The organism is Nesterenkonia sp. DZ6, assembly GCF_022565835.1.
Lineage (GTDB): Bacteria > Actinomycetota > Actinomycetes > Actinomycetales > Micrococcaceae > Nesterenkonia.
This window is the reverse complement of the sequence record NZ_JAJOYW010000001.1, coordinates 341,904-457,246: the sequence shown is the minus strand read 5'-3', so window position 1 is coordinate 457,246 and position 115,343 is coordinate 341,904. Positions and strand designations below refer to the sequence as shown.

Below are 115,343 nucleotides of genomic sequence, written 5' to 3'. Positions count from 1 at the left end.
CTCATCGCCTACATCTCCCAGGCCTTCACCCTGCTCCCCGGCGACGTCATCCTCACCGGCACCCCGGCCGGCGTCGGGCTGCTCGGCGCCGGAGACCGCTTCGAGGCGGACATCGAAGGCATCGGCACCCTCGTCAACCACTTCAGGAACTGATTCCACACATGACTGTCACTTCTGCTGCACCGTCCACCGAGATCCCCGCCGTCGACCCGAGCACGCAGGTCCGGGTCCGCTTCTGCCCCTCGCCCACCGGCACCCCGCACGTCGGGCTGATCCGCACCGCCCTGTTCAACTGGGCCTACGCCCGGCACACCGGTGGCAAGATGATCTTCCGGATCGAGGACACCGATACCGCACGGGACTCCGAGGAGTCCTACCAGCAGCTGCTCGAGGCGCTGCGCTGGCTCGGCATCGACTGGGACGAGGGCGCCGAGACCGGCGGCCCGCACGCCCCCTACCGGCAGTCCCAGCGCGGTGACTTCTACGCCGAGGTGCTCAGCCAGTTGCTGCAGGCGGGATTCATCTACGAGGCCTTCTCCACCCCGGAGGAGGTCGAGGCACGCCACCAGGCCGCCGGGCGGGACCCGAAGCTGGGCTACGACGGCTTCGACCGGACGCTGAGCCAGGAGCAGATCGACGCCTTCCGTGCCGAGGGCCGCGAACCGGTGCTGCGCTTCCGGATGCCCGAGGAGGACATCACCTTCACCGACGTCGTGCGCGGCGAGATCACCTTCGGCGCCGGGTCCACGCCTGACTTCGTGGTGGCCCGCGCCAACGGCCAGCCGCTCTACACCCTGGTCAACCCGGTGGACGACGCCGCCATGGAGATCACCCACGTGCTGCGCGGCGAAGATCTGCTCTCCTCCACCCCGCGCCAGGTGGCGCTCTACCGGGCGCTGCACGCGATCGGCGTGGCCAAGCACATGCCGGTCTTCGGTCACCTGCCCTACGTGATGGGGGAGGGCAGCAAGAAGCTCTCCAAGCGGGACCCGGAGTCGAACCTCTTCCACCACCGCGACCGCGGCTTCATCCCTGAGGGTCTGCTGAACTACCTGGCGCTGCTGGGCTGGTCGCTCTCGGCCGATGAGGACATCTTCACCGTGGAGCAGCTCATCGAGCACTTCGACATCACCGACGTGCTGGCCAACCCCGCACGCTTCGACGTGAAGAAGGCCGAGGCCATCAACGGCACCCACATCCGTCGCCTCCAGGCCGCAGACTTCCGCGACCGCCTGGTGCCCTACCTGCAGGCCAGGGGCCTGCTGGGGGAGCAGCTGGCGCCGGGACAGGCCGGCCTGCTCGACGGCGCGGCGCCCCTGGTTCAGGAGCGCATCGCGCTGCTGGACGAGGGTGCGGACATGATGGCGTTCCTCTTCACCGACGACGCCGACCTCGCCATCGAGGACAAGGCCTTCAGCGGGCTCGGAGATCAGGTCTTCGAGACCCTGGACGCCTCCATCGCGGCGCTCAGCGACATCGAGGACGCCCGGTGGAGCACCGAGGTGATCGAGGCTGCGCTGCGCGAGGCGCTGCTGGAGGGGCTCGAGCTCAAACCGCGCAAGGCCTTCGGCTCGGTGCGCTCGGCGATCTCCGGACGTCGGGTCTCCCCGCCGTTGTTCGAATCCATGGAGCTGCTGGGACGCGAGTCCTCGCTGAGCCGGCTGCGCCGGTTCCGGGAGCTCGTCGCCGCACGCGGCTGATCTGTTCCACTCACCGGTGGCGCCGGGCTCATTTTGTGCTTGGGCGCCACCAGTGTGTATAGTTGATTCCCGTTGCTCGGCGCGGAAATATGGCCGCTGCGACGGCGTTGACAAGCAAATATTGGGCTATGGTGTAATTGGCAACACAGCGGTTTCTGGTACCGTCGTTCTAGGTTCGAGTCCTAGTAGCCCAGCGGAGACGCTTACATGGTCTCTATCACAGCAGGATCGGCCCTCGGCGACGGGGGCCACAGCTATGGAATACGGCCCCATCGTATAGCGGCCTAGTACGCTGCCCTCTCACGGCGGTAACGCGGGTTCGAATCCCGCTGGGGTCACGGCCGTATGTCCCCCACGCTCCTCGGAGCGCGGGGGACATACATTCCACAATGCAGGACCCTCCCGCCGCGCGGGAGGCACAAATTGATAGGGCCCCATCGTATAGCGGCCTAGTACGCTGCCCTCTCACGGCGGTAACGCGGGTTCGAATCCCGCTGGGGTCACCACGGCTCCGCAGCGCAGACCCCGTGTCTGAGCAGCGGAGGCTGAGGAATTTCTCATCGCAATGCCCGTCCCTTGAGGGGGCGGGCATTATGCGTCTCTCCGGTTGTCGTCCGGCGAGCTGATGGTGGCCGAATTCCCTGCCCGGTCTCGGCCGCCGGCGGCTACGCCAGCGCGGTCCCGGTCAGGGCGAGCGCGACCCACATGCCGTTGAACACCATGTGAACCAGCACGGCGCCCCAGATCCGACCGGTGAAGAGCACGAGCATGCCGCAGGTCAGACCGACGAGCGCGAGGTAGACCGGTTCGTCCCAGCGGTTCATCCCGTTGACGGCATGAAGCGCCACGAAGGCAGCGGTGGAGGCGAGGATGGCGAGCAGGCCGGCCTCCACGCCGCGTCGGGCCATGCGGTACACGGACACCAGCACCACGCCGCGGAAGAGGAACTCCTCCACCAGCGGCAAGATCAGCACGGGCGCGAACAGGCCGAGGAGCAGCCACGTCGCGTTGATGCTGAGGTCGCCGTTGAGGGTCGGGTAGGACGGCAGCCCGCCAGGACTGCCGGCGGCCACCTCGAGCCATCCCTGCACGATGCGCAGCAGGACGCCGAGGCCGAGACCCCACAGGATGTCGGTCCACCGGAAGCGAAAGAGGCCGCGGGGACGGGAGCGGGCAATGGCGATGACCACGGGCACAGCCATGCCGATCCACAGCAACAGGGACGACAGCACCGGCCCGAGCGGAGCTTCCAGCTGGGTCCGGGCAGCCACCGAGAGCACCAGGGCCGCGCCGACGGCGACCGCGGTGTAGGCGAGAACCGTGCCGTTCCAGGCGCGTGCCGTCCGGCTGCCCTCGAGCCAGGTCCGTGTCCCGCGGGCCCGCCGCTCAGCGGAGGAAGCGTGCTTCACCGCGACGGGCGTGACGTGCTCTGGGGTGGGCGGTTCGATGCGGCTGGTGGTGCGATCCGTCTCGACGGCGCAGTTTGGGGACTTCACCCGGCTAAACCTACCTGAGAGACGCGGGCGTGGCCGTGGGTCCGCTCGCGTGCCACGGCTGATCATTCGGCCGACAGGGCGAGCCTGTGGATTGCCATAGGATGGCCCCCATGGTCAGGAAGCGACAGCATCGGCGCAGAGGCGCAACAAGACGGGTCTCTGCCGGACGGATCGTGCTCGCGCTGGTCACCACGCTCGCGCTCGGGTTCGTGGTCGTGCTCGCCTGGGCCGGAGTCGGTGCCGTCCGCGCGCTGCCGCACATCGAGCGCGCCCAGCAGGTGGCTGCAGGACTTGACATGCAGTCCGTGCTCGCCGGCGACACGTCGCAGGTCGACGAGCTGCAGAACGAGCTGGCCGCCGCACGCAGCAACACGTCCGGGCCTGCGTGGAGGCTCGCCGAGGGCGTGCCGTGGGTGGGCCCGCAGTTCACCGCCACACGCACGCTCACCGAGACGCTCGACGATCTCGCCAGCGATGGGCTTGCCACCGCGGCCGAGGCCGGTGACGGGGTGGACGCGCTGCTGCCGCGCGAGGGCCAGGTTGATGTCGCCGGACTGAGCGCGCTCAACGCGCAGGTCGAGTCGGCGCTGGTCTCCGTGACCGACGCTCGCGCCCGCCTCGCGACGATCGAACCAGCCGGCGTCGTCGGTCCGCTGCGGGACGGCACTGCGCAGATCGATGAGCTGCTCGCTGAGATCGAGCCGACGCTCGAAGGCACCTCCCGTGCGACCTCGCTGCTGCCCGGGTTCCTCGGCGCCGAGGGGCAGCGCGAGCACCTGCTGCTCCTGCAGAACAGCGCCGAATGGCGTTCCCAGGGCGGCATCATCGGATCGGTCATCAAGCTCACCGCGACCGATGGGGAGATCGAGTTCAGCGATCAGGTGCCCGCTGTCGACTTTGCCATCAGCGAGGGTGCCATCACGCCGCTCGAGTTCGACACCGAGCTGATCTTCGGCGACCGGCCCGCTCGCTACATGGCGAACCCCACCATGATTCCCGAATTCGCCGAGGCCGCGCACGTGGCTCGCGAATTCTGGAAGGCCGATCAAGGGGGCGACCCGACGGGGGTGATCGCGATCGACCCGGTCACGCTCTCCTACCTGTTGGAAGCAACGGGCCCGTTGGACCTGCCCACCGGCGACGTGATCTCCAGCGAGAACGCGGTGCAGCTGCTGCTCAACGAGGCCTACCTGCGATACGAGGACCCCGCCGAGCAGGACGTATTCTTCGGCGTCGTTGCCGACGCCGTGTTCGAGGCCCTGCTCAGCGACGACGTGGACCCGGTCACCGCGGTGCAGGCCATCACCCGGGCCGTCGACGAGCGCCGCCTGCTGGTGTGGAGCGCCGACGAAGGAGAACGTGCGCTGTTCGAGGACACCACGGTGGCAGGTGCGATGCCGGCGAGTGACGAGGAGAACACCGCGTTCGGTGTGTATCTCAACGACGGCGTCGGGGCGAAGCTCGACTACTACATGGCGGCAGGCTCGAGCGCCGCCTGGTGCAGCGACGCCACGGCATCCCTGCGCGTGACCCTGCGCAACGACGCCCCCGAAGACATCAGCGACTACCCCGCCTACCTGCTCGGCACGTCAGGCGAGGAGACCCGGAGCGGCGTCCCACGCGGGATCAACCGCACGCTTGCCTACGTCTACCTGCCCGAGGGGGCCGAACTGACCGGCGATGCCGGTGAGGCGCAGCTCGCGGGTCAGCACGACGGCCGCAACGTCTACCAGTGGACCACCGACCTCGCGCCGGGCGAGTCCGCCACGCTCGATGTGCAGGCGCAGACGACTACCGGGGACCAGCTGGACATCGTTTCGACTCCCGTGCTGAACGCCGTCGACGTCGACCCGGAATGCTGAACTCACCGTTGCTCGCCGGCAGCCAGCGCCTGAGGCGTACGGCAGATCACGAGCGTCTTATCTTTTCCTTTGGATCGAGCAGGTATCGGGTGTGTATCCCTGAGAAATTTGCATTTCGCCGGTGACGAACCGTAGATTGAATGATGTCACGCAGCCCCAGCAAGATCGGGAGCTGGAGATCCCTGGCGACTCTTCACGGAGATTGCTTTAAACCAATATTCCTGCAGCTTTGAGGTAGACCCCATGAAGAAGACCTTCGCAAAGACCCTTTCAGTCGCCGGCATCGTCGGGTTTGTGGCTCTCGCCCCGGCCCCCGCCATGGCCTACGCACCGACCCCGACGCCTGACAGCATCACGGTTTCGATCAACACGCCCATCACCGTGGTCTTCAGCCCGATCTTCATCGCGGGTGAGGACGTCAACATCGTGCTGACCGGCATCAACGGCAACACCCAGAGCCTCGCCTCTGTCGGTGCAGTCTCCAGCACTGATGTCACCAAGACCGCCGGCCCGAACGGCGACGTCTCCGCTGAGCTCACCTTCAACAGCGACGCCTCGGGCTCCTACGAGCTCACCGCCACCGGCGCCGAGAGCGGCCTGACCGACACGGTCACCATCACCATTGCAGGCACCGACGATTCCGGCACTGATACTGCCGGCACCGGTGCCGATGCAGCCAACACCGGCGTCAACGGCGCCGGCACAGACGGCGCCGACGCAGCAGGCACCGACGCCTTCGGCGCAGACGCAGCCGGCGCCGGCGACGAGCTCGCCGCCACCGGCCCGGGCTCGATCGGCATCCTGGTCGGCGGCGCAGCACTGCTGCTCGTCGGCGGTGCCATCCTCGTCGCTCGCTCACTTCGCAACCAGAAGTCACACGCCTGACAACTAAGCTTCACTCTCTGCGCTCTGCGCCCGCTTCCTGACGGAACGGGCGCAGAGCGCTTTTGTATGCGTGGTCCCGGACCACGCATTGAGGGGCGGATTCTCCGTGCATCTTATGGGCTTTTCGGCCCAGAGTGCGCGGAGAATCCGCCCCTCGACGTGGGAGGAGTGGGTCAGTCGTCTTCGGCCTCGCCGGTGAACTTCAGCACCGAGGAGGAGTCGTCGAGCTCGGCGTCGCCGATGACCACCAGGCCGCCGTTCTGCTCCAGGATCACCGCCGAGACCTCCTTCAGGGAGCCGCGGGAGGAGGAGCGCACCGCGGTGTGGATGTCGTCCTCGACCAGCTGGTGCTTGCGCAGCGCCTTGCGCTGGAACTTGCCCTGGTAGTAGATCAGCACCGGGGGCGCGTCCAGGATCCGGCGCATCTTCGGGGAGCGGCCGCGCATCCAGGCCATGAGCCACTGCAGCAGCACCAGCAGCAGCACCGTGAGTATCGCCTGGCTCAGCGGCACATCGACCGCGGTGAGGGTACGACCGAACGCCGAGCCGATGGTGACCGCCACGATGAAGTCCAGCGGCGTCATCGACGCCATCGTCCGCGGGCCGGAGAGTCGGAGAATGATGAGTAGGGCTATGTAGCCTGCGGTGAGTGTGATGACGGTGTGGATGATGGGATCCCACCCGTCCCAGAATTGGGTCATGTCCATCGGCTGACCCTTTCACCTCGCTGTGTCGGTGTCCACCGGAAGTGTCCACCGGCACAGCGAACACGATGGGGTTGTCCCGTATGCTCCCCGCCTCGACTCGAGAGTGATGAATGTCTCACTGAGAATCGGTGCTCGTCGCGACCTCTTCGGGAACTCGGTATACCTAATTTCGACTCGGCACTAAGTAGTAGGAAGCAGGTCGCCTTGGCATTGACGGTAATTGAACCTATCTTTTGTCTGAGGGTTTTCGACACAGAGGACGCTGTGTATTGTAGAGCCGGACTCTTCGACCGTGGATTGACTGGTCGAAGGCCCGGATGAGGAATGAGAGACGTCTGTCGAGCTGGATAAACTGGCGGGGCGAATTGCATGAGGGGCGGGCGTCCTGCGCCGCGCGATGATGAAGACATGAAGGTGGGGCATGAGTGAACATCACGACGACGCCGACCCCCGGCTGACTCCAGCGGGGCGTCTCCAGGCGAGCTCGATTGCCGAGCCCGAATCTGATCCGGCGTCCAAGCAGGGCCCCGCGAGGCGTTCCGGTCCAACATCCCAGCGGGGGGCCGAGCTGCTGGGCGCCGCCCTCGCAGATGAGCTCAGCGAGGCCGAGCAGCAGGAGCTGGACGCGATGTGCGCGCAGGACCCGCAGCTTGCTGAGGAGCTGAGCGCGCTGCGCGAGTTCCGCACCGCGCTGCGCCGCGGCCTGGGTTCCCGGCATGAGGAGGCCCCGCCGGTCCCTCCCGGCTCTCTGGAGCCGCTGCGGTTCAGCGACCGAGGCATTGAGGTTGACGGGGTGCTGATCGCCCGTGACCGGGGCACCGAGGCGGTCGTGGAGATCGATGGGCTCACCGGCGAGGGCTCCTTCACCGTGGCACTGGTGGCCGCGGATGGGCAGGAGATCGAGTCAGCGTCATTCCTCGGTACCGAAGTGCCCCTCGAGTGTCGGATGGGCTGGGCGGTGCTGCGTGAGGACGTGGAGCGCCTGGAGATCCGCGACGATGCGGGTGTTGCGGTCCTGGCGGCTGAGCTCCCGGATGTCCCGTGACCCTGATGCAGAATGATTCCCATGCAGAATGAGTCCGAGCGCCAGCGATCCTGATGTTGGGTGGCCCTGATGCTGAATGACCCCGACGCGCTGAGCGTGGGGGAGTCCGGTGAGGACGCGGTCCTCGCCGTCATCCTTCAGGAGCTCGGCGATCTACACAGCCGCGAGACCGACCTGGCCGCGCTTGCCCTGGCCTCCGGTGACGACGCGGCGGTGCTGGAGCTCCCCGACGACGGCGCACCCGCCCGCATCGCGCTCACCACTGACACCCTGAGTCAGGACCAGGACTTCCGCGCGAGCTGGTGGACAGCGCCGGATCAGGGCGCCCCGATGGGCCGAGCCGTCGGGCTCAAGGCCGCCGCACAGAACCTCTCCGACCTCAACGCCATGGCGGCGACGCCCATCGCCCTTCTGGTCAGCCTGACGCTGCCCGAAGCCACACCGCTGGACTGGGTGCGCGGGTTCTACCGCGGACTCACCGAGGCGATGCGCCGCGAAGGCGCGCGACACTGCCACATCGCCGGCGGCGACCTCGGCACGGGCCCCGGCATCTCGGTGACCCTGACCGCCGTGGGGCGGCTGCCTGCCGGCCGGGCGCCGCTGCGCCGCACCGGCGCCCGACCGGGAGACCAGCTCGCCGTCTCGGGCCCCCTGGGCGCGGCCGCGGCAGGATTGGCGCTGCTCGAAGCCGGCCACCCCTTTGCCGAGCCGCGGCTCTCCCGGCTGCGCGACGCCCAGATCGCTCCCGCACCGCGCCTGACCACCGGCGCCCAGGCCCTGGCCGCCGGGGCCACCGCCGGCATGGACCTCTCCGACGGACTGCTGCGCGACGCCGGACGGATCGCCCGAGCCTCCGCCGTGCGGGTGCTCCTGGACGAGACGGCCCTGGCTGAGCAGGCTGCTGCTCTGCTCCCGGCCGCAGAGGCTCTGGGACTCTCGGCGACGCAGGCGCACGCGCAGGTGCTGCGCTGGGCCGCCGCCGGGGGAGAGGACTACGAGCTGCTCGCCAGCTTCCCCGCAGACGTGACGCTTCCGGCAGGCTTCCTGAGGGTCGGCGAGATCCTGGACGTCGCAGAGACCTCCGAGGCGGGCGAAGAAGCCGGATCAGACGCCGATGGCGCCCGCGAGGTGGTCCTCACGGGCGCCATCGGTGATCGTGGCTGGGATTCGTTCAGGCGGCGTTGAAGATCCGACCCAGCTGGGCGAAGCGCCAGCCGGCGCCTTCCCATTCTTCGGCGCTGAGCACATTGCGGGCGTCGATGAACTGCTTCTGCGCCACCAGGGGCTCGAGGTCGCTGGGGGTGAGCGCCTTGAACTCGTTCCACTCGGTGGTCAGGACCACCAGGTCCGCGCCGGTGACAGCCTCGATGAGCGAGTCCACGTAGCCCAGGCGCGGGAAGCGCTTGGCCGCATTGCGGTTGCTCTCCGGGTCATAGACGGCGACGTCGGCGCCGGAGCTGAACAGCCGGACGGCCACATCCAGACCGGGGGAGTCGCGGACGTCGTCGGAGAGCGGCTTGAACGCCACACCCAGCACCGCGATGCGCTTGCCGGTGAGGTCAGCGTCGAGGATCTGCTCGGCGAGCGTGACCACCTTGTCGCGGCGGCGCAGGTTGATCTGGTCCATCTCATCCAGGAAGCGCATGGTGTGGTCCAGGCCGAGCTCGCCCACGCGGGTCTGCAGGGCGCGGATGTCCTTGGGCAGGCAGCCGCCGCCGAAGCCGACGCCGGCGTTGAGGAACTTGCGCCCGATGCGGGTGTCGTGGCCGATCGCGTCGGCCAGGGTGGTGATGTTGCCGCCCACGGTCTCGGTCACCTCGGCGAAGGCGTTGATGAAGGAGATCTTGGTGGCCAGGAACGCGTTCGCGGCGACCTTGACCAGCTCGGCGGTCTCGAAGTCGGTGGTGATCCAGGGGGTCTCCCGGCTCAGCGCCTCGGAGTAGACCTCGCGCAGCACGGCCTCGTCGGCCTCATCGGCGGTGCCCACGACCAGCCGGTCGGGACGCAGCGTGTCTTCGACGGCGAAGCCTTCACGCAGGAACTCGGGGTTCCAGGCGAGGGTCACGCGCACACCCTCGGCGGACTCTTCCTCGACCAGGGCGGCCAGCCGCCGGGCGGTGCCCACCGGGACGGTGGACTTGCCGACGATCAGCGCGTCCTTCTTGATCGCCCGTGCCAGCGAGCTGGTGGCGGCGTTGACGAAGGTCATGTCCGCGCCGGTGCCGCCGGCCTGCTGTGGGGTGCCCACGGCGATGAAGTGCACGTCGCCCCAGGCGCCGACCTCTTCGAGATCGGTGGTGAAGCGCAGTCGACCCGAATCCACGTGCTTGCGGATGAGCTCCGGCAGGCCGGGTTCATGGAAGGGAAGTTCGCCGCGGGAGAGCGAATCGATCTTCTCCGGGTCGATGTCCACGCCGAGGACGTTATAGCCCAGCTCTGCCATGCATGCCGCATGGGTGGCGCCGAGGTAGCCAGTTCCGATGACGCTTATATTCTCAATCACGCCCTCATCATAGAGGCGGGACCGAGATTCCTGGGAAATGCCTCCAGGCGGGCGTGCCTCGGTCGGTGTGCCTGGGCTACTGCTCGCCCAGCCCGTGTTCGGCGGCGTCGGGGTTCTTGCGCACCAGCTCGGTGAGCTGATGCGCCGCCTGCACGACGACGCCGGCGTACTGCCGTCCGGGCTGGCGGGTCAGCCGCTCGATCGGTCCCGAGATCGACACCGCAGCGAGCACCCGTCCCGAGGGTCCGCGCACCGGGGCTGAGACCGAGGCGACCCCGGCCTCGCGCTCCCCGAGGGACTCGCCCCAGCCGCGTCGTCGCACCCCGGCGAGCACCGTGGGGGTGAAGCGGGCGCCCTGCAGGCCCTCGACCAGGCGCTCGTGGTCCTCCCAGGCCAGCAGCACCTGGGCGGCGGAGCCGGCCTTCATCGAGAGCTGGGTGCCCACCGGGATCGAGTCGCGCAGCCCGATCGGCCGCTCCGCGGAGGCCACACAGACCCGGGCGTCGCCCTGCCGGCGATAGAGCTGGGAGCTCTCGCCGGTGGCGTCGCGCAGCCGCAGCAGGATCGGGCCCGCCGCGGTGACCAGCCGGTCATCGCCGGCGGCCGAGGCCAGCTCGGCGAGCCGGGACCCGATCACATAGCGTCCACGCACGTCGCGGCTGAGGAAGCGGTGATGGACCAGCGCGCTGGCCAGCCGGTGCACGGTGGGCCGGGCAAGTCCGGTGCATTCCACCAGCTGGGCCAGCGAGGCCGGACCGGCTTCCAGGGCGTCCATGATCATCACCGACTTGTCCACCACCCCGATCCCGGAGGGGGAGTGCAGCGGGCGCGGCGGATCCGCAGGCAGCGTGGGCGGAGTCGTGCCGGCAGCGTCTGCCGGGGGCAGCTTCTGCGCCACCATCCGGCGCGGACCGGTGCCGCCGGCCGCGGAGGCGGCGGAACGGGAGGTCTGGGGCGAGTACTGCTCACCGGGCCGGGGGGAATAGGGCAAAGCTGGCATGTGCTCATGATACTGGTAATCGCCCACGCGATCTCAGATAATGAGACCTGTGCGTGGGGGTATAGAAGCCGCCGTCCAATGGTGGTTCTGTAGAGAGTGAGCCAATCAGGAGGATCCCATGGCGAACAAGCCACTCACGTTGCCTGAAAAGGTCTGGCGCGACCACGTCGTCGTCCCCGGCAAGGAGTCAGACGGTCAGCGGTCCCCGGACCTTCTCTACATCGACCTGCACCTGGTCCACGAGGTGACCAGCCCGCAGGCCTTCGAGGGTCTGCGCCTGGCCGGCCGTCCGGTCCGTCGCCCGGATCTGACCATCGCCACCGAGGACCACAACACCCCCACGCTGGAGATCGACAAGCCGATCGCGGACCCGATCTCGCGGAAACAGGTGGACACGCTGCGCGCGAACGCCGAGGAGTTCGGCGTCCGGATCCACTCCCTGGGCGACGCCGACCAGGGGATCGTCCACGTGGTGGGACCGCAGCTCGGACTCACCCAGCCCGGCATGACCGTGGTCTGCGGTGACTCCCACACGTCCACCCACGGGGCCTTCGGCGCCCTGGCGATGGGCATCGGCACCTCCGAGGTCGAACATGTCCTGGCCACCCAGACCCTGCCGCTGAAGCCGTTCAAGACCATGGCCATCACCGTCAACGGCTCGCTGCGCCCCGGCGTCAGCTCCAAGGACATCATCCTGGCGGTCATCGCCGAGATCGGCACCGGCGGCGGGCAGGGCTACGTGCTCGAATACCGCGGCAGCGCCATCGAGGAGCTCTCCATGGACGCGCGGATGACCATCTGCAACATGTCCATCGAGGCCGGCGCCCGGGCCGGGATGATCGCCCCGGATCAGACCACCTTCGAGTTCATCAAGGATCGCCCGCACGCCCCGCAGGGCGAGGACTGGGACTCGGCCGTCGAATACTGGGAGTCGCTGCGCACCGATGACGGCGCCGTCTTCGACGCCGAGGTGATCCTCGACGCCGACACCCTGGACCCCTTCGTCACCTGGGGCACCAACCCGGGCCAGGGCGTGAGCCTCAACGGCGCGGTCCCGGCCCCCACCGACTTCACCGACGACGTCGCCCGCGAGTCCGCCGAACGCGCGCTGACCTACATGGACCTGGAACCGGGCACCCGGATGAAGGACATCCGGGTGGACACCGTCTTCCTGGGCTCCTGCACCAACTCCCGGATGGAGGATCTTCGTGCCGCCGCGGAGGTCCTGGCCGGCCGCGAGAAGGACCCCGAGATTCGGATGATCGTGGTCCCGGGCTCCGCGAAGGTCCGGCTGCAGGCCGAAGCCGAGGGCCTGGACAAGGTGTTCAAGGAGTTCGGCGCCGAATGGCGCTTCGCCGGCTGCTCGATGTGTCTGGGCATGAACCCGGACCAGCTGGCCCCCGGAGAGCGCTGCGCCTCCACCTCGAACCGCAACTTCGAGGGTCGGCAGGGCAAGGGCGGCCGGACCCACCTGGTCTCCCCGGTGGTGGCCGCCGCCACCGCGATCCGCGGCACCCTCTCCGCGCCCGCCGACCTCCTCGTCCCCGCCTGAACCTCGCTCACCGACCCCTCTGAGCCTCGCTCACCGACACCTCTGAGCCTCGCTCACCGACACCTCTGAGCCTCGCTCTGAACTGCTGAGAAAGTGACCATGGAACCCATCACCACGCACACCGGCATCGGCGTCCCGCTGAAGCAGTCGAATGTGGACACCGACCAGATCATCCCCGCGGTCTACCTGAAGCGGATCACCAAGACCGGCTTCGAAGATGCGCTCTTCTCCTCCTGGCGGAAGAGCCCGGACTTCGTGCTCAACCAGCCCGTCTACAAGCACGGTTCGGTGCTGGTGGCCGGATCCGACTTCGGCACCGGCTCCTCCCGCGAGCACGCCGTCTGGGCGCTGAAGGACTACGGCTTCCGCGCCGTGATCTCCTCGCGCTTCGCCGACATCTTCTACGGCAACTCGGCCAAGCAGGGCCTGCTCGCCGCGAAGGTGGCCCAGCCCGATGTGGAGCTCATCTGGAAGGAGCTGGAGAACAACCCCGGCACCGAGATCACCGTGGACCTGGTGAACCGCACCGTGCGCTGCGGCTCGGTGGACACCACCTTCGAGATCGACAACTACACCCGCTGGCGGCTGCTCGAGGGACTCGACGATATCTCGCTCACATTGCGCGAAGAGTCGCACGTGTTGGCCTTCGAGGAGACACGGCCCGGATTCAAGCCGAAAACCCTGCCAGTAAAGGTCTGACCTCGCCTGATTCCACCCTGCGGGGGCTCGGGCTTGACCGAATTGTTGCCTCCGCCACCGGCGGAACTGGGAAGGGACCCCAGCGGATGTGGTTACAGTGGCAAAGCTACATTCCACGTTTGTCGAAGAAGGGACATCCAGTCCAATGGCCAAGCTGCTCACCGTCCAAGGTGGAAAGCCACTCGAGGGTTCCGTCCACGTCCGTGGCGCGAAGAACCTCGTGCCGAAGGCCATGGTGGCCGCGCTGCTGGGCAGCGAGCCCTCGCAGCTGCGCAACGTCCCGGCGATCAAAGACGTCGAGATCGTCACCAATCTGCTCCAGATCCACGGCGTCAAGGTCGACGCCGACCCGGTCACCAATGACCTCACGCTGGACCCGCGCGACTCCTACAGCGCCGCGCACTCCGAGATCGACGCCTATGCCGGGGACTCCCGCATCCCGATCCTCTTCTGCGGTCCGCTCATGCACCAGCACGGCGAGGCGTTCATCCCCGACCTCGGCGGCTGCCGGATCGGTGACCGCCCGATCGACTACCACCTCGAAGTGCTGCGCAACTTCGGCGCCGTCGTCGACAAATCTCCCACCGGCATCCACATCTCCGCGCCGCGCGGGCTCAAGGGCGCGAAGCTGACCCTGCCCTACCCCTCCGTGGGAGCCACCGAGCAGGTGCTGCTCACCGCGGTGCTCGCCGAGGGCATCACCGAGCTCGAGAACGCCGCGGTGGAGCCGGAGATCCACGACCTGATCGCGATCCTGCAGCAGATGGGCGCGATCATCACGGTCTACACCGACCGCACCATCCGTATCGAAGGCGTGGACCGGCTCTCCGGCTACCGCCACCGCGCGATCACCGACCGCAACGAGACCGCCTCCTGGGCCTCGGCCGCACTGGTCACCCAGGGCGACATCTACGTCAAGGGCGCCGCCCAGCGTGACCTGATGGCCTTCCTGAACACCTACCGCAAGATCGGCGGCGAGTTCGCCGTGGACGACGACGGCATCCGCTTCTGGCACGCAGGCCACGCCCTGAAGCCGCTGGTGCTCGAGACCGACGTGCACCCGGGATTCATGACCGACTGGCAGCAGCCGCTGGTGGTCGCGCTGACCCAGGCCCACGGCGTCTCGATCGTGCACGAGACCGTCTATGAGAACCGGTTCGGCTTCACCGAGGCGCTGCAGCGGATGGGCGCCTCCATCCAGCTGCACCGGGAGTGCCTGGGCTCAAGCCCCTGCCGCTTCGGGCAGCGCAACTTCCTGCACTCCGCCGTGATCTCCGGTCCGGTGGAGCTCACCGGTGCCGAGATCGACGTCCCGGACCTGCGCGGCGGCTTCTCCCACCTGATCGCGGCGCTGGCCGCGAAGGGCACCTCCACCGTCACCGGCATCGAAGTCATCAACCGCGGCTACGAGCACTTCATGGACAAGCTCAACGACCTGGGTGCGGATGTCGTGATGTCCGAACGCTGAGTCGGGCCGGTAGGGTCTATCTCTGTGACCGATCAGAGCAGCGACCCAGCACCCGTCGAGGGCCGAGGCCGCTCGAGCCGCCGCAAATCCGGCTCGAGCCGCCGGAAGTCCAAGCGCGCCGAGCCGGCTGAGACCACGCTGACCCGCGGGGGCTCAGCCCATGGCACCATGGACTACACCGTGGGTCGCGGCACCCGGCTCGGGTTCTCCGCCGCCGCCGTCGTGTGCGTCCCAGTGCTGAACCTGGCCATGGGACGCCGCTGGCACGGCCTGGAGACGCTGCCGCACGGCGGGTTCATCGTGGTGGCGAACCATGTCAGCGAGGTCGATCCGCTCGCCGTCGCCCACGCCGTCTACCGCAGCGGCCACACCTTCCACTTCATGACCAAGGACTCGCTGTTCCGCATCCCGGTGCTGGGCAAGGTGTTCAGCGGCCTGAAGCAGATCCCGGTCTCCCGGGACAGCCGCACCGACGCCCGCCGCTCGCTGGAGGCGGCGAAGGACGTGCTCGCCGCCGACGGTGCGATCATGATCTACCCCGAAGGCACCCTCACCCGGGACCCCGAGGGCTGGCCGATGCGCGCGAAGACCGGCGCCGCGCGGCTCGCGCTGAGCACCGGGGCCCCGCTGATCCCGATCACCCACTGGGGCGTTCAGGAGCTCTTCGGCACCTACGCCAAGATGCCCAAGTTCTTCCCACGCAAGCGCTACCAGCTCACCGTGGGAGAGCCGATCGACCTCTCCGACCTGCGCGGCGGCCCGATGACCCGGGCCGTGCTCACCGAGGCCACCGAACGCATCGAGGCCGCGCTCACCGAAGGGGTGGCCGCGCTGCGCGGGGAGGAGCCCCCGGAGATGATCTGGGACCGCAGCCTGCGCCAGCGGGTCCCGCGCAGGCAGCCGCGCCGCGCCCCACGGGAAGCTCAGCACCCCGCAGCCGACCAGTCCGACGACGCGCAGGAGGGTCAGCCATGACCAAGATCGCCGTCCTGGGAGCCGGCAGCTGGGGCACCACCTTCGCCAAGGTGATGGCCGACGCCGCCGTGCTCGGAGGCCACGCACCCACGATCGCGCTCTGGGCCCGCCGCCCCGAGGTGGCCGCCGAGATCACCGAGTCCCATACCAACACCACCTATCTCGGCGAGACCCGCCTCCCGGAGATGATCACCGCCACCAGCGACCTGGCCGAGGCCGTCCGCGACGCGGAGATCGTCGTGCTCGCCGTGCCGGCCCAGTCGCTGCGCTCGCAGCTGCAGGTGGTCCGCGAGAACCTGCACGAGTCCGCCGTCCTGGTCTCGCTGATAAAGGGTCTCGAGCGGGGCACCGACCTGCGCATGTCCGAGGTCATCGGCGCCGAGCTGGCCGTCGCCCCCGAGCGCATCGCGGTGGTCTCCGGACCCAACCTGGCCATGGAGATCGCCCAGGAGCAGCCCACCGCCTCGGTGGTCGCCAGCACCAGTGAGGAGACCGCCGAACGCGTGGCGGCGCTGTGCAACAACGCGTACTTCCGGCCCTACACCAACACCGATGTCATCGGGGTCGAGATCGCCGGAATCGTGAAGAACGTCATCGCCCTGGCGGTGGGCATCTGCGACGGGCAGAAGCTCGGCGACAACTCCAAAGCCTCGGTGATCACCCGCGGGCTGGCCGAGACCACCCGCCTGGCCACCGAGCTGGGCGGACGCCTGGAGACCTTCTCCGGCCTCGCCGGCCTCGGTGACCTCGTCGCGACCTGCGCCTCCCCGCTCTCGCGCAACCGCAGCGCCGGTCGGCTCCTCGGCGAGGGGCTCACCGCCGACGAGGCCACCGCCCAGCTCTCGCAGACCGCCGAGGGCATGAAGTCCGGCTCCGCCGTGGTGGAGCTGGCCCGCCAGCACGAGGTCGAGATGCCGATCTGCGAAGCCGTGGTGGCCGTCCTGGACGGCAAGCTGCCGGTGGACCGCCTGTCCTCGCTGCTGCTGGCACGAGACCTCAAAGCCGAAGGAAGATGACCCATGGCAGAGATTGACCCTGCATGCAAGCCCCGCGTCCTCGTCCTCTACGGCGGGCAGTCCTCCGAACATGCGGTGAGCTGCGTGACCGCGGCCGGCGTGCTCAACGCCATCGACACCGACGCCTTCGACGTCGTCGCCGTCGGCATCACCGCCACCGGCCAGTGGACCCGCCCGGTCACCGACCCGCGCAGCCACGGCTTCGGCGGCGAGGAGCTGCCCCGGGTGCTGCCCACCGAGTCCACGGTGCAGCTGCACTCGGGCGCCGCAGGCTCCTCCGAGCGCCGCGCCGAGCTCCTCGAGGTCCACGCCGACGGCAGCTCCACCGCGATGGGCCACGTCGACGTGGTCTTCCCGCTGCTGCACGGGCCCTTCGGCGAGGACGGCACCATCCAGGGACTGCTCGAGCTCGCCGGACTGACCTACGTCGGCGCCGGGGTGCTCAGCTCTGCGCTGGCCATGGACAAGCACTACATGAAGATCGCCTTCGCCGCCGCCGGGCTGCACGTCGGGCCCTGGGTGACCATCACCGACCGACAGTGGACCCAGGATCCCGCCGCGGCGCTGGAGCGGATCCGCGAGCTGACGCTGCCGGTGTTCGTGAAGCCCTCCCGAGCAGGCTCCTCCATGGGCATCACCCGGGTCGATGACCACGCCCAGCTCGAAGACGCCATCGCCGAGGCGCGCAGACACGACCCCAAGGTGATCGTGGAGCAGGGGATCGACGGTCGGGAGATCGAGTGCGGAGTGCTCGGATCCCAGAACGGCGCACCCGCCCGCGCCTCGCTGCTGGGCGAGATCGTGGTCCACGACGGCTCCCAGGCGCACCAGTTCTATGACTTCACCGCCAAATACACCGACGCCGCGGCCGCGGACCTTTCCTGCCCGGCCGAGCTGCCGGCGGAGGTCAGCGAGGAGATCCGCCGCCAGGCCGTCATCGCGTTCGAATCCCTCGGCGCCGAGGGCATCTCGCGGGCAGACTTCTTCTACACCACCGCCGGGGACGTGGTCATCAACGAGGTCAACACCATGCCCGGCTTCACCCCGATCAGCATGTACCCGCAGATGTGGAAGGCCACCGGGATCGGCTACACCGCGCTGATCACCGAGCTGATCAGCCTGGCGCTGCAGCGCCCCTCCGGCCTGCGCTGAACCTGCCCGGGCGGGCGGGCTGCACCAGTCCTGCCGCTGCGACCGGCTGAGGCCGGCGCCCGGCCCAGGGGCCGGGCTCCTCAGTCCTGCGGCTCCGTCGCCGCGCCCTCCTGGACCTCCTGCGCGTCCTCGGTCTCCTCGATCTCCTGATCCAGGGTGGTGCAGGCCCTGGTCTGCTCCACCTGCTGCACCGCGGGGGCCAGGCCGAGCATCGCGGTGGAGGAGCCGACCTCGTCGAGGTTCAGCAGCACCTCCACGGCTGGATCCCGACCGTAGGTGACCAGCCGCCAGGTCTGCTCGTCCTCTTCCAGCGCGAGCCAGTCCACGCCGTCGGCCCCCACGCAGTGCTCAGCGCTCGGACCCGGAGGCACGACCCCGCAGCGCATGACCACCTGGCTGGGATCGCCCCATACCGCGGTGCCCTGGGATGTGGTGGGGCGCAGCTCATGGTCCCCGAGGACCTCAGGCACCATGAGCATCACGTCGGCGCAGTCAGGATTCGCAGCGTCCGGGGCGGCTTCGACCGTCGCCGTGGAGGCGCAGCCGCTGATCAGACCCAGTCCCAACAGTGTGGTCAGGACGGCACGAACGCGAACACGGGGGTAGCCGGGAGATATAGACACATGACATATTCTGTATCAAGTTCTCAACAGCTGCCCATTCCAGGAGCACGAGATGACAAATCAGGTCGACTACGCCAGGCCCAGGCCGAAGAGGCGCGGGCGTCGTGCCGTACTGATCATCGTGAGTGTGGTGGCCGTCGTCGTGGTCGGTGCCCTGGTGGCGTCGATGTGGTATCTGAACTCCTTGGGCAGCGCCTATGAGGACAATGCCCAGACCTTCGAGGAGAGCTTCCCGGAGGAGGAGGTCCGCCCGGTCCGGGCCGAGGAGGACGAGTCGATCAACATCCTGCTGCTTGGCTCCGATGACAACGGCGGATCGGGTGCGACCGAGGAACTTGCGCGGGTGCCCCAGGGCGGGCGTTCCGACACCATGATGCTGGTCCATGTCCCCAGTGACCGGCAGAGCGTGCAGATCATGTCGATCCCGCGCGACCTCTGGGTGGAGGTGCCGGGACACGGCTCGCACAAGATCAATGCCGCACTGAGCCTGGGGGGCATACCGCTGACCGTCAGCACCATCGAGTCCCTCTTCGATGCGCGCATCGATCACGTGGCGGCGGTGGACATGCTCGGCTTCACCGGCCTGGTCGAGGCGCTCGGCGGGGTCACCGTGTACTCCGGCTACGACCAGGCGTTCACCACCGCAGAGGGCTTCACCTTCCATCCCGGGGAGCAGGAGATGAACTCCGAAGAGGCGCTGTCCTTCGTCCGGCACCGGATGAGCTTCCCCGACGGGGACCTCCAGCGGGTGCGCAACCAGCAGGCCTTCATCCGCGCAGTCCTCGACGAGACGCTGGATCCCGGCAACCTGAGCAGCCCCGGCCGGGTCCAGGAGATGGTGGAGACCTTCTCCCCGCACCTGATCGTCGATGACACCCTCGACGCCGGCACCGCGGCCGCGCTGCGCTGGAACGTGCGCGGCGCCGCCGGCAACGTCGACATGTTCACCGTCCCCACCGGCGGCAGCGGCTACTCCCAGGACGGCCAATGGATCTTCTACCAGGACGAACAGGCCATGGCGGACATCGCGGATGCCATCGCGGACAGTACGCTGGACGAATATGCCGCGTACAGATGAGCCGCTGACGCCACGTCGGATGAGGCCACACACAGACCACTCTCGAGGGGAGCACTAGGTGAGGGGCAAGGTCAAGGGCGCCGCCGCAGTGCACCGCTGGTTCATCCTGGCCGAAGCCGCCCTGGAACAGAACGTCGAGAACCTCAACCGGCTCAACGTGTTCCCGATCCCTGACTCCGACACCGGCGAGAACATGCTCGCCACGATCAAGGCCTGCCGCGCGAGCGTGGAGACCTCCTCCACCCAGGATCTGGGCGAGCTCTTCGCCGCAGCCGGATCCCGTGCGATGTCGGAGGCCTACGGGAACTCCGGCACCCTGCTCGCGGTGCTGATCTCCGGGCTGGCCGAACCGCTGCACGGGCAGGAGCGGCTCACCATCTCCGGGTTCGCCCGGGCGCTGGAGCGTGCAAAGGTCCGGTCCTGGTCCGCGCTGACCGACCCGGTCGCCGGGACCATGCTCTCGGTGCTCGACGCGGTCCATTCCGAGGTGCGCCATCGTGCCGCCGCGGCCCAGGAGCCCGAGAGCCGGGCCGCGCTGGAGGCGGCCATGCCCTACGTGGTCTCCCGCGCCTTCGTCGCCGTGCAGGCCACCCGGGAACAGCTGCCGGTGCTGCAGCGCGCGAACGTGGTGGACTCCGGGGGAGCCGGACTGCTGGTGGTGCTCATCGCGCTGCATTCGACCATCACCGGGATCGCCATGGACTTCGCCCCGCTGCACACTCTGCCCGGCTGGCAGCAGCGCCCCGCCGATGAGGACCTCGAGGGCCAGAACTCCGCGCCGGCGTCCACTGCGGAGGCATCCGCCGACGGGGCAGACGGCGCCGAGGTCATGTGCACTGTGCGGCTGGACCCGCTCGGAGCCGCCTCGCTGCGCCATGCCCTCGATGACCTCGGCGACTCGGTGATCGTGACCCCGATCGACGTGAACGCCGACGACGACGGCACCTACCGCTGGCGGATCCACGTGCACACGTGTGAGGAGCCGCGCACCTCCGAGACCGTGCACGCCGCGGGACCGGTGGAGTCCTACGCCGCCACCGCGCTGCACATCACTCATCAAGACCAGCCGCCCCGAAGCCAGGAGTGACCCGCGCGTGGATGTGCTTCCCTCCACCGAGCTGAGCCGGCTCATCGGCGCGGAGTCGGCGAAGACGCTCAAGCAGGGGCTGGGCATCACGACCGCCGCGCAGCTGCTGCAGCACTATCCGCGCCGCTGGATCGAGTTCGGTCAGCTCTCCTCCTTCCGCGATCTCCCCGAGGCCGGGGAGCACGTCAGCCTGATCGCCGAGGTCACCGGGGTCTCGGTGCGCAAGATGCAGAACCGGCGCGGCTCCCTCGCCGAGGTCTGGGTCGCCGATGACGAGGGCAACTCGCTGAAGATGGCGTTCTTCAACGGCTGGAGCGTGGGCCGTCAGCTGACCCAGGGCGTCCGCGCGATCTTCCACGGCAAGGTCGGCAGCTACCGCGACCGCCCCACCCTGAACAACCCCGACTTCACCGTGCTGGTCGACGCCGATCCGGAGACCATCACCGACCATGTCGACCCGGCCAAGGACCCGCTGGGCGCGGCCGCCCTGCCCCGGGCGCTGAGCCGGGGCAAGACCCCGGTGCCGCTGTATCCGGCGACCTCCGGGATCAGCAGCTTCCGGATCCTGGACTGCATCGAGATCCTGCTGGACCTCACCGACTTCTCCGCCTGGCCCGAGCCGCTGCCCTCCAGCGTCCGCACAGAAGAGGAGCTGCCCGACCTGGGCGAGGCCTACAGGCTGATCCATCGGCCCGAGACCATGGAAGACCCAGACCGCGGACTGCGAAGGATGCGCTATCACGAGGCGTTCCTGCTCCAGGGGCTGCTGCATCTGCGCCGCGCCCAGGAGCAGCACCGCCGGGCCGAGCCGCGACCCGCACAGGAGGACGGACTGCTGGCCCGGTTCGACGCCGCGCTGCCCTTCACCCTCACCGAGGGTCAGGTCCGCTGCGGCGGGCTCATCGCCGCCGAGCTCGACAGCGAACACCCGATGAATCGGCTGCTCCAGGGCGAGGTGGGCTCGGGCAAGACCCTCGTCGCGCTGCGCGCGATCCTGCAGGTGCTTCAGAGCGGCGGACAGGCCGCCCTGATCGCGCCCACCGAGGTGCTCGCCGCCCAGCATGAGCGCTCGCTGCGCCGGATGCTCGGTGACCTCGCCGGGGAGGTCGGGCTCACCCTGCTCACCGGATCGCTGAACACCGCCGATCGGCGCCGCGCCCTGCTGGACATCGCCTCCGGCACCGCCGGTCTGGTGGTGGGCACCCACGCGGTGCTCGGCGACCAGGTGCACTTCGTCGATCTGAGCCTGGCCGTGGTCGATGAGCAGCACCGCTTCGGGGTGGAGCAGCGGGATGCGCTGCGCACCCGCTACGAGCTCACCCCGCACATGCTTGTCATGTCCGCCACCCCGATCCCACGGTCGGTGGCGATGACGGTCTTCGGCGATCTGGAGCTGACCACCCTGGAGGGCCTGCCGATGGGCCGACAGCCGATCGTCACCCACGTGGTGCGCACCGTGCAGGGCCCGCGCCTCATCGGCCGGGTCTGGGAGCGGATCGCCGAGGAGGTCGCCGCCGGTCACCAGGTCTACGTGGTGTGCCCCAAGATCAGCGAGGCCGATGCGCGCGAGGACCCCGAGACCGGGGTGCAGACCGACCAGGACGCCTCGGTGGAGCTGATCTCCCAGCGCCTGGCCGATCACCCGCTGCTGGGCAGGACCCGGCGCGCCGAGGTCCACGGCCGGATGGACGCCGCCTCCAAGGAGGAGGTGATGACCGCCTTCGAGCGCGGGGAGGTCGACGTGCTGGTCTGCACCACCGTGATCGAGGTGGGCGTGGACGTGCACAACGCCACGGTGATGGCGGTGCTCGACGCCGACGCCTTCGGGGTCTCCACCCTGCACCAGCTGCGCGGACGGATCGGCCGCGGCGGCGCCCACGGGTTGGCGCTGCTGGTGACCCGGCTGCCCGACGGGCACCCGTCCTTGGAGCGGCTGGAACAGGTCGCCGAACACTCCGACGGGATGACCCTGGCGAGGCTGGATCTGGAGCGCCGGCGTGAAGGCGACGTGCTCGGCGCCGCGCAGGCCGGCCGGGCGTCGACGCTGAAGCTGCTGCGCACGATCAGAGATGAGAAGATCATCGTCCGCGCCTCCGAGCTGCTGAGCCAGCTCAGCGCCAAGGATCCCAGCTGGGAGGACTACCCTGGACTCCGCACCGCGGTAGGGGAGTACCGCGACCTCCACGAGGGTGCGGACGAATTCATTCAGCGCGGCTGACCTCCCGCGGATCAGGACATCAGGACATCAGGGCCCCAGGACAGGAGTGTGAGATGGCACGGATCATCGCCGGCACGCATAAGGGACGCCGCCTCGTCGCCGTCCCGAACGACGCCACCCGACCCACCAGCGACCGGGTCAAGGAGTCGCTGTTCTCCCGGCTCGAAGGCTATGACGCGCTCATCGACGCCGTCGTCGTCGACCTCTACGCCGGTTCCGGGGCGCTGGGCTTCGAGTCGCTCAGCCGTGGCGCCCGCAGCCTGGAGGCCGTGGACAAGGCCGAGTCCGCGGTGCGCACGCTGCGCCGCAACGCCGAGTTCTTCGGCCCGGACGCGGAGAAGTCGCTGCGCAAGCAGGTCTCGGTGCACAAGGCCGATGCGCTGAAATACCTCGGGTCCCGCACCGGCCCGCCCATCGAGCTGCTCTTCCTGGATCCGCCCTACAGCCTCGGCGATGCCGAGCTGCTCAAGGTGCTGCGCGCCGCACGGGAGCACCTGCACGAGGCGGCCACCGTGGTGATCGAGCGCGACGCCGGCAGCGGGGCGCCCTCACTGCCGGACGGCCTGGAGATCTTCAGCGAGAAGTCCTACGGAAGCACCCAGATCTTCATGGTCGAGCCCACACCAGCAGCTCTTCCGCACTGAGCACGTCCCCGGGATGCGGGCCCGCGGCCCAGAGCGCGTTGAGCTCGGTCTGCTCCAGCTCAGGCCCACGGCGCGCGGCGAAGGTCAGGTTCCCCTCCGCACGGGCCTGGAGCACATCGCTGGGCGCGCTCAGCAGCGCGGAGCTCGCCGCCTCAGCAGGAGTTGTCACGCCGCCTCCGGCTGCGGTCGCGGCCGCCGCGTCGAGCAGTGAGGCCACCTGCGCCCGGACGAAGTCCATCGGCGGCTCATCCCCGAGGTTCACCAGCAGCAGCCCGCCCGGGACCACACCCGCAGAGACCGCCCGGTGAAACTCCGGGCTGCGCAGGTGCTCCGGCGCGGCCGCACTGTTGAACAGGTCCACCACGACGACGTCGAAGCTCGCCTCCTCCAGGGCCCCGCCGGGGCCGAGGACCGCGGCGGCGTCGGCCACCAGATTGCGCGGGCTTCTGCGCATCGGCAGATGCTCCAACACGAACTCCACCAGCTCGGGCTCGATGTCCACCACGGTCTGTTCCACCGCGGGCCAGTGGTGCTCGATCCACCGCGGCAGGGTCAGCGCCCCGGCGCCCAGGTGCAGCACCCGGGGGGAGCCGGAGGTCGACCGCTCGGAGGATGGGGTCTCAGGGCTCGCCGAGCTGCCAGCGGCAGCAGGACCCAGGCGCTCGCGGGCGCAGGTCTGCAGCACCGCGCCCATCCGGAACAGGTAGTCGTGGAGCAGATAATCGGGATCGCCGACCTCCACATGGGACTGCTCGGCCCCGCCGATGCTCAGCACCACCCCGTCCTCGGTGAGGTCGTCCTTCGTGAGCTCGGCCAGCTGCCCGGAGAAGGAGAGCCGCTGGCTGCGGGGGAGCCCCAGGGTGTCCCGGTGCGGCATCACAGGCTTCCAGGTCCGGCGACAGACACGGTCGCGCGGGCAGCCGGGCCGGCGTCGGCCACCGAGCTCGCGCCGAAGGCAGCCTCCACCGGCGGGCAGGCAGCCAGCGCGGCCGGCAGGTGCTCACGCATCCGGCGCAGCCCCTCTTCGATGGTCGCGTGATCCTTGCAGAAGGCGAAGCGGACCAGGTGCTCCAGCTCATCGGTCGGTGCTGCCAGGTGCTGGATGGTCAGCGCCGAGACCGGGATCGCCGCGACACCGACCTCCTCGGCGAGGATCCGGCAGAAGTCGGCGGCCGAGAGGGAGGTGATGCCGGAGACGTTGCCGAGCACGAAGTAGCCCGCCTCGGCGCGGTTCGGCGCCAGGCCCAGCTCGCGCAGGCCGTCACGCAGCAGGTCCCGGCCGGCCTCCAGCTCGGCCGTGTTCTTCGCGAAGAATCCTCGGTCGTCCTCGAGTCCGTGGGCGATCGCCCACTGAAAGGCCGGACCGGAGGAGAAGCTCAGGAACTGCTTGACCCCGCGGATCTGGCTGACCAGTTCAGTCCCACCGGTGATCCAGCCGACCTTCCACCCGGTGACCGAGAAGGACTTCCCGGCGGAGCCCACCGCGACGGCCACCTCCTCGGCGCCGGGGATGGTGAGGATGCTGCGGTGCGGAAGCCGCGCATCGGAGAGCACCAGGTGTTCGTAGACCTCGTCGCACATGATCTTGAGATCATGCTTGACCGCCAGCTCCACGATCCGGGTCAGCTCCTCGGTGCTGAAGACCGTGCCGGTGGGGTTGTGCGGGGTGTTGAGCAGGATCATCGAGGTGCGCTCGGTGATGGCGGCCTCGAAGGCGTCCAGATCGGGGCGGAACTCCGGGCCGCGCAGCGGAATGCCCACCAGGCGGGCCCCGGCTAGGGCGACGCAGGCCCCGTAGGAGTCATAGTGCGGCTCGAAGGTGAGCACCTCGCTGCCGGGACGGGCGAACGCCAGGATCGTCGCCGAGATCCCTTCGGTGGCTCCGGTGGTGACCATGACCTGCGTGGCAGGATCCAACGTGACGCCCTGGCGCCGCGCCTGGGCGTCACCGATCGCCTCGCGCAGCTCGATCAATCCCATCCCCGGCGCGTACTGATTGCGCGGACCGGTCTCGGGCTCGGTGATCGCTCGCGCGGCCAGCTCCAGCAGCCAGTCCGGGCCCTCGGTGTCGGGGAATCCCTGACCCAGATTGATCGCGCCGTGGGCGATCGCCGCCGCCGTCGTGCGCTCGTAGATGGTGGGCATGACCTGGGGTGAGCTCTGCGCAGAGTCGATGCCCAAGGTGTTGGCTCCGGCCGCGGTCCGGGCCCAGGGCTGGTCGAGGGTGAGCGGATCGGGGCTGGGGGTGGGATGAGAGGACATGTACTCCATCGTAGACAGCCAGCCGATCGGGAATGTGTCCTGCGCGCCTTGAGGCAGGAGGTTGCTCACCTGAAGTAGTGTCAGATCATGCAGCTAGCAGTGTGCCCCGGATCATTCGACCCCCTGCACAACGGCCATGTGGAGATCATCGCCCGTGCCTCGAACCTCTTCGACGAGGTGATCGTCGCCGTGTCGCCCAATATCCACAAGAACCCGATGTTCTCCGTCGAAGAGCGCATAGCGATGGCCCAGGAGACCTTCTCCTATGTGCGCGGGGTGAGCGTCAAGCCGCTGGGCACCGGGCTGCTGACCGATTTCTGCAAAGAGGTAGGCGCCAACGCTCTGGTCAAGGGCCTGCGCGACCCCAGGGATCTCGGCTACGAGTCCCCGATGGCGACGATGAACCGCCATCTCTCCGGGCTGGAGACCGTGTTCCTCGCCGCGGACGGCCGCTACACGCATCTGTCCTCCACGCTGGTCAAGGAGATCCACACGCTCGGCGGAGACGTCGCTGAGTTCATTCCGCGTGCCGTGCAGCGCCGACTCCAGGATCGCCGCCGCTGAGAGAGTCGGATGAATAAACTTCATAGAACCCTCTGGTCAAGCATTCAGGAAACGATAAGGTGTTTACATGAGTTCAACGACGTCTACTCGAAAAGCCGTGATCCCCGCTGCGGGACTGGGAACCCGATTCATTCCGGCCACCAAGGCCATGCCTAAAGAGATGCTTCCTGTGGTGGATCAGCCGGCGATCCAGTACGTCGTCGCCGAAGCCGCGAAGGCCGGCCTCGATGACATCCTGATGATCACCGGCCGCAACAAGCGTTCCCTGGAGAACCACTTCGACCGGGTCCCCGACCTGGAGGCCACCCTGGAAGCCAAGGGTGACACCAAGAAGCTGGAGGCTGTCCGTCAGGCCACCGAACTCGGCGACCTGCACTACATCCGCCAGGGCGAGGCCAAGGGCCTGGGCCACGCGGTGCTCTGCGCCAAGCGCCACGTCGGCGACGAGCCCTTCGCCGTGCTGCTCGGCGACGACCTGATCGATGAGCGCGACGAGCTGCTCTCGACCATGCTGGAGACCCAGGAGAAGCTCGGCGGATCCGTCATCGCCGTGATGGAGGTCCCTGAGGACAAGATCAGCGCCTACGGCGTCATCGACGCCAACGGCCATGACAAGCTCCACGGCGAGAACGGCCAGCCCGCCGACGTCGTGCCCGTCCACGCTCTGGTGGAGAAGCCTCCCGTGGACGAGGCGCCTTCGAACCTCGCCATCATCGGCCGCTACGTGCTGCACCCGGCGATCTTCGCCGAGCTGGAGCAGACCAAGCCCGGTCGTGGCAACGAGATCCAGCTGACCGACGCGCTGCAGGCCATGGCGTCCAAGCCCGCCGAAGAAGGCGGCGGAGTCCACGCCGTGATCTTCCGCGGACGCCGCTATGACACCGGGGACAAGCTCAGCTACATCAAGGCCGTGGTGACCCTGGCAGTGGACCGCGAAGACCTCGGACCGGACCTGCGCGAGTGGCTGAAAGAGTTCGTCGGCCAGATCTGATCGGGGGTTCGCCCCGCAGCCGCCCTGACTGGTAGAGTGGCACGTCGGTCTAGATCATTGAGGAGTGGTTCAGCAATGACTGCTCTACGCGTAGATGTGCAGGAGCTCCGGGGCAAGCCCGGAACTCAGCACGAGATTCACAGAACTGTCCCGGCCCCGGAGGGCTTCGCAACTGTCCTCATCGGGATCCCGCAGGGCAGCGAGCTGCAGGTGGATCTGCGTCTGGAATCGGTGCATGAAGGTGTGCTGATGACAGGCACCGCCGTCGGCGAGGTCACCGGACAGTGCGGACGGTGTCTCGATGAGTTGAAGTTCCCGCTCACCGTTGACATCATGCAGTTGTTCAGCTGGCCCCAGAAGGCGCGGACCGATCCGGCAGAGCAAGAGGATGAGGACACCCGCCCGATGGGCAATGACCTCACCATCAACCTGGAACCGGTGCTGCGCGACCTGATGGTCTCGGCGCTGCCGTTCCAGCCGGTCTGCCGCGAGGACTGCCCGGGACTGTGCTCCGTCTGCGGATTCCGCATGGAGGACGACCTCGAGCATTACCACGAGCAGCTCGACCCCCGCTGGGCCGCGTTGAAAGACGTTGCCGCGGGACTGCCGGAGTCGGACCCCGAGTCCAGCTCCAGCACCTAGAACTTGAACACCTAGAACTTCATTGACCAAGACCCTGTCCATCATCTAGAGAGAAAAGAGACACCGTGGCTGTTCCAAAGCGGAAGATGTCCCGATCCAACACCCGTCACCGCCGCTCGCAGTGGAAGGCTTCTGTGCCGAAGCTGGTGAAGACCGTGGAGAACGGTCGCGTCGTCTACAGCCAGCCTCACCAGGCCAAGCTGGTCACCGACTCCGCCGGCTCACCACTGTTCTATGAGTACAAGGGTCGCAAGGTCGCTGACGCCTGAGTCGTCGAAACATGACGACATCACACGTGAGTGATCACGAAGAGCTTGTGAAGAGTCTCGGGGTGCATATTGCCCCCGGGACTCTTCGTCTTGCCCTGACACATCGCTCCTACGCCTACGAGAACTCCAACCTGCCCACGAATGAGCGGCTGGAGTTCCTCGGGGACTCGATCCTCGGCCTGGCGGTGACCGACTACCTGTTCCGGACCTTCCCGGACCTGGCCGAGGGCGACCTCGCCAAGCTCCGTGCGGCGCTGGTGAGCACCCGTGCCCTGGCGCGGGTCGCCCGCAGCCTCGGCGTCGGCCCCCACATCAGCCTCGGCGCCGGCGAACGGCTCACCGGCGGGCAGGACAAGGACTCGATCCTCGCCGACACCATGGAGGCGCTCATCGGTGCCGCCTACCTCTCCACCGACACCGAGACGGCCCGCCGTCTGGTGCTGCGGCTCGTGGTCCCGCTGCTCAGCGACAAGGACGCGATGACCGCCGGCAAGGATTGGAAGACGACCATCCAGGAGATCGCGGCCGCCAAAGACATGGGTGAGATCAGGTACCTGATCACCGACTTCGGTCCGGACCACCACAAGTCCTTCAATGCCACCCTGGTCATCGGCGGAACCCCGTACGGCGCCGGCTCCGGGCCCTCCAAGAAGGAGGCCGAGCGCGAAGCCGCCCGGGTCACCGTGGAGACCCTCACCGCCGGCCGCGGTGAACAGGGCGACATCCTCACCCTGGTCCTCGACCGCTTCGGGGACGACGCACCCGCCTGATGCCTGAGCTGCCCGAGGTCGAAGTGGTCCGCCGCGGCATCGGCCGCTGGGCCACCGGACGCACCGTGGAGAAGGTCACCATCCACGATCCGCGCAGCCTGCGCCGGCACGCTCTGGGCACCACGCTCGCCGAACCGGCCCGACTGGACTCCTTCGCCGCCGCACTGACCCAGCAGACGCTGCTGGCGCCCCAGCGGCGCGGAAAATTCCTCTGGATCCCGCTGCAGGGACCCGCGGCACCTGCCGAACCCGCCTCCGGGAGTGAACCGGTCCAGCAGTCGCTGCTGATCCACCTGGGCATGAGCGGACAGGTGCTCATCGATGATCCCACCGCGCCCGCGCAGAAGCATCTGAAGATCACGCTTGAGCTCGGTGGGGAATGCACTGATCTGTCAGGTTCCAGCGACGATGGTTCCGGCGACGAAGGTTCCAGCGGGGGAGACCCGAGCTCAGAAGCCCGCGGCGAAGACGCGCGCCCGAAGCAGCTGCGCTTCATCGACCAGCGGATCTTCGGCGGCATGCAGATCTCCGAGCTGGTCGCCTCCACCCACCCCAGCGGCAGCGTGCCGGCCGCAGCGGTGCACATCGCCCCAGACCCGCTGGAGCCCGGATTCGACGAGGAGACCTTCTTCCGCACCCTGCGCCGACGCAGGACCGGGCTGAAACGGGCACTGCTGGATCAGGGCATGGTCTCCGGGATCGGCAACATCTACGCCGATGAGGCGCTCTGGCTCGCCCGGTTGCACTACCTGCGCCCCACCGAGACCATCACCCGTGCCGAGGCCGCCCGGCTCCTCGACGGGGTCAAGACCGTGATGCTCGCCGCGCTCGAGGCCGGCGGCACCAGCTTCGACGCGCTCTACGTCAACGTCAACGGCGCCTCCGGCTACTTCGACCGCTCGCTGCAGAGCTACGGGCGCACCGGGCAGCCCTGCCGCCGCTGCGCAGACACGCCGCGCGCCGCCACCATCCGCCGGGATCCCTTCATGGGTCGCTCCTCCTTCTGGTGCCCGACCTGCCAGCCCCGCCCCCGCCGGGCCCGCGCCTGACCGGAGTCCCTGAACAGTCCGCCTGAACAGCGCCGATGCGTAACTGCCCAGATCGGTGGGCTAGCATGAATCGGATCGACGAACGTGTAGAGGAGGGTCTGTGGCCGAAAAGAATTCGCCCGAGCCACAGCCTCACCGACCCCGCAGAGCCGCCAAGCGCCCCGCGGACCCGGTGGCAGCCTCGACGTCGAACCGCGCCACAGACTCTTCCGAGGACACCCCCAAAGACCACTCACGACGACGCCGCCTGATCCGCAACGGTCTCATCGCCGTGGCGGTGCTGCTCATCGTCGCGGTGGGCGCCGGGCTGATCTACGTCAACCAGCTGCGCACCACCTTTGACGAACAGCGAAACGTCCTGGACCTGGGGCTTGGAAGCGATGACACCGCCGGGCGCACCGAGGACGGCACGGTGAACATGCTGCTGCTCGGCTCCGACAGCCGCGGCGAAGACGATCTGGAGTACCGGGGCGAGATCGGCGACGAGGCCGCCGAACGCTCAGACACCATGATGTTCGTCCACATCCCCGCGGACCGGTCCGGGGTCTACGTGATGTCCATCGTGCGTGACCTCTGGGTCGATGTCCCCGGTGAGGGCCAGGGCCGGGTGAACTCCGCGTTGGGCGTGGGCGGCTACCCGCTGGTGATCGACACGGTCGAGGAGCTGCTGAACACCCACATCGACCACGTGGCCATCATCGACTTCGAAGGGTTCTCCGACCTCACCCGCGCGCTGGGCGGGGTCTACGTGGAGAACCCGCGGCCCTTCTCCGCCGGGCAGCACAACCCGGCGTTCTACCCCGAAGGCACCATCCGGCTGGAAGGGGACAACGCGCTCCGATTCGTCCGCGAGCGCAAGGCCTTCCCAGACGGAGACTTCACCCGGGTACAGAACCAGCAGCTGGTGATCAACGGCATCGTCGATCAGCTGCTCTCCGCCGACACCCTCACCAACCCGCAGCGGGTGATGGACGTGGTCAACGGAATCGTCCCCTACCTGAGCGTGGATGACGGACTCGACGCCAACACCATCGCCGGCTATGCCCTGGAGATGCGCGACATCCGTTCCGGGGACATCGAGATGTTCACCATCCCCACCGGGGAGATGGCCACCACCGCCAGCGGCGCCCAGGTGATCCTCAAGGACGAAGAGATGCTGGAGCTGCTGCAGCGGTCGCTGAAGAACGACAACATGGAGGGCTTCATCGACTACATCGAGCTGCGCGAATCCCAGGATGAGCAGCAGTGACCCCTAGGGTCCAGCTGCTGACGCATAGCTATTGGCCGGAGCGCACGGCCCCCCAGCGCCGCTGGGAGCGCCTCGTGGGCTCGCTGCGCCAGGACGGCTGGGCGGTCGACGTCGTCACGCCTGCCGTGAACTCCCACCACACCCCGGAAGAGGTCCGCGCGCTGGGGCGCTTCCGGCTGCGCCCCAGCCCGGGGCCCACCGGAGAGCGGCTGCACCGCACCCCGTACATCCTGCTGCAGAACTCCCGCGCAGGACGCTTCGCCTCCGATCTGGCCTCTGCGGTGCTGATGGTGCCTCGCGCGCTCGGCGCTCCCAAGCCCGATCTGGTCATCGCGACCGTGCCCGCGCTGCCCACCATCTGCGCGGGATGGCTGGTCAGCCGCTGCCGCCGGGTCCCGCTGGTGGTCGACATGCGCGACGCCTGGCCTGAACTCGCCCGTGAGGCCGGGGTCAAGGCAGGCGTGCTGGGCAAGGTCATGGAATCCGCGGTGGTCAGCGTCCAGCGCCGCGCGGAACTCGTCGTCACCGTCACCGAGGGCTTCGGTCAGCGGCTGCGCGAGCGCGGTGTCGCCCGAGTGGAGACGATCAGCAACGGCGTGGCCCTGGAGCAGGTGCCGCAGCTGGAACACCGCTCCCGCGAGGCCGGGGAGCTGCGCATCGCCTATCTGGGCAACCATGGGGAGAGCCAGGCGCTGGAGCGGCTCATCACGGCCGTGGCCATGATCCCGCGCACCGAGGGGCTCGACGTCACGCTCCGGCTGGTCGGCTCCGGCACCCAGAAGGAGCAGCTGCGCCAGATCGCCGCCGACGCCGGGGCCCTGGAGAGCGGGGCGGTGGAGTTCTGCGACCCGGTGCACGGCGAGGAGATCTGGGAGCACTACCGCTGGGCCGACACCGCGCTGGTGAGCCTGCGCACCGACTGGGCCTCCTTCGCCTGGACCGTGCCCTCGAAGACCTTCGAGCTGCTGGGCCTGGGCAAACACATCACCGCCGCGGTCACCGGGGAGGCCGCCTGGGTGCTCGGCCACGCGCCCAACGTCAGCTTCCTCGACGGAGACTCCGCAGAGATCGCGGCCACGCTCACCGAGCTCGCCGCCGACCCGGACTCCACCCCGGTGGATTCGCGCGGACGCGACTGGGTCGCCGAATACGCCGACTTGCCGGGCCTGGGAAGCCGCTACGCCGCCCTGCTGCGCCAGCTGCTGCAGGAGCACTCCCGGTGATCACCGCCGCCAACGCCTATATCTGTGTCTGCACCTACCGTCGACCCGGCCCGCTGGCGGAGCTGCTGGCCTCGCTGCGCGCCCAGGATCTCGGAGCTTCCGGGCGCCCGGGCGACTCTGGGCAGGCAACTGGCGCAGCGCAGCTGCCGCAGCTGATCGTGGTGGACAACAGCCCCGAGGGCGACGCCGCGGCCCAGGTCCGCAGCCGGTATCCGTCCGCGCACTACATCCATGAGCCACGCCCGGGGATCGCCGCCGCGCGCAACGCCGCAGTGCGGGCCGTGCCCGCGGATGCGGAAGCAGTGCTCTTCCTCGACGACGACGAACGCGCGGCGCCGGACTGGCTGCGCACGATGATCGACTGCGCGAACGAGTCCGGGGCCGACACCGTCTCGGGTCCGGTGATCACCCATTTCGGGGAGGACCCGCCGGCCTGGCTGCAGTCCAGCGGCTTCATCCGGCGCATCGATTTTCCCACCGGACCCTGGGGCCTCCGGGCGGCGACCAACAACGTGTTGGTCCGCGCGCACTGGTTCACCCGGCTGGGCTTTCGCTTCGACGAGGCGTTCAGCTTCATCGGCGGCGAGGACTCCGACCTCTTCGGCCGGATGCAGGCCGCCGGGGCGCAGTCTTGGTGGTGCGCCGAGGCGCAGGTGGAAGAGGACCTGCCCGCCGAACGGCTCAGCCCCGACTGGATGCGTCAGCGCGGGATCCGTGCCGGTCACGTGCGCGCCACCAAACTCATCCGCCGCGCTCAGCTCGAGCACCCCACTCCGGCGCTTCGGCTGCGGATCGCCGCCGAAGGAGTCGTTCGGCTCGGCTATGGGGCCACTCGCACCGCGGCCCGTCGGCTCAAGCGTGCACCGGTGCGGTATGTGGACAGCGTCTACCACCGTGAAGGGTGGGGCATGCTCCAGGCCGCCGCCGGCCGTCGCTACGAGGAATACGGCCGCTGACTCAGCCGGCGTCGTTGGCCTTGCTGCGGTCCTGCACTGCCAGCGCGTAGGCCGCTTCCGCGGCGGTGACGCCCCACTGGTCGGCTTCGCGTCGGCGGATGCGGTCGATCTCGGCGGAGACCTCGCGCAGCGCGGTGACCTGGTCATCGGACTTGGGCTTGAGCGTGCGCCGGTAGACGGCCCCGGCGCCACGTCCCAGGCGGGTTCGCTTGAACTGACCCAGTCGCTGGCCCGCAGCATTGCGGGCCCGGCGCTTGACCCGGCCCGCGAGCGGGCGCAGCTTCTTGGCCGACGGCAGCCGACGCTGACCGAAGAAGCGCAGCGCCTCCGGGGTCTGCCAGGGGTGATTCTTCGGGTCCTCCACGTAGAACGCGGCGATCTCGGCGAGCACCGCTGCCGCCTCCGCCCTGTCTGCGGCGGGGACCCGGGAGAACTTCCACAGGTACCAGGTGACGAAGAAGTGCTCGAAGCGGGTGTCCAGGTAGTCCTGGAGCAGCCCGACCTCGCGCAGCCAGGAGGCCCGGGCAGCTTCCAGGATCAGGTACTTGCGGAAGTACCCGGGGCTGACCACGTTCACGATGGAGGTGTCCACAGCCCCGTAGTAGGTGTAGACCGGGCGGTCCACCGGCACATAGGCGCGGGCATGGAAGAGGATCTGCTGGAAGAAGAAGGTGTCCTGCCCGGTGGCACCCACCGGCTGGGTCAGTCCCAGCCCCTGCAGCCACGCGGTGCGTGCCACGAGTCCCTCGATCGAGGCCGGGCGGAACCGGATCTCACGCAGCGACTCGCGGGTCGGCCAGCACAGGCCATCACGCTGCTCGATGCCGGTGTACCAGTCGTGGACCCGCAGGATCTGGTGCCGGTTGGTCCAGGTGACCTGCGTGCCCAGGGCGAAGTCGGCGTCGGGCATCTGCGACAGACGCTGCTGAAGCAGGTGATAGCCGGCCTCCAGCTCCTCGTCATCAGGATCCAGATAGGTGACGTATTCGGTCGCCGCGAGCTCCAGGCCGGTGTTGCGTGGACGTGAGGCCGAGCCGGAGCCCCCGGTGCCGTGCCGGAAGGCGGAGACGTTCGGGTAGGCCCGGGCCAGTTCTTCGACGGTGGCCACGGTGACCGGGTCGGAGGAGCCGTCGTCGACCAGCAGCACCTGGGTGCGCGGAAAATGCGGGGAGCGGCGCAGCGAGGCGAAGGCCTTGTGCCGCAGATGGTCCCCGTTGTTGTAGATCGGCACGATCACCGAGAGCTCCAGCTGCTCGGCCTCCGCGGTGCGACGAACCTCCGCCTTGACGGCGGCCAGGTCATCCCCGGGATGGGGGAGCGCTGCAGGGAGCAGCCCTGAAGCCGCGATGGACGACGCCGCGGCGTGCCCCAGATGATCGATGGCGTAGACCCGGGCGTCCTGCCCGGAGGCTGCCAGCACGGCGGGGGTGACCAGCGCCGCCGCCTCGGGCCGCCACCAGGCCGTCAGGTCCAGATCGGCGAAGCCGCGCTGGTGCTGGTGAGCGTGCGCGTCGGTCTCTGCGGCGGTGCCGGTGAGCTTGGTGCTGATCGTCGCCGACTGGTAGCGGAAGGCCGCCACATGATCGGCGGCGTAGTGCGGCCCATACCGGCGCTGGTCGCTCAGCGGCAGCAGCACGTCGATGGGTTTCGCCAGCGGGTCCGCGGCGCGGGCGCCGAGCTGCTCCCAGCTGAGCAGCTCCACCGGGCTGAATCCAGGGGCTGACGAGCTGAGTCCGGCCAGGCTCTGCGCCGCCATGTCCTGGGCGAGCTCGGCGGTGACGTTCTCGGCCACGGCCACCACCAGCTCCTGCTGACGCTCCATCGCCTTGCCGGCGGTCCGGGCCACCCGGGTGAGCAGGTCGGAGACGTGATGGCGCAGGTAGACCTCCCGGACGCCGTCGCCCTGGGCCCGGCGCAGCTCCTCGAGGTCGAGCCCGCGCAGGCTCTCCTCCACGTCGGCCGCGGAGTTCGCGATGCGGACCTGCGGGTGGTAAGAATTCAGGCCCTGGTTGTAGCTGGAGAGCACCAGAGTGCCGGCGGCCTGCAGCTCCAGCGCCCGGTTGGCGAACATGGTCTGCGAGTCGATGACCGAGTTCAGGTTCACCGCGACGTCCACCACGCGCTGGAGGTCCATGAGCTCGTGGTGGTCCATGGCCGGCACCCGGTAGGGCCAGTACTTGACCGGGATCAGCTGGTTGGGGCTGAGCAGCGGGTGTGCGGAGTCCAGCTGGGCGGAGATCTCCTCCCACCAGCGGTCCACGATCGCCAGCGGCCTGCCCGCGTCGAGCACCCCGTCGAAGATCCATTCGGCATAGCGGGCCCGCTTCGGGTACTTGCCTGCCATCCAGGAGCCGGCGAAGAAGATCAGCTCGCGGGCCTGCGCGGGTGCGCTGCGGGACCCGATGGGGGAGTGCAGCAGCGGGTTGACCCCGAAGGGCAGCACCTCGATGCTGTGGGCGGCGGGGCAGTCGCGCCGGTAGTCCTCGAGGACCTCGGCGGCGGTGGTGAAGATGTGGTCGCAGGCCCGGGCCACGTCGAGGAACTGTCGGTAGTCCGGAGGGTCCTCCTTGCCGTAGTAGACCGGCGGAGCCCCTGCCTCACGGTAGGCCGGGATGATGGTGCTGATCAGGAGCCGACGGCGCTCCGGAGCCTCCGCAGCCGTGTTGTCCCAGGCGAGACCGTCGTGGCCGCGCCAGGTGGCGGCCACCAGCAGCAGGTCCACGTCATCGAGGTGGTCCTGCCAGTTGTCTGGGGTGATCGGGATCAGCGTGGCCGCCCCGGAGTAGGTGTCGAAGAGGAACCGGTCGCAGATGATCCCGATCCGCAGGTCCAGCGGGGGCCGGGAGGTGCCAGGCTCGGTGGCCGGAAGCTGCGCGGCCGCGGCGCGGGCGGCGGCCAGCGTGTCCTGGGTGGACTGGGCCGCCAATGGTGCTGCCAGAGGTGCCGCAAGTGGGGCGGTCAGCGCGGCGTCATCGGGTGCGGCGGTTGCCTGTGCGGCCCGGCTGCGCAGATCCGCCGCGCGCTCGCGGTGGGCCCGCTCCAACGGCGCCCATAGCTGCTCATGATGCGCTGAGCTGGAGAGTTCCTGCGCGGCCTGTTCGTGGGCTTCGGCTGCCGATGCCGCCGCCGTCGTGATCTCAGAGACTGCTGTGCCAGAGGCCGGGGTGCTGGCGGGAGTGCTCGCGGGCTGGGCGGAGGAGTTGTCTGGGAGATTCACTCCTCGACACTATCCCGAGGCGTGTTGGGTTTGGAGGAGGCAGTCCGGCTTGCTAGAGTGAAGACTCGTTGCGGCGGTGAATCAGCCTGAAAAGGGCCAGATTCCGGGCGTACACGGGGATGTAGCTTAGTGGTAAAGCTTTGGTCTTCCAAACCAACGATGCGGGTTCGATTCCCGTCATCCCCTCCAGTCACTTCCAAGCCTCTCCCGGTGATCGGGTCCCCTCGGTCACAGCAGGAGAGGCTTTTTGTGCATCTGCCGCAAAGTCGGCTCGAAAGTGAGAGGAACCCATGGCGCCTCCCCGGGTGTATTTCGTGGTCCAGCCCACCGTGGCGCACTACCGCGAGCCTCTGCTGCGCCGGCTGCTGGAGTCCACGCGGTACGACTTCGACCTGGTGGGACGGTTCAAGAACTCCGAAGCCTCCTCCGCCGACTCGATCCATTCCGCCGCTGACGAGGTCCTGGCGAAGGTCAGGCCGCTCAAGTTTTCCGCGTTGGGCAAGTTCTGGTGGGAACACGGCCAGGTCCGGGAGATCTGGCGGGGTCACCACGACGCCTACGTGATCGCCGGTCGCATCCCCACCGTCTCCGCCTGGGCCGCCTCAGCGGTCGCCGCGCTGCGCGGACGCACCCTGATCATGTGGGGCCACGGCTGGAAGCGACCCGAGGACGGGCTCAAGCGCCGGGTCCGGCTCGCCTTCTACCGACTGACCGACGGGCTGCTCGTCTACGGGGACCGAGCGAAGGAGCTCGGCAGCTCCTACGGGGTCCCGGCCGAGAAGATCCAGGTCATCTACAACAGCATCTACCCGCAGGCTCTGACCGGCATGGCCAGGGAGGCCGCTGACGCTCACGTGGGTCAAGCCACTGACGACGACGCCGGCTCAGCCGCCACGATCATCTACAGCTCCCGGCTCACCAGCCGGCACCGGCTGGACCTGCTCGCCGAAGCACTCGGCGGCATGCCGGCGGCTGAGCGGCCGAAGGTGCTCATCGTGGGCGAGGGTGCCGAGCGGCCCCGGCTCGAGCAGGTGTTCACCGAACACGGCGTGGATGCAGCGTTTCTCGGCGCCGTCTACGACTATGACCAGCTGCGCGGGCTCTACGCCCAGGCCGACCTCGCGGTCTCCGTCGGCGGGGCCGGGCTGAACGTCACCCAGGCGATGAGCTTCGGCGTGCCGGTGCTGGCCGAGGACGGCAACCCCGATTCAAGCCCCGAGATCGAGGCCGTGGTGGAGGGAATCACCGGCCGGTACTACCAGGCCGGCGACGCCGGCTCGCTGCGCAAGGTCCTCGCCGAGCTCCTGGCCGACCCAGCGCAGCTGACCCAGCTGGGGGAGGCGAGCCTCGCCGTCGTGCGGGATCGCTATACGGCGGAGAAGCACGCGGAGTGGATCGAGAATGCCCTGGACGTGCTGCTCGCCCGCGCGAAGAGGGCGTGAGTCTGCGGCGAGACCTCCCTGGGCAGGCCGCGCCGCTCGCGGGGGAGCCCACGCGGGGAACCCTGTAGGCCTGAGCGGGGGAGGCCCCCGTGCTCAGGAGGCGAGGTGGTCCTTGAGCTTCTTCACCAGGACCTCGGGCTGTTCCTCCGGGATGAAGTGTCCGCAGTCGGTGATCGGTTCGCCGTGCGCGTGCGGGGCGAAGGGTCTCCAGGCTTGGACCACGTCGCGCCCGGCGACCAATCCATGATCTCCCCAGAGCACCTGGATCGGCAGATCCACTGTGTCACCGGCGTCGAGGTTTTCGGCGTCGTGGACCAGGTCGATGTCGGTGGCGCGATAGTCGTCGAATCCGGCGCGCAACGCTCCTGGTCGGGAGAACGCCTCCACGTAGTCAGGGATCACCGCGTCGAGTGTGTGGCGCTGCAGGGTCCATCGTTCGAAGAAGAACCTGAGGTATTCCTCGATGTGGGGCCCGACCAGCAGCTCTGGCAGATCGTCCTTCATGTGGAACAGCCAGTGCCAGTAGCCCTGAGCCATCTCCATGGTGCCGTTTCGGAACATGTGAAGCGTCGGAGCGATGTCCAGCAGCGTCAGGTGTGTGATCAGCTCCCGGTGGTCCAGGGCCAGACGGTGGGCGACCCGAGCGCCCCGATCGTGTCCTACAACCCGTACAGAGTCGTATCCGAGGTGCGCGATGAGCTCTCGGATGTCTTCAGCCATCGTCTTCTTGTCATATCCGCCGCGCGGCTTGTCGGTGTGCCCGTAGCCGCGAAGATCAGGAGCGACGACGCGGTAGTCCTCGGCCAGTGCGGGGATGACCGCGTCCCAGCACTGGGAGGTCTGGGGCCACCCATGAAGCAGGACCAGCGGGGGCTTCTCACCACCAGTGTCGGTGTAGCTCATGCTGATGTGCTCAAGTCGAGTGATCTGCTTCATAGGAGGCATCTAACCAGATAAGGGAGTGGGTAGATATGGGGTGTGCGCGTGGATGGCTGGTTTCTCCTCGGAGGTTGACCTGTCCTGACCCGCTGAACTGTGCCCCGGAGCGATCAATGCTCGAGGTGAGCCTCTCGATGTCCCAACCAGGGGTGGCCCCACTTCAAACTCGGAAGTTCGAAGTGGGGCCACCGCTGGAGGCGCATCGCTGTGACGCGATGCATGAGCCCTCAGGCTCGATTCGACCGGTCAGAGTCCGGTCGACTCGAGATCAGGACTCGACGGTGCGCTGGCGCATGAAGAAGGCACCGGCACCGATGGCGCCGAGGGCGAGTGCGCCGCCGCCGGCGGCCATGGCGATATCTGCACCCTGTGAGCCGCCGGAGACGCCGGTGTCGGCGCCGCCTTCAGGCATTTCGTCCATCTGTGAGGCGGTCAGGGTGCCGCAGGCAGCGGGAAGAGTCGCAGCGTTGGGCAGGGACTCATCGAGCTCGCTCTGCTTGTTCGCGGCTTCCTCGGTCAGCACGGCTGGGTCCACGCCGTGGACCACGACGACGCCGGTGCCATCGACGATGGAGGCCAGCACGTCATCGGGGATCTCCAGGCTGCGCTCGTAGGTGTAGCTGCTGCCCCCGGGGAACCGCTCGACCGCGAGGCCGGAGTCCGGTGAGGTGTCGCCTTCGGTGGTCAGTGAGGTGCCGATGCCGCCGTAGAAGGGTGCGCCTTCTTCGACGTTGATGGCGCCGTCGCCGTCGACGTCAGCCTCGGGGCCGGGGCAGGTGCCCTGGGCGCCGAAGTGGATGTGCTGGGCGTGGGGGAAGGGTCCGTCCATGAAGGTCTCGGCTGCGCCGTCGACGGTCATGTAGACCGTGGCCTGGTTGCCCTGGCCCTCGATGAGGACGTCACCGACGGTGCCGCTGTTGTTCAGCGGGTCGAGGTTGGCCTGGAAGGACCAGGACTCGCTGGAGGTCGAGGTGGCGGCGCCATCGGTTGCTCCGCCGTTCTCGGAGTGGGCCATGGCTGGGCCTGCGCCCAGGAGCATTGCGCCGAGCGCGAGGGTGGGGACGGCGAACAGTTTGGATTTAAACATTTGAGGGACTCCTCGTCACAGTGGGTGTGGCCGCGACCAGGGGACTCCTGGCCGCGACTTCATCAGAGTAACCCACGTCACTATCATTTCGAGAAATATTTCGTCATTCTAACTACCGATGGATCAATTGCGACGGGCCCGCCGCGGTGATCTATTTTCCGATATAGCAATCAAAAGCTCATACGCTCGGGGCATTCGAGTGCTGCTGTCCCTGAATGGCCCTCTCGACCTCAGCCGACGAGGGTGGCGTAGACCACGTAGTTGTCCTCGTACTCTCCGGTGGCCTGGTCGTATCCGTCGCAGGTGATCAGTCGGAGTTCGGGGTCTTCGGTGTTGCCGTAGACCTCGAGGGTGGGGAAGGTGTTCTTGCCGTATTGCTCGGCTTTGGTGACCACGAAGGTCGCGGTGCCGCCGTCTTCTTGTCCCACGGTGATCTCGTCGCCTTCGACGAGTTCTGGCAGGTCAGCGAAGACCCCTGGCTCGCCGAGAGAGTCATCGACATGGCCCAGCAATACTGAAGGGCCTTGGTCGCCTGGGGCGGGGGATCCGGTGTACCAGCTGGCTGGGGAACCTGGGTCGCCCGGTGGGACCTCCAGGGTGCCGTTGTCCCTCAGGCCCAGGTGCAGCAGCTCGGAGCTGGCATCGATGGCCGGGATCTCGAACGCGGCGGGTGGTGCGGTCTCGGTGGCGGCCTCGTTGCTCTGGTCTTCGGCGTCTTCAGGTCCGTCGGCTTCGTCGGGGGCCGGTGTCGGTGTCGGGGAGGCTTCGCTCTCACCCTCCTCATCGCTGGTGGCGTCGGTCTCTGCTGGCTCATCCGCTTCCGGAGTGCCCGCCTCGGATTCGACCACCGCGGTGGCGGTGTCTTCCGCGGCACCCGGATCGTCGTCCTGCCCGGGTGAACATGCCGAGATCGCCAGCATCAGTGCGGTGGCGATGGCCAGTGCCGCACCACGGTGCCGGCCGCCGGAGGCCGCACAGGTGGTCTCGTGGTGGTGCCGAGGGAGAGGAGACATGGAGGTTCTCTTTCGGGTTGGACCTGCTGGGCTGCGCTCTGGTCCGGGTGGCGGGGACAAGAAGGAGGCCGAGGCGGCGGATTCTTGTGGGCTGGTCAGTCACGCGATCTCGTGGCTTGCCCACGTCGACCTCTCCAGAAGTGACCGACGCCCGTGAGGAGCTTCTCGGGATTCTGTGACGGGCAGGGGTGGCCCCACTTCAAACTCGGAAGTTCGAAGTGGGGCCACCGCTGGAGGCGCATCGCTGTGACGCGATGCATGAGCCCTCAGGCTCGATTCGACCGGTCAGAGTCCGGTCGACTCGAGATCAGGACTCGACGGTGCGCTGGCGCATGAAGAAGGCGCCGGCACCGATGGCGCCGAGGGCGAGTGCGCCGCCGCCGGCGGCCATGGCCACACTGGCGCCCTGTGAGCCGCCGGAGACGCCGGTGTCGGCGCCGCCTTCAGGCATTTCGTCCATCTGTGAGGCGGTCAGGGTGCCACAGGCAGCGGGAAGGGTCGCTGCCAGGGGCAGGGACTCATCCAGGGTGCTCTGCTTCGCCGCAGCTTCCTCTGGCATCAGCTCGGGGTTGACACCGTGGACCACGACGACGCCGGTGCCGTCGACGATGGAGGCCAGCACGTCATCGGCGATCTCAAGGTCACGCTCGTAGGTGTAGCTGGAACCACCGGGGAAGCGCTCCACAGCAAGACCGGAGTCCGGGGAGGTGTCACCCTCGATGGTCAGCGAGGTGCCGATGCCGCCGTAAGAGGGAGCGCCTTCGGGGGTGTTGACCACACCGTCGCCGTCTTCGTCGGCCTCGGGGCCGGGGCAGGTGCCCTGGGCGCCGAAGTGGATGTGCTGGGCGTGGGGGAAGGGTCCGTCCATGAAGGTCTCGGCTGCGCCGTCGACGGTCATGTAGACCGTGGCCTGGTTGCCCTGGCCCTCGATGAGCACGTCACCGACGGTGCCGCTGTTGTTCAGCGGGTCCAGGTTGGCCTGGAAGGACCAGGACTCGCTGGAGGTCGAGGTGGCGGCGCCATCGCTGGCTCCGCCGTGCTCGGAGTGGGCCATGGCTGGGCCTGCGCCCAGAAGGATTGCGCCGAGCGCGAGGGTGGGGACGGCGAACAGTTTGGATTTAAACATTTGAGGGACTCCTCGTCACAGTGATTTGGTCGCACGGCCTCTGATCGTGGTGTCGACCAGGCCATGTACGCGGAGTTCGGAGCGACATCCGGATCGGATGGTGAAAATCCAAAAAAGTTTCTCAGCTCACCGATCCGCCTCAACTAGCTAAACCTTTATCGATATCGAAAGACTGATTATTCTCCGCGCGGGAAGTGCTGGGGTCCGCTGTGTCGGACCGGCCATTCGGTCTCTAACTGGCGAGGGTGGCGTAGACCACGTAGTTGTCCTCGTACTCTCCGGTGGCCTGGTCGTATCCGTCGCAGGTGATCAGTCGGAGTTCGGGGTCTTCGGTGTTGCCGTAGACCTCGAGGGTGGGTAAGGTGTTCTTGCCGTATTGCTCGGCTTTGGTGACCACGAAGGTCGCGGTGCCGCCGTCTTCTTGTCCCACGGTGATCTCGTCGCCTTCGACGAGTTCTGGCAGGTCAGCGAAGACCCCTGGCTCGCCGAGAGAGTCATCGACATGGCCCAGCAATACTGAAGGGCCTTGGTCGCCTGGGGCGGGGGATCCGGTGTACCAGCTGGCTGGGGAACCTGGGTCGCCCGGTGGGACCTCCAGGGTGCCGTTGTCCCGCAGGCCTAAGTGCAGCAGCTCGGAGCTGGCATCGATGGCCGGGATCTCGAACGCGGCGGGTGGTGCGGTCTCGGTGGCGGCCTCGTTGCTCTGGTCTTCGGCGTCTTCAGGTCCGTCGGCTTCGTCGGGTGTCGGTGTGGGTGAGGCTTCAACCTCACCCTCGTCGTCACTGACTGCGTCGGTCTCTGTTGGTTCATCCGTCTCCGGTGTGCCCGCCTCGGATTCGACCACCGCGGTGACGGTGTCTTCCCCGGCGGCGGGGTCGCTCTCCTGCCCGGGTGAACATGCAGAGATCGCAAGCATCAGTGCGGTGGCGATGGCCAGTGCGGCGCCGCGGGGCCAGCGGTCTGCTGCCGACAGGGCGGTGTGGTTGTCGTGCCGACGGAGAGGAGACATCAAGGTTCTCTTTCGGGTTGGACCTGCTGGGCTGCGCTCCGGTGCGGGTGGCCGATCTCGTCTAGAGGCAGATATGCCCATAATCTACAGTCCCGCCGATCGGAGGTGCGGCGACAGGGGCGCAGTAGTGCTCTGGCCGCTGCCGACGACACGTCAGGAGTCTCTGCGGACCACGACCACCGTGACATCATCGGGGGCCTTTGCCTGCTCGGCACGGCGCAGCGCCTCCTCGACAGCACCTTCGAGACCCTGCTCGCGCAGGACCTGCTCCACCTGCCCGTAGGGGTCCTCGAGGTCCAGAAGGTCCAGGAGTCCATCGCTGCAGGAGAGCAGGGCATCTCCGGGGTGCAGCTGCACGGTGTTCAGTTCGTGGGGCTCGCCCATGCCCATCGCCAGCGGCAGCCCGGTGGATTCCAGGTGCTCCCAGCTGCCGTCGGCGCGATGGATGAAGCTCAGGCTGTGTCCGCCGTCGACGTAGCTGATCTGGCCGGTGCGGGTGTCGATGTCGGCGCAGAACATGGTGACGAACATGTGCAGATCACCGATGTCCTGCTCCAGGAGAGAATCGATCTCAGCGACCGTGGCCTGCAGGGAACGCTCCGGAGCGGTGCGCATCGAGGCGCGGACGGCGGAGGCGATGATCCCTGCGCCGAGGCCCTTGCCCATGACGTCGGCCAGGGTGACCCGCAGCTGATCCCCACGGAGAACCACATCATGGAAGTCCCCAGAGACGCACCCCGCCGGGGCGGAGCCGGCGGTGACGGTGAATCCCGCGGGCTGGGGGAGATTGCGGGGAGTCTGTGCGCGCTGGACCACTACGGCGTGGTCGAGCTCCTGCTGCTGCGCCAGTTCGGTCTGGACCCAGCGGGCGAGATCTTCGAGGAGGTCGCGTTCCTGCTCATCGAGCTCACGAGGCTTGGTGTCGATGAGGCACAGCGCTCCCACCTGTTCGCCGCCCGGGGCCTGCAACGGGTGACCGGCATAGAAGCGCAGGTGTGGGGCGCCTTCGACATAGGGACTCGCCGCGAACGCCTCATCCTGCTTCAGGTCTTCAATGACCAGGGTGCCGGTCTGCTGGATGGTTGATTCGCAGAATGCGTACTTGCGGGGGGTTTCTCGGCTGCCGAGCCCGACCGAGGACTTGCTCCACTGGCGATCATTGTCGAGGAGATTCACGCTCACCATGGGTACGTCGAAGAGCTCTTGAGCCATCCGCGTGATCCGGTCCACACGCTCGTCGCGCGGCGTGTCGAGAATCTTCATGGCGTCGAGCGCGCTCTGTCGCTTCTTTTCGTCGATCATTCCAGAACCCCTCAAGCTTTTCGTTCAGAAAGTACCTGATAGTGACTTTAGTCCATGTCAGGGGTGTTTTCTGAAATCGCCGGTGTCACGAATTGAATTGAGGGTTTTCCGCGCTGATCGAGTCGAATCTGCTGCGTATGACTACAACCCGCTATGGGCGCATGATTTCCCGTTCAGCTCCGATTAGGCAGGATCATGTTCGTCATCCGGGCGGTCGAGAGGCGGCGGCCGGCGTCGTCGGTCATCACGATCTCGTGGCTGGTCAGCTGCCGGCCCAGGTTGATCGGGGTACAGGTGGCCGTGACCATGCCCTCGGTGACCGAGCGATGGTGGGTGGCGCCGAGCTCGGTGCCCACCACGGCATTGTCCACACCCAGGTTGACCCGCGCGTGCAGGATCGCGGCGATCGAGCCGAGCGTCTCGGCGAGCACCATATGCGCGCCACCGTGGAAGAGGCCCATGTTCTGCTCGTTGCCCGCCACCGGGAGGGTGGCCACCATCTTGTCCGGGTGCATCTCCACGTAGCGCAGCCCCATCTTCACGCCCAGCGGAGTGACCCCATGCGGGCCGGTCCACTGCTGATACTCCTCAGGGATCCCGGCGGCCTCCATCCGGGCGGCGCGCTCCTGCTCGTCGGGGAACGGGGTGGGCGCACCGGGGACGGCGCTGCTGGAAAGGTGGTCGAGGGCGTCAGGCTGAGAAGTCATGGGCTCCAGTTTAGATGCCGGCGGGGAGCGACGGACATCCGCCCACGAACCGGAGCGGCGTGGGGCCCGTGAGAGGTCTGGGGTGAGCGCGGAGGTCGCGATAGGCTGGGGCTCGTGTCAACTAGTCCCAATAAACTCCTGGTCATCGACGGTCACTCCATGGCGTTCAGAGCCTTCTACGCCCTGCCCACCGAGAGCTTCCTGACGGATTCCGGCCAGTACACCAATGCGGTGCACGGCTTCATGAACATGCTGCTCAAGCTGATCCGTGAGGAGCTGCCCACCCACGTGATCCTCGCCTTCGACCTGGACACGCCCACCTTCCGGCACACCTCCTACGCCGAATACAAGGGCGGCCGCGCGAAGACCCCCGAGGAGTTCCGCGGCCAGATCGACCTGATCAAGCAGGTCGCCGAGGGGATGAACATCGCCACGGTGACCTTGGAGGGTTACGAGGCCGATGACATCGTCGCCACCTACGCCACGAAGGCCGACACCGCCGGCTGGGAGACCCTCATCGTCTCCGGCGACCGCGACACCCTGCAGCTCGTCACTGAGCGCACCACCCTGATGTACCCCACCTCGGGGCTCTCCAAGGTCGCGATGCTCGACCCCGCCGGGGTGGAGGAGAAGTACCTGGTCCCGCCGCTGAAGTACCCGGACCTCGCCGCACTGGTGGGGGAGTCCGCGGACAACCTGCCCGGCGTGCCGAAGGTCGGGCCCAAGACGGCGGCGAAGTGGATCACCGAATACGGCTCCACCCGCGGGATCATCGAGAACGCCCACCTGATCGGCGGCAAGGCCGGGGAGAACCTGCGGGAGGCACTCGCCGAGGTGGAGCGCAACCTGGAGCTGAACCTGCTGCTCCGCGACCTCGAGCTGCCCGTGGCGCTGGAGGACTCAGAGCTGAAGGTCCCTGACCGCGAGGTGCTGGAGCCGCTCTTCGACGCGCTGCAGTTCAACCAGATCCGCGAACGGCTCTTCGAGACCTTCGCCGCCCGTTTCCCGGAGACCGTGGTCGCGCCCACCCCCACCGACGCGCTCCCCGCGGTCACGGTGACCGAACAGGCCGAGGAGATCTCCGCGTTCCTCAAGGCCCACGCCGGAGCCCCGATGGCGATCGCGGTCTGCCTGGACCGCGCCGGTGAATCGCTGACCACCAAGCCCAAGCGCGACGAAGCCGCCCGTGTGGCTGAGGCACTCGCCGTCGTGCTGGTGCCCTCGGCTTCCGGGGACGTGGCTGGAGCTGCTGATGCTGCCGAGACTGCAGAGACCGACGACGACGCCGGGGAGCCTGCCGCCGAGCCGACCGGCATCCCCGCGCTGGCGCTCTCGCTGACCTCGCTCGACGCGGCCGCCGACGCAGTCTTCGCCGAGTGGCTGCAGGACTCGGAAGCGCCGAAGCTGGTCCACGACATCAAGGACGCCGGCAAGCGGCTGGCCTGGCGCGGACTGCGCCTGCGCGGCGCCGTGGAGGACACCCTGATCTCCGGCTACCTGATCCAGCCGGACCGGCGGAACTTCGCCTTCACCGAGCTGGTCACCCAGTACCTGGGAGCCTCCACCGACCCGGCCTCCTACCTCGGCGGCCACAGCGAGGACGACGCCGAGGCGTCCGGACCGCAGGGCCCGGACCTGTTCTCCTCTCAGGACCTGCTGCCCGGGGTGACGGCGGAGGACCTGGACACCGCCGCGCTGCACGGGATGCTGCTGCACCAGCTCTCCCAGGCGCTGGGGGAGCAGCTGGTCGAGCGCAACGGCGAGAAGCTGCTTCGTGAGATGGAGATCCCGCTGGCCGAGATCCTGCTGCAGATGGAGCTCACCGGCATCGCGGTGAGCCCGGAGAAGCTGGACTCGCTGGATGCCGAGTTCGCCGCCGCCATCGAGGCCTCCGCGCAGGAGGCCTACGCAGTGGTCGGGCACGAGGTGAAGCTCGGCTCGCCCAAGCAGCTGCAGACCGTGCTGTTCGAGGAGCTCGAGCTGCCCACCGCCGGGGTGAAGAAGAACAAGACCGGCTACTCCACGGATGTGGAGACGCTGCAGGCGCTGCTGATCAAGACCCAGAACGACTTCCTGGTGCACCTGATGAACCACCGGGACTCCACCAAGCTGCGCCAGACCGTCACCGGGCTGATGGAGGCCGTCACCGGGGATGGGCGGATCCACACCACCTACGCGCAGACCGTGGCCGCCACCGGACGGCTCTCTTCGCTGCACCCGAACCTGCAGAACATCCCGGTCCGGACCGCCGCCGGTCGGAAGATCCGCGACGCCTTCGTGGTCGGCTCCGGCTACGAGACCCTGCTGACTGCGGACTACTCGCAGATCGAGATGCGCATCATGGCGCACCTCTCTGGGGACCAGGCACTGATCGAGGCGTTCCGCGCCGGGGAGGACCTGCACAACTTCGTCGGCGCCAAAGTCTTCGGGGTCGAGGCCTCGGAGATCACCCCGGAGCAGCGCTCCAAGGTCAAGGCGATGAGCTACGGGCTGGCCTACGGGCTTTCGAGCTTCGGGCTGTCCAAGCAGCTGGGCATCGGGGTCGATGAGGCCCGGAACCTGATGAACGAATACTTCGAACGCTTCGGCGGGGTCCGCGACTACCTGCGCGAAGTGGTCACCCAGGCGAAGCAGGACGGGTTCACCTCCACCCTCTTCGGGCGGCGCCGTTACCTTCCGGACCTGAGCAGCGAGAACCGGCAGCTGCGCCAGATGGCCGAACGGGCCGCGCTGAATGCCCCGATCCAGGGTTCCGCGGCGGACATCATCAAGCAGGCGATGATCGGCGTGGACTCCGCGCTGCGCTCCGAGGGCCTCGAGTCCCGGCTGCTGCTGCAGGTCCACGATGAGCTCATCTTCGAGGTGGCCTCGGGGGAGCGCGAGGCCCTGGAGAAGCTGGTCACCACCCACATGGGTGCGGCCACCGAGCTCGACGTCCCACTGGACGTGCACGTGGGCGTGGGCTCCTCCTGGCACGAGGCCGCACACTAGGTGTACTGAGTCACGACGTTGGCGACGCCGGATCGGCAGGAGTCGTTGCGCCACCGGTGTGGATCCGCTCAGGGGCCGGCGACCTGCTCAGCGGCTGAACAGGGCCCCGAGCCCCTGGACGCGAGCCGGGTGGCCGGCCAGGCGGAGCCCCTGCCAGGCGGTGACCTGGTTGGCCGTGAGCACGGGCACGCCCAGGGCCTCCTCGAGCCGGGGCAGCACGGCGATCGTGTGCAGTGCAGTGTCCGGGATCAGCAGGCACTGCGCGCCGGTCAGGTCGGCGGCGCGGGCGGCCTCGAGCACCCACTCGGCGTCCAACAATCCCGCGTCCTCGCCGCTGGGAACGTCGTAGGTGGACAGCGCGCTCACCGCGATTCCCTCCTGCCCCAGGAATCGCATGAAGTGCGAGGCGACTTCCTCGGGATAGGTCGCGGCCACCGCGACCCTGCTCAGCCCCAGGTGGTGCACCGCCTCGGCGAAGGCCAGGGAGGTGGAGGAGGACGGGACGCCAGCGGCTTCCTCGATCCATCCGGCCTGCTCCCGGCAGCCATCCCGGCCATAGACGAAACTGCCCGAGGTGCACGCCCACATCACGGAGTCGGGGGAGAGCTCGCGGGCCTTCTCGGCGGACGGCACCAGGTTGTTCCGAGATCCGAGAGCCAGCAGCGCGTCGACATCGTGGTCGGTGCGGCCCTCCCAGGTGTGGATCACCCGGAACGAGGTGTCCGGGATGAGTTGTTCGAGAGCGGGGAACTCGTCCTCCGCGCTGTATCCGGGGTAGAGGATCGCGAGGGTATGCATGGTGGTGGAGGCCCTCTCGTGGTGCGTGACTGGTCTCCCCGAAAAACCTACAGGTAGATTGTAGACAACCATAGGTCGCCGTTCCGTGGCGCCTGCAGTCCATCGAACGGAGACTGCTGATGACCCGATACCTCACCATCACCTTGGAGAAGCGCGGCGTCACCGCCAGGGCGCGCCTGCTCGACGTTGAGGCCCCGCGCACCGCCGAGGCCGTATGGCAGGCCCTGCCCCAGTCCGGACAGGTGTTCCACGGCAAGTTCGCGCGCAACGAGATCTACGCCCTCGTCCCCGCCTTCGCCGCCGAAGAGCCTGGCCCCGAGAACCAGACGATCACGCCGATCCCGGGGGACCTGTGTTATTTCACCTTCGAGGGCGTGCTCAACAATCCCGCCTACGGATACGACGCCTCCGCGGGGACCGCTGAGAACCGGTTGTTGATCGATCTCGCCGTCTTCTATGGACGCAACAATCTGCTGGTCAACGGTGACGTCGGGTGGGTTCCGGCGAATGTCTTCGCCACGATCGAGGAAGGACTCGACGAGCTCGCCGCCGCGTGCCAGGACGTCTGGATGGGCGGTGCCCGAGGGGAGACGCTGAGCTTCGCGCGGGCCGACGCCGACCCGAAACACGGCATGCGCTGATCAGGATGGTCACTGTTCAGAGTTAACACTCCAGGTCGGGGTCGGTACCTGACGTAGCATCTTGACCATGGGCCCCTCCGCCGTCAGCGACTGGCCACCCCAGAGCCGGGCCACCGGCGAAAACAGGCATGTAGTTCGTTCAGGCACCACTGTTCTACTCGGCAGAAGGGGCTCCACCGTCAAATCTCGTTCTGGAACTGAATCCGTCTTCCAACGAATGGTCCACATCTCACGGCCGGTGCTGTGGATCAATACCATTGGTCCCGCCGTCCTGGGAATGTGGCTGGCCGGTCACTTGTGGCATTGGGATGCATTGGCGTTGATCTTGTGGCTGACGCTGCCATTCAACCTGCTCATCTACGGCGTCAATGACATCTTCGATCAAGAAACCGACGCGCTCAATCCGCGTAAGGGGTCTTTTGAAGGCGCCCGGATTCGCTCTGGTGAGGTCTTCCCGATATGGGTCGCAGTTCTTGTGACCAATCTTCCGTTCCTGACTTACTTCGTGTGGGCGCTTCCCGGTGATGCACTGCTGTGGATAGGGCTCTACCTGTTGGTGTTCGTCTTCTATTCGGCGCCACCATTACGGTTCAAGGCCCGCCCGTATCTGGATTCGCTCAGCAACGCCGCCTATGCCCTGCCGATGGTCTTTGTTCCGCTCGCACTAGGATCCGGTCCGGTCTGGGCCGCTGCTGTGGCGCTCATGGCATGGAGCGCGGCCAAGCACACTTTCGACGCAGTCCAAGACATCGAGGAAGACGAGGCGGCCGGAATCACCACCACGGCAGTGCGCCTCGGTGTTCGCGGGGTGGTGCTCTGGAGTGGACTCTGGTGGACGGCAGCTACGATCGGCTTTGCAATGGTCAATGTTCCGGTCGCGCTTGTCAACGCGCTGATCAGCGGTTGGCTGCTCTACATGCTGTTCCGCTCCCCCCTCAGCACCACCGCCCATGGTTTGTACCGCCACTCCATCGCCTTCCCCTATGTCGCCGGAGCTGTGGCCGGCATTCAACTGGCCGCGGCGCTGCTGCTGGGGTGGTACCCATGAGTCGTGTCGTGGTGGTCGGTGGCGGAGTGGCGGGCCTGACGGCCGCAGTGCTCTCAGCCTGGGCAGGACACGCTGTCACGCTTCTGGAAGCTAGCTCGGCACTGGGCGGCAAGAGCCGCCGTATCGAAGTTGGTGGTCAAACCATCGACACCGGCCCTTCGCTGTTCACATTCCCGGCCGTCTGGCAGGAACTGCTGCGCCGACTGGATGACTCCAGTCAGGATCCATCCTTGGCGGCCGAAGAGACAGCAAGGCTGAATCTGGAGCGGCTTCCGGAAGTAGGCAGGTACTACTTCCGCGGGCAGGTCTGTTCACTGCCGGTTCCGCCGGGACACCCGTGGCACCCGGCGTGGGAGCGTTTCGCTGCGCTGCACGGACCCATCGGGCCGGATGTGACCCGGCTTCTGACCACGGCCGTGCTGGCACGCGATGCGCGCCCCTCGCTGGCTCTTCTGGGGCGACTCTACGGGCACCGGCTCACTACCCGCAGCTATCTCGACAGCCTCACCTGGCTGCCCGACGGGCTGCGCGAAGTGATCGCCATCCACACACTCAACGCGGGGGTGGGCCCATCCCGCACCCCGGCGTTGTATGCCAGCATGCCTGCGGTGATGGCCCAAGACGGGGTGTGGGTGCCGCAGGGCGGCGTCCACGAACTGGTGCGGGCCCTCGAGCGGCTGGCGCGAGCTGCAGGGGTCGATGTTCGCACCGATGAGCCCGTCCTTGACCTGGAGCGGGGACGCGTCAGGACTGCCCAGAACGTATATCGGGCGGACGCCGTTGTCAGCGGCATGGACGCCGACCGCCTCGAGGGACTGCTGCGTGGGCGCACACCTCGACCACCGCGGAAGCTCTCCTGCTCAGCGGTCGCCGTGTACGCTTCGCTCAAGCGTCCCCTTCCGGCGGATATGTCGCGGCACAGCGTGGTTCTGCCCGAGGATCCCACCGCGCTCTACGCGAGTCTGGAGGCCCAACGCGAGCCGACCCAGACCATGGCGTTTCTCAATCACTACCCAGCCACGGACTCAGGCCCCAATACCGCCGACACACTCGCAGTGCTGCTGACAGCGCCCTCAAATGGACAGCGCTATGGCCTCAACAGTGCCTTTGTCGACCGAGAACTTCGCCGCGTGTGGACCACGGCTGGGCTGCCCGGAAGTTTCGACACGTGTATCGAGGAGAGCACCATCCTGGATCCGAACTATTTCAGTCTCACAGGCGCGTCCGGAGGTGCCCTGTATGGACCGATCCGTCCTTTGTTGATGAGCGGGCCCCTGCACCGTCCAGCTCACCATAGCCTGAGGCGGCCATGGCTGTGGCGGGTAGGTGCCTCGGTCCATCCGGGCGGAGGATTGCCGGCAGTGATGGGCGGGGCCATGATCGCGATTGATGGGATGCTTCGCGCCCTGCCGCCCGGGCCTGGCGGGCGCAGCTGAAACCGACACACAGCTGAGGACGCCACCAAGCCCGGGACAGACGAACGTCTCCATCAGACCCAGTTCAGGTGAGTTGTCATTGCGCATAGGAGAAACATGACACCGGAAGCTCAGGGCCCGCCTCCCCGCGGGGCGCTTGGCGTCGTCATGCCGTTCGACATGGAGCTCGATGCAGAGCTGTGGCGCTGGCTTCCCGCCGGCGTCGACTTGTCGGTGACCCGGACGCCGTTCTTGGATGACGTTGTCACCGTGGAGTTCGCTCGGGAGGTGGCGCAGACGACAGTCGTCACCGAGGGCGTCCGCAGCGTCACAGCCGGTCGCGCGGATGTGGTCGTCTACGCCTGCGCGTCCGGGAGCTTCGTGCGTGGTCGGGCGGGGCAGGAAGATCTCGTTCGCGCTATGACGGATGCCGGCTCACGTGACGCAGTGACGACCTCCGGCGCCCTCGTGGAAGCTCTCGGCGCCCTCGGGATCACGCGTGTCTCGACGGCGACGCCCTATGTGCCGGCTTTGTCGCTCCTGATGGAGACATTCCTCGCTGAGTACGGCGTCACCGTGACCGGTCGCGCTGAGCTCGGGCTCGACAGGCGCATCTGGGAGGTCCCCTACGCGCAGACTGCGGAGCTGATCCGTCGGGCTGATACGCCCGACGCCGAGGCCGTCGTGGTCAGCTGCACAAATCTTCCTACGTACGACCTCATCGCACAGCTGGAGGTTGAACTGGGAAAGCCCATCATCACCGCCAACCAGGCCACCATGTGGGCCGGACTGCGGCGCCTGGGAAAGCTCGCGAACGGCGAGGGGCAGTCGCTGCTGCACATCACGGCCCAAGGCGAGCAGCGCGGTCTCGGACTCACGGCGCGACCCCGCATTCGAAACTCCCGCCCGGCCGTGCCCGACTCGACGGAACCGTCGATCCTCCCCAAGACCTGACAGGCCGCTTGGCAGAGGCCTGGTGTGGTGGTGTCCGGTCATGGGTGGGACTGGGCCGATTCGGTGGATATCTCCTGATGAATCCCTATTCGATACAGCGACCCCCTGTTATTTCGGCTCAAATGAACATAGGTTGGCATCACCTGAACTCAGAGGAGCTGCCGTGAACCTGGACACGATTGAGCGAACTCAGAATGACCTGCTGATGAGAGTTCGTTCCCGTTTGAACAGCCGGAGCGCTGCGAAGGTGCTCAAGTCGATCGAAGCCGCGAAGGGCCCGCTTCCAGGGCATCTCAGGGCACAGGCCGATGAGTACGCCGCCGATGTGCTGGGTTCCAAAAGGTATGCCCCGTGGCTCTACATCTACAGCGCGATGGCCGGTGAGTTCCGAGAGGGGTGGATCCCCGACAACTACTACATGCAGGTGGTCCTTCCTGCGATCGAAGGTCGGTATGGCGACCTTTCTGAAATGCGGTCGATGACAGCGCGCGTCTTTGGGCAGGAAAAAGAGATTCCCGACCGCGGATACGTGGTCAAGGGCCGGCTGCTCAACGCGTCACTCGAACCGGTCTCGTCGTTGGAGGAGTTCACGGACCTCGTCTTTGCCGGGGTTGAAAAAGTGGCTTTCAAGGCTGACGCGAGTGATCGCGGCCGAGGCGTGCAGATTCTTGATCGAGACAGGTTCACGCAGATTGCTGCGGGCCTTCCCGACGGTGTGATTCAGCCCTTCATCGACCAGCATGAGGCCTTTGCTCAGGTCGCGTCCCGCTCGGTCGGGACGCTGCGGATGACAAGTGTCCTCGAGCCTGACGGGCAGGTCACTGTCAGGGATGCCTACATGCGATTCGGACGAGACACGGATGACCACGTATTTTCAGAGTCGAATATTCGCCTTCTTCTCGATACCGCTACAGGCGTGTTCAGCTCGATCGGATACTCGGTGGACTGGCTCGAGATCGACCGGCATCCCGATTCCGGCTTCGTGTTCGCAGGAAACGAGGTGCCGAACTATGCAGCCTGCCTCGAGGCAGTAAAACGGCTGCATCGGCGAATCCCGATGGTCCCGGCGATCGGTTGGGATCTGACTGTTGCTCGCGACGGTTCCGTCCAAGTGCTTGAGTGGAACAGCGGCCATAACGACATCAAGTTCTCTGAGGCGACGTCGGGGCCGTGCTTCGGGGGACTGGGTTGGGAGCATCTAGGCCGGAACGGCGGAGCGACCCAGATCACCGGGTGATCACGGGTGGCGGCCAGCTGCGGCAGGGAGACCCTGGACCCGCACCGGGTTCCACCGGGTTCTGTGCACAACCGAGTTCCCCACCGCCTGGCCCCGGCACCAGCGGACCGATAATGTGGTTAACCGTGCCAGACCAACACGTACCTCAGCAGCCCGAGATCGCTCCGCTCGCACCAGGACTCCGCAGCGAGTCCTTCCGCGCGGCCCTGAACTCGGACGGCAAGACCGCCGACGCGCAGACCGCCGCGTTCGCTCAGACCGCCGAGCAGGGCTTCTACGAGCCCTGGTTCACCGACGAGCAGATCAACCGCATCGGGCGGATCCTGGTCGAGGACGAGCAGCTCCTGACCGGCGTTTACGTGGACCAGGACACCGCCGCGGATGAGCCCTGGGGCAACGCACTCAAAGAGGTCGGCTTCGACCCGTCCCACCCGGTCGGCACGTTCGTCGACTATGACAAGACGCTCAACGCCGGGGGACCGGCCGGCCCGCTGCCCGCACGACTGATCACCATGGTCACCGTCAATCCGAGCTTCCGCCGCCGCGGCATCCTCAAGCACCTGATGACCTCCGCGCTCTCCCGCGCGGTCGAGGACGGCATGGCCGTGGCCGCGCTGACCGTCTCCGAGGGCGGCATCTACGGCCGGTTCGGCTTCGGCTGCGCCACCCGCGAGGCCAGCATCCAGGTGAACCTCGGCGAGGGCAGCGGGCAGAGCTTCGCGCTGCGCAGCGCGCCCGCCGGCCGCGTCATCTCCGCAGACCCGGTCAAGCTCGACGAGGTCATCGACACCAGCTTCGAGGCGTTCCACGACCGCACCCGCGGCTCCATCGGCCGCCAGCAGACCTACCAGCTGGTCAGCTCCGCGCGCTGGAACCTCGAGGACAACAGCGCCTGGAACCGCAAGCTCCGCGCCGCCGTCCACGTCCGCGAGGACGGCAGCATCGGCGGCTACGTGACCTTCAAGCACGAGGGCTGGGACACCGACCCCAGCACCATCCGGATCTATGACCTGATCGCCGCCGACGACCAGAGCCACCTCGCGCTCTGGGACTTCATCGCCGGACTCGACATCGTCCGCCGCGCCACCATGAGCACCGCCGCACTGAGCGATCCGCTGCAGTCCGCGCTGGTGAACCCGCGCAGCTACCAGGTCCAGAAGCTCAGCGACGTGCTCTGGGTCCGGATCCTCGACGTGGTCAAAGCCCTCGAAGCCCGCGCCTGGACCGCCGACGGCGCGTTCCGCCTCGAGCTCGAGGACGGACAAGGCATCACCAACGGCAGCTTCACGGTGAGCGTCGACGACGGCGCCGCCACGCTCACTCGGGCAGGTGACGGTGAAGCGCCGGTGACCTCAGACCTCCCGACGCTCCAGCTCAGCGTCGAGACCCTCGGCTCGCTCTACCTGGGCGACGTCTCGGTCCGCACCCTCCACGCAGCCGGAAGGCTCGGAGGCACCACCGCCGAAGACGTGGACCGGATCTCCCGGATCATGGACCTGGCCACCCTTCCCTTCTGTGCGACACATTTCTGAGCAAGTCATCGCGCTCGGGACAGCGGTTGATTCGGATTGGATTGCCGGTATAAACTGACACGGCGCGTTCTGCGCACAGAGTCGACCTGACATCTGATGCAGATCATGCTCGAAAGTCCGCTCTTCGGCGTCGCCGCCGGAATCGGGACCTGACGAGCTCTCCTGTTCATCTGTTGATCGCTTTGTGCGCCGGAGTGCCATCTTGCACGGCACGCCCGTGCACTGACCACGCCAGCCACAATCCATATCGGAGCCCCTACTACATGACCCCCACCACCACTGCCCCACAGGTCGCCATCAATGACATTGGCACCGCAGAAGAGTTCCTCGCCGCTGTAGACGCGACTATGAAGTACTTCAATGACGGCGACCTCGTTGAGGGCACCATCGTCAAGGTCGACCGCGACGAGGTCCTCCTCGACATCGGGTACAAGACCGAAGGCGTCATCCCGTCCCGCGAGCTGTCCATCAAGCATGATGTGAACCCGGACGAGGTCGTCGCCGTCGGCGATCTGGTGGAGGCTCTGGTCCTCACCAAAGAGGACAAAGAAGGCCGCCTGATCCTCTCCAAGAAGCGCGCACAGTACGAGCGCGCCTGGGGCGACATCGAGCGCATCAAGGAAGAGGACGGCGTCGTCTCCGGCACCGTCATCGAGGTCGTCAAGGGCGGCCTCATCCTCGACATCGGCCTGCGCGGCTTCCTGCCCGCATCGCTGGTCGAGATGCGCCGTGTCCGCGATCTCGCGCCGTACATCGGCCAGGAGATCGAGGCCAAGATCATCGAGCTGGACAAGAACCGCAACAACGTGGTCCTGTCCCGCCGTGCATGGCTCGAGCAGACCCAGTCCGAGGTCCGCTCCTCCTTCCTCAACAAGCTCGAGCGCGGCCAGGTCCGCACCGGCACCGTCTCCTCGATCGTCAACTTCGGTGCGTTCGTGGATCTCGGCGGCGTCGACGGTCTGGTTCACGTCTCGGAGCTCTCCTGGAAGCACATCGATCACCCGAACGAGGTTGTCGAGGTCGGCCAGGAAGTCACCGTGGAGGTCCTCGAGGTGGACATGGATCGCGAACGCGTCTCCCTGTCGCTCAAGGCCACCCAGGAAGATCCGTGGCAGACCTTCGCCCGCACTCACGCGCTGGGCCAGGTCGTCCCCGGCAAGGTCACCAAGCTGGTTCCCTTCGGTGCGTTCGTCCGCGTCGAAGACGGCATCGAGGGCCTCGTGCACATCTCCGAGCTGGCAGTGCGCCACGTTGATCTGGCCGAGCAGGTCGTCTCCGTGGGTGACGAGCTCTTCGTCAAGGTCATCGACATCGATCTCGAGCGCCGCCGCATCAGCCTCTCGCTGAAGCAGGCCAACGAGGGTGTCGATCCCGAAGGTGCCGAGTTCGATCCGGCCGTCTACGGCATGGATGCCGAGTACGACGACGCCGGCAACTACAAGTACCCCGAGGGCTTCGATCCGGAGACCAACGAGTGGATGGACGGCTACGACGAGCAGCGTTCCATCTGGGAGGCCCAGTACGCCAAGGCCCAGGAGCGTTGGGAAGCGCACAAGAAGCAGGTCGTTGCAGCAGTCGAGGCCGACGCCGAAGCTGCCGCACAGGCCACTGTCGGTTCTTCCAGCTCCAGCTCCTCGAGCTCGAGCTCTTCCAGCTCCAGCAAGTCGGAGCCCGCTCCGTCGAACTACTCCTCCTCGCAGAACAGCTCCTCCGAGGATGCCGGCACGCTGGCATCCGACGAGGCACTGGCTGCGCTGCGCGAGAAGCTCACCGGAAACAGCTGAACCACACGGGCGGATCACTGATCCCGCCTGAGTGACATATAGAGAAGGCCGGTTCCACCCTCGGGTGGGACCGGCCTTCTCTATGTCTGCTTCACTGCTTCCAGAACACCAGCGAGAACACCAGCGACGACGACGGCGCCGCGTCCAGCAGCGCCGCCTTCTAAGTCAGCGCTTCGTCGACACCGTCACGGTGAACCGCGCATCGCGGGCCAGCTGCTCGGTGGGCCCGACCTCCTTGGTGAGCACCGTGCGGTGCTTCAGGTGGGAGTTCCAGACGCTGTAGATCCGTCCGCCCGGTGCCAGCACCCGCGCCGCGGCCCGGATCAGCCGGTTCGCGGCACCGGGGTCCACCGCGTTGCCCTGGTGGAACGGCGGGTTGAGCAGGATCACCTCGGCGGAGGCGTCCTCGAACCGGGAGAGCGCGTCGTCGCGGACCGTCTCGATCCGGTCCGCGACCCCGTTGGCCTCGGCCGTGAGCTGGGTGGACTGCACCGCGGAGGCCGAATGATCGGTGGCGATCACCTTCAGCTGCGGATGCCGCAGCGTCAGGAAGGCGCTCACCGTGCCGTTGCCGGAGCCGAAGTCGATGACGTACTCGGCACCGGGGAACCCCGGATGGGCCTCCACGGCCTCGAGCATCAGCCGGGTGCCCGGGTCGAGCTTGGTGCCCCCATAGGTGGCGCCCAGGCTGCACAGGGTCAGCTCCGTGGAGCCCTTCCCGGGGATGCTGACCTGGTGGGTGTTCTTCCGCGGGGCAGAGGTTGGCACGCCGTCGCGCGGTCCGCGAGCGGTGAGCACCCGGGACTTCGAGCGGCCACGGCCGGCGGAGACGTCGGTGAAGTGCTTCTGAAGCACCTGGTTCATCGAGTGGTTCATGTGCTTGTCCCGGCCCACGGCCAGCACGACGACGTCGGCCGCCGCGTGCTCGCGGATCAGCCAGGCCCAGTCGTTGAGCGTCTCCAGAGACCGGGGCAGGTGCATCAGCACCGTGTGCACCCCGGTGAACGCGTCGGGCGCCTCCTCGGTCAGGCTGGGCAGCTCTTGGGGGACCGGCGCCGGCAGATCGGCGCGGCGGGCGTTGCCCTGCAGCGCACGCTCCGCGCCGAGCTCGTCGGCCAGCACCCGCACGGCCGACACGGCGTCTTCGACCTTCGCGCACACCGCGTCGGGCTTGCCGGCATCGGCTATCAGGGAGTGCAGGATCGGCAGGGTGAGCGCTCCGGAGCGGTCATCGAGGATCAGCACGCCCTCGCGCGGGTGGCCGTCGGCCCACCAGGCCGCGGCGGTGTCGAGCAGCAACAGGTCCACCGCCTCGGGCGGGGGACTGATGGGGGTGAAATCGAAGTTCTGGGTGAGTTCAGAGGGCTGGACATCGGGGGTCTGACCCGCGGGAAAAGGCATAGAGCCAGCTTAGAGGATCACCCCGTCACGGCTCCCGAACAGCTCAGCACCAGCTTCCCCCAAGAATCGTTACTGGAATGAGACGCCGGGACTGCATGCGGCTCGTTCCGGGAATTATTCGAGTGTGCTGGACTCAGATCAGGCCCCACCGGCGCAGGATTCGACTCACGAAAGTGCGTCGGCGGCCCAAATTCCATACCGTAGGGACGATCATCCCGCCTGTCAGGTGTCAGACCGCCAGTCTCGCGCCCCGCAAGGGAACCGAGGGTTCTGCCTCTGCCGGGCGCGGGCAGCGACTACACCCACGAAAGGCCAATGATGCTGCTCCGACTCCATAACATCTTCAGGCTGCGCACCAGCCCGATCCTCTTCTTCGGATCAGCCGCGATCGTGATCACGTTCGTCGTGCTGACCCTCCTGATGCCCACCGGCATGGGCGAGTTCTTCGGCACCGGCTCAGGCTGGATCTACGACAACCTCGGATGGTTCTACATCTCCGGTGTCACGATCTTCCTGATCTTCCTCATCTTCGTCGCCTCCGGACGCTTCGGCCGGATCAGACTCGGCGCCGACGGCGAGGAGCCCGAACACTCCAACATCGCCTGGTTCGGCATGCTCTTCGCCGCAGGCATCGGCACCATCCTGATGTTCTGGGCCGTGGCCGAGCCTGCCAACCACTTCGCCAACCCGCCCCGTGAGGGCCAGATGGGCGTAGAGCCACGCTCCATGGAGGCCGCGAATGAGGCGATGGGCTTCACGCTCTATCACTTCGGTCTGCACACCTGGACGATCTTCGCTCTGCCCGGCCTGGCCTTCGCCTACTTCATCTACAAGAGGAACCTGCCCCCGCGGGTGTCATCGATCTTCCAGCCGATGCTCGGCGACAAGATCCACGGCCCCATCGGCAAGTTCATCGACATTCTCGCCATCGTGGGCACCATCTTCGGCGTCGCGGTCTCCATCGGCCTGGGCACGCTGCAGATCCACGCCGGACTCGCCCGCCTGCTCGGCGTGAGCGATGCGGCCTGGAACTTCATCATAATCATCGCGGTGGTCACCATCATTGCCACGATCTCCGCGATGCTCGGCGTGAACAAGGGCATCAAGCGGCTCTCGAACTTCAACATCTGGACCGCCATCGGGCTGCTGCTCTTCGTGCTGATCACCGGCCCCACGGTCTTCATGCTGCGCGGCATGATCGAATGGACCGGCGTCTACGCCCGGATGCTTCCCGAGCTGGCGTTCTGGAACGACACCCTCGCCAACACCGGCTGGCAGGACGGCTGGACCATCTTCTACTGGGCATGGACCGTGGCCTGGGCGCCGTTCGTGGGCATCTTCATCGCCCGCATCTCGCGCGGCCGCTCGGTGCGCCAGTTCGTCGCCGGCGTGCTGGGACTGCCGACGCTGTTCACCATCATCTGGTTCGGCATCTGGGGCGCCGGCACCTTCGACATCGAGCTCAACGGCGACGGCGGCCTGGTCGACACCGTGCTCGACGACGGCGTAGAGGGTGCGCTCTTCGCGTTCCTCGCCGAGTTCCCGCTGGCCACGCTGACCTCATCGATCGCGATCATGCTGGTGGGCATCTTCTTCATCACCTCGATGGACTCCTGCTCACTGGTCCTCGATGACATGTGCAACGGCTACGAGGGACGCTCACCGCTGCACCAGCGCGCCTTCTGGACCATCTCCATCGGCACCATCGCCGCGATCCTGCTCACCGCCACCGGCGAGGGCGGGCTCCAGGCGCTGCAGAACGTCGCCCTGGTGCTCGGGCTGCCGTTCTTCGTCCTGGGCTACTTCATGATGTTCAACCTCTCCCGGGCGATGCGCGAGGACGCCGGCGAGGTCGGCTTCCTGGTCACCCGCCGCTGGCTCAAGACGCTGCCTCCGGAGGAGTACGAACGCCGCATGGAAGAGCCCGACCGCTCGCTCACCGAAGCTGTGGTGGCCCCGGATTACCACGAGGGCACCCAGCCGGAGAACGCGCCGGACGTGGATCACGTGGAGCAGCCACCGATCGTGGAGCAGTACCGGGTCCGCACCGGGGATGTCCCGATCGTGGATCCCGCCCAGGTGAACGGCTCCTACCCGAAGAACTGATCTGCGCCTGCTGAAGCAGTTCGCTGATCAAAACCGAGATGCCCGGCTCTCCGATGGGAGAGCCGGGCATTTCTGTCCGCGGGTGAGTCGAGTACCGGGTGCGCTAACGTAGCGCCCATGAGCCAGAAGCGCAGGCCCCGGAACACCTCACGGACCTGGAAGGACGGGGCGATCATCGCCGCTGTGGGTATTGCAGCTGCCGTCATCGTGGGCGCAGTGGTGATGGTCATTGCTCAGCCGGAACGTGACGTGGCCGAACCACAGAGCATCGTCGTCGTCGGTGATTCGAACACCGAGATGGACTCGCCCGACTTCGCCGCGGGGGAGATCGGTGACGACTCCTGGGTGTCGACCGTGCTTGCTGCCGGTCATCGCTTCGCGGGTGGTTGGGCAGTGGCGGGGTCTACCTCGGTCCAGCAGGCAGAGGGTCTGGATGACGTCGAGGGTGCAGACGTCCTGCTCGTGATGACAGGAACGAACGACCTCGCCCGGGGGGTCCCTTTCGAGCAGACCGCCCCGAGCCTGGATGCGATCGTCGCCAAGGCACCAGCCGACCATGTCGTGGTGCTCGCGATCCCGCCGCGTGACCGGGAGACCACGCCGACCAGCCGCGAATTCAACCGAACGCTCAAGGACCTCGCCGAGGACCGGGGCTGGGAGTACTTCGACGCCCTTGAGTTCCTCCGCAGCCCCGACGGCGGCTTCGTCGAGGGAATGACGAATGACGGACTCCACCTCACCCCCGAAGCTCAGGACCAGTTCGGCGAGACGGTGGTCGATTACCTGAGTCGAGAGACTTCCTCCTGAGCGGAGGGCTCGGGTGCCGCGTTCGATGCCGCCGCCAGTTCCACTTCTTTCACATCCTCCAGCGGCCCGAGTTCCGGCGGTGGCGCGGGCTGCGCCGGGGGAGTGCCGCGCACCGAGGCGTAGATGACCCCGCCGACCACCAGCACCCCGCCGCCGAGCTCCAGCCAGGTGGGGACCTCGCCCAGGGCGACCCAGGCCGCCAGGATCCCGACCACCGGCACCAACATCGAGAACGGGGCGACGGTGCCTGCCGGGTGCCGACGCATCAGCCAGACCCAGATCCCCGCGCCCGCGACCGTGCCGAACAGGATCGTGTAGCTCAGCCCGAGCCAGGCCGGGATCGCCGCGACGCTGATCGAGGTGGCGAGCGCGGCGCCGATCTCCTCAGGCCCCTCCACCAGGAAAGCCACCGTGAGCAGCGGGATCGGTGGGACCACGGCCATCCACAGCACCAGCGCCATCGGCCGGTCGGTCTGGGCCTTCCGCGAGGCCAGGTTGCCCAGCGCCCAGCCGAAGGCGCCGAAGAGCACCAGCAGGAACGGGGTCCACCCGTCCAGGACGCCCCGAGAGACCCCCACCAGCCCCAGTCCCAGCACGGCGACGCCGACGCCGGTCGCCCGCCGCGCGGTGATGTGCTCCTTGAGCACCAGGGCGCCGAGCAGCACGGTGAAGGGCGCCGAGGCCTGCAGCACCAGCGAGGCGAGCCCGGTGGGGAACCCGGCGGCCATGCCGAGGTAGAGCCCGAAGAACTGCAGCGTGCCGAAGCCCAGCCCGTAGCCGAGCAGGTAGCGGATCTTCACCCCGGGCCAGGGCACGAACAGCAGCGCCGGCAGCGCCAGGATCAGGAAGCGCAGCCCGGCCAGGAACAGCGGCGGGAACTGATCCAGGGAGATCCGGATGGCTAGGAAGTTCAGACCCCAGAAGACGGCGACGAGCAGGGCGAGCAGGGTGTGACGCAGGGGCATGGGTTCATCCTCCGGCACAAGACTGATCAGGTCTACTGAATGCTTCTGCACTGAGCGTGTAGGTTGCCTACATGGATTCTCGCAGCTCGGAACGCAGCCAGCAGCACGCGCGCCATTTGGAACCCCGCCACCTCGAGCTGCTGCGCGAGATCGCCGCCCGCGGCACCCTGGCCGCGGTGGCCAAGGCCACCCACCGCACCCCCTCAGCACTCTCCCAGCAGCTGCGCACCGCCGAGCGGGATCTCGCGGTGAAGCTGGTGGAGCCGGATTCGCGTGGGGTGCGGCTGACCCCGGCCGGGCAGCTGCTCGCCGAGGGCGCCGATGAGGTCATCTCCAGCCTGGCCCGTGTGCAGGCCCGGCTCGACGCCTCCACGGGAGAGCCCCGGGGATCGGTGAGCCTCGGCACCCTGCCCAGCGCCGGGCAGGTGCTGCTGCCGCAGCTGCTGCGCCGGCTGCGCGACACCGCCATCACGCTGACCCTGGATGACTTCGACATCGCCGAGGCAGATTTCGCGGCCCGCGCACTGGACGCGGACATCGTGATCAGTCACAGCATCAGCGGACGCGTGCCGCGCGGGGCCGAAGGGCTGATCAACACGGTGCTCACCCGGGAACCCATCGACGTGGTGCTGCCCGTCGAGCACGCACTCGCGACCAAGACCGAGCTGACCCCGCACGACGTGGTCGATCATGACTGGGTCGGGGTTCCCGAGGGTTACCCCTTCGACGCGATCCCGGTGGCCATCGAACAGCTGATCGGGCGTCCGGTGCACCGGACGCTGCGGCTGCGCGACAATCACCTGCTGGAATCCCTGGTCGGCGCCGGGGCGGGGATCGGCCTGTTGCCGAGGTTCAGCACCCGGCCCGCACCAGGGGTAGTGCTGCGGCCACTGGTCGGCGTCAGCGCCTCCCGAAGCATCGTCGCGCTGAGCAGGCCTGACCGCTACGAGCGTCTCGCGGTCAGGACGGTGACCGAGCATCTGGTCAGCATCGGGGCTGAACTCATGGGCGGATACTCGGTTCAGCATGGTTGACGCACGATCAGCGCCGGTGAGTCTCATTTACACTCAAGAGATGCATCGAATCCTCTCAGTGGGCCTGACCGGCGGGATCGCCTCGGGCAAGTCAGCGGTCTCGAACCGGCTGGCTGAACATGGCGCCATCGTGATCGACGCCGACCTCCTGGCCCGGGAGGTGCTCGAACCCGGCACCGACGGGCTGCACGAGGTGGTCGAAGCCTTCGGGACCGGTGTGCTCACCGACTCTGGCGCCCTGGACCGGGAGGCGCTGGGCCAGATCGTCTTCGCCGATGAGGACGCCCGCGCCCGGCTCAACGCCATCGTCCACCCCCGGGTCCGCGAGGCCCGCAATGCGCTGCGCGCCCAGGCTCCCGAGGGTGCCGTGGTGGTCGAAGACATCCCGCTGCTGGTGGAGACCGGACAGGCGGACCGGTTCGACGTGGTCGTGGTGGTCGCAGCACCGCCGGAGCAGCGGCTGAACCGGATCGTCCGGGACCGCAACACCAGCCCCGAGGACGCCCAGGCGCGCATCGACGCGCAGACGACCGAGGCCGAACGGACCGCCGTGGCCGACGTCGTGCTGGACAACTCCGGGACCCTGGAGGAGCTGCACGCACAGGTCGATGAGCTGTACGAGAAACTCCGCGGGCGGGTCACCGCCCAGCAGTAGCATTGATCTATGAGTCTCGCTCAGAAGATCAGCCGCACTGTCGCCCCCTTTGAGGTCATCAGCCCCTTCAAACCCTCGGGTGATCAGCCGAAGGCGATCGCCGAGCTGGTGGAGCGGATCGAGGGTGGCGAGAAGGACGTCGTGCTGATGGGCGCCACCGGCACCGGCAAGTCAGCCACAGCGGCCTGGCTGGTCGAGCAGGTGCAGCGGCCCACGCTGATCATGGTGCAGAACAAAACCCTGGCCGCGCAGCTGGCGAACGAGTTCCGCGAGCTGCTGCCGAACAACGCGGTGGAGTACTTCGTCTCCTACTACGACTACTACCAGCCCGAGGCCTATGTGCCGCAGACGGACACCTTCATCGAGAAGGACTCCTCGGTCAATGAGGAGGTCGAGCGGCTGCGCCACTCGGCCACCAATGCGCTGCTGACCCGGCGGGACGTGGTGGTGGTCGCCACCGTCTCCTGCATCTACGGCCTGGGCACGCCCGAGGAATACATCAAGCAGATGGTCGCGGTCGAGGTGGGGGAGAAGATCGAGCGCGATGAGCTGCTGCGCCGCTTCGTCGGGATGCAGTACGCCCGCAATGACACCGACTTCCACCGCGGCACCTTCCGGGTCCGCGGGGACACCGTAGAGATCATCCCGATGTATGAGGAGCTCGCTGTGCGCATCGAGTTCTTCGGCGACGAGATCGAATCCATCTCCACCCTGCACCCGCTCACCGGCACCGTGGTGCGCGAGGAGGAGGAGATGTACATCTTCCCCGCCAGCCACTACGTCGCCGGTGACGAGCGGATGGCCAGCGCCATCACCCGTATCGAGGACGAGCTGCGCGACCGCCTGGCCGAGCTGGAATCCCAGGACAAGCTGCTGGAGGCCCAGCGGCTGCGGATGCGCACCACCTATGACCTCGAGATGATGCAGCAGATGGGCTTCTGCAACGGCATCGAGAACTACTCCCGGCACATCGACGGGCGCGGACCCGGTTCCGCCTCGCACTGCCTGCTGGACTACTTCCCGGACGACTACCTGCTGATCGTCGACGAGTCCCATGCCACCATCCCGCAGATCGGCGGCATGTACGAAGGTGATATGTCGCGCAAGCGCACCCTGGTGGACCACGGGTTCCGGCTTCCCTCCGCCATGGACAACCGGCCGCTGAAGTGGGACGAGTTCCTCGAGCGCATCGGACAGACCGTGTACCTCTCCGCCACCCCCGGGCGCTACGAGCTGGACCAGGCCGATGGTGTGGTGGAGCAGATCATCCGTCCCACCGGCCTGGTGGACCCGCAGATCGTGATCAAGAAGACCAAGGGTCAGATCGATGACCTGCTGGGGGAGATCCGCACCCGGACCGCGAAGAACGAACGAGTGCTGGTCACCACGCTGACCAAGCGGATGGCCGAGGACCTCACCGAGTACATGCTGGAGAACGGCATCAAGGTGGAGTACCTGCACTCGGACGTGGACACGCTCAGGCGGATCGAGATCCTGCGCGACCTGCGCCGTGGCGTCCATGACGTGGTGGTCGGGATCAACCTGCTCCGTGAGGGCCTGGACCTCCCCGAGGTCTCGATGGTGGCGATCCTGGATGCGGACAAGGAAGGGTTCCTGCGCTCCACGACTTCTCTCATCCAGACCATCGGCCGTGCCGCCCGCAACGTCTCTGGCGAGGTGCATATGTACGCGGATCGGATCACCGATTCCATGCGCCGCGCGATCGATGAGACCGACCGCCGCCGGCAGCGCCAGATCGATTACAACACCGAACATGGGATCGACCCCACTCCGTTGCAGAAGAAGATCGCCGACATCACCGACCAGCTGGCCCGCGAGGATGCCGACACCGCCGAGCTTCTGCAGGGGATGGGAGGCCTGGCCACCGGATTCCAGTTCGGGAAGGGCCACCGCGGTTACACCAGCTTCGACAGCGAGGAGGGGGAGGACAGCACCGGGAAGAAGCGCTCCGGCAAGTCGCTGGCTGCGCAGACCCCGGCCAAGGACCTCACCGACCTGATAGCCCAGCTCACCGCCCAGATGCATCACGCGGCTGAGGAGCTGAACTTTGAGGTGGCAGCGCGGCTCCGCGATGAGATCGGGGAGCTGAAAAAGGAGCTCCGGCAGATGCAGAACGCCGGCCACGATCAGATGTGACAGACACGTGCTACGTCTCAGATCCTGAATACGTTCAATCAGAGTCTGAGTTTTTGCTGTGAATCCCTTATGCTGACGTAGGTCATATCAGTGGGACTTTGGGGGACAGCAGTACGTGGAATTGCGTGAATATTTAAGGATCCTCCATCGCGGATGGCTGATCATCGTGCTGGCGACCCTCGCCGGGATCGGTGCCGCGGCTACGTACTCGATGCTCCAGAGCCCCCAGTACGAGGCCGGGACCAGGGTGTATGTCTCCACAGACTCCGCGTCTACGGTGGCGGAGCTGGGCCAGGGCACCACCTACACTCAGCAGATCGTCGAGAGCTTCGTCCAGGTGACCACGACCCCCCGCGTGCTCCAGCCGGTGATCGATGACCTGGGGCTCCAGCAGACGCCGGCCGAACTTTCAGAATCTGTCGCCGTGTCCACTGACGCCAACACCGTGCTCATGCAGATCACCGCGACCGATGAAGACCCCACGCTGGCGGCCGAGATCGCGAACTCTGTGACGGAAAGCCTGATCGGTGTGGTCGGGGAGATCACGCCAGGTTCATCCGGTGAGGACAGTCCGGTCACCGTGGAAGTCCTTCAAGAGGCCGTGGCCCCAGAGTCCCCCGTCGCCCCTCGGATACCGCTCAACCTCGCTCTCGGATTCCTCGTTGGGATGGCCCTTGGCGTGGGTATCGCGGTCCTTCGCGAGGTGCTGGACACCAAGATCCGCGGGGAGCATGACATCTCTGCGATCACTGACACTCCTGTTCTGGGAGGCATCACCTATGATCCCGAGGCACAGAAGCGTCCTCTGGTGGTCCAGGTCGACCCGAAGAGCCCCCGTGCCGAGTCCTTCCGAACCCTGCGCACAAATCTTCAGTTCCTGGAGGTGGGAGAGTCCAGGCGCAGCTTCGTCGTCACCTCGTCCATTCAGGGTGAGGGCAAGTCCACCACAGTCGCCAACCTCGCCATCACCATGCAGGAGGCGGGCCAGAGGGTCCTGGTGATCGACGCCGATCTCCGCCGACCCAGAGTTGCCGATTACTTCGGTCTCGAAGGCGCGGTGGGTCTGACCAACGTGCTGATCGGCAAGGTGGACCTCGCAGACGTCGTTCAGTACTGGGGTCCCCATGACCTTGCGGTGCTTCCCGCCGGAGACATCCCTCCGAACCCGAGTGAACTTCTCGGCTCGCCCAGCATGGACGCGCTGCTGCGTTTCGTGGAGGACCAGTTCGACGTCGTGCTGATTGATGCGCCGCCGCTTGCGGTCACAGATGCGGCGGTGCTCGCCACACGGGCAACCGGCGCCATCATGGTGGTCGCGGCGGGAAAGACCACCCGTCAGCGATTCACGAGATCCATCAGCTCCCTGGAGAGCGTCGGAGCCAAACTCTTCGGCGTTGTTCCCACCATGCTTCCCACCAAGGGCCCCGACGCCTACGGCTATGGGCTCTACGGCTACGCGTATACCTATGAAGAAGATGGGAAGGCGTGAGCGATGTCGGATCCCTTCCGCGTTCTGGTGGTCTGTACCGGAAACATCTGCCGCTCCGCACAGGCCGAGCAGCTTATCCGCGCCAGGGTTGCCGAGAGCTTCCCGGAGCTTGAATCAGTGGTTTTGGTGGAAAGCGCCGGAACGGGAGCCATGGTCGGGTCCGGTATGCCCGCAGAGGCCGCGGCGCTTTCCGCGCGCCATGGTGGGGCCCCCGCGGACCACGCGGCGCGCCAGCTGACGGCCGAACACATGAGAGCAGCAGATCTCGTCCTAGCAATGGCGGCTAAGCATCGCAGCGCGGCGGTGCGGCTGCTGCCTCGCGCGTCGCGAAACACCTTCATGCTCACCGAGTTCGCGGCGCTGCTGGAGAGCGCGGAGCAGACTTCCCTGCCGCCGACGGCGGAGTTCTCCTCTTTGGACGCAGCGGACAAACTCCGAAGCGCAGTGAAGTGGGCATCAGCGCGCCGGGGCTTCCTATCCCTAGAGGGTGGGGCTCCAGCTGACGTGGTTGACCCATACCGGCGCTCGCAGGAGGTCTACGCCGAATCTGCTCGCCAGATCGTCGAAGCTCTCGATCGCGCCCAACGAGCCGCGGTGAACCTGGCCCACAAAGTCGGATTTCGAGCCTAGGGCGGGGGCTCTCAGGCAACGCGTTGGTCATCGCAGGACTCGCGGTGTTCATCGCCGTTGATATCATCCTCGTCGCACTTGCCCTGGGGTGGGGTCGAGATGAGCCCGAAGCCTCGGGGACGCCCTCGACGCCACAGACTAGAGCGCCTGCAGAGCATGTTGAAGACGCCGCGGTCGATGCAGAATCATCACTTGAAGTCGACGTGGAGTTAAATGCCCCACGCCTTCTGCCAGTCGTCAGCGACACCGTGGCATGGCGCTCGGAAGGAGGCACGTGCGATGAAGTCGGCGCGCTCGAATTCACCGCGGATGGTGGGGAGACTTGGGGTCCGCCATACCCCTCCGCACACGGTATGGGACGCCCCCTTTGGGTCTCAGGTGCGGACTACACCACCGTGCAATCTGCGGTTGTTACAGGAGCAGTCTGTGACCCCGAGGGAGTGCGCACGTTTGACTCGGGAGGCCTCATGGCATTAGAAAATTAGGTGATCGCCATCTCTATGCTCGTGGACCCTTCTGATTCATCCGTGTTGAGTTGGGGCGGCGAGAACATCGATGGACCCTGGGGGAATATGACTCAGGTTGCAGTCACCGGAGGCATTGCCTCAGCTGTCTGCGGTGATGGTTCGATCTGAAGCGTTCGGTCCGACGGCACCGAATGGACCCAGCTCGGTGTGGACAGTGTCGTTGCACTCAGTGTGAACCGCCCTGGGATTAATGGAGACTCTGGTCTGCGCCGGGTTTGTTTGCGTCGAGATTTCTTGGTTCTCATGCCGCATTGACGATCCGATTGCGTTCAGATTCTATCGGCGTGACCCAGCCAAGCTGGCCCTGACGACGTTGACGGTTGTGCCAGATCTCGAGGTACTCGAAGATCGCGTTGGCCAGTTCCACACGCGTGTTCCAGATACGGGTGTCCAAGAGTTCAACCTGCATCCTTGACCAGAATGCTTCGATCATCGAGTTGTCGTAGCAATCCCCGACCGAGCCCAGGGAGGGAAGCAGGCCAGCGGCTTTAGCCCTGGTGGTGAAGGCCCAGGAGTCGAATTGCACGCCTTGGTCCGAGTGAGTGATCGTGCCAGGTGCCAGGTGCCAGGTGCCAGGTGCCAGGTGCCAGGTGCCGGAGTCGCGCCGAGTCGGGTATCGATGGCCATGCCAAGGGCATTGGTAGCCAGCGCTGCGGTCGGGGAGGAATCGATCGACCAGCCCACGACGCGACGGGAGAAAGTATTCAGAACGACGCAGCAGAAGAGCTTTCCTTCGTGAGTGCGATGTTCGGTGAGATCTGTGACCCACAACCGGTTCGGCTCCTGACGAGTGAAACCACGTTGGACCAAGTCCGCGGCTAGCTCGTCGGGCAACATCCGTCGCCACTTGCGCCGCCCAGTCAAGCCTTTGATGCCGGCTCGGCGCATCAGGAGCTCTATCTGCTGGTAGCCAATGGCCATGCCCCGCCCCATGGTGAGCTCGGCGTGGACCCGTCGCACACCGGAGCGGCCGTGAGATGCGGCGTGGACCTCGGAGATGACACCGGTGAGCCATTCGTGACGGATCGCTCGTTCCGAGGGGGCCCTGTTGCGCTGAGCGTAGTAGCCCGACTCCGCTACTCTAAGGACTCGACGGGCAACCTGGACTGGCAGTCACTGCGTGGCGATCACCTCGACCGCCGCATGTCGCCTTCTGGGCTGGTGTCGGATTTGAGCACCTCCACCGCCTTCGTCGTGACGGCCAGCTGCAGCTCCAGTTCAGCGATTCGTTTCTTCGCCGCGCGTAGTTCGGCATTCTCCGCAGTGGTCAGCCCCGGGGTCTCGCCACGGTCGATCCGGTCTTGTCGACGCCAGGCGTAGATCGTCTGGTCACTGATTTGCAGGTCGTGGGCGATGCTCGCGACGCTGCGGCCCGCGTGGAGCAGGTCCAGCACTCGTCGCCGGAATTCAGCGGGGTAGCCTCTTCGTCCCATCTGGTCCTCCTGTGCTCAGGACATACAGAATCCAAGAAATTCGTACTCCTCGGAACCCGGGGCAGACCAGTGTGCCCAGTAGAGCTCGGCGGGGATACTGCCCAAGACTTACCGGGAACACGTTGTGGCTCTGGGTGGGGGACCAGGTGCTGGTATCGACAGATCTTGGCCGGAGTCTTGACTAGACTGCGCCCCGCGAGCTGAGAGTCTATGTCGTCGACCAACTTGCCGGACAGCCCCGTTCACTAAAACTAACAGCGACCGCTGACCCGCAAGGAATCCGGTCAAGTTTCACAGGTCCAAGTTTTTCATAAAGCTAACAGGGTTGCCTGTGGTTGCAGAGCCAAGTGCGGCCTCCACGACCGTCAACGTGCGCAGTCCCTGTTCCAGGGTCACTACGTCGCTCGGCAGACCCAAGACTGCGTCTCTGAACGCTTCGTGTTCGACCTGCAAGGGCTCGCGCTTCGGAAACGCGAACCTGGTTTGGTCTCCTTCCGACACTCCTCGGAATGCGGTGACAGATTCCCATTCAATGGGGATTGTCCCGTTCGCGCTGAACGTGAGATCTCCGGTGGCAGTGTCTGCAACAAAAGCGCCCTTTTCTCCGGTGACGACGGTGACCCGCTCCTTTAATGGACTAAGCCAGTTCACCAAGTGATTGACGATTACCCCATTGTCGAGCCGGCCCGTGATCGCGATGACATCTTCATGTGGACGCCCAGACTTGGTCGAGGTCTGTCCATAAACGCTGCGGTACTCGCTCTGCGCGACCCACGCGGTGAGGTCGATGTCGTGAGTGGCGAGGTCCTTGCCGACTCCGACGTCGGCGATGCGAGAAGGGAAGGGCCCCTGGCGGCGCGTGGCGATTTGATAGACGTCGCCGAGGTCTCCCGCTTCGATTCGTCTGCGCAGTTGTTGGAGAGCCGGATTGAAGCGCTCAATATGGCCTACGGCACCTACCAACCCATTGGCCGAAAATGCGTCGACGATGCGTGTGCCAGCTTCGACGGTATGCGCGATCGGTTTCTCAATCAGTGTGTGTACACCGGCGGCAGCCAGTTTGAGGGCCGCCTCTTCATGGAATCGAGTCGGGGTGGCCACGATGGCCACGTCGATCCCGATATCGATGAGCGCCTCGACGTCCCTGAGGACTTCGAGGTTTCCCGCGACGCCGTGCGGGTCACCTCCGGGGTCGGAGATGCCGACGAGCTCTACACCATCCAACTCGCGCAGCACGCGTGCATGATGCCGACCCATCATGCCGATTCCCAGCAATCCGGCGCGCAAAACCTTAGCCATCATGCACCAACTCTCGCAACGCTGTTCACGGCCGTCACAATCCGATCAAGGTCTTCTTCGCTGAGTGAGGGGTGCACCGGCAGTGAGAGCACTTCTCGTGCAGCACGATGTGTTTCCGGGAGATCGATTTCCCCAGCGAAAGACGCAAGTGAGGGCAACTGGTGATTTGGAATGGGGTAGTAGATCCCGCTACCGACCTGATGCTCATCTCGCAACGCCCTGGCAAAACCATCTCGGTCCTCAGGCACACGGATTGTGTACTGGTGATACACATGAGTAGCCCCGGGACATTCGACGGGGATCTCTACGCCCGCGAGGTGCTCGCTCAAATAAGCTGCGTTCTCCCGGCGTTGCTGTGTCCAAGCGGGGAGTTTGGTCAGCTGTACGCGTCCAATCGAGGCGTGAAGATCGGTCATCCGGGCGTTGAAACCCACAATCTCATTTTCGTACTGACGCTCCATGCCTTGGTTTCGGAGCAGGCGCGCAGTGCGTGCCAGTTCATCTGTAGCAGTCACGATCATCCCGCCTTCCCCGCTGGTCATGTTCTTAGTGGGGTAGAGCGAGAACATCGCAAACGCCCCGAATGTACCGACGGGTCGGCCATCGAGGGCTGCGCCGTGTGCTTGCGCGGCGTCTTCGTAGATGTCCAAATGGTACCGCTCGGCGAGTCGAGTCAGCTGATCGAGGTGCGCCGGGTGCCCGTAGAGATGCACGGGCATGATGCCCTTGGTGCGTTCTGTGATAGCCGCCTCGACCGCGCCGGGGTCGAGTGTGAAAGTCTCCGGATCGATGTCTGCAAAAACTGGTGTCGCGCCCGTGAGAGCCACGGAATTTGCCGTTGCAGCGAACGTGAAGGATGGAACGATGACTTCATCGCCGACCCCCACACCTGCTGAGAGCAGTCCCAGGTGGAGGCCAGAGGTACCGGAATTTACGGCGACGACAGGGCGACTTGAGACGAGCTGGTCTGAGAATTCACGTTCGAATGCTTCCACCTCGGGCCCTTGTGCGATCATGCCTGACTGGAGCACACGGTCGACTGCGGCACGTTCTTCTTCACCGATGATCGGCTTTGCCGGTGGAATAAATTCGCTCATTCTCTGTCCTTCTGTAGCAGGCCGTCTTGTTCTCGGTACTCTTCGCCAGTTTGCGGGCAAACCCATGATCCTTCGCCTGAGTCCGTCAGTGGCACGCCAGCTTTGCCGACCCAGCCAACCCGTCTGGCGGGGACTCCCACCACAAGAGCATGTGCCGGCACGTCAGCCACCACGACGGCACCTGCCGCGACGGTAGCCCAGGCGCCGATAGCCACAGGCGCTACGCAGACCGCACGGGCACCGATAGATGCCCCCTCGGCGATGGTCACACCGACAGGCACCCAATCAGCGGTGCCCTTGATCTCTCCCTCGGGAGTGATGGCGCGGGGGTAGGTGTCGTTCGTCAACACAACCGCTGGCCCGATGAAGACTCCGTCAGCTAATCGGGCTGGCTCATACACCAGTGCGTAGTTCTGGACCTTGCAGTTCTGGCCCATCACCACCCCCGTGCCGATGTACGCGCCACGTCCAACGACACAATTCGGACCGAGGACCGCGTGTTCGCGAACTTGGGCTAGGTGCCAGATCGAGCTTCCGTCGCCAATCTGCGCGCTCGGCGACACATCTGCAGTCTTGGCAAGTAGCGCCCGATTCGAGGAGGTAGCTCCGTTGCTCAATGTGATGATGCTTTCCCTATTACGAGTCGGGGTACGCCAGTCCAGGTCTTGTCATCGGTGATGTTGCGACCGTCGACTAGCAGTTTCACTCCAGGCAGTTGGGTAGGTGCGAGTGCTCTGTAATCCGCATGATCGGTATGCAAAATGGCGACGTCGACCTCATCGCCAAGCGTGTACGGTTCGAATCCAAGAGTCCGCAGTTCTTCATCCGTATACAGCGGGTCGTGCACGGTCACTCTTGATCCGCGGCTGCGCAGGGCTTCAACAGTGGGAAAGACGCCGGAGAACGCCGTTTCCTTGACCCCGCCCCTGTACGCGGCACCGAGCACTACGGCCCGCGTACCACCGAGATCGCCTAGGAGCCCCTCGGCCCGCGCCACGAGCTTCTCGGGCATCGACGCGTTCAGCAGGCGGGCAGTTCTGACGATGTCAGCCCCAGGATCAGTTGACAGGTATAGGCGCGGGTACACAGGGATGCAGTGACCGCCGACTGCGATGCCAGGTCGATGAATATGGCTATAGGGCTGTGAATTGCAGGCGTCGATTACAGCCTGCACATCGATACCGTTGTCACCTGCGAACAGTGCGAACTGGTTGGCAAGTCCGATGTTAACGTCGCGGTACGTGGTTTCGGCCAGTTTGGCCAACTCTGCGGCCTCAGCGGTACCGAGATCCCAAACACCGTTGGAACGGGGCAGGTCCGGGCGCTCATCGAATTGGAGAACCGCTTCGTAGAAGGCCTGGGCACGCTCGGCGCCCTGCACTGAGAGAGCGCCGATTAGCTTCGGGTACCTCCGAAGGTCAGTGAAAACTCGCCCGGTCAATACTCGCTCGGGCGAGAAAACCACGTCAAAATCCGTGCCCTCCGCAAGGCCCGAGATTTGTTCGATCAGGGGTTTCCATCGATTGCGGGTCGTGCCCACCGGAAGGGTCGTCTCGTAAGAAACCAGGGTCCCGGGAGTCAAGTGCTCGGCGAGCGAGCGGGTGGCCGCATCCATCCATGCGAAATCGGGCTCCCAGGTTTCGTCGTTCACGAAGAGGGGCACCACAATCACCACAGCATCCGCGCCGGGAATTGCATCGCTGTAGTCGGTTGTTGCGCGAAGCCGTCCCGCGGGCACTAAGTTGCTCAACTTCTCCTGGAGGTCTCGCTCCCCGGGGAATGGTTCGACGGCGCTGTTGATGGCCCCGACCACGTCTTTGTTGATATCGACGCCAATTACCTCGTGACCGGAACTTGAAAACTGAACGGCGAGGGGGAGTCCGATTTTTCCCATGGCTACTACTGCAATGCGCATACATTCATCCTAAAGGACAAGGCGATCCACGGAGTCCACGTGCGGTCCAGCAATAGCACAGACTCGCGTCTAGGGACTTTGTTCCATGCAATCTTGCCTACCTCAGTCGGTGGCGCTCACGGCAACACGTGCTCTGCCGACAGACCGCTACAGGACACTGCGGGTTCCCGATCGACTCCACGAGTGCTGCATCATTAATGAGAGTGGCAACCCTACTTGCCCATATCTCCACAAACTGTGGCTTGCCCAAGCAACTGGCCACATAGGGCAGCCGACAGTGTCTCGAGTGCAGCGTTGCGACGAAAGCGACTGCTGAATCCAGTGCAACGGTCAACGGCTTTATGTCTCGATACGAGGTTTTATCGCCGGCGACCTTAGGAAATTCGGCACCCAGTGGCCCCACGGGTCATTCAAGCTTGTACCGGAGGACATGCACCTGACCGGGTCCTGCTTGTGACGAAGGTCAGTCTCGACAACGACCGCTGTCGCTCTCCGTAGATAAGTTCACGACTCTGAACTAGTCGACTCAACGTCGGTAGTGGCCCATACTGGCCTCGGCTCAGCTCTCAAGCGCGTCGAACGCAAATCATAGGTTGGCTGAGGCTGAGTCTAGGCGGTGATAGGATCTCCGCGACATCCGACCGAGCCAGTCGTTCGTTGCGGGTGTGAGGTTGGCAACTAATCGATTGACGATCTTTCCATCCCAAACCACTCGCTGACTTCGGTATCGAAGTTCGACATTGAGAAGGTGCAGAGACGTCTCCTTCCGATATATGCAGAGACTCGGCTGTGAGGGCAGCTAGAAGATATAAAGCGGTCACGACTGCGGAACCCCCGGAGCCTGGGTGATCAACTGATGCAGTCGCATTTCTGAAGGAGAAATAGAATGATCAATATACTTCCTAGGCGAGGATCGGTTGCACACGTTAGTTCGGCGCACCCATACACTGACAATCGAATCCACTACCGGGAATGTCAAACTCTGACAAATGCCGGATATGATGTGACACTCATAGCGGTAGACAGTGATGTCGATGGTCCAACCAGTGGTGTACGAGTTCTGACGATCCCTAAAAGGACACGGTTCAAACGTGCCTTCCTCTCGTCAACTCAGGTTATATATCTGGCGATCAAATCGCGAGCAAAAATCGTGCATCTGCACGATCCTGAGCTAATCCCGTTCATTCCTATTCTCCGGATATCTGGGCGGAGCGTAGTTTACGACGCACACGAAGACCTGCCGATGCAGATACTCACGAAACCGTACTTGTCTCGGGCGGTGGGTCGTGCCGCGGTCATTCCGGCGCATGCGCTTATTGCCTTCGCCCGGCTAGCTGCTCACAGAGTTGTCGCCGCCACCGAACAAGTTGCAGTTCGTTACGGTCCGGATAAAACGGTCGTTGTCCATAACTACCCACCGTTGCGCATTGAAGAGAACAGCCCTCCAATCAAAGATAATATTGCGGTTTACATCGGTGCTATTTCTGAAAACCGCGGCATTATAGAGATGCTGCGTTCCACGGAATGTCGGGATTTTCCGAGTAGTTGGGAACTCCATCTTGCCGGCCGAGGCGGAGCTAAATTTTTGGAGGCCATCGAAGAAATAGGAAACTGGTCTCGCGTTGTATATCACGGAGAATTGCCTTCGGATAAGGCCAGAGACCTATTGTTGAGGTCTAAGGTAGGGATCGTCGTTCTGGCGAGTACGCCCGCGCACCGGGAAGCGTTTCCTACTAAGATGTTCGAGTATTTTGCCGCGTCACTGCCCGTGATTGCTTCAGATTTTCCAGTTTGGCGGAATATCATCGAAGATAGTGATAGCGGGACCCTTGTTGACGAAACAGACCCTGATGCTATTGCGCGAGCCATTAAAGCTTATAGCGAATCGCCAGAGATCGTCGAGGCGCATTCCAAAAATGCACGACTACACGCCCTTGAAGTTCGCAATTGGACCACTGAAGGTCTTAAACTTGTTGCCGCCTACGAAAGTCTCACTTGACAATGAAGCGGAGAGCACTTCAATCGTTATATCGGAGTGGAATCTCGCGAATACTCAGCGGGAGCCTTCTCGGGCAGGGAGTACTTCTGGGCGTTTCGCCGCTTTTGACGCGCCTATATACGCCGGCCGATTTTGCTGCGCTCGCCGTATTTACTGCGTTGGCTACTATTTTGGGGAGTATAGCCACCCTTAGTTGGGAGCGTGCGATTGTTATTCCTCGCAGTGAGGCACAGGCCAGATCAGTACTAGGACTTGGATTACTTTCCGTATTAGTGCTGAGTAGTGCGACGGCCGCGGCCGCGTATTTTCTCGGGACCGATCTCGACGCTCTGTTTGGCGTGCACGTTTTCGCCGACCTTTGGTGGCTCTTGCCCTCGACCGTAGCTGTGTTTGGATTGTTTCAATTGCTGTCTGCGTGGCTCATTCGAATGCAAGCGTATGGCCAGATCGCCGCGAGAAATGTCTTCCAAGGTCTGTCGCAAGCTATCTCAACAGTCTCACTAGGGTTTCTTGGGGTGGGCACCGGTGGTCTCATATCAGGTGCCGCTGTCGGCAGAACAGTTGGCCTGCTCGGAGTGGTCCCGTGGCGAAGTCTTAGACCCGCTAACGGACAGTCCTGGGCCCGGTTCTGTACTGTGGCTAGACGTTACAAACGTTTTCCATTAATCGCGACGTGGTCTCGATCTATGAATATTCTCGGACTCCAGCTTCCTGCGATACTCATCGTGGCTTTCTATGGAGTCTGGGAGGCAGGAATGTATGCGTTGACAGTCAAGGTGTTGGCAACGCCGATAGGCATCGTGACAACAGCTGTCAGTGAGTACTTCGAGGGAGTTTTCTCCGGTCGTCTTCGTTCACACGCAAGTGGGCTATCGTCCATGGTACTCGGAATCTCAGGACGACTGGCCGTTATCGCCATCCTTCCGACCCTGACCGTCGTTCTGCTCGGACCAGTAATTTTTGAATGGACTTTTGGCCAAGAGTGGCGAAAGGCCGGGGAGTTTGCGCGAGTTGTTGTGGTCTTCTACGCATTCCAGTTCGCGATCTCTCCGATTTCCCGCGTGCTTCTGGTTTTGGAGAAGCAGTTTCTCCAGTTAACGTGGGATGTGTTTCGCATGGTCCTCATGCTCCTCGCAATCCTGCTCCCAGTGGCACTTGGGGGTACACTGATCCAGGCCCTCATCGGAGTAGCGGCTTCGCAAACGGTGGCGTACACAGTTCTGTTGTGGATTTGCTTTAGGGAAGCCCGGAGAGCTGAACTGCCTCTGACGGCTTCTTTGCCCTGAGTGGTGAGTGTCATGTTCGACTCTTCGCCAGCGCAACAAGGTACAGAATGGAATTTCCCTCACAATGAGTCCCACTGGAAGCCGCCTGCGAGGCTGGAACAGTGTGGGTCCGGTCGTTCTTGCAGTCCTTATCTATGCTGGACAGCTGAAACAGAACCCCTTGCTCAGCTGGATTCCCGGCGATCTGACGGTCCTGTGTGTCATCATCGTGGTGGTAGCAGCGCTAGTCACGCGAGTCCGCTCTGGGCCCGCGACCAGCTATGTCGTTCTTCCCTACGTCGCCTGGATTTTGTTTCTCCCCGCAGTCGCACTCACGCCCGCCACTGAATATGCGCAAGACAAAGTCATAACGCTCTTCACGATCAGTCTAATACTTGCTGTAGCGCCTTTTTATTTGCTGCGCCAAGCAGGTCAACGAAAAGTGTTTCTTGCTACATTCGTAGTTATTGCAGTCCTCGTGGCCTTATATTCTTTGTTTTTTGATCAGGTTACCGCAAATAACTTCTCCACGGGACTCGCTTTTGACGGGGCAGACACGATCGGCACGGGGCGTATTGCGATGACCGGAGCCTTGGTCTGTCTGATTCTCGCACTGCGCGGTAAGGTGCTGTTTCCATCGAGAGTTGCACTGTTCCTCTTAGCAGTTTCCATCGCTTTTCTTGCGGTTGCAAGTGGTAGTAGAGGACCTCTTGTTGCTGCGCTATTGGCGGTCATTGTTATGGTTTGTGTTTCTCCCGGCTTTAAATCGCGGCGTGCTTTTTCTGTTTCTCTGGCCATTGTTGCGGTCGGTTGTCTTGTATGGTTCGCGTCTTCGGAGTCAAATAGGGGAGGCGCTCGGGCGTTTTCAGTCTTCGCGGGGGAATCCGACTCTTCTACCGATGCGAGGATTGAGCTTTGGAGCGCAGCGTGGCAGCAGTTCTCAACATCTCCACTAGGCAGCGGGTGGGGTGGTTATGATAGCCCCCTATCCACAATTCATTATCCACATAATGTTTTGCTCGAGATTTTCGTCGAGGCCGGGATTTTGGTAGGATCTGTTGTATTTCTGTTCACATTTATCACAGTTTTAAGTTCGCTCAGGATAGCGATTGAGTGGGAGGAGGTAACTATGCTTGGCTTGATTGTCTTTGGCCTGTTTAATGCACTGGTTTCCTCGGATATCAATGGCAGTCGGCTTTTAATCGTGGCAATCTTCTCCGTGTGGTCCCTGAAACGCCCGGGGGTCTGTCGGCAGAAGGTTAGACGTCCGTGAGACTACGTGTCGTTGAGTGAGTGACTTGCGGCATGGTAGATGTGGGGAGAGTGGTGTCTTCTTCACATGGGGCGTGTCTGTTGAAGTCTCGAGAGTTGGGCTTGTGGTTTTCTGTATAGGATTTAGGTCGTTGGCCCCCGTTAGCTTCTAAGGACACCGTTTCTCCGGCAGGATGAGTGGTGTTGGCCGGTCCGGTCTCTGGGCATGATCGTTTGCCCCCAGTCACCCCATGATCCGGGGGGTGTTGTCACCCAGAGGCTGGTCGCGGCGGAGCATGGATCGCTGATAGGGCCTCTGTGTCAAGAGTTGGCCGATGCGCCTGTGCTGAGGTCCTTGAGAATCGTGCGGTAGATGACATTGCTCAGCCTTCTCTTGAGGGCCCTGCGAGCTTCTCGAGGGGTCTTACCCTCCGCCAGTTTCTTCAGGTAGTAGTCGCGGCCGAGACCTCCATGCTGGATCTGGCACACCGCCATGACGTGCAGCACAGAGTTCAAGCGGCGATTGCCACCCGGATTCAACCGCTGCCTCAGGTTGTCTCCACTGGAGGTATCTAAGGGCGCCGCTCCGGTGTAGCTGGCGAAGTGGCCGGCCGAGCGGAACCGGTGCACGTCGCCGACCTCGCCCAAGATCTTTCCAGCCATGATCGTGCTGATGCCCTGGAGCCCCATCAGTGAGGTGCCTGATGCCTGCAGTTCCTCAGCGATGCGGTGCTCGTAGTCATCCATGTGCTTCTCCAGGCGGGCCACCTCACCGATCAGATCGCGCGCCAGATCCCGACGAGTCTGACCTATCGCAGTCGCGGGCCGCAGGCCCCTCAGCGCAGCTCGACCCCTTGTCAGCGTCAGACCTCGTGGCACTCCACCAGGAATCAGGTCCCGGAGCAGGTCGTGGAGGCGATTCAGCGCGCGGGTGCGTTCACTTTGGAGCCCGTCTCGTTGGCGGGTCAGCAGGTCAAGAATCTCGGCGTGGTCCTCAGCCGCCACCGACCGTAGACCTTCGTGATGTTGAGCGACCCAGCCCACGGCTCTTGCATCAGCGGCGTCGGACTTCCGACCGCCGCCGGTGTGCAGGACCCGGGCCTTCATTGACAACGTGGAGGGAACATCGAGGACGTCATGGCCCTGACTCAGAAGGAACTGGGAGATACCTCGTCCCAGGCCCCGGGCACCTTCCACTGCGAAGAGGACATCCTCGAACCCTGCCGCCCACGCCAGAACGGCAGGGCCCGTGCCCTTGTTCACAGCAAAACGACGGGTCGCGCTGGTCGTTCCATCGGCTTCCAGGGCTGCGGCGGTCAGTGATGATTTGTGTGGATCGATTCCGATGACAGTCATGATGAGCTGCTTCCACTCGTAGGGATATGAAGCTCCCTCGGTGGGCACTCTGACTTTGAATCACCAACACGCCTCTGTCGAACCACACCCAGGGCCGATGACGGTCAGCCAGGCACCCGATCAGTGAGCCAGCCCCATTCCGGGGGCGGCAAGAGGCACGCGGACCAATGCTGACCGTCACCATCAACACTACAAAGCTGCAGGCTCCTCAGTGCCGGCCGTTGTCCCATTCAAGACAAGTCAGAGGCACGACGCCCCAACGCGGGATGACAGCGTAGAGGGCTTGTTTTCTAACGTGGATGCCGAGCATGACCCGCCCACCGACTCTTCGGACTGGATGACTGACTGCCGCAGGCGCCATGCCCGCAGCGGTGACCGGCTTCTGGAAAACGACAGGAGGAGCTCGTGGCCTGGGAACATCAGGACTTCGCGCTATTCATCGGCCTCGACGTGGGCAAATCAGAACACCACGCCACCGCCCTCACCCAGCACGGGGAAAAGGTCTACGACAAACCCCTGCCCAACGACGAGACCCGCCTCAAAGAACTCTTCACCGCCCTGACCAGCGACCATGGGGCTGCGCTGGTGGTGGTGGATCAGCCAGCCACGATCGGGGCTCTGCCCGTGGCGGTCGCCCAGGCCACCGAGGGGATCGAGATCGCCTATCTGCCAGGGCTCACGATGCGCCGGATGGCCGATCTGCACGCCGGATCGGCCAAGACCGATGCCCGGGACGCGTTCATCATCGCCGAGACCGCCCGCACGATGCCCGCGGCGCTGCGCTCGATCGCGGTCTCTGATGAACAGGTCGCTGAACTCGCCGTATTGGCTGGGTTCGATGATGACCTGCTGTGCCAGACCACTGCGGCCAGGAACAGGCTGCGCGGGCTGCTCACCCAGATCCATCCAGCCCTGGAGCGAGCTGTGGGCCCTCACTTGCATCAGGTCGGGGTCCTCGACGCCCTGAGCACTTGGGCGACCCCGCAGCGGCTGAAGACCGCTGGACGAGGTCATGTGCGCAATCGGATCAAGAAGCACAACCCACGACTGGCCGAACGGGTCACGGAGGAGATCTTCTCCGCCCTGGAGGCCCAGACGGTGGTGGTCGCCGGCACTGAGGCCGCGGCGACGATCGTGCCGATCCTAGCGAATCAGCTCCAAGACCTGACCCGGCAGCGGGCCGGAGTCCTGGAGCAGGTCGAGGCTCTTGTGGAGGCCCACCCTCTTCACCGGGTCCTGACTTCGATGCCCGGAGTCGGAGTCAGGACCGCTGCCAGGATCCTCACCGAAGTGGTGGGCAAAGACTTCAAGACCGCAGGCCACCTGGCCTCCTACGCCGGCATCGCCCCGACCACGCGTCGTTCCGGGACTTCCATTCGTGGGGAGTTCGCCAACCGCGGCGGGAACAAGCGGCTGAAATCGAGCCTGTATAACTCAGCGTTCGCCGCTTTGCATCATCCGCCTTCGAGGGCGTATTACGACCGGAAGATCGCCGAGGGGAAGCGGCATAAGCAGGCCATCATCGCGCTGGCCCGGCGCCGGCTGGATACTCTCTACGCGATGCTGCGTGACGGGACCCTGTACCAAGACCCCGCCGCCCCGGTCGCATCCGAGCACTCCCTGGCGGCTTGAGGAAAACCATAGAGGCACCCCCCTGTCAGCCGCTGGGAGGTGTGTGAACCGGCCCAAGTTTGATGCCCCCGCTGTTTAAGTCCGGAAGGATAGACAGTATGCCGAAGAAGATCGATCCCCAGCTGCGCGCGAGGTGCGTGCGACTCGTGCGAGAGCACCAGCAGGAATGCCCCACCCTGACCGCTGCAGTCACTGCGGTTGCACGCCAAGAGAACGTCTCGCGCGAGTCCGTGCGGCGGTGGCTGTCCCAAGCCGAAGTCGACGACGGAACCCGTCCCGGGGTCACGAGTGAGGAATCCGCTGAGGTAAAACGACTCAAGGCCGAGAACTGGCGGCTGCGGGAGGACAACGAGATCCTCCGCCGAGCCTTGATTTTCTTCGCGGGCAACTCGACCCCCGCAACCGCTGACCTGCGCTTTCATCGACGAGACGAGAAACGAGGGCCACGCAGTAGAGTCGATCCTCCGCGTCCTGCGCCAGCAGGGTCTGGGGATCGCTGCGAGGACCTACCGGGCCTGGAAGAGCTTGGTCCGGATCGATGCCCGCACTGTCACCGATGCCTTGGTCGAGGACAAGATCCGCGACCTGGCATGGACATTCAACGAGGTCACCGGGCAGATCCAGATGACTCCGAAGGGCCTGTATGGCTGACGGAAGTGGGTCGCCCGGATTCGCCGGGAGTCCGGGCTCGCCGGGACCTCCCGTGGGGCGGTGGATCGCGCGATGCGCACCCTCGGGCTCGAGGGCGTTCGGCGAGCGAAGAAGCTGCGCACCACCATCCCTGATCCGGACGGGAAACGAGCCGGTGACCTGTTCAACCGTGACTTCCCCGCCCCGGCGCCGAACCGGGTGTGGGTCACGGACTTCACCTACGTCCGTACCTGGGCGGGGTTCGTCTATGTGGCGTTTGTCCTGGACGTCTTCGCCCAGCGGATCGTGGGCTGGCACGCCAGCTCCAGTAAGAAGGTCCAGCCGGTGACCCCTCTGCGGATTGCTCTGTGGCAGCGCGAGCGGGAAGGAAAGCCTGTCTCACCTGGAGGTTTGATGGCTCTTCCCAGTTGAGCGTGGGGGTGTCGTGAGTCAAGAGGCTCGTGCCCTTTCTTGAGGATGGATTTTGCGACGAATCTATCCTCGATCACGAAGGACACGAGCCATGTCCCAGCCTACGCGCGAGCACCTGACCCCGCGCATCCGCCCCGCCGCCGAAGACCCCGCACGTGATGCCGCGTCTGTGGTGTTCAACCTCGCCGGCTACACCGTCCTCGAGGCCGTGGACCTGCCCCTGGGCGGTCGCCGCGTCGTGGTCACCGCCCAGGATCAAGAAGAGGCCTGTCCCGAGTGCGGGGTCCTTGCCACTCGGGTCCGCCACCGTATCCGGCAGCGCGTGAAGGACGTTCCCCTCGGCGGCGGCCGGGCCGAGGTGGTCGTGGCAAAGCCGCGCTTGATCTGCGCCGAGACTGCCTGCCCGGGACAGACCTTCACCCAGGTCACCGAGCAGATGCCATCCCGAGCCCGGTGCACCACACGGTTGCGAGAGGCAGTGGTGGCTGCGGTGTTGGACTCCGGGCGGGCCACCGCCGAAGTCGCCCACGCACATGGAATCGCCTGGGCCACGGTCAACACCGCGATCCTGACCCAGAGCATGGTCTTGCCGCAGGTGGATCAGGTGCCGGTTCGGGCGCTGGGGATCGATGAACACCGGTTCGCGACCGCGAATTGGTTCAAACATCCGCAGACCTCGGTGTGGTGCCGGGTGGAGCCGTGGATGAGCACCTTCGTGGACGCCAACACCGGCCATGTGCTCGGGATCGTTGATGGGCGGTCCTCGAAGAACGTGGCCGCCTGGCTCCAAGCCCGTTCCCCGGGGTGGCTGGATCGGCTTGAGGTCGTCGCGATCGATCCCTCCATGGCGTTCCGGTCTGCGATCCGCACGGTGCTGCCCGCGGTTCAGATCAGCGTTGACCGCTTCCATCTGGTCAAGCTGGGCAATCAGATGTTCACTCAAGTTCGCCAACGTGCCCTGCGGGAGGTGTTGGGCCGGCGGGGTCGGAAACAAGACGCGGTGTGGGCCCACCGGATGCTGTTGCTGCGCGCTGGAGACCGGTTCACCGCAGCTGGTCTACACCGGTTGGAGCAGGTCCTGGATGACGCTGATTTCGAGCAGGTTGCCGCGGCCTGGGCGCTGAAAGAGCACCTGCGCAGGATCCTGAATGCTGAGTCCATCCCCGCGGCGCAGAGAGCGAGGATCGACTTCGAACTTGCGGTGGCCGCTGCCGGGCTGCCAGAAGCAGAGAAGCTCTCAGTGACGGTGGCGAGGTGGTGGCCAGAGATCAAGATGTTCACCCGTACCCGGGTCACGAACGCACGGTCAGAAGCGGCGAACACGTCGATCAAGCAGATCAAGCGCACCGGCCTCGGGTTCCGGAACCAGGCCAACTACCAGTCACGTATTCTGGCCAGGAGCTTCAGGCAGACACGCCGACGCTCCCGAATCCACTCTCGAGCAGGACTCCACGCTCAAGTGTGAAGAGCCGGTTTGATTCATCACAGCGATGCCGGGTCGCAATACACAGCGATTCATCTAACTGAGCACCTCGCACTTGAGGGCATCTCCCCATCGATCGGAACTGTTGGCGACGCCTACGATAACGCCCTGATGGAGACGATCAACGGGCTGTGCAAAGCCGAGTGCATCCGCACCACCGTGTTCCATCCCGGCGCTTATCGGACTCTCGCCGACGTCGAGTACGCAACTGCCGGCTGGGTCGACTGGTATAACGATCGGCGACTCCACGGCACCCTCGGGATGCTCACCCCGATAGAGTTCGAGAAGCTCCACAATGAGGCCCTCACACGAGAGCCCGAACCCGCAAAGTAGCGGCATCGAACCTGGGCCGGTTCACTGAGAGCATGACCATCACCTCAAAAACCTGCTCCAAGCCTTCTGCGCTGAAACTCTAACCGACCTGGGTGGGCGGCTCAATCAGGTTAGTCGTTGCAGGGCTGCGGACAACTGCGTAGCGAGTGCCTCGTACGTGTAATTGTGCAAAACATGCAGATGACCACGACGGCCCATTGCTGCGCGTACGCTTGGATCCATTTGGTAGATCTTTACGATCGCATCTGCCAGGGCTTCCACGTCGTCCGCCGGGACTGAGAGCCCTGCCGCTGCTTCCGCCACAGGATCGTTAAGAGCATTGCTAGCAATTATCACTGGCCGCTCCGCGAGGAAATAGTCATACAGCTTGTTCAAGCTGATCCCATATCTGTATAACGGCTTATCTAACAGGTTTACAACGAGGCAATCAGCCTCACGAGCACGCTCGTTCACGGCGGATCTGGGAATATTGTCCTCGAAAACAATACGGTTTCCGTGGGTCATCCCGCGCGCCATTGACTCCAACTTTGTTTTTGCTGGGCCACCTCCAACGAGTCTGAATACAAAATCGGCGTCAGGAAGTAGTTCGCAAGCCCGTTCAAATGCTTCAAGTAGTGTGTCCAAAGCATTGGCGCGACCATGTGAACCTAGATACATAAGGGTAAAAGATGTGTTGCGTTTCGATGCATCGCCTCTTTCTTTGGACGTTAAGGACTCATCGGTTCCATTTGCCAACCACTTAAACGGTGTAAAAATATAATTTTCATCGAGGTATTTACCTACGCCAGGAAGAGGTGAAACTACCAAAGACGCTTTTCTTGCGAGCGATAAAGAAAAGCGTTTCATTGCGCGTGCAACGAGCCCATTTGACTTCAATGCGCCGAGATCTACAAGGGTCTCTGGCCACAGATCGCGAACTTCGTAGACAAATGGAGTCTTGTGTCGCCGCGCCAAGCGAAGTCCGGCCCATGCTGCTAGTAAGTGGACGGTGCTTCCTATGACGACGTCAGGCTTGTCTGCGTCCCGCGTGCTTCGAGGGATTAGTACTCCCACCGTGAAAATAACCATCCCAACCGCGCGGGCGACACCACCAGATCGGTAGGAGTTTGACCACACCCAGACGCAGTTGACACCACCTTCAGCGATGGTGCGTACGAACCTGTAAGAGTCAAACGCCTGCGCGCCCGTAGGGTGTTCAGTCGTGGACCCAATCATTGTTGTTGACCAGCCTAGTCGCCCAAGCCACTGGCCCAGATAATAGTGCCTACCGGCGCCGCCCGCTTTATGGGGGGCAGCTGCATAATGGTTGACAATCCACACGTGTCCTTTTTTTTCGAGATCAACCTCAACGGAAGTCAAATTGTCTCCACCTGTTGTAAATCGCATATTACCTGCTATTAATCCTGAGTGTTATTTTATAGTGCCAAGCTAGTTTCCTGGCAAGTAATATATTCATCTAAACAGTCAAGTTCAGGACGCTCATCCACTTATCTGTCGTAAATAGTTTGCACGGTGGCATTAGTGTCGAGATTATAAACTCTTTAAACTCCTGTTGTAGTTTTTCAGTTTCAACCTCTTCACTTAGATCATAAAAAAAGCAGTATAAATAGTTGTGTCTCACTTTTGTTGCTTTGATACTTGATGCCAGGCCGCGAGTTTATTCGTACATCATAGTCTGATTGACGTTCTCGTCGAGGAGTAGTTCTGAAATTCAACGTCAGGAGAGTGGTAAATTGCTTTATGTGGCTCGTTTCTTGATAATCCTAGCGGGATTCCCCGCCTTCACGGTCTTAGGTTCACTGCCGTGTAGCAACACAGCCCCTGCACCTAGAACGCTCCACTCGCCGACGCTCGTACGGGGGAGAACCACCGCGCTCCCACCCAAGAAGCTGCCAACACCGACGGTCACCTCACCCATAACGTTCACAGCGGGGCTAAGGGTGGTGTAATCGCTCAAGACCGAATCATGGCCGACGAAACAGTTGGAGTTCACGTGTACGTGGTCTCCGATTTTGGCATCGGCATCGAGCACTGTCCCTGGGCAGATCACGGAGCCTTCGCCAATGAGTACCCGACTGCCGATCACGGCCCGGTGGTCGACGAAAGAGTGGAAGCGAGCCCCCTTGCGTTGCAAGCTTTCGACTATCTCTCGCCGGAACTCTGGTTTAGCAATCGCACAGATCACTTCGTCTTGGGGAAGCGGTTGGTACGCCCCGATCGTGGAGATAACCCGGGCCTGCGGCTGCACAAGCGGCGTGCCGTCGTCGATGAAGACCACGTCGGTCGCCTGAGCTGTTCCGCGGGCGTAGAGGGTGTCTTGAAGCCAATCGTAGACACCACGGCCGAATCCACCCGCGCCTGCTATGACGATGCGGCTCTTCATGGACGTTAGACCTCACCTGTGAAAGGCGCACCGGCGGAATGTCCCGTCGAAGAGATTCCGTCGCGTCGGAGAACCTTATCCACGGTCTTGAACAGGATCTGAAGGTCCAGCATCCAGGAACGGTTGTCCACGTATTCTATGTCGAGCTCGAATCGACGTTTCCAATCTAACGCGTTGCGGCCATTGACCTGTGCCAGGCCAGTCAGACCTGGACGGACATCATGACGCCGGCCTTGCTCGGCCGAGTACAACGGAAGGTATTGCACCAGGAGCGGGCGTGGTCCGACGAAACTCATATCGCCACGAAAGATGTTGACGAGGCTCGGCAGCTCATCGACACTGAGCGCCCTGAGCATCGACCCGGTCGGTGTCATACGCTGCTCATCGGTGACGATCCCTCCTGCTTCATCGACATCGAGCATGGTCCGGAACTTCACTAGCTCGAAGATCTCACCGGAGCGTCCGGGTCTTTGCTGCCGAAAGAGCACCGGCCGGCCAAGTTTAGCCGCCACGCATAGTGCAGTTACGCCGAGGACGGGCGCAAGACCTATGAGTGCGAGTCCAGAAGCGCACACATCGAATGCCCTCTTAGTTGTATCGAATACGGGTCGACGTGGGGAGCTCATCGACAGCCCCCCCAACGGTGCGTGGTGACAAGGAACGGGCATCTCATCCTTCCAAGAAGGTTTCGATTGCATCACTGACTCGATTGCGTTGCTCGGTCGTCAACGCGGATCCGCTCGGAAGCGTCAGCCCGGTCGTGAAGAGCCGCTCCGCGGTGCCGTTGATGGCCCCTCGACTCCCGGCAAATACAGGTTGGAGGTGCATCGGTTTCCAAATCGGGCGGCTTTCGATATTGTCCTTCGCGAGTGCGGCGGTCAGGTCCTGGGGGGACCAACCCGCGATGCTGGAATCGACCAGGATCGAGGTCAGCCATACGTTGTCGTGAGTGTCACCCTCAGCTCCGAACAGCTGCACGCCTTCGATGTCAGCGAATAGACACCCATACATTTCGCGAACCTGGCGGCGTCTGGCGATCATCTCATCAAGTCGCGAGAGCTGCACTCGACCCAGCGCCGCCAACAGATTGCTCAGCCGGTAGTTGTAGCCCACTTCGGTGTGCTCGTAGTGCGCCACGGGCTGGCGGGCCTGGGTTGCCAGGTATCGCACGCGCTGGGCAATGGAATCATCGTCGGTCAGAAGCATTCCACCGCCCGATGTGGTCATGATCTTGTTTCCGTTGAAGGAGACGATCGACGCAGCGCCAAAACTGCCTGCGGCCTTCCCGGCGTGGGTTGCACCCAAGGACTCTGCAGCATCTGCGAGAACTGGGACCTCGAACTCGTTGGCGACGGCCAAAATTGCGGTGTAGTTGATGGTTTTGCCGAGCAGATCGACTGGCACGATGGCTGCGACCCTCTCCCCATCGGCACGAAGCTTACTGAGCGCGGCGTGAAGAAGGTCGGGGTCCATATTGCCCGTGTCGGGTTCAGCGTCAACGAAGTACGGTTCAGCGCCGGTGTACATGATTGCATTCGCGGTGGCCGCGAATGTCAGCGTCGAAGTTACTACGATGTCGCCGGCCTCGACTCCGAGGGTCACCAACCCCAGGTGAAGTGCAGCCGTGCCGGAACTGAGGGCCACCCCGTGGTTGGCGCCTACTCGATCGGCGACTTCGCGCTCAAATGCATCGACGTCGGGGCCCAGTGGCGCGATCCATCCCGAGCGCAAGGCGCTGACGATGCCGTCTTCCTCTGCCTGGCCGACGTCAGGGGTTGACAAGTGGATTCGTTCACTCATTCGTCGATCCGACTCGTGACGGCATTCTCTGGATCTCCGTAGTGTCGTTGTCGCGAGGGATCGCAAACATCCTTGCTTCCCATTCGGCCTTGTGTAGTTTATCGGGCGAAAGGCTATCGACTAGAGTGTGCGAAATCTTAGGGTGAAATGGTCGCTCTAGATTTTCTCTCTGGCCGACCAGTTCTTCATGCATTTTTTCACCCGCCCGTAGGCCAGTGAATACAATTTCAATAGATTTTCCGGACATTGTAATCATGCGCTTAGCGACGTCTAGAATTGAGACTGGTTCTCCCATATCGAGGATGAGGACTTCCCCGGCGCGCCCGATGCCACCCGCCTGAACCACGAGTTGGCAGGCCTCGGGGATCGTCATGAAGTACCGGGTCACGTCCGGGTGGGTCACCGTTAGGGGCCCACCCGATTCAATGAGGGATTGGAACGTCGGCAGCATCGAACCGCGACTGCCGATGACATTGCCGAACCGCACCGAGAGGTAGCGCATCCCAGTCTCGTCGGCAGCCCATCCGGTCAGCTTCTCTGCAACGCGCTTGGAATGACCGAGTACGGAGGTCGGATTGGCAGCCTTATCGGTCGAGATGTTCACGAAGGTGTCCACGCCCGCGGCCCGAGCGGCGTTGAGGACGTTGAGTGTCCCCAGCACGTTGGTCTCCCATGCTTCGTCGGGGTACTGCTCCAGCATGGGCAGATGCTTCAGCGCCGCTGCATGGAATACCACTTCTGGCTTGCGCTGCATGAACAACTCTCGGAGGTTCTCAGCCCCGCGAATGTCGGCCAGGACTATGTCATTGGTGTCCAACAATCCATGTCCAGATACGCTCAGCTGGGTGGTCTGCAGGCCAGTCTCATCGCGGTCGAGAATGATCAGCTCACTGGGCCCATACTTCGACAGCTGACGGCACAACTCTGACCCGATAGAACCGCCGGCGCCGGTGACCAGGACGCGACGGCTGGTCACATACCCAGCAATCAACTCAACGTTGGTGTCCACAGGATTGCGTCCGATGAGATCCTCGATGCTCACCTTGCGAATATCACCGGCGGCCGCTTCGCCAGATATGACCTGAGTTGGCGTAGGCACGACTGCCACTGTCAGTCCGGCTCCTTGTGCCGCATCATAAAACTGGCGCATCAACCTCGCATCGGCCTGATTTACTGCAATGACCAAGATCTTCGCCCCGGTCTTGGCAGCAATCTCGGCAATCTCAGCGGTGGTGCCCAGAACAGGCACTCCGCGCAGACGCAGATTCTGCTTGTCCCGGTCGTCATCGACGATTCCTACAGGAGTGAAGGGTGCGCTCGGGTTGGTCAGCACCATGCGCAACAGTGCGTCTCCCATATCACCCGCGCCAACTATCAATGCTGGTGGCGAGGTGTCGCTGGGGCGACGTGCGTGTTCGATTAGAACTCGGAGCGTGTAGCGGACGCCAAGGGTGGCGACCAGCACGAGGGGAAAGGCAATGAAGACCGTGCTGCGGGGTATAGCAACTGCGGGGCCGAACGTCACCACAAAAACGGACAGCAGTGTCGCGACTGTCAGTACAGATGCGGCAAGTGGTCTCACTTCATGGAAGGTGCCGTAGCGGTGGCGCCCTGCATAGAGCCCGCCGAACTGCCCCATCGCTACTTGGAGCACCGTGGCAACTACCGCGAGAATAGCGATCGAAGCCCAGTTGGGCTGCGTAAGGTCCTGGTCGTAGCGCAGAATCACTGCAGTGCAAAGCGCGAATATCCAACAGAGAGAATCTACTCCAGCGGTGAATAGCCAACGGCGACGCCCGCGCGACACACTGCTGAATACAGCTTCTGAACCAGTGGATCCGCGGGTCCTCGCTCGCCCTGGGCGGGACTCGGTCGTCGGTGAATATATAGTAGACATTAAGGCCCCCACCTTTTTGCATCAGAGTGAAGCATGTATCGATCCCGCACCCCAAAGCTTGTTCAGTCAACTCAAATGTATTGGGTTGCCAGTCGCCACGCAAAATGAGTGGCATAAGGGGTACTAATGTCTATATGCGTGTTGCTGTGGCTCCGACTTTTGAGAGTTGCGCGATCCACGCCTGTTTCTTGCCTGATACTGAAAGGGACAATATATCACGTCAGTCTTTGGAGGGTGGGTGCTCCTGTGAAATATATTTGTCTATCTTGCGCTGATAAACTTGATAGATATTGATCAGGTTTGACAGCACTCAAAGTGAAGCCTGCATCTCAACTTGCGTTGGTTCCGCGACTGATCTAGCGCGCCCCTGAACCGTCGGGGGAACCGAGTTCCGAATTGTCTTTCTGATTTTCGCACGTCGGGGCGCGTCAGTGGTCCAAGCTCTGATCAGCCCAACCCGTGTATCATCATCCAAGCGTGGGGGAGTATCCCTAACACTGTGGTCGTCAGCACGCGGGGCATCGTCGCCTCGCCGGACACAGAGGCCTGGATTCAGGCGGAGAGACTCGCGAAGACATCGCTGTACCCTTCTTCGCGAAAGGCTCCTTCATGGAGATCTCCCCACTGATCTGGACCGTCACGCTAGCGCTGATCATCGGCTTGCTGCTCTTCGACTTCGTCTTCCACGTGCGCAAGGCGCACACTCCCACCATCAAAGAGGCCGCCCTCTGGTCTTCCTTCTACGTGGGCGTGGCGCTGCTCTTCGGCCTGGGCTTCTTCGTCCTGGGCCACCCGGAGATGGCCACCGAGTACTACGCCGGCTACGTCACCGAGAAGGCGCTCTCGGTGGACAACCTCTTCGTCTTCCTAGTCATCATCGGCAGCTTCAACGTCCCCCGCGAGTATCAGCAGAAGGTGCTGCTCTTCGGCATTGTCTTCGCGCTGATCGCGCGCAGCGGGTTCATCTTCATCGGCGCCGGGCTCATCAACCTGTGGAGCGACGTCTTCTACCTCTTCGGCATCATCCTGCTGATGACCGCCGGGCAGCTGCTCAAGAAGGAGCTCGCTGGGGACACCGGGGGAGACGAGGCAGACAACTTCTTCATCCGGTTCGCCCGCCGGCACCTGAACACCACCGAGGAATACCACGGGGACAAGATCACCACCCGGGTCAACGGCAAGCGGATGTTCACCCCGATGCTGCTGGTGATGCTCGCCATCGGCGGCACCGACCTGCTCTTCGCCGTGGACTCGATCCCGGCCATCTACGGGCTCACCCAGGAGCCGTTCATCGTCTTCGCCGCCACGGCCTTCTCGCTGATGGGTCTGCGTCAGCTCTACTTCCTCATCGACGGCCTGCTGGACCGGCTCATCTACCTCTCCTACGGCCTGGCGCTGATCCTGGGCTTCATCGGCGTCAAGCTGATGATCCACGCCCTGCACGAGAACAACCTCTTCTTCATCAACAACGGCGAAGACGTCTCCGTGGTCGAGATCGAAACCGGCTTCTCGCTGTTGGTCATCGTGGGTGTCCTGATCATCACGGTGACCACCTCGCTGATCGCACCGAAGGGCCGGGCGCTTCGCGCCATCCAGAACGCCGAGAAGTACTCCCAGCGCTACGTGGATCTCCGAGAAATGGCGCCCGCGGACCGAGAGTTCAACCTGATCCAGACAGCCCAGAAGTACGACTACTGGGCCACCAAGGTGGCAAAGGTGCCCGAGAAATACCAGGAAGACCTGATCGAACACCGCGGCCAGTACCTCGCGCTGCTGGAGAAGGCCCGAGGCCTGCGCAGCGGCGTGCGCTGACTCCAGTTCAGCCGAGCCAGAGTCAGGTGCGCTTCAGCAGCTCCTCGAAGACCCGGGCGCCGTCGTCGCCCAGCCCGTCATGGTGGAACTCGGAGGTCTCCCACACGCTGATCCCGCCGACGAGGTCCGCAGTCTCCCAGGAGAGCTCCCGCGCCACATACACGTCATCGGTGTAGAGCGCCGCGGCGGTGGGCACCCGGTTGCGGCGCAGCTGGGCCAGGTCGTAGAGCGGCTCCCAGTCCTCGACGGCGGCGAGCAGGTCCGCCGCCTCCACCAGGTCCTTGAGCGTCGGGTCCAGGAGCAGGTGTTCGCGCAGGATCATCTCACCCAGCAGCAGGGGAGAGGCGCCCTCCGCGTCGAACTCCGGGAACTTGGCCCCCACCCGCTGGGCCGCCCAGCCGGTCGCGGCGCGTCCGTCGGTGACCTTGGCGGGCTGGCCGTAGATGGATTCATGCATCACCGCGTACATCGGGTTCGCGGCGAAGGAGAGCTGCTGGCCCACCGCTGCGAGGAAGGTGTCTGAGAGCTCGGTCTGCTCAGGCCCGGTGAACGCTTCTTCGAGCAGGTAGTGCAGCGAATCGGCGCGGGCATTGCCGCCCAGCAGCATCCCGACCAGCTGGAACCGGGCAGGGGTCAGCGCGGACCCGTCGAGCAGCTGCACCTGGTGGGTGCGCAGGTGAGCGAAGACCGCGTCCAGGATTTCGCGGTCTTGGGGGAACCGGTCGAAGTGCTCATAGTTCCGCGCCCGCATCTTGGCGTAGGTGGCCCGGTAGACCCGGTCCGCGTGACCCGTGAGCGGCGCCAGGCCGCCGGTGATCAGCGCCCGGTCCAGGGAAGCGTGAGCGAAGGAGAGATAGCTCAGCGTGGTGAATCCGCCGAAGCTCTGACCCAGCACGCTCCAGGACGTCAGCCCCAGCGCCCGCCGGAACGCCTCGGCGTCCTTCACGATCGAATCGGCACGGAAATGGCGCATATGGGCAGCCTGGGCGGCGGCGTCGCCCCGGGCGGCGAGGGAGTGCCGGGTGAGCGGGGCGGAGAGTCCGGTGCCGCGTTGATCCAGCATCAGGATCCGGAACTTGGCTCCGGCCTCGGACATCCAGCCGCCGAGCTTGGCCGGCCGGGTGCCCTTCCCGCCGGGGCCGCCCTGCAGGAACAGCAGCCAGGGGAGTGACTCCACATGTTCCCGGCCCTGCGCGGAGGCCTCCGCGGCGATGAACTCCCGGGCGTAGATCCGGATCCGCTCAGCCCCGGGCGCCCGGTGCTCCAGCGGCGCTTGGTGGTCTAACGGCACATCGAGCCAGTGATCGGTGATCTGGGTGCCGTCAATCAGCGTGGACGTCGCCCCTGCGGTACTGGCCTCAGGTGTTCCTGAACCGGCGGCGCTGATCCCAGCCCTGATCATCCCAGTTCGCCGACCCGGTCCATGATCACCACGGGGGCCCCGGTCTCATCAGAGGCGGTGAGGTCGATCCAGGCGTGGATGCCCCAGTCGTGGTGGGAGTCCGGATCGTCCAGGACCTGCACGGCCCGCCAGTAGCGGCGCTCCGGGTCCGGGGTGTCCTTCGGGGAGACGTCGATCCGCACGAGGCTGGGCCCGCGGGACTGGGCATCGGTGTAGAGGTCCTCGTAGATGTTGAAGTAGGCGTCCAGCGCCTGACCCCAGCGGTCCTTGTCCCAGCCGTGCTCGGCATCGAGCTCGGCGAGCTTCGCCTCCTTCTCCTGGGCGAAGAGCTCTGCGCGCAGGAACAGGGCATTGCGCACCATGACCTTGAAGGCCCGCGCATTGGAGGTGACCCGGTCCGGGTGATCCAGCGCGGAGATGTCGGCCTCCATGGCGGCGAGCTCGGCCAGCTTCTCCGGGTCATCGCCGGCCTGCAGCCGTTCCCATTCCTCCAGCAACGAGCTGTCGGTCTGTCTGACCACTTCGCCGAGCCAGGCGAGCAGGTCTTCGAGCTCCTCGGTGAGCCGGTTCTCCGGGACCGTCTGCTTCAGCGCCTTATAGGCGTCGCTGAGGTAGCGCAGCAGCACTCCCTCGGAGCGGGCGATCTGGTAGTGATTCACCATCGTGGTGAAGTCGAAGGCCCGCTCGAGCATGTCGCGGACCACCGATTTCGGCTGCAGCGCATAGTCGGAGACCCAGGGTGCGCCGGTGCGGTAGATCTCGAACTGCTGGGTCAGCAGCTCGGCGAGCGGCTGCGGGTGGGTGAGCTCGTCGAGGATCCGCATCCGGTCCACATACTCCACGCCATCGGCCTTGAGCTCGCCGATCTTCTCCGACTTCAGCTGCTTCACCTGGGCGCCGGTGATCTGGTGCGGGGTCTCCAGGATGGACTCGATCACGCTGATCACATCGTGGGCATAGGACTCGGACTCGGTGTCGAGCAGCTCCACCGCGGCCACCGCGAAGGGCGCCAGCGGCTGGTTCAGCGCGAAGTTGTCCTGCAGGTCCAGGGTCAGGTCCACGGTGCGGCCGTCCTCATCGGGACGTTCCAGGCGCTCCAGCACCCCGGCGGTGAGCAGCTCGCGCAGGATCTGCAGCCCCTGCCGCTGCAGCTGGGCCTTCCGGGCCGGGGTCTCATCGGCGGCGAGGATCATCCGGCGCATCGCCCGGATCGGGTCCTCGGGCCGCTCCAGCAGGTGCAGCACCATCGAGTAGCTGACCTTCATCCGCGAGACCATCGGCTCCGGGGTGGCGGTGATGATCCGCTCGAAGGTCTTGTCGCTCCAGGAGACGAACCCGTCGCGGGGCTTCTTCTTCCCGGCCGAGCGGATCGCCTGGGAGACCTTCTTCTCATCATCGCCGTGCTTGGCGCGGGCCTTCTCGATCGAGGCGTTGTTCTCGATCACGTGCTCCGGCGCCTGGACCACCACGGTGCCGTGGGTGTCGAAGCCGGCCCGGCCGGCGCGCCCGGCGATCTGATGGAACTCCCGCGCGTTGAGCTGCCGGGTGCGGGTGCCGTCGTATTTGCTCAGCGCGGTCAGCAGCACCGTGCGGATCGGCACGTTGATCCCGACCCCGAGGGTGTCGGTGCCGCAGATGACCTTCAGCAGCCCCTGCTGGGCCAGCTGCTCGACCAGCCGGCGGTATTTGGGCAGCATGCCGGCGTGGTGGACCCCGATTCCGGCGCGGAGCAGCCGGTTCAGCGTCTTGCCGAACCCCTTGGCGAAGCGGAAGGTCTCCAGCTTCACCCGGATCGCCTCACGCTCACCCTTGGAGACCACGTTGAGCGAGGCCAGGCCGACGGCGCGCTCGGCCGCCTCCCGCTGCGAGAAGTGCACCACGTAGACCGGGGCCTGGTGCGTGGTGACCAGCTCCTCGAGCTTGGTCTGCAGCGCGGTGGTGGAGTACTCATAGCTCAGCGGCACCGGACGTTCGGCGCTGGAGACCGTGACGACGTCGCGCCCGGTCCCTGCACTGAGCCGAGCCTCGAACCGGGAGGTGTCGCCCAGGGTGGCGGACATCAGCAGGAACTGCGCCCGGCTGCCGGCGGCGCCGTGGCCCGGGGTGCCGGGTTCCGCGCGACCGGTGAGCTCCAGCAGCGGGACCTGCCAGGCCCAGCCGCGCTGCGGATCGGCGTAGAAGTGGAACTCGTCCATGATGACCGGGCCGACGTTGGCGTCGCGGCCGTCGCGCAGCGCCTCATTGGCGAGGATCTCCGCGGTGCAGCACACGATCGGGGCGCCCGCGTTGACCGAGGAGTCACCGGTGACCATCCCGACGTTCTCGGCGCCGAAGATCTCCACCAGGGAGAAGAACTTCTCCGAGACAAGCGCCTTGATCGGGGCGGTGTAGACGCTGCGCTCGCCGCGGGAGAGCGCGAAGAAGTGCGCCGCGGTCGCGACCAGGGACTTGCCTGAGCCGGTGGGGGTGGCCATGATGACGTGCTGGCCGTCGGCCAGCTCCAGGATGGCGTCCTGCTGGGCGGGGTAGAGGGTGAGCCCCTGGGTCTGGGTCCAGGCTTCGAAGGCCGCGTAGAGCTCCTCCGGTCCGGCGGGGCCTTCGCCTTCGGCGGAGGTTTCCAGCTTGTGCAGCCGCTTGGCGGCGGTCACGGCGCTCACCAGCCGCGTTCCCGCCATGCGGGGAGCTGGGCGCGTTCGGCGCCCAACGTCGTGGGGTCGCCGTGGCCGGGGTGGATGATCGTGTCGTCCTCGTAGTCGGCGAAGAGCCGGGCCTCGACGTCGTCGAGCAGCGTGGCGAAGTCTTCGGCCGACCAGGTCTTCCCGACGCCGCCGGGGAAGAGCGAGTCCCCGGTGAAGATGTGGGTGGGGCCGTCTTCGACCCGGTAGACGAAGGCCATGGACCCGGGGGTGTGGCCGCGCAGGTGGATCACGTTCAGGTCGACGCCGTCGTAGGAGAGCACCTCGCCGTGGCTGAGCCGCCGGTCGATGGTGACGTTCTTCTCGGCCTCGATGGCGGGCGCGTCCTCGGCGCCGGCCGCGGACTCCGGGCCGGAGGTTGCTGCAGCTCCGGCCCCCGGGGCGTTGAGCAGCTCTTCGAGGGCGCGGATGTGATCCCAGTGCGAGTGCGTGGTGAGCACCGCGGTCAGCTCCAGCGGGCAGGGCGTGTCCTGGGCGGCTTCAGCGAGCAGACCGCGGATGGCCCCGGCGTCGTCGGCGGCATCGATGAGCACCTGGACCCCGGACTTCTTCGCGGTGAGCAGATACACGTTGTTGTTCATCTCGGAGACCGAGATGCGGCGAAGCGTGATCGCAGGGAGATCGTAGAGCAGAGAACTGTCAGAGGCCATGGGGCTCAGTCTAAGGTCTGGCGACCTCGCGGAGTCACGAAGCGGACGTCGCCCGGCGCATAGGCCAGCTGCTTGGCCGGGCTCAGGATCCCGGCCGAGATCAGCGCATCTTCGAGACGCTCCGTGGTGCTCACGATCGGGTACGCCCCGGCTTCTTCCAGCTCTCCGGCGGGGGCGTAGCCCCAGCGGACGCCGATGCAGCGCAGGCCGTGGGCTGCGGCGCCGTCCACGTCGAAGATCCGGTCACCGACCATGATCACCCTGGCGTCGGGGGCCGTCTCACTGAGCGGGCCCGCGGCGGGGTCCAGGCCGATCGCTTCCAGCGCGGCGCCGAGGATGGGGCCCTTGCCGTCGTGCGGGACGGACTCGTCCTCGGGGGAACCCTGCACCGCGGCGAAGTGCTCGCGAATGCCCTGGATGCTCAGCAGCCGCTCGGCCAGTCCGGTGGGCTTCGAGGTCGCCACCGCGCAGACCACACCGGCGGCGTTGAGTGTGCGCAGCAGCTCCTCGATCCCCGGGTAGACCCGGCTCGCCTGCATGCCCTCGGCGAGGTAGCGCTGCCGGTACTCCTCCACGATCGACGGGATCAGCGCCTCGGTGACGCCGGGCAGGCTGGCCAGCGAAGTGGCCAGCGGCGGACCGACGAACGAGTCCAGCACCTCCTGATCGGGGATCTCGATCCCGTGCACGCCCAATGCATGGACGACGCCGAGGGTGATCGCCCCGGCCGGATCGACCAGGGTGCCGTCGAGGTCGAAGAGCACCACCCGGATGTCGGAGGTGTCAGCAACGTCGACGGGGGAGTCAACGGTGGGGCGGGCGGTGGCAGGGGCGGCGGGGGAGTCAGAGATCACGGCGCCATTCTGACATGGACCGACGTGGCGTCGTCGTCGGGGTGATGAATGCCACCCCGCGCTGAGCGGCCGAATCTCCGAGCACTTGGGCCCGAAAGCCGGGTCAGATGCGCGGAGAATCCGCCTTTCGACGCAGGGAGCGCCCGGTCCCGAACGGGCGGACCGCCCCCACCCCGCCCTGGCTTCGAACGTTTGTTCGAACGGGTCAGGGGTTCTACACTGAATCACGTGTCAGAGCGAGCAGCCGAAACAGCCATCATCGAATCCGTGGACGATTACTACGCCGAGGGTGCGCGACGAAAATCCGCCACCAACGGGACGATCGGTCATGCCGAAGCCGACCGGATCGTGGTCCAGGGTGCGCGCGAGCACAACCTCAAAGACGTCACCGTCGAGCTGCCGCGCAACTCGTTCATCGTGTTCACCGGCCTCTCCGGCTCCGGCAAATCCTCGCTCGCCTTCGACACCATCTTCGCCGAGGGCCAGCGCCGCTACGTCGAGTCGCTCTCCGCCTACGCCCGGCAGTTCCTCGGCCGGGTGGACAAGCCCGACATCGACTTCATCGAAGGCCTCTCCCCGGCGGTCTCCATCGACCAGAAGTCCACCTCCAAGAACCCCCGCTCCACCGTGGGCACGGTCACCGAGATCCACGACTACCTGCGCCTGCTCTGGGCCCGGATCGGGATCCCGCACTGCCCCACCTGCGGCGAGAAGATCGAACGCCAGACCCCGCAGCAGATCGTCGACCAGGTCCTCGGCTTCCCCGAGAAGACCCGCTTCCAGGTCCTGGCCCCGGTGGTCCGCGGTCGCAAGGGTGAGTTCAAGGACCTCTTCCGCGACCTCGCCTCCGAAGGCTTCTCGCGCGCCATCGTCGACGGCGAGATCATCCAGCTCAGCGAACCGCCCACGCTGGAGAAGACCTATAAGCACCAGATCGAAGTGATCATCGACCGGCTCGTCATCCGCGAAGGCATGCGCCAGCGGCTCACCGACTCGGTGGAGACCGCGCTGAAGCTCGCCGACGGGCGCCTGGTCATCGACCTGGTCGACCTCGACGAGGACGGCGAACCCACCAATGAAAAAGTCCCCGAAGGTCTCACCGGCCCCAAGCAGCGGCCCTTCTCCGAGAACCTGGCCTGCCCGAACGAGCACCCGCTGGCTCTGGACGAGATCGAGCCGCGCTCCTTCTCCTTCAACAACCCCTTCGGCGCCTGCGAGGTCTGCTCCGGCATCGGCTCCAGCCTCGAGGTGGACATCGACCTGGTCATCCCCGATGACACCCTCTCGCTCGAGGGCGGCGCCATCGCCCCCTGGGCCCTGGGCAAGGCCTCCAAGGACTACTGGCTCCGGCTGATCACCGCGCTCTCCAATGAGCTGGACTTCTCGGTGCGCACCCCCTGGAAGGACCTGCCCAAGAAGGTGCAGAAGGCGCTGCTGCACGGCCGCAACCACAAGGTCGTCGTGCAGTACCGCAACCGCTTCGGCCGCGAACGCACCTACTCCACCGGGTTCGAAGGCGCGCTCTCCTACATCTCGCGCAAGCACCTCGAGGTGGAGTCCGACAACGCCCGGGACCGCTACGCGCAGTACATGCGCCAGATCCCCTGCCCGGCCTGCAACGGTCAGCGGCTGAACCCCGCCGCGCTCGCGGTCACCGTGCAGGGCGCCTCGATCGCCGAGATCGCCCGGCTCCCGCTGGACAAGTGCGCCGAGTTCTTCTCCACCGTGAAGCTCTCCGCCCGCGACGCCACCATCGCCGACCAGGTGCTCAAAGAGATCCTGGCCCGGCTGAACTTCCTGCTCGACGTGGGCCTGAGCTACCTGAACCTGGAGCGCGCCGCCGGCACGCTCTCCGGCGGCGAGGCCCAGCGGATCCGGCTCGCCACCCAGATCGGCTCCGGCCTGGTCGGGGTGCTCTACGTCCTGGACGAGCCCTCCATCGGGCTGCACCAGCGCGACAACGCCCGGCTGATCCAGACCCTCACCCGGCTGCGCGACCTCGGCAACACCCTGATCGTGGTCGAACACGACGAGGACACCATCGCCGAGGCCGACTGGATCGTGGACATCGGACCCGGCGCCGGTGAGCGCGGCGGCGAGATCGTGCACTCCGGCTCCGTGCAGGGGCTGCGCGACAACACCCACTCGATCACCGGGGACTACCTCTCCGGCCGGCGCAGCATCCCGATCCCGGCGCAGCGCCGCCCGGTGGACAAGACCCGGATGCTCAAGGTCATCGAGGCCCAGGAGAACAACCTGGACAAGGTCTCCGTGGAGATCCCGCTCGGGATCTTCCTCTCCGTCACCGGCGTCTCCGGCTCCGGCAAGTCCACGCTGATCAACGAGATCCTCTACAAGTCGCTGGCGAACAAGCTCAACGGCGCCAAGCAGGTCCCCGGCCGGCACCGCCGGATCGACGGGATCGACGATCACCTGGACAAGGTGATCCACGTGGACCAGTCACCGATCGGGCGCACCCCGCGCTCCAACCCGGCCACCTACACCGGGGTCTTCGACCACGTCCGCAAACTCTTCGCCCAGGCGCCGGAGTCCAAGACCCGCGGCTACCAGCCCGGCCGGTTCTCCTTCAACATCAAGGGCGGACGCTGCGAGTCCTGCTCCGGCGACGGCACGCTGAAGATCGAGATGAACTTCCTGCCCGACGTCTACGTGCCCTGCGAGGTCTGCCACGGCGCCCGGTACAACCGCGAGACCCTCGAGGTGAAGTACAAGAACAAGAACATCGCCGAGGTGCTCGACATGCCGATCGAGCAGGCCGCGGAGTTCTTCGCCGCCTTCGCCCCGATCGCCCGGCACCTCAACACCCTGGTCGAAGTGGGCCTCGGCTACGTGAGGCTCGGCCAGTCCGCCACCACGCTCTCCGGCGGCGAGGCCCAGCGGGTGAAGCTCGCCTCGGAGCTGCAGCGACGCTCCAACGGGCGCAGCGTCTACGTGCTGGACGAGCCCACCACCGGGCTGCACTTCGAAGACATCCGCAAACTCCTGCAGGTCCTGCAGGGGCTGGTGGAGAAGGGCAACAGCGTGATCACCATCGAGCACAACCTCGATGTGATCAAGTCCTCCGACTGGGTCATCGACCTCGGCCCCGAAGGGGGCAGCGGCGGCGGGCTCGTCGTCGCGCAGGGCACTCCGGAGAAGGTCGCCGCCACGGCAGAGAAGACAGGATCCCACACGGGCGCATTCCTTGCCGCACTGCTAAAGTGAGTGGGCCAGTTCACAGAGCGGCACCCACGTCACACAGCAGGACTACGTCGCTGATCAGCGAGTAAGCGGAGGCACCAGGTGAGCACCACCCCCGAGGCGCAGGAGTCTGAGCGCGTCGCCACCAATGATGCGGTCCGCAAGACCTTCGAGATCGCCGTGAAGCTGTCCTGCCGGCCCATCATCACCGGGCTGGAGAACACCCCCGCCGAGGGCGGGTTCATCGTCGCCTCCAACCACCTCTCCTTCCTGGACTCGGTGCTGATCCAGGCGCTCTTCCCTCGCACCGTGAGCTTCTTCGCCAAGGCCGAGTACTTCAATCAGACCGGGGTCAAGGGCCGCGCGATGAAGCTGTTCTTCGAATCCGTCGGCTCGGTCCCGGTGGAGCGCCAGCGCCAGTCCGCCTCCGTCGAGGCGCTCTTCGAACTGGGCGCCATCGCGCAGGCGGGCCACGGCGTCGGGATCTACCCCGAGGGCACCCGCAGCCGCGACGGCCGGCTCTACCGCGGCAAGAACGGGGTCGGCTGGCTCGCCGTCGCCACCGGGCTGCCCGTGATCCCGGTCGGGCTGCGCGGCACCGAGGCGCTGCAGAAGCCGGACTCGCGGATGGTCCGACCGCGCAAGTTCGAGATGCACGTGGGGGAGCCGCTGCAGTTCCCGCAGCTGGGCAAGAAGCACCCGCTGCCGGCCCGCCGGGCGGCCACCGAGCAGATCATGGACGCCATCGCCGCGCTCAGCGGCCAGGAGCGGGTAGCCAGCTACAACGCGCCGCCCGCCGAGGCCGATGGCTGACCCCACCTCCTACCGACCTCGCACCGGGGAGATCCCCACCAACCCCGGGGTCTACCGCTTCATCGACCCGCACGGCCGGGTGGTCTACGTGGGCAAGGCCAAGAACCTGCGCGCGCGGCTGAACTCCTACTTCGCCCGGGTCGCCACCCTGCACCCGAAGACCTACGCCATGGTGCATGCCGCCTCCAGCGTGGAGTGGACCGTGGTCGGCTCCGAGCTCGAGGCGATCCAGCTCGAATACACCTGGATCAAGCAGCACACCCCGCGGTTCAACATCATGTACCGCGACGACAAGTCCTACCCCTACCTCGCGGTCACCATGAACGAGAAGTACCCGCGGGTCCAGGTGATGCGCGGGGACAAGAAGCCCGGGGTGAAGTACTTCGGACCCTTCTACCCGGCCAAGGCGATCCGCGAGACCGTGGACACCATGCTGCGGGTCTTCCCGGTGCGCAGCTGCTCCGCCGGGGTCTTCAAGCGCGCCAAGGCCTCCGGCCGGCCCTGCCTGCTGGGCTACATCGGCAAGTGCGCCGCGCCCTGCGTGGGGGAGATCAGCGAAGAAGACCACCGCAGGCTCGCCGAGGAGTTCTGCGAGGTGATGGCCGGGCGCCCCGGCCCGCAGGTCCGCCGGATCACCAACGAGATGAAGGCCGCCGTGGCCGAGCTGCGCTACGAGGACGCCGGGAGGCACCGCGACGACCTCGAGGCCATCCGTCGGGTCTTCGAACGAAACTCCGTGGTGCTCTCGGAGGACACCGAGGCCGACATCTTCGCCTTCGCCGAGGACGAGCTCGAAGCCGCCGCCCAGGTCTTCCACGTCCGGCAGGGCCGGATCCGCGGTCAGCGCGGCTGGGTCGTGGAGAAGGTCGAGGAGACCGACGCCGGCGCCATGGTCGAGCAGCTGCTGATGCAGGTCTACGGCTCCATGGCCGACACCGAACGGATCCCGCCCGAGGTGCTGGTCCCCGCCCTGCCGGACAATGCCGAGGAGATGACCGCCTGGCTGCGCCAGCTGCGCAGCGACTCGGGCGAGGGTAAGGCGCAGATCAGCCTGCGCGTGCCCCAGCGCGGCGACAAGGCCGCCCTGCTGGGCACCGTGCAGGAGAACGCCTCCCAGGCGCTGGCCCTGCACAAGGCCCGGCGCAACTCCGACATCACCACCCGCTCCGCCGCGCTGCGCGACCTGCAGGAGGCGCTCGGCGCCGCCGAGCCGCTGCTGCGCATCGAATGCTTCGACATCTCGCACACCTCCGGCACCAACGTGGTCGCCTCGATGGTGGTGCTCGAGGACGGGCTCGCGAAGAAGCGCGACTACCGGCGCTTCTCGATCAAGGGCGACGCCGCCCGCGACGACACCTCCGCGATGTACGACGTGATCACCCGCCGCTTCGCCCGACATCTGAAGGACCAGGCCCAGTCCGACGCCGCGGTGCCGGTGGCCGAGTTCGCGGAGCCTGTGCCAGCGGATCCTGTGACACCGGAATCCGTGGCTTCTGATGCTGCGGCGGGGGAGCCGGCTGAAGCCGCCGAGGCCAGGGACTCCACGGTGGTCGAGCGCGAGGCCGAACGCTTCGCCTACCCGCCCAGCCTGGTCGTGGTCGACGGCGGCCAGCCGCAGGTCAACGTGGCCCGGCAGGCACTCGATGACCTCGGGATCACCGACCTGCCCGTCGTCGGGCTGGCCAAGCGGCTCGAAGAGGTCTGGCTGCCCGGGGACGACTTCCCGCTGGTGCTGCCGCGCTCCTCCGAGGCGCTCTACATGCTCCAGCGGATCCGCGACGAGGCCCACCGGTTCGCCATCGCCTACCACCGCTCCAAGCGGTCCAAGGCGATGACCGCCTCTGCGCTGGATGAGGTGCCGGGCCTGGGGCCGAGCCGCCGCGCCGCCGTCGTCGCGCACTTCGGCTCCGTCGCGAACCTGAAGAAGGCCAGCCTGGAGGAGATCATCGAGGTCCCCGGGCTGGGCCGCGACACCGCGCAGAAGATCCTCGACCACCTCACCGCCGAGACCCCCGCACCGGCGAATGACCCGGCCTGACGCAGGGCCTCAACAGTGGCCTGAACCGGGGCTTCACCCGATTCGTGCCAGCCAGATAGGCTCTTCAGCATGGATGTTGGTCTGACCCCGGTGAAGCCTCCCGAGAACGAACTGTTGATCGTCACCGGCATGTCCGGTGCCGGCCGAACCACGGCCGCCCACGCCCTGGAGGATCTCGGCTGGTATGTGGTCGAGGGGCTCCCGCCGGAGCTCATCACCACCATGATCGACATCATCTCCCGGCACCCCGGATCCATGGAGAAGCTCGCCGTGGTCATCGACGTGCGCACCCGCGCGCTGTTCTCCGACATGCTCGGCGCCCTGGAGCAGCTCAAGGCCACCGGCGTGACCTACCGGATGCTCTTCCTGGACTCCTCCGACGCGCTGCTGGTCCGCCGCTTCGAACAGGGCCGCCGCCCGCACCCGCTGCAGGGCTCCGGGCGGATCCTCGACGGCATCACCGCCGAGCGTGACCTGCTCAAGGACGTCAAGTCCGCCGCCGAGATCGTGCTCGACACCACCGACCTCAACGTCCACGGCCTGGCCCGGGAGATCACCGAGATCTTCAACGAGGACGGCCCGGTCCAGCTCCGGCTCAACGTGATGAGCTTCGGCTTCAAATACGGGGTCCCCGCCGACGCCAACTTCATCGCCGACATGCGCTTCATCCCCAACCCGCACTGGGTGCCCGAGCTGCGCGCCTTCACCGGCCTGGACTCGAAGGTCAGCGAGTACGTGCTGGGCAACGAGGGCACCGGCGACTTCCTGGCCAACTACGTCGAATCGCTGCGCCCGGTCATCGAGGGCTACCGGCGGGAGAACAAGCACTACGCCAACATCGCGGTGGGCTGCACCGGCGGCAAGCACCGCTCGGTCGCGGTCTCCGAGGAGCTCGCCCGCCGGCTGGACCAGCTGCCCAACGTCACGGTGAACACCATCCACCGTGATCTGGGACGTGAGTAGGGGTGAGCCAGATCGCCCAGCCGCAGCCGCGCGGCTCCTTCCGCGTCTCCGCCCTCGGCGGAGGCCACGGGCTCTCCGCCACGCTCTCGGCGCTGCGCGTCATCGCCGCTGAGCACCTCACCGCCATCGTCACCGTGGCCGACGACGGCGGCTCCTCCGGCCGGCTCCGCGAAGACATGGACGTGCTGCCCCCCGGGGACCTCCGGATGGCGCTGGCCGCGCTGTGCGACGACACCGAATGGGGCCGCACCTGGGCCCAGGTCATGCAGCACCGGTTCCGCTCCCGCGAGGGCGTCACCGGCAGCCTCGACGACCACGCGATGGGCAACCTGCTCATCGTCGCGCTCTGGGAGCTCATCGGCGACTCCGTGGAGGGCCTGCGGTGGGCCGGGACCCTGCTCGGAGCCCGCGGCCAGGTGCTGCCGATGTCCCGGCAGCCGCTGACCATGTCCGGGGTGGTGGAACCCATGGAGGGCGAATCCGGGTCCGAGCCGCCGTTCAACAACGGCGATCGGCTCTCCTCCCAGGTGGCGCTGGCGACGGCGGGCAGCCTGGGCCGGCTGCGCGATGTCCAGCTGCACCCGGCCGAGGCCTCGGCCTGCGCCGAGGCGCTCACCGCCATCGAGCTCAGTGATTGGGTAGTGTTAGGTCCTGGCTCCTGGTACACCTCGGTGCTGCCGCATCTGCTGCTGCCGGAGCTCCGGGACGCTCTCTATGAGACCGAGGCCCGGCGGTGTATCGTGATGAACCTCACACCTCACACCGACGAGACCGCCGGCATGAGTCCCGCAGAACATCTGCGAGTTCTTCATCACTACGCCCCCGGGCTGCGCGTGCACCGCATCATCGCGGACCCCACGTCGGTTCCCCTCCAGGAGCGCGAGGAGTTCGCCGAAGCAGCGGAGCTGCTCGGTGCGGAGGTGAGGTATCACGACGTCGCCAAGGCGGGTCAGCCGGATGTGCATGACCCGCTGCGGCTGGCCATCGCCTTCAGCGAGGTCTTCGGCGACTGAGCCGGAGCGCCCGTGGACCGAGCGACTGTGGACCGAGCGACCGTGGACCGAGCGGGAGCGCCTGTGAATTGAGCAAGGGTGGCTCTGAGCGGATTCCCGCTCAGAGGCATTGGGTACGATGACCGATCTGCATCAGACGAAGACCAGAGGACAACACATATGGCGCTGACCGAGTCGGTCAAAGAAGAGCTTTCCCGCCAGCACGTCAAGACGACATCCGAGCGGAAGGCCGAGGTTTCGGCCATGCTCCGCTTCGCCGGGGGACTGCACATCATCTCTGGTCGGATCGTGATCGAGGCCGAGCTGGACCATGCCGCCACCGCGCGGCGGCTCAAGACCACCGTCACCGAGGTCTACGGGCACAACCCCGAGGTCATCGTGGTCTCCGGCAACGGGCTCAAGCGCGGCTCCCGCTATGTGGTGCGCGTGGTCCGCGACGGCGAGGCGCTGGCCCGGCAGACCGGCCTGCTCGACGCCCGCGGCCGCCCCGTGCGCGGCCTGCCCTCCGTCGTCGTCAACGGCTCCATGGCCGACGCCGTCTCCGCCTGGCGCGGCGCCTTCCTGGCCCACGGCTCGCTCACCGAGCCCGGCCGCTCCTCCTCCCTGGAGGTCACCTGCCCCGGCCCCGAGGCCGCCCTGGCCCTGGTGGGCTCCGCCCGCCGACTCGGCATCCCGGCCAAGGCCCGCGAGGTGCGCAACGTGGACCGGGTGGTGATCCGCGACGGCGACTCCATCGCCAAGCTGCTCACCCTCATGGGCGCCCACCAGACCCTGCTGGTCTGGGAGGAGCGCCGGATGCGCAAAGAGGTCCGCGCCACCGCCAACCGGCTGGCGAACTTCGACGACGCCAACCTGCGCCGCTCGGCCCAGGCCGCCGTCGCCGCCGGCGCCCGGGTGCAGCGCGCCCTGGAGATCCTCGGCGACGAGGCCCCGCACCACCTCAAATACGCCGGAGAGCTGCGGCTGGCGCACAAGCAGGCCTCCCTGGACGAGCTGGGCCGGCTCGCGGACCCGCCGATGACCAAGGACGCCATCGCCGGACGCATCCGCCGGCTGCTGGCCATGGCGGACAAGAAGGCCTCTGAGCTGAAGATCCCGGGCACCGAGTCCAGCGTCACCCCGGACATGCTCGAAGGCTGAGGCCCAGCTCACCGCAGTTACTCCAGTGGTGAACACTTCAGGTCATGGGCGTCATCCCCCTTTCTGGTGATGCGCCCACGGCATAGGATGAGGACCGAGCCGAGGTGCAGCTGGCCTCGACGAACCCCCGTGTCTAGGAGGACATTTTGACTGACTTCACACTTCCTGAATTGGACTACGACTACTCCGCGCTGGAGCCGCACATCTCGGCCCGCATCATGGAGCTGCACCACTCCAAGCACCACCAGACCTACGTCACCGGCGCCAACACCGCGCTGGAGAAGCTGGCCGAAGCCCGCGAGAAGGGCGACTACGCCACGACTCCGAAGCTTCTCAAGGACCTGCAGTTCAACCTCGGCGGGCACACCAACCACTCGATCTTCTGGAAGAACCTCTCCCCAGAGGGCCAGGAGCGCCCCGAGGGCGAGCTGGCAGCAGCCATCGACGAGTACTTCGGCTCCTTCGAGGCTTTCCAGGCCCAGTTCACCTCCGCCGCGCTGACCATCCAGGGCTCCGGCTGGGCGATCCTCGCCTACGAGCCCATCGGCGGCAACATCGTCATCGAGCAGTTCTACGACCAGCAGAACGGCGTGCCCGTGGGCACCATCCCGCTGCTGATGCTCGACATGTGGGAGCACGCCTTCTACCTGGACTACCAGAACGTCAAGCCCGACTACGTGAAGGCCTTCTGGAACATCATCAACTGGAGCGACGTCGCCGCACGTCTGGAGGCCGCCCGCTCGGGCGCCTCGAAGCTGCTCACTCCCTGATCCGTTCGGCACCGACGGTGTGACTGTCCGGCACGGACGGTGTGACCGTCCTCCCAGGCAGAACCGGCCCCAGGATGTTGGGGCCAGCCATGCCGACATGGTTGAATGATCTACGAGAAAACTGAAAATCACGTTCTGCAGACAGCCTGATGAACAACGATGTTGTTGGGGGTCAGCGGTTCGACTACGGTCGAGCTGCTGATCCCCAACGTGTGTCTAAGGGCTTTTTCGTCCGGAGTGAGAAGCTCCAGGTCTGCCTCTGCAAGAACGGCCCCAAGGCCCGCAGGAACTGCGGTCCCACTGTCAAGAGAGGAACCTCATGGCGACAAAAATCGCGATCAATGGTTTTGGACGTATCGGACGCACCGTGCTGCGCGTGCTGGAGAACACCGGCCGCACCGACCTCGAGCTCGTGGCGATCAACGATCTCACCGACCCCGCCCAGCTGGTGAACCTGACCAAGTACGACTCCGTCATGGGTCGCTTCCCGGCCGATGTCTCCCTCGACGGTGACACCCTCGTCGCCGGTGACCGCCGGATCAAGATCCTCTCCGACAAGGACCCGGCGAACCTGCCCTGGGCCGATCTCGGCGTCGACGTCGTGCTCGAGTGCACCGGCTTCTTCACCACCAAGGAGTCCGCCAGCAAGCACCTCGATGCCGGCGCCAAGAAGGTCGTCCTCTCGGCACCGGGCAAGGGCGTCGATGCGACCCTGGTCATGGGCATCAACGAGGACACCTATGACTCTCAGAACCACACCGTGGTCTCCAACGCCTCCTGCACCACCAACTGCCTGGCTCCGCTGGTCAAGGTGCTCAACGACGAGTTCGGTCTCGTCGAGGGCCTGATGACCACGGTCCACGCCTACACCGGTGACCAGCGCCTGCACGACGCCCCGCACAAGGATCCCCGCCGTGCACGCGCCGCCGCCGTGAACATGGTCCCCACCTCCACCGGTGCGGCCGCCGCCATCGGTCTGGTCATCCCCGAGGTGGACGGCAAGCTCGACGGCTACGCCCTCCGCGTCCCGGTCATCACCGGGTCGGGCACCGACCTCACCATCGCCATCGAAAAGGAGGGCGTGACGGCTGAAGACGTCAACGCCGCCTTCAAGAAGGCCGCCGAGGGCCCGCTCAAGGGCATCCTGCACTACAGCGAGGATCCGCTGGTCTCCTCCGACATCGTCGGCGATCCGCACTCCACGATCTTCGACGCACCGCTGACCAAGGTCATCGGCAAGACCGTCAAGGTCTTCGGCTGGTACGACAACGAGTACGGCTACTCCGCCCGCCTGGTGGACATGACCGCGCACGTCGGCCGCTGATCCAGCTCGCCTGATCGCATGGGCCCCGGCTCGACGAATCCTCGTCGAGACCGGGGCCTCTGCCGTGCGGCGTGTCGGTGTGCGAGGCATCTGCGTGCGGCGCGTCTGTGTGCGGTGAGCGCGCCGTCGTCGTCTTCTTCTTCTCGCCGATTCCGGCGCCCGCCGCCTCCCTGTTTCTCCCTTCCAGCGATTGGTACCCTGATCCCATGACTGCAGCCACCCTTGACGCCCTGCTCTCCGAAGGCCTGAACGGCCGCCGCGTGCTCGTCCGCTCCGACCTCAACGTGCCGCTCAAAGAAGGTGTCGTCACCGACGACGGCCGGATCCGCGCCTCGCTGCCGGTGCTGGAGAAGCTCGCCGCCGCCGGCGCCCGGGTGCTGGTCACCGCCCACCTGGGACGCCCCAAGGGTGAGCCCGAGCCGAAGTACTCCCTCGCCCCGGTGGCCGCCCGGATGTCCGAGCTCACCGAGGTCACCGTGCTGCGCGCCGATGACCTCGTCGGCCCCAGCGCCCAGGAGCAGGCCGCCGCGGTCGAACCGGGTCAGATCCTGCTGCTGGAGAACGTCCGCTTCGATGCGCGCGAGACCTCCAAGGACGACGCCGAGCGGGCCGGCCTCGCCGCCGAGCTCGCCGCCCTGACCGGCACCGACGGCGCCTACGTCAACGACGCCTTCGGCGCGGTGCACCGCCGGCACGCCTCGGTGGCCGACATCACCGCGAAGCTGCCCGCCTACCAGGGCGACCTGGTCCGCGACGAGCTGCTGGTGCTGCAGCGGCTCACCGAGACCCCGCAGCGCCCCTACACGGTGGTCCTGGGCGGCTCCAAGGTCTCCGACAAGCTCGCCGTGATCGAGAACCTGATGAGCCGCGCCGACACGCTCCTGGTGGGCGGCGGCATGGTCTTCACCTTCCTCAAGGCCCAGGGCCACGGCATCGGCAAGTCCCTGGTCGAGGACGACAAGCTCGACACCGTCAAGGGCTTCCTGGAGGCCGCCGAGCGGCAGGACTGCCGGATCGTGCTGCCCACCGACATCGTGATGGCCTCGGCCTTCGCCGCCGACGCCGAGGTCGAGGTGCTCCCGGCCGACGCGCTGGAATCCGGCAAGCACGGCGCCGAGGCGCTCGGCCTGGACATCGGGCCCGACACGTCGAAGGCGTTCGCCGCCGAGATCGCCCAGGCCAAGACGGTCTTCTGGAACGGGCCCATGGGCGTGTTCGAGATGGAGGCCTTCGCCAAGGGCACCGCCGCCGTGGCCGAGGCGCTGACCACCACCGAGGCGTTCACCGTGGTCGGCGGCGGCGACTCGGCGGCCGCCGTGCGCGCGCTGGGCTTCGACGAGGACAGCTTCGGGCACATCTCCACCGGCGGCGGCGCCAGCCTGGAATACCTCGAAGGCAAGGCGCTGCCTGGCATCGACGCGCTCGAAGGCTGAGCTCGCGCTCCTGCTGCTCCGTCTGACCTGCTGATCTCATCACCGTTGAAAGGGAATCCCTCTCCATGACTACTCAGAAGAATGGCGCCTTCGTGCGTCGCCCGCTGATCGCCGGCAACTGGAAGATGAACATCGACCACATGGAGGCGATCGCGCTGGTCCAGAAGCTCGCCTGGACCCTCAACGACGCCGGCCACGACTACGACCGCGTGCAGGTCTCGGTGTTCCCGCCGTTCACCGATCTGCGCGGCGTGCAGACCCTGGTCACCGGGGACAAGCTGGGCATCGACTACGGCGCCCAGGACGTCTCCGACCAGGACTCCGGCGCCTACACCGGGGACATCTCCGGGGCCTTCCTGAAGAAGCTGGGCTGCTCCCAGGTGCTCATCGGGCACTCCGAGCGCCGCGAGGTCCACGGCGAGACCGATGAGCAGCTCAACGCCAAGCTCAGCGCCGCGCTGCGCCACGGACTTGCTCCGGTGCTCTGCGTCGGCGAGGGCCTTGAGGTCCGCGAGGCCGGGAACCACGTGGCTCACACCCTGGCCCAGCTCGAAGGTGCGGTGGCCGGCCGCAGCGCCGAGGAGCTCAGCGAGCTCGTCGTCGCCTACGAGCCCGTCTGGGCCATCGGCACCGGCAAGGTCGCCGGGCCCGAGGACGCGCAGGAGATGTCCGCCGCGATCCGCGCGAAGCTCGCCGAGCTGTACTTCGAAGGGTTCGCAGACACCGTCCGGGTGCTCTACGGCGGTTCGGTGAAGTCCAAGAACGTCGCCTCGATCCTCGCCGGAGCAGACGTGGACGGCGCCCTGGTCGGCGGCGCGAGCCTGGACACCGACGAGTTCAGCAAGATCGCCTCCTTCGAGAAGCACATCGACACCGGCGCGCAGGGCTGAGGCCAGGGTTGAGCCCGTTCCGGGCTATCCTGGTAGCTGATTCGCCCACGTTCCATCACGAAAGGTCGCTGTGTCTGCACTGACCATCACACTTCAGGTCATCCTCGCCGTGATCAGCCTGCTGCTGATCCTGCTCATCCTCCTGCATAAAGGCCGCGGAGGAGGCATGTCTGACATGTTCGGCGGCGGCGTGACCTCATCCCTGGGGTCCTCCGGCGTGGCAGAGCGCAACCTGAACCGGCTGACCATCACCCTGGCGGTGACCTGGGGCCTGATCATCGTCGCCCTGGGACTCATCGTCCCGATGGGCGCCGACATCTGACGCTTCCGTACAGGAGAAAAGCCCAGCTCGACCACCACGGTCGACCTGGGCTTTTCTCATGCCCACCCCTCCCGTGTGGTTGAGTTCTCCGGCGGTTACGTAGTAGCCGGAGAACTCAACTACCCGGGAGGAGGGGTCAGCGGAGCGTGCTGGCGGCAGCCTGATCCAGGTGCCAGATGGTCTCCCGAGCACCGCGGGCGTTGACCGCGGGGATCTCGGTGACCTCGGTGCCCGGGGTGAGCGCCTTCGCGGCGGCCTCGGCCTTGTCCGCGCCGGCCACGACCATCCAGACCCGCTCGGCGGTATGGATCGCCGGGAAGGTCAGCGTGATCCGCTGCAGCGGGGGCTTCGGGGACTCATCCTCACTGGTGGTCACCTGTTCGGTGACGTGCAGCGAGGCCTTGCCCGGGAAGAGGCTGGCGACGTGACCGTCGGGGCCGACGCCGAGCAGCAGCACGTCGAAGCGGGGGAGCGCCAGGCCGGAGCGTCCGCCCTCGGCGCTGTGGCCCTGCAGCTCGGAGGCGTACATCTCCGCGCCGATGAAGGGTTCTGCGGCGTCTTCGGAGGTGGCCATGGGGTGGATGTTGCCCTCGGGAAGCCCGTGCTTCTCGATCAGAACCTCGAGCAGCGCCTCGTGGGCCTGCACGGCGTTGCGCTCGGGGTCATCGCTGGGCAGCAGGCGCTCGTCGCCCCACCAGAAGTGCACCTTGTGCCAGGGCGGAGTCTCGGTGCCCGGCGTCGCGACCAGCTGTGCCACCTGAGCCAGGACGGCGACGCCGGCGCTGCCGCCGGTGAGCACCGCATGGGCGTCACCGTGGTGGCGTGCGGCGTCGACCAGGACCGCGAGCAGCCGCTCGGCGACCACCGTGACCAGCTGGTCCTTCTCGGCGTAGACCTCGGTGCGCGGGGCAGCCAGCGCCGCCTGGGATGAAGCGGCCTGAGGGGAATCTGTCATGGGAGTGCATCCTTCCGCGGCATCGTCACTGATGCCACGAGCCTAGTATGTCGGTCAGTACAGCGCAGCAGCTCAGTTGAATCCAGGGGAGGCGCCGGAGAGATCGGTGGCCGGCAGCGCCCGGGTGAGCACCTCGCCGTAGACCTCATCGGAATCCAGCCGGCGCAGCTCCTCGGCCAGGCACACCTGAAGGGTGCGCACCGGCAGCGGCACGCCTTGGACGAGTCCGTCGGCGGAGCGCAGCTCGGCGATCTCCTCGCCGCGCGGCCTCGAGAGGCTCACGTCCCCGCTGGGGCGGTGGAAGGTGACCGCGGTCAGGGTCAGCGGCAGCTCGGACTCGACCGGTTGCGCCGTGGAGACCAGGCTGACCGGGATCCGCAGCGCCTGCTGCAGCCAGGCCGCGAGCAGCGCCGCGCTGGGCAGGTCCGCGGCGGCCTCCACGGTCACGCCGGTGAGCTCCGCGGGGTCCAGAGTGTCCAGGATGCTGGCCAGCTGGATCCGCCAGTGTGTCAGCCGGGTCCAGGCCAGATCGGTGTCACCCGCGGTGTAGTGCGCGGAGATGCGCTGCAGCGCCTCCAGCGGGCGCGGGTCCATCGCCGAATCGGTGATCCGGCGGTGCGCGATCCGCCCGATCGGGGTGGATCCGACGTTCTCCGGCAGCTCATCGGCCCACCAGGCCACGATCGGGGCGTCGGGCAGCAGCAGCGCCGAGACCATCGCCTCGGTCTGCTCGGCGAGCTCGCCGGAGGCTTCCAGCACGATCACCTCGGAGGCGCCTGCGTCACCGCCGACCCGGATCTGCGCATCCAGCCGGGTCTCATCCGCGACCTGCCCGGAGGCCAGCACGATGATCCGGCAGGGATGCTCCCGGGAGGCCAGGTTCGCCGCCGCGATGGCGGGCTCGGCATTGTCCTTCGAGGTGAGGATGACCAGGGTCAGCACCCGGGTCAGGGCGACGACGCCGCCGTCCTCGCGCAGCTCGCGCAGCTTCTTGGAGACCTTGGAGGTGGTGGTGTTCTCGATGTCGACGATCACGGGATTCTCCTTAGGGCCTGCGCCAGGTGCGGCCGTCGCGGGCCAGCAGGTCATGGGCGGACTGCGGCCCCCAGCCGCCCGGGGCGTAGGGCTCGGGCTGGGCCTTCTGGGCGGCCCAGTGATCCTCGA

Annotated in this window: 96 protein-coding genes, 4 tRNA genes and 2 pseudogenes (2 of these 102 cut by a window edge); 64 read left to right on the top strand and 38 right to left on the bottom strand. The window is 65.8% G+C overall.

Annotated features, from left to right (window positions below; translation table 11 throughout):
* The 5 genes from LTH93_RS02065 to LTH93_RS02045 form a co-directional block, all read left to right on the top strand.
* Positions 1 to 153, top strand: partial view of a fumarylacetoacetate hydrolase family protein gene (locus LTH93_RS02065; protein ID WP_241469933.1) — the end only. The gene continues 621 nt to the left of window position 1, outside the view; 153 of the gene's 774 nt are visible here — the last part of the coding sequence; its start codon lies beyond the left edge, outside the window; its stop codon occupies positions 151 to 153.
* A gap of 8 nt (positions 154 to 161) precedes the next feature.
* Positions 162 to 1,700 (top strand): glutamate--tRNA ligase, encoded by a 1,539-nt coding sequence (gene gltX / locus LTH93_RS02060; protein WP_241469931.1) that lies wholly within the window; start codon positions 162 to 164, stop codon positions 1,698 to 1,700.
* A 122-nt stretch (positions 1,701 to 1,822) separates the two neighbouring features.
* Positions 1,823 to 1,894 (top strand) — tRNA-Gln (locus tag LTH93_RS02055).
* A 71-nt stretch (positions 1,895 to 1,965) separates the two neighbouring features.
* A tRNA-Glu gene (locus tag LTH93_RS02050) sits at positions 1,966 to 2,038 on the top strand.
* A gap of 92 nt (positions 2,039 to 2,130) precedes the next feature.
* A tRNA-Glu gene (locus LTH93_RS02045) sits at positions 2,131 to 2,206 on the top strand.
* Positions 2,207 to 2,365: 159 nt separating this feature from the next.
* Here LTH93_RS02045 and LTH93_RS13370 read toward each other — a convergent pair.
* Entirely contained in the window at positions 2,366 to 3,196 is an 831-nt protein-coding gene (locus LTH93_RS13370) for a CPBP family intramembrane glutamic endopeptidase (protein WP_241469924.1), read from the bottom strand.
* A gap of 110 nt (positions 3,197 to 3,306) precedes the next feature.
* Here LTH93_RS13370 and LTH93_RS02035 point away from each other — a divergent pair, with 110 nt between their 5' ends.
* Positions 3,307 to 5,058: a DUF4012 domain-containing protein gene (locus LTH93_RS02035; protein WP_241469923.1), complete on the top strand. Its 1,752-nt coding sequence runs from the start codon at positions 3,307 to 3,309 to the stop codon at positions 5,056 to 5,058.
* A gap of 243 nt (positions 5,059 to 5,301) precedes the next feature.
* A complete protein-coding gene (locus LTH93_RS02030) occupies positions 5,302 to 5,943 on the top strand; it encodes a hypothetical protein (protein WP_241469922.1) in 642 nt (213 codons plus the stop codon).
* Between the two features lie 173 nt (positions 5,944 to 6,116).
* On the opposite strand, the gene LTH93_RS02025 is transcribed toward LTH93_RS02030, so the two are convergent.
* Positions 6,117 to 6,650: a DUF421 domain-containing protein gene (locus LTH93_RS02025; protein ID WP_241464386.1), complete on the bottom strand. Its 534-nt coding sequence runs from the start codon at positions 6,648 to 6,650 to the stop codon at positions 6,117 to 6,119.
* A 421-nt stretch (positions 6,651 to 7,071) separates the two neighbouring features.
* Here LTH93_RS02025 and LTH93_RS02020 point away from each other — a divergent pair, with 421 nt between their 5' ends.
* Both LTH93_RS02020 and thiL read left to right on the top strand, forming a co-directional pair.
* On the top strand, positions 7,072 to 7,695 hold the full coding sequence (locus LTH93_RS02020) for a hypothetical protein (RefSeq protein ID WP_241469921.1): 624 nt from the start codon (positions 7,072 to 7,074) through the stop codon (positions 7,693 to 7,695).
* A 69-nt stretch (positions 7,696 to 7,764) separates the two neighbouring features.
* The gene (gene thiL, locus LTH93_RS02015) at positions 7,765 to 8,880 is read left to right on the top strand and encodes a thiamine-phosphate kinase (protein WP_241469920.1); all 1,116 of its coding nucleotides are present in this window, start codon (positions 7,765 to 7,767) and stop codon (positions 8,878 to 8,880) included.
* On the opposite strand, the gene LTH93_RS02010 is transcribed toward thiL, so the two are convergent.
* On the bottom strand, positions 8,867 to 10,198 hold the full coding sequence (locus tag LTH93_RS02010; protein WP_370642632.1) for a UDP-glucose dehydrogenase family protein: 1,332 nt from the start codon (positions 10,196 to 10,198) through the stop codon (positions 8,867 to 8,869). The genes thiL and LTH93_RS02010 overlap by 14 nt on opposite strands.
* 76 nt (positions 10,199 to 10,274) lie before the next feature.
* The gene (locus tag LTH93_RS02005) at positions 10,275 to 11,198 is read right to left on the bottom strand and encodes an IclR family transcriptional regulator (protein WP_370642631.1); all 924 of its coding nucleotides are present in this window, start codon (positions 11,196 to 11,198) and stop codon (positions 10,275 to 10,277) included.
* Between the two features lie 118 nt (positions 11,199 to 11,316).
* Between LTH93_RS02005 and leuC the strand changes: the two genes are divergently transcribed.
* The 6 genes from leuC to LTH93_RS01975 all read left to right on the top strand — a co-directional run bounded on the left by leuC (position 11,317) and on the right by LTH93_RS01975 (position 18,060).
* The gene (gene leuC, locus LTH93_RS02000; RefSeq protein WP_241464389.1) at positions 11,317 to 12,750 is read left to right on the top strand and encodes a 3-isopropylmalate dehydratase large subunit; all 1,434 of its coding nucleotides are present in this window, start codon (positions 11,317 to 11,319) and stop codon (positions 12,748 to 12,750) included.
* Between the two features lie 99 nt (positions 12,751 to 12,849).
* Positions 12,850 to 13,449, top strand: coding sequence for a 3-isopropylmalate dehydratase small subunit (gene leuD / locus LTH93_RS01995; RefSeq protein ID WP_241464390.1), 600 nt, complete (start codon positions 12,850 to 12,852; stop codon positions 13,447 to 13,449).
* A 145-nt stretch (positions 13,450 to 13,594) separates the two neighbouring features.
* Entirely contained in the window at positions 13,595 to 14,917 is a 1,323-nt protein-coding gene (gene murA, locus LTH93_RS01990; RefSeq protein ID WP_241464391.1) for a UDP-N-acetylglucosamine 1-carboxyvinyltransferase, read from the top strand.
* Between the two features lie 24 nt (positions 14,918 to 14,941).
* Complete coding sequence (locus LTH93_RS01985) at positions 14,942 to 15,892, top strand: lysophospholipid acyltransferase family protein (RefSeq protein WP_241469919.1); 951 nt, start codon at positions 14,942 to 14,944, stop codon at positions 15,890 to 15,892.
* Complete coding sequence (locus LTH93_RS01980; RefSeq protein ID WP_241469917.1) at positions 15,889 to 16,908, top strand: NAD(P)H-dependent glycerol-3-phosphate dehydrogenase; 1,020 nt, start codon at positions 15,889 to 15,891, stop codon at positions 16,906 to 16,908. The genes LTH93_RS01985 and LTH93_RS01980 overlap by 4 nt, the downstream gene beginning before the upstream one ends.
* A gap of 3 nt (positions 16,909 to 16,911) precedes the next feature.
* Positions 16,912 to 18,060 carry a D-alanine--D-alanine ligase family protein gene (locus tag LTH93_RS01975; protein ID WP_241464394.1) on the top strand — a complete coding sequence of 383 codons (1,149 nt, stop codon included), beginning with the start codon at positions 16,912 to 16,914 and terminating at the stop codon, positions 18,058 to 18,060.
* A gap of 80 nt (positions 18,061 to 18,140) precedes the next feature.
* On the opposite strand, the gene LTH93_RS01970 is transcribed toward LTH93_RS01975, so the two are convergent.
* On the bottom strand, positions 18,141 to 18,683 hold the full coding sequence (locus LTH93_RS01970) for a DUF3515 family protein (RefSeq protein ID WP_241464395.1): 543 nt from the start codon (positions 18,681 to 18,683) through the stop codon (positions 18,141 to 18,143).
* A gap of 52 nt (positions 18,684 to 18,735) precedes the next feature.
* On the opposite strand from LTH93_RS01970, the gene LTH93_RS01965 reads away from it, so the two are divergent.
* Genes LTH93_RS01965 through rsmD form a run of 4 tightly spaced genes read left to right on the top strand, consistent with a single transcriptional unit; the run spans position 18,736 to position 23,710 of the window.
* Positions 18,736 to 19,761, top strand: coding sequence for an LCP family protein (locus tag LTH93_RS01965; RefSeq protein ID WP_241469916.1), 1,026 nt, complete (start codon positions 18,736 to 18,738; stop codon positions 19,759 to 19,761).
* Positions 19,762 to 19,819: 58 nt separating this feature from the next.
* Complete coding sequence (locus tag LTH93_RS01960) at positions 19,820 to 20,848, top strand: DAK2 domain-containing protein (RefSeq protein ID WP_241469915.1); 1,029 nt, start codon at positions 19,820 to 19,822, stop codon at positions 20,846 to 20,848.
* 7 nt (positions 20,849 to 20,855) lie between these two features.
* The gene (locus tag LTH93_RS01955; protein ID WP_241469913.1) at positions 20,856 to 23,066 is read left to right on the top strand and encodes an ATP-dependent DNA helicase RecG; all 2,211 of its coding nucleotides are present in this window, start codon (positions 20,856 to 20,858) and stop codon (positions 23,064 to 23,066) included.
* 53 nt (positions 23,067 to 23,119) lie between these two features.
* Entirely contained in the window at positions 23,120 to 23,710 is a 591-nt protein-coding gene (gene rsmD, locus LTH93_RS01950; RefSeq protein WP_241469911.1) for a 16S rRNA (guanine(966)-N(2))-methyltransferase RsmD, read from the top strand.
* On the opposite strand, the gene LTH93_RS01945 is transcribed toward rsmD, so the two are convergent.
* Complete coding sequence (locus LTH93_RS01945) at positions 23,673 to 24,587, bottom strand: spermidine synthase (protein ID WP_241464400.1); 915 nt, start codon at positions 24,585 to 24,587, stop codon at positions 23,673 to 23,675. The genes rsmD and LTH93_RS01945 overlap by 38 nt on opposite strands.
* A complete protein-coding gene (locus tag LTH93_RS01940) occupies positions 24,587 to 26,041 on the bottom strand; it encodes an aminotransferase class I/II-fold pyridoxal phosphate-dependent enzyme (protein WP_241469900.1) in 1,455 nt (484 codons plus the stop codon). Before LTH93_RS01940 ends, LTH93_RS01945 begins: the two co-directional genes overlap by 1 nt.
* An 18-nt stretch (positions 26,042 to 26,059) precedes the next feature.
* Between LTH93_RS01940 and coaD the strand changes: the two genes are divergently transcribed.
* From coaD to LTH93_RS01895, 9 genes are all read left to right on the top strand, one after another.
* The gene (coaD, locus tag LTH93_RS01935; protein WP_241464402.1) at positions 26,060 to 26,536 is read left to right on the top strand and encodes a pantetheine-phosphate adenylyltransferase; all 477 of its coding nucleotides are present in this window, start codon (positions 26,060 to 26,062) and stop codon (positions 26,534 to 26,536) included.
* A gap of 67 nt (positions 26,537 to 26,603) precedes the next feature.
* Entirely contained in the window at positions 26,604 to 27,527 is a 924-nt protein-coding gene (gene galU, locus LTH93_RS01930; RefSeq protein ID WP_241464403.1) for a UTP--glucose-1-phosphate uridylyltransferase GalU, read from the top strand.
* 75 nt (positions 27,528 to 27,602) lie between these two features.
* Positions 27,603 to 28,169: a YceD family protein gene (locus tag LTH93_RS01925; RefSeq protein ID WP_241464404.1), complete on the top strand. Its 567-nt coding sequence runs from the start codon at positions 27,603 to 27,605 to the stop codon at positions 28,167 to 28,169.
* 65 nt (positions 28,170 to 28,234) lie between these two features.
* On the top strand, positions 28,235 to 28,438 hold the full coding sequence (gene rpmF / locus LTH93_RS01920; RefSeq protein ID WP_058888791.1) for a 50S ribosomal protein L32: 204 nt from the start codon (positions 28,235 to 28,237) through the stop codon (positions 28,436 to 28,438).
* Positions 28,439 to 28,464: 26 nt separating this feature from the next.
* Positions 28,465 to 29,208, top strand: a complete 744-nt coding sequence (rnc, locus tag LTH93_RS01915; protein ID WP_241464405.1) for a ribonuclease III — start codon at positions 28,465 to 28,467, stop codon at positions 29,206 to 29,208.
* On the top strand, positions 29,208 to 30,257 hold the full coding sequence (locus LTH93_RS01910; protein ID WP_241469889.1) for an Fpg/Nei family DNA glycosylase: 1,050 nt from the start codon (positions 29,208 to 29,210) through the stop codon (positions 30,255 to 30,257). The genes rnc and LTH93_RS01910 overlap by 1 nt, the downstream gene beginning before the upstream one ends.
* A gap of 100 nt (positions 30,258 to 30,357) precedes the next feature.
* The gene (locus LTH93_RS13365) at positions 30,358 to 31,506 is read left to right on the top strand and encodes an LCP family protein (protein ID WP_241469887.1); all 1,149 of its coding nucleotides are present in this window, start codon (positions 30,358 to 30,360) and stop codon (positions 31,504 to 31,506) included.
* Positions 31,503 to 32,729 carry a glycosyltransferase family 4 protein gene (locus LTH93_RS01900; RefSeq protein WP_241469885.1) on the top strand — a complete coding sequence of 409 codons (1,227 nt, stop codon included), beginning with the start codon at positions 31,503 to 31,505 and terminating at the stop codon, positions 32,727 to 32,729. The genes LTH93_RS13365 and LTH93_RS01900 overlap by 4 nt, the downstream gene beginning before the upstream one ends.
* Complete coding sequence (locus LTH93_RS01895; protein WP_241469883.1) at positions 32,726 to 33,685, top strand: glycosyltransferase family 2 protein; 960 nt, start codon at positions 32,726 to 32,728, stop codon at positions 33,683 to 33,685. The genes LTH93_RS01900 and LTH93_RS01895 overlap by 4 nt, the downstream gene beginning before the upstream one ends.
* 1 nt (position 33,686) lies before the next feature.
* On the opposite strand, the gene LTH93_RS13360 is transcribed toward LTH93_RS01895, so the two are convergent.
* On the bottom strand, positions 33,687 to 36,902 hold the full coding sequence (locus LTH93_RS13360) for a glycosyltransferase (RefSeq protein ID WP_241469881.1): 3,216 nt from the start codon (positions 36,900 to 36,902) through the stop codon (positions 33,687 to 33,689).
* A gap of 115 nt (positions 36,903 to 37,017) precedes the next feature.
* Here LTH93_RS13360 and LTH93_RS01885 point away from each other — a divergent pair.
* Together LTH93_RS01885 and LTH93_RS01880 are read left to right on the top strand one after the other, a co-directional pair.
* Positions 37,018 to 37,091: transfer RNA gene (locus LTH93_RS01885), tRNA-Gly, on the top strand.
* 101 nt (positions 37,092 to 37,192) lie between these two features.
* Positions 37,193 to 38,344 carry a glycosyltransferase family 4 protein gene (locus LTH93_RS01880; RefSeq protein ID WP_241469879.1) on the top strand — a complete coding sequence of 384 codons (1,152 nt, stop codon included), beginning with the start codon at positions 37,193 to 37,195 and terminating at the stop codon, positions 38,342 to 38,344.
* A 93-nt stretch (positions 38,345 to 38,437) separates the two neighbouring features.
* Here the strand turns inward: LTH93_RS01880 and LTH93_RS01875 are convergent, their stop codons facing one another.
* The 7 genes from LTH93_RS01875 to LTH93_RS01845 all read right to left on the bottom strand — a co-directional run bounded on the left by LTH93_RS01875 (position 38,438) and on the right by LTH93_RS01845 (position 45,527).
* Positions 38,438 to 39,280: an alpha/beta fold hydrolase gene (locus LTH93_RS01875; RefSeq protein WP_241469877.1), complete on the bottom strand. Its 843-nt coding sequence runs from the start codon at positions 39,278 to 39,280 to the stop codon at positions 38,438 to 38,440.
* Positions 39,281 to 39,551: 271 nt separating this feature from the next.
* Positions 39,552 to 40,370: a hypothetical protein gene (locus LTH93_RS01870; RefSeq protein WP_241469875.1), complete on the bottom strand. Its 819-nt coding sequence runs from the start codon at positions 40,368 to 40,370 to the stop codon at positions 39,552 to 39,554.
* A 230-nt stretch (positions 40,371 to 40,600) separates the two neighbouring features.
* Positions 40,601 to 41,383 carry a class F sortase gene (locus tag LTH93_RS01865; protein ID WP_241469873.1) on the bottom strand — a complete coding sequence of 261 codons (783 nt, stop codon included), beginning with the start codon at positions 41,381 to 41,383 and terminating at the stop codon, positions 40,601 to 40,603.
* Positions 41,384 to 41,690: 307 nt separating this feature from the next.
* Positions 41,691 to 42,509: a hypothetical protein gene (locus LTH93_RS01860; RefSeq protein ID WP_241469871.1), complete on the bottom strand. Its 819-nt coding sequence runs from the start codon at positions 42,507 to 42,509 to the stop codon at positions 41,691 to 41,693.
* Between the two features lie 232 nt (positions 42,510 to 42,741).
* Positions 42,742 to 43,518 (bottom strand): sortase domain-containing protein, encoded by a 777-nt coding sequence (locus LTH93_RS01855; protein WP_241469869.1) that lies wholly within the window; start codon positions 43,516 to 43,518, stop codon positions 42,742 to 42,744.
* Between the two features lie 153 nt (positions 43,519 to 43,671).
* Entirely contained in the window at positions 43,672 to 44,820 is a 1,149-nt protein-coding gene (locus LTH93_RS01850; RefSeq protein ID WP_241469868.1) for a GAF domain-containing SpoIIE family protein phosphatase, read from the bottom strand.
* A 173-nt stretch (positions 44,821 to 44,993) separates the two neighbouring features.
* Positions 44,994 to 45,527: a hotdog fold thioesterase gene (locus LTH93_RS01845; protein ID WP_241464458.1), complete on the bottom strand. Its 534-nt coding sequence runs from the start codon at positions 45,525 to 45,527 to the stop codon at positions 44,994 to 44,996.
* Between the two features lie 114 nt (positions 45,528 to 45,641).
* Between LTH93_RS01845 and polA the strand changes: the two genes are divergently transcribed.
* Positions 45,642 to 48,518 carry a DNA polymerase I gene (gene polA, locus LTH93_RS01840; protein ID WP_370642629.1) on the top strand — a complete coding sequence of 959 codons (2,877 nt, stop codon included), beginning with the start codon at positions 45,642 to 45,644 and terminating at the stop codon, positions 48,516 to 48,518.
* A gap of 87 nt (positions 48,519 to 48,605) precedes the next feature.
* On the opposite strand, the gene LTH93_RS01835 is transcribed toward polA, so the two are convergent.
* The gene (locus LTH93_RS01835) at positions 48,606 to 49,316 is read right to left on the bottom strand and encodes a maleate cis-trans isomerase family protein (RefSeq protein ID WP_241464459.1); all 711 of its coding nucleotides are present in this window, start codon (positions 49,314 to 49,316) and stop codon (positions 48,606 to 48,608) included.
* A 119-nt stretch (positions 49,317 to 49,435) separates the two neighbouring features.
* On the opposite strand from LTH93_RS01835, the gene LTH93_RS01830 reads away from it, so the two are divergent.
* The 7 genes from LTH93_RS01830 (at position 49,436) to rpsA (ending at position 57,927) form a co-directional block, all read left to right on the top strand.
* Entirely contained in the window at positions 49,436 to 49,957 is a 522-nt protein-coding gene (locus LTH93_RS01830; RefSeq protein ID WP_241464460.1) for a DUF3830 family protein, read from the top strand.
* A gap of 67 nt (positions 49,958 to 50,024) precedes the next feature.
* Positions 50,025 to 51,005 carry a UbiA family prenyltransferase gene (locus LTH93_RS01825; protein ID WP_370642628.1) on the top strand — a complete coding sequence of 327 codons (981 nt, stop codon included), beginning with the start codon at positions 50,025 to 50,027 and terminating at the stop codon, positions 51,003 to 51,005.
* Positions 51,002 to 52,441, top strand: a complete 1,440-nt coding sequence (locus LTH93_RS01820; protein ID WP_241469864.1) for a phytoene desaturase family protein — start codon at positions 51,002 to 51,004, stop codon at positions 52,439 to 52,441. The genes LTH93_RS01825 and LTH93_RS01820 overlap by 4 nt, the downstream gene beginning before the upstream one ends.
* Positions 52,442 to 52,537: 96 nt before the next feature.
* A complete protein-coding gene (locus LTH93_RS01815; RefSeq protein WP_241464462.1) occupies positions 52,538 to 53,374 on the top strand; it encodes a maleate cis-trans isomerase family protein in 837 nt (278 codons plus the stop codon).
* A gap of 163 nt (positions 53,375 to 53,537) precedes the next feature.
* On the top strand, positions 53,538 to 54,611 hold the full coding sequence (locus LTH93_RS01810; RefSeq protein ID WP_241469863.1) for a sugar-transfer associated ATP-grasp domain-containing protein: 1,074 nt from the start codon (positions 53,538 to 53,540) through the stop codon (positions 54,609 to 54,611).
* Positions 54,612 to 54,736: 125 nt separating this feature from the next.
* Positions 54,737 to 56,143 carry a GNAT family N-acetyltransferase gene (locus LTH93_RS01805; protein WP_241469862.1) on the top strand — a complete coding sequence of 469 codons (1,407 nt, stop codon included), beginning with the start codon at positions 54,737 to 54,739 and terminating at the stop codon, positions 56,141 to 56,143.
* A 263-nt stretch (positions 56,144 to 56,406) separates the two neighbouring features.
* Positions 56,407 to 57,927, top strand: a complete 1,521-nt coding sequence (gene rpsA, locus LTH93_RS01800; RefSeq protein ID WP_241469861.1) for a 30S ribosomal protein S1 — start codon at positions 56,407 to 56,409, stop codon at positions 57,925 to 57,927.
* A gap of 165 nt (positions 57,928 to 58,092) precedes the next feature.
* On the opposite strand, the gene LTH93_RS01795 is transcribed toward rpsA, so the two are convergent.
* Positions 58,093 to 59,328 carry a class I SAM-dependent methyltransferase gene (locus LTH93_RS01795; RefSeq protein WP_241469860.1) on the bottom strand — a complete coding sequence of 412 codons (1,236 nt, stop codon included), beginning with the start codon at positions 59,326 to 59,328 and terminating at the stop codon, positions 58,093 to 58,095.
* Positions 59,329 to 59,646: 318 nt separating this feature from the next.
* Between LTH93_RS01795 and LTH93_RS01790 the strand changes: the two genes are divergently transcribed.
* Positions 59,647 to 61,434 (top strand): BCCT family transporter, encoded by a 1,788-nt coding sequence (locus tag LTH93_RS01790; RefSeq protein ID WP_241465067.1) that lies wholly within the window; start codon positions 59,647 to 59,649, stop codon positions 61,432 to 61,434.
* Between the two features lie 117 nt (positions 61,435 to 61,551).
* A complete protein-coding gene (locus LTH93_RS01785; protein WP_241469858.1) occupies positions 61,552 to 62,241 on the top strand; it encodes an SGNH/GDSL hydrolase family protein in 690 nt (229 codons plus the stop codon).
* Here the strand turns inward: LTH93_RS01785 and LTH93_RS01780 are convergent.
* Positions 62,214 to 63,206 (bottom strand): EamA family transporter, encoded by a 993-nt coding sequence (locus LTH93_RS01780; protein WP_241469856.1) that lies wholly within the window; start codon positions 63,204 to 63,206, stop codon positions 62,214 to 62,216. The genes LTH93_RS01785 and LTH93_RS01780 overlap by 28 nt on opposite strands.
* Positions 63,207 to 63,277: 71 nt before the next feature.
* Between LTH93_RS01780 and LTH93_RS01775 the strand changes: the two genes are divergently transcribed.
* From LTH93_RS01775 to LTH93_RS01755, 5 genes are all read left to right on the top strand, one after another.
* A complete protein-coding gene (locus tag LTH93_RS01775) occupies positions 63,278 to 64,240 on the top strand; it encodes a LysR family transcriptional regulator (RefSeq protein WP_241469855.1) in 963 nt (320 codons plus the stop codon).
* Between the two features lie 40 nt (positions 64,241 to 64,280).
* Complete coding sequence (gene coaE / locus LTH93_RS01770; RefSeq protein WP_255727111.1) at positions 64,281 to 64,895, top strand: dephospho-CoA kinase; 615 nt, start codon at positions 64,281 to 64,283, stop codon at positions 64,893 to 64,895.
* A gap of 9 nt (positions 64,896 to 64,904) precedes the next feature.
* Positions 64,905 to 67,052 (top strand): excinuclease ABC subunit UvrB, encoded by a 2,148-nt coding sequence (uvrB, locus tag LTH93_RS01765; RefSeq protein ID WP_241469853.1) that lies wholly within the window; start codon positions 64,905 to 64,907, stop codon positions 67,050 to 67,052.
* Positions 67,053 to 67,167: 115 nt separating this feature from the next.
* Positions 67,168 to 68,541 carry a polysaccharide biosynthesis tyrosine autokinase gene (locus LTH93_RS01760; RefSeq protein ID WP_241469851.1) on the top strand — a complete coding sequence of 458 codons (1,374 nt, stop codon included), beginning with the start codon at positions 67,168 to 67,170 and terminating at the stop codon, positions 68,539 to 68,541.
* 3 nt (positions 68,542 to 68,544) lie between these two features.
* On the top strand, positions 68,545 to 69,171 hold the full coding sequence (locus tag LTH93_RS01755) for an arsenate reductase/protein-tyrosine-phosphatase family protein (protein ID WP_241469849.1): 627 nt from the start codon (positions 68,545 to 68,547) through the stop codon (positions 69,169 to 69,171).
* A gap of 768 nt (positions 69,172 to 69,939) precedes the next feature.
* Here the strand turns inward: LTH93_RS01755 and LTH93_RS13355 are convergent.
* The 7 genes from LTH93_RS13355 to LTH93_RS01725 form a co-directional block, all read right to left on the bottom strand.
* The gene (locus tag LTH93_RS13355) at positions 69,940 to 70,224 is read right to left on the bottom strand and encodes an IS3 family transposase (RefSeq protein WP_241469847.1); all 285 of its coding nucleotides are present in this window, start codon (positions 70,222 to 70,224) and stop codon (positions 69,940 to 69,942) included.
* On the bottom strand, positions 70,128 to 70,697 hold the full coding sequence (locus LTH93_RS13140) for a DDE-type integrase/transposase/recombinase (RefSeq protein WP_370642687.1): 570 nt from the start codon (positions 70,695 to 70,697) through the stop codon (positions 70,128 to 70,130). Before LTH93_RS13140 ends, LTH93_RS13355 begins: the two co-directional genes overlap by 97 nt.
* 128 nt (positions 70,698 to 70,825) lie before the next feature.
* Positions 70,826 to 71,131: a transposase gene (locus LTH93_RS01745; protein WP_241469845.1), complete on the bottom strand. Its 306-nt coding sequence runs from the start codon at positions 71,129 to 71,131 to the stop codon at positions 70,826 to 70,828.
* Between the two features lie 291 nt (positions 71,132 to 71,422).
* Complete coding sequence (locus LTH93_RS01740; protein WP_370642627.1) at positions 71,423 to 72,433, bottom strand: Gfo/Idh/MocA family oxidoreductase; 1,011 nt, start codon at positions 72,431 to 72,433, stop codon at positions 71,423 to 71,425.
* The gene (locus LTH93_RS01735; RefSeq protein WP_241469843.1) at positions 72,430 to 73,527 is read right to left on the bottom strand and encodes a DegT/DnrJ/EryC1/StrS family aminotransferase; all 1,098 of its coding nucleotides are present in this window, start codon (positions 73,525 to 73,527) and stop codon (positions 72,430 to 72,432) included. The genes LTH93_RS01740 and LTH93_RS01735 overlap by 4 nt, the downstream gene beginning before the upstream one ends.
* Positions 73,524 to 74,144, bottom strand: a complete 621-nt coding sequence (locus LTH93_RS01730; protein ID WP_241469841.1) for a DapH/DapD/GlmU-related protein — start codon at positions 74,142 to 74,144, stop codon at positions 73,524 to 73,526. Before LTH93_RS01730 ends, LTH93_RS01735 begins: the two co-directional genes overlap by 4 nt.
* Positions 74,141 to 75,442 carry a nucleotide sugar dehydrogenase gene (locus LTH93_RS01725; RefSeq protein WP_241469839.1) on the bottom strand — a complete coding sequence of 434 codons (1,302 nt, stop codon included), beginning with the start codon at positions 75,440 to 75,442 and terminating at the stop codon, positions 74,141 to 74,143. The genes LTH93_RS01730 and LTH93_RS01725 overlap by 4 nt, the downstream gene beginning before the upstream one ends.
* Positions 75,443 to 76,328: 886 nt before the next feature.
* Here LTH93_RS01725 and LTH93_RS01720 point away from each other — a divergent pair.
* The 3 genes from LTH93_RS01720 (at position 76,329) to LTH93_RS01710 (ending at position 79,979) form a co-directional block, all read left to right on the top strand.
* Entirely contained in the window at positions 76,329 to 77,441 is a 1,113-nt protein-coding gene (locus LTH93_RS01720) for a glycosyltransferase (RefSeq protein ID WP_241469823.1), read from the top strand.
* 2 nt (positions 77,442 to 77,443) lie between these two features.
* Complete coding sequence (locus tag LTH93_RS01715) at positions 77,444 to 78,727, top strand: lipopolysaccharide biosynthesis protein (protein WP_241470349.1); 1,284 nt, start codon at positions 77,444 to 77,446, stop codon at positions 78,725 to 78,727.
* A gap of 64 nt (positions 78,728 to 78,791) precedes the next feature.
* Positions 78,792 to 79,979, top strand: coding sequence for an O-antigen ligase family protein (locus LTH93_RS01710; RefSeq protein ID WP_241469821.1), 1,188 nt, complete (start codon positions 78,792 to 78,794; stop codon positions 79,977 to 79,979).
* A gap of 299 nt (positions 79,980 to 80,278) precedes the next feature.
* Here the strand turns inward: LTH93_RS01710 and LTH93_RS01705 are convergent, their stop codons facing one another.
* Complete coding sequence (locus tag LTH93_RS01705) at positions 80,279 to 81,313, bottom strand: IS110 family transposase (RefSeq protein ID WP_241469818.1); 1,035 nt, start codon at positions 81,311 to 81,313, stop codon at positions 80,279 to 80,281.
* A 405-nt stretch (positions 81,314 to 81,718) separates the two neighbouring features.
* On the opposite strand from LTH93_RS01705, the gene LTH93_RS01700 reads away from it, so the two are divergent.
* The 4 genes and pseudogenes from LTH93_RS01700 to LTH93_RS01685 all read left to right on the top strand — a co-directional run.
* Positions 81,719 to 82,945 (top strand): IS110 family transposase, encoded by a 1,227-nt coding sequence (locus LTH93_RS01700; RefSeq protein WP_241469816.1) that lies wholly within the window; start codon positions 81,719 to 81,721, stop codon positions 82,943 to 82,945.
* Between the two features lie 98 nt (positions 82,946 to 83,043).
* Positions 83,044 to 83,989, top strand: a pseudogene (locus LTH93_RS01695) (IS3 family transposase); the annotation flags it as partial.
* Positions 83,990 to 84,098: 109 nt separating this feature from the next.
* A complete protein-coding gene (locus LTH93_RS01690; protein ID WP_241469814.1) occupies positions 84,099 to 85,472 on the top strand; it encodes an ISL3 family transposase in 1,374 nt (457 codons plus the stop codon).
* 9 nt (positions 85,473 to 85,481) lie between these two features.
* Positions 85,482 to 85,823 (top strand): annotated as a pseudogene (locus LTH93_RS01685) (transposase); the annotation flags it as partial.
* A gap of 105 nt (positions 85,824 to 85,928) precedes the next feature.
* Here the strand turns inward: LTH93_RS01685 and LTH93_RS01680 are convergent.
* The 5 genes from LTH93_RS01680 to LTH93_RS01660 all read right to left on the bottom strand — a co-directional run bounded on the left by LTH93_RS01680 (position 85,929) and on the right by LTH93_RS01660 (position 91,735).
* Complete coding sequence (locus LTH93_RS01680; RefSeq protein ID WP_241469812.1) at positions 85,929 to 87,182, bottom strand: glycosyltransferase family 4 protein; 1,254 nt, start codon at positions 87,180 to 87,182, stop codon at positions 85,929 to 85,931.
* A 379-nt stretch (positions 87,183 to 87,561) separates the two neighbouring features.
* Entirely contained in the window at positions 87,562 to 88,206 is a 645-nt protein-coding gene (locus LTH93_RS13350) for a NeuD/PglB/VioB family sugar acetyltransferase (RefSeq protein WP_370642626.1), read from the bottom strand.
* Positions 88,207 to 88,211: 5 nt separating this feature from the next.
* Complete coding sequence (locus tag LTH93_RS01670) at positions 88,212 to 88,832, bottom strand: sugar transferase (protein ID WP_241469802.1); 621 nt, start codon at positions 88,830 to 88,832, stop codon at positions 88,212 to 88,214.
* Between the two features lie 43 nt (positions 88,833 to 88,875).
* Positions 88,876 to 90,006 (bottom strand): DegT/DnrJ/EryC1/StrS family aminotransferase, encoded by a 1,131-nt coding sequence (locus LTH93_RS01665; protein WP_241469799.1) that lies wholly within the window; start codon positions 90,004 to 90,006, stop codon positions 88,876 to 88,878.
* The gene (locus tag LTH93_RS01660) at positions 89,999 to 91,735 is read right to left on the bottom strand and encodes a polysaccharide biosynthesis protein (protein ID WP_241469798.1); all 1,737 of its coding nucleotides are present in this window, start codon (positions 91,733 to 91,735) and stop codon (positions 89,999 to 90,001) included. Before LTH93_RS01660 ends, LTH93_RS01665 begins: the two co-directional genes overlap by 8 nt.
* A gap of 777 nt (positions 91,736 to 92,512) precedes the next feature.
* Between LTH93_RS01660 and LTH93_RS01655 the strand changes: the two genes are divergently transcribed.
* Complete coding sequence (locus LTH93_RS01655; protein WP_241469796.1) at positions 92,513 to 93,715, top strand: TerC family protein; 1,203 nt, start codon at positions 92,513 to 92,515, stop codon at positions 93,713 to 93,715.
* A 22-nt stretch (positions 93,716 to 93,737) separates the two neighbouring features.
* On the opposite strand, the gene LTH93_RS01650 is transcribed toward LTH93_RS01655, so the two are convergent.
* The 4 genes from LTH93_RS01650 to LTH93_RS01635 are packed head-to-tail and all read right to left on the bottom strand — an operon-like array spanning position 93,738 to position 99,317.
* Positions 93,738 to 95,117: an alpha/beta fold hydrolase gene (locus LTH93_RS01650; RefSeq protein ID WP_241469793.1), complete on the bottom strand. Its 1,380-nt coding sequence runs from the start codon at positions 95,115 to 95,117 to the stop codon at positions 93,738 to 93,740.
* A complete protein-coding gene (locus LTH93_RS01645) occupies positions 95,114 to 97,792 on the bottom strand; it encodes a DEAD/DEAH box helicase (RefSeq protein ID WP_370642624.1) in 2,679 nt (892 codons plus the stop codon). Before LTH93_RS01645 ends, LTH93_RS01650 begins: the two co-directional genes overlap by 4 nt.
* Complete coding sequence (locus tag LTH93_RS01640) at positions 97,771 to 98,463, bottom strand: MBL fold metallo-hydrolase (protein WP_241464484.1); 693 nt, start codon at positions 98,461 to 98,463, stop codon at positions 97,771 to 97,773. Before LTH93_RS01640 ends, LTH93_RS01645 begins: the two co-directional genes overlap by 22 nt.
* 5 nt (positions 98,464 to 98,468) lie before the next feature.
* Positions 98,469 to 99,317: an HAD hydrolase-like protein gene (locus tag LTH93_RS01635; RefSeq protein ID WP_241469790.1), complete on the bottom strand. Its 849-nt coding sequence runs from the start codon at positions 99,315 to 99,317 to the stop codon at positions 98,469 to 98,471.
* Positions 99,318 to 99,638: 321 nt separating this feature from the next.
* Here LTH93_RS01635 and uvrA point away from each other — a divergent pair, with 321 nt between their 5' ends.
* The 11 genes from uvrA (at position 99,639) to secG (ending at position 113,224) form a co-directional block, all read left to right on the top strand.
* Positions 99,639 to 102,542 (top strand): excinuclease ABC subunit UvrA, encoded by a 2,904-nt coding sequence (gene uvrA, locus LTH93_RS01630; protein WP_241470347.1) that lies wholly within the window; start codon positions 99,639 to 99,641, stop codon positions 102,540 to 102,542.
* 78 nt (positions 102,543 to 102,620) lie between these two features.
* The gene (locus tag LTH93_RS01625; protein ID WP_370642623.1) at positions 102,621 to 103,331 is read left to right on the top strand and encodes a lysophospholipid acyltransferase family protein; all 711 of its coding nucleotides are present in this window, start codon (positions 102,621 to 102,623) and stop codon (positions 103,329 to 103,331) included.
* Positions 103,324 to 105,369 (top strand): excinuclease ABC subunit UvrC, encoded by a 2,046-nt coding sequence (gene uvrC, locus LTH93_RS01620; RefSeq protein ID WP_241469788.1) that lies wholly within the window; start codon positions 103,324 to 103,326, stop codon positions 105,367 to 105,369. The genes LTH93_RS01625 and uvrC overlap by 8 nt, the downstream gene beginning before the upstream one ends.
* Positions 105,370 to 105,438: 69 nt before the next feature.
* On the top strand, positions 105,439 to 106,332 hold the full coding sequence (gene rapZ / locus LTH93_RS01615; RefSeq protein WP_241469786.1) for an RNase adapter RapZ: 894 nt from the start codon (positions 105,439 to 105,441) through the stop codon (positions 106,330 to 106,332).
* A 2-nt stretch (positions 106,333 to 106,334) separates the two neighbouring features.
* Positions 106,335 to 107,345 (top strand): gluconeogenesis factor YvcK family protein, encoded by a 1,011-nt coding sequence (locus tag LTH93_RS01610; RefSeq protein WP_241469784.1) that lies wholly within the window; start codon positions 106,335 to 106,337, stop codon positions 107,343 to 107,345.
* Between the two features lie 159 nt (positions 107,346 to 107,504).
* Positions 107,505 to 108,485, top strand: a complete 981-nt coding sequence (gene whiA, locus LTH93_RS01605) for a DNA-binding protein WhiA (protein ID WP_241464489.1) — start codon at positions 107,505 to 107,507, stop codon at positions 108,483 to 108,485.
* Positions 108,486 to 108,631: 146 nt separating this feature from the next.
* Entirely contained in the window at positions 108,632 to 109,255 is a 624-nt protein-coding gene (locus LTH93_RS01600) for a superoxide dismutase (RefSeq protein WP_241464490.1), read from the top strand.
* 319 nt (positions 109,256 to 109,574) lie between these two features.
* Positions 109,575 to 110,579 (top strand): type I glyceraldehyde-3-phosphate dehydrogenase, encoded by a 1,005-nt coding sequence (gene gap, locus LTH93_RS01595; RefSeq protein WP_241469782.1) that lies wholly within the window; start codon positions 109,575 to 109,577, stop codon positions 110,577 to 110,579.
* Positions 110,580 to 110,785: 206 nt separating this feature from the next.
* Positions 110,786 to 112,012 carry a phosphoglycerate kinase gene (locus LTH93_RS01590; RefSeq protein ID WP_241469779.1) on the top strand — a complete coding sequence of 409 codons (1,227 nt, stop codon included), beginning with the start codon at positions 110,786 to 110,788 and terminating at the stop codon, positions 112,010 to 112,012.
* Between the two features lie 65 nt (positions 112,013 to 112,077).
* Positions 112,078 to 112,902 carry a triose-phosphate isomerase gene (tpiA, locus tag LTH93_RS01585; RefSeq protein WP_241469771.1) on the top strand — a complete coding sequence of 275 codons (825 nt, stop codon included), beginning with the start codon at positions 112,078 to 112,080 and terminating at the stop codon, positions 112,900 to 112,902.
* A 70-nt stretch (positions 112,903 to 112,972) separates the two neighbouring features.
* Positions 112,973 to 113,224: a preprotein translocase subunit SecG gene (secG, locus tag LTH93_RS01580; protein WP_241464494.1), complete on the top strand. Its 252-nt coding sequence runs from the start codon at positions 112,973 to 112,975 to the stop codon at positions 113,222 to 113,224.
* A 136-nt stretch (positions 113,225 to 113,360) separates the two neighbouring features.
* Here secG and pgl read toward each other — a convergent pair whose 3' ends face one another.
* The 3 genes from pgl to zwf all read right to left on the bottom strand — a co-directional run.
* Entirely contained in the window at positions 113,361 to 114,179 is an 819-nt protein-coding gene (pgl, locus tag LTH93_RS01575; protein WP_241469769.1) for a 6-phosphogluconolactonase, read from the bottom strand.
* Positions 114,180 to 114,251: 72 nt separating this feature from the next.
* Positions 114,252 to 115,214, bottom strand: coding sequence for a glucose-6-phosphate dehydrogenase assembly protein OpcA (locus LTH93_RS01570; protein ID WP_241469767.1), 963 nt, complete (start codon positions 115,212 to 115,214; stop codon positions 114,252 to 114,254).
* A gap of 10 nt (positions 115,215 to 115,224) precedes the next feature.
* A protein-coding gene (gene zwf / locus LTH93_RS01565; RefSeq protein ID WP_241470345.1) for a glucose-6-phosphate dehydrogenase crosses the window boundary here: on the bottom strand, positions 115,225 to 115,343 show its end. It continues 1,351 nt past the right edge of the window; only the last 119 of its 1,470 coding nucleotides appear in the window; the start codon falls outside the window, past its right edge; the stop codon is at positions 115,225 to 115,227.

Bases quoted from the DNA above. Each gene is read 5' to 3' on its own strand.
- LTH93_RS01780 (WP_241469856.1), bottom strand. From the start codon at position 63,206: ATGCCCCTGCGTCACACCCTGCTCGCCCTGCTCGTCGCCGTCTTCTGG.
- LTH93_RS01910 (WP_241469889.1), top strand. From the start codon at position 29,208: ATGCCTGAGCTGCCCGAGGTCGAAGTGGTCCGCCGCGGCATCGGCCGC.
- LTH93_RS01815 (WP_241464462.1), top strand. From the start codon at position 52,538: ATGACACCGGAAGCTCAGGGCCCGCCTCCCCGCGGGGCGCTTGGCGTC.
- LTH93_RS01665 (WP_241469799.1), bottom strand. From the start codon at position 90,006: ATGAGTGAACGAATCCACTTGTCAACCCCTGACGTCGGCCAGGCAGAG.
- LTH93_RS01820 (WP_241469864.1), top strand. From the start codon at position 51,002: ATGAGTCGTGTCGTGGTGGTCGGTGGCGGAGTGGCGGGCCTGACGGCC.
- LTH93_RS01745 (WP_241469845.1), bottom strand. From the start codon at position 71,131: ATGGGACGAAGAGGCTACCCCGCTGAATTCCGGCGACGAGTGCTGGAC.
- leuD (WP_241464390.1), top strand. From the start codon at position 12,850: ATGGAACCCATCACCACGCACACCGGCATCGGCGTCCCGCTGAAGCAG.
- LTH93_RS01870 (WP_241469875.1), bottom strand. From the start codon at position 40,370: ATGTTTAAATCCAAACTGTTCGCCGTCCCCACCCTCGCGCTCGGCGCA.
- LTH93_RS01980 (WP_241469917.1), top strand. From the start codon at position 15,889: ATGACCAAGATCGCCGTCCTGGGAGCCGGCAGCTGGGGCACCACCTTC.
- thiL (WP_241469920.1), top strand. From the start codon at position 7,765: ATGCTGAATGACCCCGACGCGCTGAGCGTGGGGGAGTCCGGTGAGGAC.
- pgl (WP_241469769.1), bottom strand. From the start codon at position 114,179: ATGACAGATTCCCCTCAGGCCGCTTCATCCCAGGCGGCGCTGGCTGCC.
- LTH93_RS01925 (WP_241464404.1), top strand. From the start codon at position 27,603: ATGACTGCTCTACGCGTAGATGTGCAGGAGCTCCGGGGCAAGCCCGGA.
- LTH93_RS01670 (WP_241469802.1), bottom strand. From the start codon at position 88,832: ATGAGCTCCCCACGTCGACCCGTATTCGATACAACTAAGAGGGCATTC.
- rsmD (WP_241469911.1), top strand. From the start codon at position 23,120: ATGGCACGGATCATCGCCGGCACGCATAAGGGACGCCGCCTCGTCGCC.
- LTH93_RS01690 (WP_241469814.1), top strand. From the start codon at position 84,099: ATGTCCCAGCCTACGCGCGAGCACCTGACCCCGCGCATCCGCCCCGCC.
- LTH93_RS01785 (WP_241469858.1), top strand. From the start codon at position 61,552: ATGAGCCAGAAGCGCAGGCCCCGGAACACCTCACGGACCTGGAAGGAC.
- rapZ (WP_241469786.1), top strand. From the start codon at position 105,439: ATGGATGTTGGTCTGACCCCGGTGAAGCCTCCCGAGAACGAACTGTTG.
- LTH93_RS01860 (WP_241469871.1), bottom strand. From the start codon at position 42,509: ATGTTTAAATCCAAACTGTTCGCCGTCCCCACCCTCGCGCTCGGCGCA.
- LTH93_RS02030 (WP_241469922.1), top strand. From the start codon at position 5,302: ATGAAGAAGACCTTCGCAAAGACCCTTTCAGTCGCCGGCATCGTCGGG.
- uvrB (WP_241469853.1), top strand. From the start codon at position 64,905: ATGAGTCTCGCTCAGAAGATCAGCCGCACTGTCGCCCCCTTTGAGGTC.
- LTH93_RS02005 (WP_370642631.1), bottom strand. From the start codon at position 11,198: ATGCCAGCTTTGCCCTATTCCCCCCGGCCCGGTGAGCAGTACTCGCCC.
- LTH93_RS01735 (WP_241469843.1), bottom strand. From the start codon at position 73,527: ATGAGCGAATTTATTCCACCGGCAAAGCCGATCATCGGTGAAGAAGAA.
- gap (WP_241469782.1), top strand. From the start codon at position 109,575: ATGGCGACAAAAATCGCGATCAATGGTTTTGGACGTATCGGACGCACC.
- LTH93_RS01835 (WP_241464459.1), bottom strand. From the start codon at position 49,316: ATGCATACCCTCGCGATCCTCTACCCCGGATACAGCGCGGAGGACGAG.
- LTH93_RS01705 (WP_241469818.1), bottom strand. From the start codon at position 81,313: ATGACTGTCATCGGAATCGATCCACACAAATCATCACTGACCGCCGCA.
- LTH93_RS01590 (WP_241469779.1), top strand. From the start codon at position 110,786: ATGACTGCAGCCACCCTTGACGCCCTGCTCTCCGAAGGCCTGAACGGC.
- LTH93_RS01945 (WP_241464400.1), bottom strand. From the start codon at position 24,587: ATGCCGCACCGGGACACCCTGGGGCTCCCCCGCAGCCAGCGGCTCTCC.
- LTH93_RS01795 (WP_241469860.1), bottom strand. From the start codon at position 59,328: ATGCCTTTTCCCGCGGGTCAGACCCCCGATGTCCAGCCCTCTGAACTC.
- LTH93_RS13350 (WP_370642626.1), bottom strand. From the start codon at position 88,206: ATGAAGAGCCGCATCGTCATAGCAGGCGCGGGTGGATTCGGCCGTGGT.
- galU (WP_241464403.1), top strand. From the start codon at position 26,604: ATGAGTTCAACGACGTCTACTCGAAAAGCCGTGATCCCCGCTGCGGGA.
- LTH93_RS01855 (WP_241469869.1), bottom strand. From the start codon at position 43,518: ATGTCTCCTCTCCGTCGGCACGACAACCACACCGCCCTGTCGGCAGCA.
- LTH93_RS01720 (WP_241469823.1), top strand. From the start codon at position 76,329: ATGATCAATATACTTCCTAGGCGAGGATCGGTTGCACACGTTAGTTCG.
- coaE (WP_255727111.1), top strand. From the start codon at position 64,281: ATGCATCGAATCCTCTCAGTGGGCCTGACCGGCGGGATCGCCTCGGGC.
- LTH93_RS01790 (WP_241465067.1), top strand. From the start codon at position 59,647: ATGCTGCTCCGACTCCATAACATCTTCAGGCTGCGCACCAGCCCGATC.
- LTH93_RS02035 (WP_241469923.1), top strand. From the start codon at position 3,307: ATGGTCAGGAAGCGACAGCATCGGCGCAGAGGCGCAACAAGACGGGTC.
- LTH93_RS01775 (WP_241469855.1), top strand. From the start codon at position 63,278: ATGGATTCTCGCAGCTCGGAACGCAGCCAGCAGCACGCGCGCCATTTG.
- LTH93_RS01850 (WP_241469868.1), bottom strand. From the start codon at position 44,820: ATGATCGACGAAAAGAAGCGACAGAGCGCGCTCGACGCCATGAAGATT.
- LTH93_RS01825 (WP_370642628.1), top strand. From the start codon at position 50,025: ATGGGCCCCTCCGCCGTCAGCGACTGGCCACCCCAGAGCCGGGCCACC.
- tpiA (WP_241469771.1), top strand. From the start codon at position 112,078: ATGACTACTCAGAAGAATGGCGCCTTCGTGCGTCGCCCGCTGATCGCC.
- LTH93_RS01725 (WP_241469839.1), bottom strand. From the start codon at position 75,442: ATGCGCATTGCAGTAGTAGCCATGGGAAAAATCGGACTCCCCCTCGCC.
- LTH93_RS01880 (WP_241469879.1), top strand. From the start codon at position 37,193: ATGGCGCCTCCCCGGGTGTATTTCGTGGTCCAGCCCACCGTGGCGCAC.
- rpsA (WP_241469861.1), top strand. From the start codon at position 56,407: ATGACCCCCACCACCACTGCCCCACAGGTCGCCATCAATGACATTGGC.
- LTH93_RS02020 (WP_241469921.1), top strand. From the start codon at position 7,072: ATGAGTGAACATCACGACGACGCCGACCCCCGGCTGACTCCAGCGGGG.
- LTH93_RS01830 (WP_241464460.1), top strand. From the start codon at position 49,436: ATGACCCGATACCTCACCATCACCTTGGAGAAGCGCGGCGTCACCGCC.
- whiA (WP_241464489.1), top strand. From the start codon at position 107,505: ATGGCGCTGACCGAGTCGGTCAAAGAAGAGCTTTCCCGCCAGCACGTC.
- LTH93_RS01655 (WP_241469796.1), top strand. From the start codon at position 92,513: ATGGAGATCTCCCCACTGATCTGGACCGTCACGCTAGCGCTGATCATC.
- LTH93_RS01875 (WP_241469877.1), bottom strand. From the start codon at position 39,280: ATGAAGCAGATCACTCGACTTGAGCACATCAGCATGAGCTACACCGAC.
- LTH93_RS01710 (WP_241469821.1), top strand. From the start codon at position 78,792: ATGAGTCCCACTGGAAGCCGCCTGCGAGGCTGGAACAGTGTGGGTCCG.
- coaD (WP_241464402.1), top strand. From the start codon at position 26,060: ATGCAGCTAGCAGTGTGCCCCGGATCATTCGACCCCCTGCACAACGGC.
- leuC (WP_241464389.1), top strand. From the start codon at position 11,317: ATGGCGAACAAGCCACTCACGTTGCCTGAAAAGGTCTGGCGCGACCAC.
- LTH93_RS01975 (WP_241464394.1), top strand. From the start codon at position 16,912: ATGGCAGAGATTGACCCTGCATGCAAGCCCCGCGTCCTCGTCCTCTAC.
- LTH93_RS01650 (WP_241469793.1), bottom strand. From the start codon at position 95,117: ATGATCAGGGCTGGGATCAGCGCCGCCGGTTCAGGAACACCTGAGGCC.
- LTH93_RS01865 (WP_241469873.1), bottom strand. From the start codon at position 41,383: ATGTCTCCTCTCCCTCGGCACCACCACGAGACCACCTGTGCGGCCTCC.
- LTH93_RS01740 (WP_370642627.1), bottom strand. From the start codon at position 72,433: ATGATGGCTAAGGTTTTGCGCGCCGGATTGCTGGGAATCGGCATGATG.
- murA (WP_241464391.1), top strand. From the start codon at position 13,595: ATGGCCAAGCTGCTCACCGTCCAAGGTGGAAAGCCACTCGAGGGTTCC.
- LTH93_RS01715 (WP_241470349.1), top strand. From the start codon at position 77,444: ATGAAGCGGAGAGCACTTCAATCGTTATATCGGAGTGGAATCTCGCGA.
- LTH93_RS01965 (WP_241469916.1), top strand. From the start codon at position 18,736: ATGACAAATCAGGTCGACTACGCCAGGCCCAGGCCGAAGAGGCGCGGG.
- LTH93_RS02025 (WP_241464386.1), bottom strand. From the start codon at position 6,650: ATGGACATGACCCAATTCTGGGACGGGTGGGATCCCATCATCCACACC.
- LTH93_RS01645 (WP_370642624.1), bottom strand. From the start codon at position 97,792: ATGGCGGGAACGCGGCTGGTGAGCGCCGTGACCGCCGCCAAGCGGCTG.
- gltX (WP_241469931.1), top strand. From the start codon at position 162: ATGACTGTCACTTCTGCTGCACCGTCCACCGAGATCCCCGCCGTCGAC.
- LTH93_RS01845 (WP_241464458.1), bottom strand. From the start codon at position 45,527: ATGACTTCTCAGCCTGACGCCCTCGACCACCTTTCCAGCAGCGCCGTC.
- LTH93_RS01640 (WP_241464484.1), bottom strand. From the start codon at position 98,463: ATGGCCTCTGACAGTTCTCTGCTCTACGATCTCCCTGCGATCACGCTT.
- uvrC (WP_241469788.1), top strand. From the start codon at position 103,324: ATGGCTGACCCCACCTCCTACCGACCTCGCACCGGGGAGATCCCCACC.
- LTH93_RS01755 (WP_241469849.1), top strand. From the start codon at position 68,545: ATGTCGGATCCCTTCCGCGTTCTGGTGGTCTGTACCGGAAACATCTGC.